This is a genomic window from Marinobacterium sp. MBR-109 (assembly GCF_040547565.1).
Taxonomy (GTDB): Bacteria; Pseudomonadota; Gammaproteobacteria; order Pseudomonadales; family Balneatricaceae; genus Marinobacterium.
This window is the reverse complement of record NZ_JBEPPZ010000006.1, coordinates 1-115,343: the sequence shown is the minus strand read 5'-3', so window position 1 is coordinate 115,343 and position 115,343 is coordinate 1. Positions and strand designations below refer to the sequence as shown.

At 58.1% G+C, this 115,343-nt stretch carries 98 protein-coding genes and 10 tRNA genes (1 of these 108 running past the window's edge); 59 read left to right on the top strand and 49 right to left on the bottom strand.

Annotated elements, in window-relative coordinates:
* Positions 1-920, bottom strand: partial view of an MlaE family ABC transporter permease gene (locus ABIE60_RS09660; RefSeq protein WP_354469219.1) — the 5' portion only. Its footprint begins 220 nt before the window's first position; 920 of the gene's 1,140 nt are visible here — the first part of the coding sequence; it begins with the start codon at positions 918-920; its stop codon lies beyond the left edge, outside the window.
* Positions 921-1,074: 154 nt separating this feature from the next.
* Between ABIE60_RS09660 and ABIE60_RS09655 the strand changes: the two genes are divergently transcribed.
* From ABIE60_RS09655 to ABIE60_RS09645, 3 genes are all read left to right on the top strand, one after another.
* A complete protein-coding gene (locus tag ABIE60_RS09655) occupies positions 1,075-3,957 on the top strand; it encodes a valine--tRNA ligase (protein WP_354469290.1) in 2,883 nt (960 codons plus the stop codon).
* A 61-nt stretch (positions 3,958-4,018) separates the two neighbouring features.
* Positions 4,019-4,672 (top strand): hypothetical protein, encoded by a 654-nt coding sequence (locus ABIE60_RS09650; RefSeq protein ID WP_354469218.1) that lies wholly within the window; start codon positions 4,019-4,021, stop codon positions 4,670-4,672.
* Positions 4,673-4,745: 73 nt separating this feature from the next.
* On the top strand, positions 4,746-5,183 hold the full coding sequence (locus ABIE60_RS09645; RefSeq protein WP_354469217.1) for a host attachment protein: 438 nt from the start codon (positions 4,746-4,748) through the stop codon (positions 5,181-5,183).
* Positions 5,184-5,228: 45 nt separating this feature from the next.
* Here ABIE60_RS09645 and ABIE60_RS09640 read toward each other — a convergent pair whose 3' ends face one another.
* Complete coding sequence (locus ABIE60_RS09640) at positions 5,229-5,612, bottom strand: group II truncated hemoglobin (protein ID WP_354469216.1); 384 nt, start codon at positions 5,610-5,612, stop codon at positions 5,229-5,231.
* A 223-nt stretch (positions 5,613-5,835) separates the two neighbouring features.
* On the opposite strand from ABIE60_RS09640, the gene ABIE60_RS09635 reads away from it, so the two are divergent.
* Complete coding sequence (locus ABIE60_RS09635; RefSeq protein WP_502914948.1) at positions 5,836-6,270, top strand: gamma-glutamylcyclotransferase family protein; 435 nt, start codon at positions 5,836-5,838, stop codon at positions 6,268-6,270.
* Here ABIE60_RS09635 and ABIE60_RS09630 read toward each other — a convergent pair.
* The 4 genes from ABIE60_RS09630 to ABIE60_RS09615 all read right to left on the bottom strand — a co-directional run bounded on the left by ABIE60_RS09630 (position 6,251) and on the right by ABIE60_RS09615 (position 10,699).
* A complete protein-coding gene (locus ABIE60_RS09630) occupies positions 6,251-7,225 on the bottom strand; it encodes an Acg family FMN-binding oxidoreductase (RefSeq protein WP_354469214.1) in 975 nt (324 codons plus the stop codon). The genes ABIE60_RS09635 and ABIE60_RS09630 overlap by 20 nt on opposite strands.
* Before the next feature lie 72 nt (positions 7,226-7,297).
* Positions 7,298-7,771 (bottom strand): Cys-tRNA(Pro) deacylase, encoded by a 474-nt coding sequence (gene ybaK / locus ABIE60_RS09625; RefSeq protein ID WP_354469213.1) that lies wholly within the window; start codon positions 7,769-7,771, stop codon positions 7,298-7,300.
* 27 nt (positions 7,772-7,798) lie between these two features.
* Entirely contained in the window at positions 7,799-9,097 is a 1,299-nt protein-coding gene (locus ABIE60_RS09620) for a DEAD/DEAH box helicase (RefSeq protein WP_354469212.1), read from the bottom strand.
* 15 nt (positions 9,098-9,112) lie between these two features.
* Positions 9,113-10,699, bottom strand: coding sequence for an ABC-F family ATPase (locus ABIE60_RS09615; RefSeq protein WP_354469211.1), 1,587 nt, complete (start codon positions 10,697-10,699; stop codon positions 9,113-9,115).
* Between the two features lie 259 nt (positions 10,700-10,958).
* Here ABIE60_RS09615 and ABIE60_RS09610 point away from each other — a divergent pair, with 259 nt between their 5' ends.
* A complete protein-coding gene (locus tag ABIE60_RS09610; RefSeq protein ID WP_354469210.1) occupies positions 10,959-11,504 on the top strand; it encodes a DUF3087 family protein in 546 nt (181 codons plus the stop codon).
* A 29-nt stretch (positions 11,505-11,533) separates the two neighbouring features.
* On the opposite strand, the gene ABIE60_RS09605 is transcribed toward ABIE60_RS09610, so the two are convergent.
* A complete protein-coding gene (locus ABIE60_RS09605; RefSeq protein ID WP_502914947.1) occupies positions 11,534-11,761 on the bottom strand; it encodes an SPASM domain-containing protein in 228 nt (75 codons plus the stop codon).
* Positions 11,736-12,116 carry a hypothetical protein gene (locus tag ABIE60_RS09600; protein WP_354469293.1) on the bottom strand — a complete coding sequence of 127 codons (381 nt, stop codon included), beginning with the start codon at positions 12,114-12,116 and terminating at the stop codon, positions 11,736-11,738. Before ABIE60_RS09600 ends, ABIE60_RS09605 begins: the two co-directional genes overlap by 26 nt.
* A 186-nt stretch (positions 12,117-12,302) precedes the next feature.
* Between ABIE60_RS09600 and ABIE60_RS09595 the strand changes: the two genes are divergently transcribed.
* Positions 12,303-12,887: a Spy/CpxP family protein refolding chaperone gene (locus ABIE60_RS09595; protein WP_354469209.1), complete on the top strand. Its 585-nt coding sequence runs from the start codon at positions 12,303-12,305 to the stop codon at positions 12,885-12,887.
* A 22-nt stretch (positions 12,888-12,909) separates the two neighbouring features.
* On the opposite strand, the gene ABIE60_RS09590 is transcribed toward ABIE60_RS09595, so the two are convergent.
* The 3 genes from ABIE60_RS09590 to ABIE60_RS09580 form a co-directional block, all read right to left on the bottom strand.
* Positions 12,910-13,758 (bottom strand): pirin family protein, encoded by an 849-nt coding sequence (locus ABIE60_RS09590; protein ID WP_354469208.1) that lies wholly within the window; start codon positions 13,756-13,758, stop codon positions 12,910-12,912.
* 118 nt (positions 13,759-13,876) lie between these two features.
* The gene (gene arfB / locus ABIE60_RS09585) at positions 13,877-14,290 is read right to left on the bottom strand and encodes an alternative ribosome rescue aminoacyl-tRNA hydrolase ArfB (RefSeq protein ID WP_354469207.1); all 414 of its coding nucleotides are present in this window, start codon (positions 14,288-14,290) and stop codon (positions 13,877-13,879) included.
* The gene (locus tag ABIE60_RS09580; RefSeq protein ID WP_354469206.1) at positions 14,291-14,860 is read right to left on the bottom strand and encodes an NMCC_0638 family (lipo)protein; all 570 of its coding nucleotides are present in this window, start codon (positions 14,858-14,860) and stop codon (positions 14,291-14,293) included.
* A gap of 146 nt (positions 14,861-15,006) precedes the next feature.
* Between ABIE60_RS09580 and ABIE60_RS09575 the strand changes: the two genes are divergently transcribed.
* Entirely contained in the window at positions 15,007-15,558 is a 552-nt protein-coding gene (locus ABIE60_RS09575) for a cytochrome c3 family protein (RefSeq protein ID WP_354469205.1), read from the top strand.
* 10 nt (positions 15,559-15,568) lie between these two features.
* Entirely contained in the window at positions 15,569-16,891 is a 1,323-nt protein-coding gene (locus ABIE60_RS09570) for a multiheme c-type cytochrome (RefSeq protein WP_354469204.1), read from the top strand.
* 24 nt (positions 16,892-16,915) lie between these two features.
* On the opposite strand, the gene ABIE60_RS09565 is transcribed toward ABIE60_RS09570, so the two are convergent.
* Positions 16,916-17,299 (bottom strand): DNA-J related domain-containing protein, encoded by a 384-nt coding sequence (locus tag ABIE60_RS09565; RefSeq protein WP_354469203.1) that lies wholly within the window; start codon positions 17,297-17,299, stop codon positions 16,916-16,918.
* Positions 17,300-17,405: 106 nt separating this feature from the next.
* Between ABIE60_RS09565 and ABIE60_RS09560 the strand changes: the two genes are divergently transcribed.
* A complete protein-coding gene (locus tag ABIE60_RS09560) occupies positions 17,406-20,087 on the top strand; it encodes a DUF2339 domain-containing protein (RefSeq protein WP_354469202.1) in 2,682 nt (893 codons plus the stop codon).
* Positions 20,088-20,091: 4 nt separating this feature from the next.
* Here ABIE60_RS09560 and ABIE60_RS09555 read toward each other — a convergent pair whose 3' ends face one another.
* The 4 genes from ABIE60_RS09555 to ABIE60_RS09540 form a co-directional block, all read right to left on the bottom strand.
* Positions 20,092-23,232 (bottom strand): efflux RND transporter permease subunit, encoded by a 3,141-nt coding sequence (locus ABIE60_RS09555; RefSeq protein ID WP_354469201.1) that lies wholly within the window; start codon positions 23,230-23,232, stop codon positions 20,092-20,094.
* A complete protein-coding gene (locus tag ABIE60_RS09550; protein WP_354469200.1) occupies positions 23,229-24,437 on the bottom strand; it encodes an efflux RND transporter periplasmic adaptor subunit in 1,209 nt (402 codons plus the stop codon). The genes ABIE60_RS09555 and ABIE60_RS09550 overlap by 4 nt, the downstream gene beginning before the upstream one ends.
* On the bottom strand, positions 24,434-25,831 hold the full coding sequence (locus tag ABIE60_RS09545; protein WP_354469199.1) for an efflux transporter outer membrane subunit: 1,398 nt from the start codon (positions 25,829-25,831) through the stop codon (positions 24,434-24,436). The genes ABIE60_RS09550 and ABIE60_RS09545 overlap by 4 nt, the downstream gene beginning before the upstream one ends.
* Positions 25,832-25,961: 130 nt before the next feature.
* A complete protein-coding gene (locus ABIE60_RS09540; RefSeq protein WP_354469198.1) occupies positions 25,962-26,552 on the bottom strand; it encodes a DNA-J related domain-containing protein in 591 nt (196 codons plus the stop codon).
* A gap of 100 nt (positions 26,553-26,652) precedes the next feature.
* On the opposite strand from ABIE60_RS09540, the gene dacB reads away from it, so the two are divergent.
* Positions 26,653-28,062, top strand: coding sequence for a D-alanyl-D-alanine carboxypeptidase/D-alanyl-D-alanine endopeptidase (gene dacB / locus ABIE60_RS09535; protein WP_354469197.1), 1,410 nt, complete (start codon positions 26,653-26,655; stop codon positions 28,060-28,062).
* Between the two features lie 61 nt (positions 28,063-28,123).
* Here dacB and ABIE60_RS09530 read toward each other — a convergent pair whose 3' ends face one another.
* Entirely contained in the window at positions 28,124-28,261 is a 138-nt protein-coding gene (locus tag ABIE60_RS09530; protein WP_354469196.1) for a hypothetical protein, read from the bottom strand.
* Between the two features lie 186 nt (positions 28,262-28,447).
* Here ABIE60_RS09530 and ABIE60_RS09525 point away from each other — a divergent pair, with 186 nt between their 5' ends.
* Both ABIE60_RS09525 and ABIE60_RS09520 read left to right on the top strand, forming a co-directional pair.
* The gene (locus tag ABIE60_RS09525) at positions 28,448-28,642 is read left to right on the top strand and encodes a hypothetical protein (protein WP_354469195.1); all 195 of its coding nucleotides are present in this window, start codon (positions 28,448-28,450) and stop codon (positions 28,640-28,642) included.
* A 439-nt stretch (positions 28,643-29,081) separates the two neighbouring features.
* Positions 29,082-29,342 carry a hypothetical protein gene (locus ABIE60_RS09520; RefSeq protein ID WP_091827313.1) on the top strand — a complete coding sequence of 87 codons (261 nt, stop codon included), beginning with the start codon at positions 29,082-29,084 and terminating at the stop codon, positions 29,340-29,342.
* A gap of 49 nt (positions 29,343-29,391) precedes the next feature.
* On the opposite strand, the gene pdxH is transcribed toward ABIE60_RS09520, so the two are convergent.
* A complete protein-coding gene (gene pdxH / locus ABIE60_RS09515) occupies positions 29,392-30,039 on the bottom strand; it encodes a pyridoxamine 5'-phosphate oxidase (protein WP_354469194.1) in 648 nt (215 codons plus the stop codon).
* 108 nt (positions 30,040-30,147) lie between these two features.
* Here pdxH and ABIE60_RS09510 point away from each other — a divergent pair, with 108 nt between their 5' ends.
* Complete coding sequence (locus ABIE60_RS09510; protein WP_354469193.1) at positions 30,148-30,840, top strand: hypothetical protein; 693 nt, start codon at positions 30,148-30,150, stop codon at positions 30,838-30,840.
* On the opposite strand, the gene ABIE60_RS09505 is transcribed toward ABIE60_RS09510, so the two are convergent.
* Positions 30,837-31,838 carry a hypothetical protein gene (locus tag ABIE60_RS09505; RefSeq protein WP_354469192.1) on the bottom strand — a complete coding sequence of 334 codons (1,002 nt, stop codon included), beginning with the start codon at positions 31,836-31,838 and terminating at the stop codon, positions 30,837-30,839. The genes ABIE60_RS09510 and ABIE60_RS09505 overlap by 4 nt on opposite strands.
* A gap of 202 nt (positions 31,839-32,040) precedes the next feature.
* Here ABIE60_RS09505 and ABIE60_RS09500 point away from each other — a divergent pair, with 202 nt between their 5' ends.
* The 9 genes from ABIE60_RS09500 to ABIE60_RS09460 all read left to right on the top strand — a co-directional run bounded on the left by ABIE60_RS09500 (position 32,041) and on the right by ABIE60_RS09460 (position 39,800).
* A complete protein-coding gene (locus ABIE60_RS09500) occupies positions 32,041-33,417 on the top strand; it encodes a class II fumarate hydratase (protein WP_354469191.1) in 1,377 nt (458 codons plus the stop codon).
* A gap of 76 nt (positions 33,418-33,493) precedes the next feature.
* Entirely contained in the window at positions 33,494-34,690 is a 1,197-nt protein-coding gene (gene dapC, locus ABIE60_RS09495; protein ID WP_354469190.1) for a succinyldiaminopimelate transaminase, read from the top strand.
* Positions 34,691-34,700: 10 nt separating this feature from the next.
* Positions 34,701-35,048, top strand: a complete 348-nt coding sequence (locus ABIE60_RS09490) for an ArsC family reductase (protein ID WP_354469189.1) — start codon at positions 34,701-34,703, stop codon at positions 35,046-35,048.
* 42 nt (positions 35,049-35,090) lie between these two features.
* On the top strand, positions 35,091-36,122 hold the full coding sequence (gene dapD, locus ABIE60_RS09485; protein ID WP_354469188.1) for a 2,3,4,5-tetrahydropyridine-2,6-dicarboxylate N-succinyltransferase: 1,032 nt from the start codon (positions 35,091-35,093) through the stop codon (positions 36,120-36,122).
* 75 nt (positions 36,123-36,197) lie between these two features.
* Positions 36,198-37,340, top strand: coding sequence for a succinyl-diaminopimelate desuccinylase (gene dapE / locus ABIE60_RS09480; protein WP_354469187.1), 1,143 nt, complete (start codon positions 36,198-36,200; stop codon positions 37,338-37,340).
* Positions 37,337-38,164, top strand: coding sequence for a putative RNA methyltransferase (locus ABIE60_RS09475; protein WP_354469186.1), 828 nt, complete (start codon positions 37,337-37,339; stop codon positions 38,162-38,164). Before dapE ends, ABIE60_RS09475 begins: the two co-directional genes overlap by 4 nt.
* On the top strand, positions 38,161-38,448 hold the full coding sequence (locus tag ABIE60_RS09470) for a hypothetical protein (RefSeq protein ID WP_354469185.1): 288 nt from the start codon (positions 38,161-38,163) through the stop codon (positions 38,446-38,448). The genes ABIE60_RS09475 and ABIE60_RS09470 overlap by 4 nt, the downstream gene beginning before the upstream one ends.
* Positions 38,420-38,812 carry a hypothetical protein gene (locus tag ABIE60_RS09465; RefSeq protein WP_354469184.1) on the top strand — a complete coding sequence of 131 codons (393 nt, stop codon included), beginning with the start codon at positions 38,420-38,422 and terminating at the stop codon, positions 38,810-38,812. Before ABIE60_RS09470 ends, ABIE60_RS09465 begins: the two co-directional genes overlap by 29 nt.
* Positions 38,813-38,825: 13 nt before the next feature.
* Positions 38,826-39,800, top strand: a complete 975-nt coding sequence (locus ABIE60_RS09460; protein WP_354469183.1) for a zinc transporter ZntB — start codon at positions 38,826-38,828, stop codon at positions 39,798-39,800.
* Here ABIE60_RS09460 and ABIE60_RS09455 read toward each other — a convergent pair.
* Positions 39,768-40,682 (bottom strand): DMT family transporter, encoded by a 915-nt coding sequence (locus tag ABIE60_RS09455; RefSeq protein WP_354469182.1) that lies wholly within the window; start codon positions 40,680-40,682, stop codon positions 39,768-39,770. The two genes, ABIE60_RS09460 and ABIE60_RS09455, sit on opposite strands and share 33 nt — an antisense overlap.
* 69 nt (positions 40,683-40,751) lie before the next feature.
* Positions 40,752-41,180 (bottom strand): hypothetical protein, encoded by a 429-nt coding sequence (locus ABIE60_RS09450; protein WP_354469181.1) that lies wholly within the window; start codon positions 41,178-41,180, stop codon positions 40,752-40,754.
* 76 nt (positions 41,181-41,256) lie between these two features.
* On the opposite strand from ABIE60_RS09450, the gene greB reads away from it, so the two are divergent.
* From greB to ABIE60_RS09425, 5 genes are all read left to right on the top strand, one after another.
* Positions 41,257-41,757, top strand: a complete 501-nt coding sequence (greB, locus tag ABIE60_RS09445) for a transcription elongation factor GreB (RefSeq protein ID WP_354469180.1) — start codon at positions 41,257-41,259, stop codon at positions 41,755-41,757.
* A 182-nt stretch (positions 41,758-41,939) separates the two neighbouring features.
* Complete coding sequence (locus ABIE60_RS09440; RefSeq protein ID WP_354469179.1) at positions 41,940-46,661, top strand: PAS domain S-box protein; 4,722 nt, start codon at positions 41,940-41,942, stop codon at positions 46,659-46,661.
* A gap of 20 nt (positions 46,662-46,681) precedes the next feature.
* On the top strand, positions 46,682-47,887 hold the full coding sequence (locus ABIE60_RS09435; RefSeq protein ID WP_354469178.1) for an EAL domain-containing response regulator: 1,206 nt from the start codon (positions 46,682-46,684) through the stop codon (positions 47,885-47,887).
* A 4-nt stretch (positions 47,888-47,891) separates the two neighbouring features.
* Positions 47,892-49,085 carry a response regulator gene (locus tag ABIE60_RS09430; RefSeq protein ID WP_354469177.1) on the top strand — a complete coding sequence of 398 codons (1,194 nt, stop codon included), beginning with the start codon at positions 47,892-47,894 and terminating at the stop codon, positions 49,083-49,085.
* Entirely contained in the window at positions 49,072-50,145 is a 1,074-nt protein-coding gene (locus tag ABIE60_RS09425) for a sensor histidine kinase (RefSeq protein WP_354469176.1), read from the top strand. The genes ABIE60_RS09430 and ABIE60_RS09425 overlap by 14 nt, the downstream gene beginning before the upstream one ends.
* 16 nt (positions 50,146-50,161) lie before the next feature.
* On the opposite strand, the gene ABIE60_RS09420 is transcribed toward ABIE60_RS09425, so the two are convergent.
* The 9 genes from ABIE60_RS09420 to ABIE60_RS09380 form a co-directional block, all read right to left on the bottom strand.
* Complete coding sequence (locus tag ABIE60_RS09420; RefSeq protein WP_354469175.1) at positions 50,162-50,593, bottom strand: BLUF domain-containing protein; 432 nt, start codon at positions 50,591-50,593, stop codon at positions 50,162-50,164.
* An 85-nt stretch (positions 50,594-50,678) separates the two neighbouring features.
* Complete coding sequence (locus tag ABIE60_RS09415) at positions 50,679-53,558, bottom strand: transporter substrate-binding domain-containing diguanylate cyclase (RefSeq protein WP_354469174.1); 2,880 nt, start codon at positions 53,556-53,558, stop codon at positions 50,679-50,681.
* A gap of 202 nt (positions 53,559-53,760) precedes the next feature.
* Positions 53,761-53,836, bottom strand: a tRNA-Lys gene (locus ABIE60_RS09410).
* Positions 53,837-53,851: 15 nt separating this feature from the next.
* Positions 53,852-53,927: transfer RNA gene (locus ABIE60_RS09405), tRNA-Lys, on the bottom strand.
* Between the two features lie 39 nt (positions 53,928-53,966).
* Positions 53,967-54,042: transfer RNA gene (locus ABIE60_RS09400), tRNA-Asn, on the bottom strand.
* A 23-nt stretch (positions 54,043-54,065) separates the two neighbouring features.
* Positions 54,066-54,153 (bottom strand) — tRNA-Ser (locus ABIE60_RS09395).
* Between the two features lie 78 nt (positions 54,154-54,231).
* Positions 54,232-57,024, bottom strand: coding sequence for a bifunctional diguanylate cyclase/phosphodiesterase (locus ABIE60_RS09390; RefSeq protein WP_354469173.1), 2,793 nt, complete (start codon positions 57,022-57,024; stop codon positions 54,232-54,234).
* Positions 57,008-57,979, bottom strand: coding sequence for an ABC transporter substrate-binding protein (locus ABIE60_RS09385; RefSeq protein WP_354469172.1), 972 nt, complete (start codon positions 57,977-57,979; stop codon positions 57,008-57,010). Before ABIE60_RS09385 ends, ABIE60_RS09390 begins: the two co-directional genes overlap by 17 nt.
* A gap of 527 nt (positions 57,980-58,506) precedes the next feature.
* Complete coding sequence (locus tag ABIE60_RS09380; RefSeq protein WP_354469171.1) at positions 58,507-58,968, bottom strand: C40 family peptidase; 462 nt, start codon at positions 58,966-58,968, stop codon at positions 58,507-58,509.
* 139 nt (positions 58,969-59,107) lie between these two features.
* Here ABIE60_RS09380 and ABIE60_RS09375 point away from each other — a divergent pair, with 139 nt between their 5' ends.
* From ABIE60_RS09375 to acnA, 5 genes are all read left to right on the top strand, one after another.
* Positions 59,108-60,469: a DEAD/DEAH box helicase gene (locus tag ABIE60_RS09375; protein WP_354469170.1), complete on the top strand. Its 1,362-nt coding sequence runs from the start codon at positions 59,108-59,110 to the stop codon at positions 60,467-60,469.
* Between the two features lie 326 nt (positions 60,470-60,795).
* Entirely contained in the window at positions 60,796-62,310 is a 1,515-nt protein-coding gene (scpC, locus tag ABIE60_RS09370) for a succinyl-CoA:acetate CoA-transferase ScpC (protein WP_354469169.1), read from the top strand.
* 157 nt (positions 62,311-62,467) lie between these two features.
* The gene (locus ABIE60_RS09365; RefSeq protein ID WP_354469168.1) at positions 62,468-63,718 is read left to right on the top strand and encodes an MgtC/SapB family protein; all 1,251 of its coding nucleotides are present in this window, start codon (positions 62,468-62,470) and stop codon (positions 63,716-63,718) included.
* A 22-nt stretch (positions 63,719-63,740) separates the two neighbouring features.
* Positions 63,741-66,134: a Lon protease family protein gene (locus tag ABIE60_RS09360; RefSeq protein ID WP_354469167.1), complete on the top strand. Its 2,394-nt coding sequence runs from the start codon at positions 63,741-63,743 to the stop codon at positions 66,132-66,134.
* A gap of 45 nt (positions 66,135-66,179) precedes the next feature.
* Positions 66,180-68,897, top strand: coding sequence for an aconitate hydratase AcnA (gene acnA, locus ABIE60_RS09355; RefSeq protein WP_354469166.1), 2,718 nt, complete (start codon positions 66,180-66,182; stop codon positions 68,895-68,897).
* A 76-nt stretch (positions 68,898-68,973) separates the two neighbouring features.
* On the opposite strand, the gene ABIE60_RS09350 is transcribed toward acnA, so the two are convergent.
* The gene (locus tag ABIE60_RS09350; protein WP_354469165.1) at positions 68,974-70,236 is read right to left on the bottom strand and encodes a pyridoxal phosphate-dependent aminotransferase; all 1,263 of its coding nucleotides are present in this window, start codon (positions 70,234-70,236) and stop codon (positions 68,974-68,976) included.
* A gap of 191 nt (positions 70,237-70,427) precedes the next feature.
* Between ABIE60_RS09350 and ABIE60_RS09345 the strand changes: the two genes are divergently transcribed.
* Positions 70,428-71,333 carry a MurR/RpiR family transcriptional regulator gene (locus ABIE60_RS09345; protein WP_354469164.1) on the top strand — a complete coding sequence of 302 codons (906 nt, stop codon included), beginning with the start codon at positions 70,428-70,430 and terminating at the stop codon, positions 71,331-71,333.
* On the opposite strand, the gene ABIE60_RS09340 is transcribed toward ABIE60_RS09345, so the two are convergent.
* The 5 genes from ABIE60_RS09340 to ABIE60_RS09320 form a co-directional block, all read right to left on the bottom strand.
* The gene (locus tag ABIE60_RS09340; RefSeq protein WP_354469163.1) at positions 71,317-73,089 is read right to left on the bottom strand and encodes a sensor domain-containing diguanylate cyclase; all 1,773 of its coding nucleotides are present in this window, start codon (positions 73,087-73,089) and stop codon (positions 71,317-71,319) included. The genes ABIE60_RS09345 and ABIE60_RS09340 overlap by 17 nt on opposite strands.
* A gap of 166 nt (positions 73,090-73,255) precedes the next feature.
* On the bottom strand, positions 73,256-74,257 hold the full coding sequence (locus ABIE60_RS09335) for a dihydroorotate dehydrogenase-like protein (RefSeq protein ID WP_354469162.1): 1,002 nt from the start codon (positions 74,255-74,257) through the stop codon (positions 73,256-73,258).
* A gap of 1 nt (position 74,258) precedes the next feature.
* Positions 74,259-77,891: a pyruvate:ferredoxin (flavodoxin) oxidoreductase gene (gene nifJ / locus ABIE60_RS09330; RefSeq protein ID WP_354469161.1), complete on the bottom strand. Its 3,633-nt coding sequence runs from the start codon at positions 77,889-77,891 to the stop codon at positions 74,259-74,261.
* A gap of 184 nt (positions 77,892-78,075) precedes the next feature.
* Positions 78,076-78,426 carry a putative quinol monooxygenase gene (locus ABIE60_RS09325; protein WP_354469160.1) on the bottom strand — a complete coding sequence of 117 codons (351 nt, stop codon included), beginning with the start codon at positions 78,424-78,426 and terminating at the stop codon, positions 78,076-78,078.
* Between the two features lie 23 nt (positions 78,427-78,449).
* On the bottom strand, positions 78,450-79,019 hold the full coding sequence (locus ABIE60_RS09320; RefSeq protein WP_354469159.1) for a hypothetical protein: 570 nt from the start codon (positions 79,017-79,019) through the stop codon (positions 78,450-78,452).
* A gap of 220 nt (positions 79,020-79,239) precedes the next feature.
* Here ABIE60_RS09320 and ABIE60_RS09315 point away from each other — a divergent pair, with 220 nt between their 5' ends.
* From ABIE60_RS09315 to ABIE60_RS09270, 10 genes are all read left to right on the top strand, one after another.
* Entirely contained in the window at positions 79,240-80,364 is a 1,125-nt protein-coding gene (locus ABIE60_RS09315; RefSeq protein WP_354469158.1) for a high-affinity branched-chain amino acid ABC transporter substrate-binding protein, read from the top strand.
* A 57-nt stretch (positions 80,365-80,421) separates the two neighbouring features.
* Positions 80,422-81,348, top strand: coding sequence for a high-affinity branched-chain amino acid ABC transporter permease LivH (livH, locus tag ABIE60_RS09310; RefSeq protein ID WP_354469157.1), 927 nt, complete (start codon positions 80,422-80,424; stop codon positions 81,346-81,348).
* Between the two features lie 12 nt (positions 81,349-81,360).
* The gene (locus ABIE60_RS09305) at positions 81,361-82,617 is read left to right on the top strand and encodes a high-affinity branched-chain amino acid ABC transporter permease LivM (protein ID WP_354469156.1); all 1,257 of its coding nucleotides are present in this window, start codon (positions 81,361-81,363) and stop codon (positions 82,615-82,617) included.
* Complete coding sequence (livG, locus tag ABIE60_RS09300) at positions 82,614-83,378, top strand: high-affinity branched-chain amino acid ABC transporter ATP-binding protein LivG (RefSeq protein WP_354469155.1); 765 nt, start codon at positions 82,614-82,616, stop codon at positions 83,376-83,378. The genes ABIE60_RS09305 and livG overlap by 4 nt, the downstream gene beginning before the upstream one ends.
* Positions 83,378-84,079: an ABC transporter ATP-binding protein gene (locus ABIE60_RS09295; RefSeq protein ID WP_354469154.1), complete on the top strand. Its 702-nt coding sequence runs from the start codon at positions 83,378-83,380 to the stop codon at positions 84,077-84,079. Before livG ends, ABIE60_RS09295 begins: the two co-directional genes overlap by 1 nt.
* A 12-nt stretch (positions 84,080-84,091) precedes the next feature.
* The gene (locus tag ABIE60_RS09290; protein ID WP_354469153.1) at positions 84,092-85,456 is read left to right on the top strand and encodes an MFS transporter; all 1,365 of its coding nucleotides are present in this window, start codon (positions 84,092-84,094) and stop codon (positions 85,454-85,456) included.
* 101 nt (positions 85,457-85,557) lie between these two features.
* Positions 85,558-86,442 carry a DMT family transporter gene (locus tag ABIE60_RS09285; protein WP_354469152.1) on the top strand — a complete coding sequence of 295 codons (885 nt, stop codon included), beginning with the start codon at positions 85,558-85,560 and terminating at the stop codon, positions 86,440-86,442.
* A gap of 13 nt (positions 86,443-86,455) precedes the next feature.
* Positions 86,456-86,962, top strand: a complete 507-nt coding sequence (locus ABIE60_RS09280) for a SixA phosphatase family protein (protein ID WP_354469151.1) — start codon at positions 86,456-86,458, stop codon at positions 86,960-86,962.
* A gap of 56 nt (positions 86,963-87,018) precedes the next feature.
* Positions 87,019-87,975, top strand: a complete 957-nt coding sequence (locus ABIE60_RS09275; RefSeq protein WP_354469150.1) for an AEC family transporter — start codon at positions 87,019-87,021, stop codon at positions 87,973-87,975.
* A gap of 27 nt (positions 87,976-88,002) precedes the next feature.
* A complete protein-coding gene (locus ABIE60_RS09270) occupies positions 88,003-88,626 on the top strand; it encodes an ankyrin repeat domain-containing protein (protein WP_354469149.1) in 624 nt (207 codons plus the stop codon).
* 4 nt (positions 88,627-88,630) lie between these two features.
* On the opposite strand, the gene ABIE60_RS09265 is transcribed toward ABIE60_RS09270, so the two are convergent.
* Genes ABIE60_RS09265 through hemA form a run of 5 tightly spaced genes read right to left on the bottom strand, consistent with a single transcriptional unit; the run spans position 88,631 to position 93,047 of the window.
* Positions 88,631-89,053 carry a CoA-binding protein gene (locus ABIE60_RS09265; protein WP_354469148.1) on the bottom strand — a complete coding sequence of 141 codons (423 nt, stop codon included), beginning with the start codon at positions 89,051-89,053 and terminating at the stop codon, positions 88,631-88,633.
* A complete protein-coding gene (gene moeB / locus ABIE60_RS09260) occupies positions 89,043-89,807 on the bottom strand; it encodes a molybdopterin-synthase adenylyltransferase MoeB (RefSeq protein ID WP_354469147.1) in 765 nt (254 codons plus the stop codon). Before moeB ends, ABIE60_RS09265 begins: the two co-directional genes overlap by 11 nt.
* Complete coding sequence (gene prmC, locus ABIE60_RS09255) at positions 89,797-90,669, bottom strand: peptide chain release factor N(5)-glutamine methyltransferase (protein ID WP_354469146.1); 873 nt, start codon at positions 90,667-90,669, stop codon at positions 89,797-89,799. The genes moeB and prmC overlap by 11 nt, the downstream gene beginning before the upstream one ends.
* Positions 90,662-91,747, bottom strand: a complete 1,086-nt coding sequence (prfA, locus tag ABIE60_RS09250; protein WP_354469145.1) for a peptide chain release factor 1 — start codon at positions 91,745-91,747, stop codon at positions 90,662-90,664. Before prfA ends, prmC begins: the two co-directional genes overlap by 8 nt.
* Positions 91,748-91,772: 25 nt before the next feature.
* Positions 91,773-93,047 carry a glutamyl-tRNA reductase gene (gene hemA / locus ABIE60_RS09245; protein ID WP_354469144.1) on the bottom strand — a complete coding sequence of 425 codons (1,275 nt, stop codon included), beginning with the start codon at positions 93,045-93,047 and terminating at the stop codon, positions 91,773-91,775.
* Positions 93,048-93,247: 200 nt separating this feature from the next.
* Here hemA and ABIE60_RS09240 point away from each other — a divergent pair, with 200 nt between their 5' ends.
* From ABIE60_RS09240 to ABIE60_RS09185, 12 genes are all read left to right on the top strand, one after another.
* Positions 93,248-94,963, top strand: coding sequence for a tetratricopeptide repeat protein (locus tag ABIE60_RS09240; protein ID WP_354469143.1), 1,716 nt, complete (start codon positions 93,248-93,250; stop codon positions 94,961-94,963).
* On the top strand, positions 94,960-95,535 hold the full coding sequence (gene lolB / locus ABIE60_RS09235) for a lipoprotein insertase outer membrane protein LolB (RefSeq protein WP_354469142.1): 576 nt from the start codon (positions 94,960-94,962) through the stop codon (positions 95,533-95,535). Before ABIE60_RS09240 ends, lolB begins: the two co-directional genes overlap by 4 nt.
* 105 nt (positions 95,536-95,640) lie before the next feature.
* Positions 95,641-95,715: transfer RNA gene (locus ABIE60_RS09230), tRNA-Gln, on the top strand.
* 63 nt (positions 95,716-95,778) lie between these two features.
* Positions 95,779-96,720, top strand: coding sequence for a ribose-phosphate pyrophosphokinase (locus ABIE60_RS09225; protein WP_354469141.1), 942 nt, complete (start codon positions 95,779-95,781; stop codon positions 96,718-96,720).
* Positions 96,721-96,841: 121 nt separating this feature from the next.
* Positions 96,842-97,432, top strand: coding sequence for a 50S ribosomal protein L25/general stress protein Ctc (locus ABIE60_RS09220; protein ID WP_091827254.1), 591 nt, complete (start codon positions 96,842-96,844; stop codon positions 97,430-97,432).
* A gap of 22 nt (positions 97,433-97,454) precedes the next feature.
* Entirely contained in the window at positions 97,455-98,042 is a 588-nt protein-coding gene (gene pth / locus ABIE60_RS09215; RefSeq protein ID WP_354469140.1) for an aminoacyl-tRNA hydrolase, read from the top strand.
* 20 nt (positions 98,043-98,062) lie between these two features.
* The gene (ychF, locus tag ABIE60_RS09210; protein WP_354469139.1) at positions 98,063-99,154 is read left to right on the top strand and encodes a redox-regulated ATPase YchF; all 1,092 of its coding nucleotides are present in this window, start codon (positions 98,063-98,065) and stop codon (positions 99,152-99,154) included.
* A 72-nt stretch (positions 99,155-99,226) separates the two neighbouring features.
* Positions 99,227-99,303, top strand: a tRNA-Met gene (locus ABIE60_RS09205).
* Between the two features lie 13 nt (positions 99,304-99,316).
* A tRNA-Gln gene (locus ABIE60_RS09200) sits at positions 99,317-99,391 on the top strand.
* Between the two features lie 6 nt (positions 99,392-99,397).
* Positions 99,398-99,474, top strand: a tRNA-Met gene (locus tag ABIE60_RS09195).
* 8 nt (positions 99,475-99,482) lie between these two features.
* A tRNA-Gln gene (locus ABIE60_RS09190) sits at positions 99,483-99,557 on the top strand.
* A gap of 107 nt (positions 99,558-99,664) precedes the next feature.
* Positions 99,665-101,791, top strand: coding sequence for an EAL domain-containing protein (locus ABIE60_RS09185; protein ID WP_354469138.1), 2,127 nt, complete (start codon positions 99,665-99,667; stop codon positions 101,789-101,791).
* Positions 101,792-101,812: 21 nt separating this feature from the next.
* Here the strand turns inward: ABIE60_RS09185 and serB are convergent, their stop codons facing one another.
* Positions 101,813-103,030 carry a phosphoserine phosphatase SerB gene (gene serB, locus ABIE60_RS09180; RefSeq protein ID WP_354469137.1) on the bottom strand — a complete coding sequence of 406 codons (1,218 nt, stop codon included), beginning with the start codon at positions 103,028-103,030 and terminating at the stop codon, positions 101,813-101,815.
* Between the two features lie 115 nt (positions 103,031-103,145).
* Here serB and ABIE60_RS09175 point away from each other — a divergent pair, with 115 nt between their 5' ends.
* Entirely contained in the window at positions 103,146-104,486 is a 1,341-nt protein-coding gene (locus tag ABIE60_RS09175) for a VTT domain-containing protein (RefSeq protein ID WP_354469136.1), read from the top strand.
* An 8-nt stretch (positions 104,487-104,494) separates the two neighbouring features.
* Here the strand turns inward: ABIE60_RS09175 and rnr are convergent, their stop codons facing one another.
* The 6 genes from rnr to queA form a co-directional block, all read right to left on the bottom strand.
* On the bottom strand, positions 104,495-106,951 hold the full coding sequence (gene rnr, locus ABIE60_RS09170) for a ribonuclease R (RefSeq protein WP_354469135.1): 2,457 nt from the start codon (positions 106,949-106,951) through the stop codon (positions 104,495-104,497).
* A gap of 109 nt (positions 106,952-107,060) precedes the next feature.
* Positions 107,061-107,987: a protein translocase subunit SecF gene (gene secF / locus ABIE60_RS09165; protein ID WP_354469134.1), complete on the bottom strand. Its 927-nt coding sequence runs from the start codon at positions 107,985-107,987 to the stop codon at positions 107,061-107,063.
* Positions 107,988-107,996: 9 nt separating this feature from the next.
* Complete coding sequence (gene secD / locus ABIE60_RS09160; protein ID WP_354469133.1) at positions 107,997-109,853, bottom strand: protein translocase subunit SecD; 1,857 nt, start codon at positions 109,851-109,853, stop codon at positions 107,997-107,999.
* A 66-nt stretch (positions 109,854-109,919) separates the two neighbouring features.
* Entirely contained in the window at positions 109,920-110,246 is a 327-nt protein-coding gene (gene yajC / locus ABIE60_RS09155; RefSeq protein WP_354469132.1) for a preprotein translocase subunit YajC, read from the bottom strand.
* Positions 110,247-110,284: 38 nt separating this feature from the next.
* Positions 110,285-111,403, bottom strand: a complete 1,119-nt coding sequence (gene tgt, locus ABIE60_RS09150; RefSeq protein WP_354469131.1) for a tRNA guanosine(34) transglycosylase Tgt — start codon at positions 111,401-111,403, stop codon at positions 110,285-110,287.
* A 14-nt stretch (positions 111,404-111,417) separates the two neighbouring features.
* Positions 111,418-112,470, bottom strand: a complete 1,053-nt coding sequence (gene queA / locus ABIE60_RS09145; protein WP_354469130.1) for a tRNA preQ1(34) S-adenosylmethionine ribosyltransferase-isomerase QueA — start codon at positions 112,468-112,470, stop codon at positions 111,418-111,420.
* 289 nt (positions 112,471-112,759) lie between these two features.
* Here queA and ABIE60_RS09140 point away from each other — a divergent pair.
* The 3 genes from ABIE60_RS09140 to ABIE60_RS09130 all read left to right on the top strand — a co-directional run bounded on the left by ABIE60_RS09140 (position 112,760) and on the right by ABIE60_RS09130 (position 113,767).
* Positions 112,760-112,846 (top strand) — tRNA-Leu (locus ABIE60_RS09140).
* Positions 112,847-112,872: 26 nt separating this feature from the next.
* Complete coding sequence (locus ABIE60_RS09135; protein WP_354469129.1) at positions 112,873-113,271, top strand: hypothetical protein; 399 nt, start codon at positions 112,873-112,875, stop codon at positions 113,269-113,271.
* A 10-nt stretch (positions 113,272-113,281) separates the two neighbouring features.
* On the top strand, positions 113,282-113,767 hold the full coding sequence (locus ABIE60_RS09130) for a hypothetical protein (protein WP_354469128.1): 486 nt from the start codon (positions 113,282-113,284) through the stop codon (positions 113,765-113,767).
* 87 nt (positions 113,768-113,854) lie between these two features.
* Here the strand turns inward: ABIE60_RS09130 and ABIE60_RS09125 are convergent, their stop codons facing one another.
* Positions 113,855-115,261 carry a replication endonuclease gene (locus ABIE60_RS09125; protein ID WP_354469127.1) on the bottom strand — a complete coding sequence of 469 codons (1,407 nt, stop codon included), beginning with the start codon at positions 115,259-115,261 and terminating at the stop codon, positions 113,855-113,857.
* Between the last annotated feature and the right edge of the window lie 82 nt (positions 115,262-115,343).

The following is a 115,343-nucleotide window of genomic DNA, read 5'->3' as shown; positions in this document are numbered from 1 at the left end:
ATGCCGAAGAACTGCCCCAGCGGAATGTCCAGTGATATCAAGGCTACCAGCGCTCCGCCGGCAAGCCCCGAAATGATTGCAACGAAGGTGAGCAGCGGCAGCGTGATAAGCAACGCCAGCACCCTTGGCACCACCAGCAGCTCCATCGGACTCAACCCGAGGGTCCGCAGTGCATCCAGCTCCTCGTTGGCTTTCATCGAGCCGATCTGAGCGGTGAACGCACTGGCCGTGCGCCCCGCCAGCAGAATGGCAGCCAGAATCACGCCAAACTCTCGCAGAAACGCGTAGGCCACCAGGTTGACCGTATAGATCTCGGCGCCGAACTCACCCAGCACCGTGGCACCGAGAAAAGCCACCACGGCGCCCACCAGAAAGGTCAGCAGCGCCACGATTGGAACCGCGTTGAAACCGGTTTCATGGATCTGGTTCACCAGCGCTGTCATGCGCCAGCGCCAGGGCCGCAAGACAATGGAGAACAGGGTCTGCAGCACCAGACCGATAAAACCGCTCAATTCCCAAAAGTGACGAAACACGACTTCGGTCTGTCGCCCCAGATAGGCAAGCGCCTCAATCAGTGGCGAGGCCACAGGCACAGGTGGGGCCGGCTCACGTGTCAGTGCCTTCAGGACTGTTTGCAACAGCGCCCTGCGCTCGGGCTGAAGCGCCTGATCTGCGGTTACCATCTTGTCCAGCCTTTCGGGACCCAGCCAGTTGGCCAGTAGAGCCGCGCCGGCCGTATCCAGTGCGTGAATGCTCTCCAGTCGCAGCTCAAAGTCTCCCGCCGGTACCGACTGGCGTTCCAGACTCTGTTTCAATTGGCGGTAGTGAGCCAATGTCCAGCTGCCACTGAGGCGCAGGCACTGACCCTCCTGCTCCACAGCGCCCGGAATAGCGTCTTTGTTCGGGGCTGATCTCTGCATCCCTGTTACTGCCTGAAACTCTGTAGGAGCAACCATTTTCCCCCTGCACCCTCTTGCCTGCAATAGCGGAAGCGCCGAGCCCTGTCACCCGGGAAAGGCGCACTGTATAATGGCGGGTTTCGACAGCGCCAACGAATCAGAGATACGGACCCCAATGGACAAGACCTACCAGCCCCACGATATCGAGAAATCCTGGTACCAGACCTGGGAAGAGAAGGGTTACTTCGCACCCTCCGGTGAAGGCGACGCCTACTGCATCATGATTCCGCCGCCCAACGTCACCGGCAGCCTGCACATGGGCCACGCCTTCCAGCACACCATTATGGACGCGCTGACCCGCTACCGCCGCATGCAGGGCCGCAACACCCTGTGGCAGGTCGGTACCGACCACGCCGGCATCGCCACCCAGATGGTCGTTGAGCGCAAGCTGGCCGCCGAAGAAGAGCTGACCCGCCACGATCTGGGCCGCGACGCCTTTATCGAGAAGATCTGGGAATGGAAGGAAGAGTCCGGCGGCACCATCACTCGTCAGATGCGTCGCCTCGGCAACTCCGTGGACTGGCCCACCGAGCGCTTCACCATGGACTCCGGTTTCTACCGTGCGGTACAGGAAGTGTTCATCCGTCTGTATGACGACAAGCTGATCTACCGTGGCAAGCGTCTGGTCAACTGGGACCCGAAACTGCACACCGCCATCTCCGATCTGGAAGTGGAAAACCGCGAAGTCAAAGGCAAGATGTGGTACCTGCGCTACCCGCTGGCCGATGGCGTCAAGACCGCTGCCGGTGAAGACCATATCGTGGTCGGTACCACCCGTCCGGAAACCCTGCTCGGTGACACCGGTGTGGCGGTGAACCCGGAAGACGAGCGCTACCAGAGCCTGATCGGCAAGTTCGTTGAGCTGCCGCTGGTCGGTCGTCGCATCCCCATCGTGGCCGACGAACACGCCGATATGGAAAAAGGCACCGGTTGTGTGAAGATCACCCCGGCGCACGACTTCAACGATAACGAAGTCGGTAAGCGCTGCGGTCTGCCGATGATCAACGTGCTGACGCTGGACGGGCATATCCGCAAAGAAGCCCAGACGTTCAACACCGACGGCAGCGACAACCGCGAGCTCGATCCGAGCCTGCCGCAGGCCTATCAGGGCCTGGAACGTTTTGCCGCCCGCAAGCAGATCGTGGCTGATATGGAAGAAGCCGGTCTGCTGGTCAAGATCGAAGAGAACAACATGACCATCCCCTACGGCGACCGTGGCGGCGTGGTGATTGAGCCGATGCTGACCGACCAGTGGTTCTGCGATGCCAAGACCCTGGCCAAGCCGGCTATCGAGGCGGTCGAGAACGGCGATATCAAGTTTGTGCCCAAGCAGTACGAAAACATGTACTTCGCCTGGATGCGTGACATTCAGGACTGGTGCATCTCGCGCCAGCTGTGGTGGGGCCACCGCATCCCGGCGTTTTATGACAATGAAGGCAATGTCTACGTGGCGCAGGACAAGGACGCCGCCCGCCAGAAATACAACCTGGACCCGGAGCTGGAACTGCGTCAGGACGACGACGTACTCGACACCTGGTTCAGCTCTGCGCTCTGGACTTTCGGTACCCTGGGCTGGCCGGAAGACAATGAACGCCTGAAGACCTTCCACCCGACCGATACGCTGGTCACCGGCTTTGACATCATCTTTTTCTGGGTGGCGCGCATGATCATGATGACCATGCACTTCATGAAGGACGAGGACGGCAAACCGCAGGTACCGTTCAAGAACGTCTATGTTACCGGCCTGATTCGCGACGAGAACGGCGACAAGATGTCCAAGTCCAAGGGCAACGTACTCGACCCGCTGGACATGATCGACGGCATCAGCCTGGAAGCGCTGATGGAAAAGCGCACCGGCAACATGATGCAGCCGCAGCTGGCCGAGAAGATCGGCAAGCGCACCGAGAAGCAGTTCCCGGAAGGCATCGCCGCCCACGGCACCGATGCCCTGCGCTTCACCCTGACGGCGCTGGCGTCCACTGGCCGCGACATCAACTGGGACATGAAGCGTCTGGAAGGCTACCGCAACTTCTGTAACAAGATCTGGAACGCGGCCCGCTACGTGCTGAGCAACACCGAAGGTCAGGACTGCGCCCAGAACAACGAAGAGGTCTTGCTGACCCTGGCCGACCGCTGGATCATCAGCAGCCTGCAGCGCACCGAAGAAACCGTCATCAAGCACCTGGACGAATACCGCTTTGATCTGGCCGCCCAGACCCTGTACGACTTCATCTGGAACCAGTACTGCGACTGGTATCTGGAACTGTCCAAGCCGGTGCTGTGGGACGAGTCCGAAGGCGAAACCGACGACGAGAAAGAGCGCTTGGCCGCCCTGCGTCGCGGTACCCGTGGCGCGCTGGTGCGCGTACTGGAAGCGATCCTGCGTCTGGCGCACCCGCTGATGCCGTTCATCACCGAAGAGATCTGGCAGCAGATCAAGGGACTGGCCGGCAAGGATGGCGACACCATCATGCTGCAGAACTATCCGAAGCCGGTGGCCGAGCTGATCGACGAAGCGGCCGAGGCCGATATCGAATGGCTCAAGGACGTGATCGTCAGCGTACGCAACATCCGTGGCGAGATGAATATCGGCCCCGGCAAGGAGCTGGAGCTGCTGCTGCACAACGGCAGCGATGAAGACTTCCGCCGCGTGCAGGAGAACTACGTCGCCCTGACCAAGCTGGCCAAACTGAGCGAGATCAAATGGCTGGAAGCGGACGATGAAGCCCCCATGTCCGTCACCAAACTGGTTGGCAGAATGGAAGTGTTGGTACCGATGGCCGGCCTGATCGACAAGAGCGCCGAGCTGACCCGCCTGCAGAAGGAGCTGGACCGTCTGACCGGAGAGATCAAGCGTGTCGAGGGCAAGCTGTCCAACGAGAAGTTCGTCGCCAACGCGCCGGCTGACGTGGTTGCCAAGGAGAAGCAGAAGATCGACGATGCTCAGGACGCCTATGCCAAACTGAAGGAACAGTACGCCAAGATCGAGGCGCTCTGAACCTGCCAAGCACGGGGAGCCTCGCTCCCCGCCCGTTCAACCCTGATACTGTAAGGATACAATGGCGCTCTTTACTTCAGATACGGCTGCCCGCTCAGGGCACCTGATCAAAACCGCCTTCTTCGAGTTTCTTATTCTGTCAGCCCTGGTCCTGATCCCGCCCCTGCTGATCTATACCGATTTGAAACTGTTTCATGACAACCTGGGCGAAAACTCGCTGACCGAATATGTACAGGCACTTTGCCTGCTTCTGGTCATACTGCTGTTTGCGCGTACCACCTGGCAGCAGCCTAATGGCCGTGGGTTTTACGTATTGGTTACCGGTTTCTTCCTCTGCATGCTGGTCCGTGAACATGATTACCTGTTCGATCTCATCAGCCACGGCTGGTGGAAATATCCGGCGCTGGCCGTCACTCTGGTCGCACTGCTGGCCGCCCTCGGTTGGCGGCACACGGTGATCGACCCCATGGCGGAATTCACCCGTATGAAGGGCTATCCACAACTGTTGCTGGGCCTGGTCATTGTACTGGTATTCAGCCGCGTTTTCGGAACCGGCAGCTTATGGCGCGCCTTGATGGAGACGGAATATCAGAACCTGTACAAGTCTGTCATCCAGGAAGGCCTGGAGCTGCTCGGCTATCTGCTGATAGCCTATGGGACGGTACTGATGTGTGGATTAAAAAATTCCCGCCTCTGCAAACCTGCCAACGACTGAAATCTGGACGATACTCAAGGAAGGGTTATGAAACCCTCCCTTGAGTTTCAGACAGAACGGAAGGAGGTAGAACATGCCAACCTGGATTGTGGTTGCCGATGCGTTCAAAGCACGAATTTTCCAGCAGGACAGCCCCAAGGACCCTGCCCGAGAGATTGAATCTCTGGTACATCCCGCCGCGCGTCAGAAAACCAGTGACCTGATCAGTGACAGTCCCGGAGCCCAGCCGAATGCTGGCAGTTCCGGCACCCACGGCATGCAGGAGAAGGTGACTCCACGACAGGCAGAAGATCAGCGTTTTGCGCGTGATGTGATCGACCGGGTGCGCCACGCCTTGAATGACAATACCATCCGTCAGTTCTACATGGCGGCACCACCTCACTTTCTGGGCCTGTTGCGTGCAGCCATGGACGATCGGGTATCCAAGGCACTGGCAGGCGATCTGGACAAGAATCTGTCGGGTGCAACCGCCGATGAAGCCTGTGCCGCGTTCAAGCCACGCCTGACCTGACCTGTCATCCTGACGGGCACCGGTCCGCGCCCGTCAGGAATTGGCTCAATCCCGGTTACGCACCATATCGGCAATGGCGAACATCGGCTGCTTCAGCATCTGTTTGAGTGTGTCATCCGCGCCGATCTGCTCCAGCGCCTTGTCCATGCACAGCAGCCACTGATCACGCTCATCGGTCCCGATTGCATAGGGTTTGTGTGGGCTGGTCATACAGACCGAGCCATATTTTTCAGCATAGCGCTGGGGTCCACCCATCCAGCCAGTCAGGTAATCCGCCAGCCGCTGTTTCATCGGTGTCAGATCCTTGCCATGCATAGCACGAATACCCGCCACTTCAGGTGCACTCTCCATATAGTCATAAAAAGCGTTCGTCAGCTGACGGATTCCCTCCTCTCCAAGCGCTTCAAACGGTGTGTTGTAACCACTCATGAACAATTCCTCGATTATTGTCGTTATACCCGGTCAACATAAAACAGCTGTGATACAGATAAAAGCCTTTAGATGCAGGCAGTATCCATTTTTACTAATTGAGATGCCTTGACCTGAACAGCCAACCTGCGTTCCCATGGGGGTCAAACACACAGCGGGAGTTAAAAATGCCTGAGTCAATTACCCTGCCTCGATTACTCCAAACCATTACTGACCGATGCGTTTGACTAAAACACGTAAATGGCTGCTCGCGTTGTTGGCGGTCGGCCTCTTACTGCCGCCGCTTTGGCTCTGGCACAATCTGCTCAGCCCCTGGAGCTATACAGCCCCGGCCCACCTGCCGACGATTGATCAGACCCGCGAGCACAAGCTGTTTGTATATGGCACGTTGACGCACAGCTGGGTACGCTGGCTGGTAACGGGCGAACAGATTGAATCTGCAGCCGCGTCATTATCAGGCTTTCGTCGTGAAGGACTGGATCTGGTGGCAGACCCGGACGCTGTCACCCAGGGCGAGCTTCTCAGCGTCACGCCCGAGAGTTTGCGTCGACTGGACCGTTACGAACGGCTGGGCATTCGTTACGAGCGTATCCCGGTGCCCCTGACCAGTGGTGAACAGGTTTGGGTATACATGCGGATCAAGGCTGGTCGACAATAACATCGTCTACGGGCCGTCGCGGCGATGCCGGCAGCCGATCGTCCGGGTAGCCCAACCGCAGTAGTATCTGAGCATGCCCCTGTGCGGCCAGGGCCTTTTCAAGTACCGGCCTCAGCTGAGCCAGCTGTATCGGCTGGTTCAGGTAGGATGCCTGCACGCCCTGCTGTTGCGCGACCAACAGCAGACGCTGCAATGCCTGACCTGTTTTCAGCCAGTCCTGCGGCGTATCTCCGGGGCTGGTCAACAGTGCCAGCAGCGGCGACTCTTCAACCAGCAGGCTATCCTGAGAACCAACACTTCGCCCCATGTCAAAGCGGCGCACAACACCGCGCACAAGAGGGGCGACCAGCCGCGGTACCGTCAAGCCATCGCCGCTACGCCCCGGATGCATCCAGTGCGCCAGTTCTTCACGCCAGGCTTCATCCTGCCACTGCAAACCGTCCCCCTGCTTGACCAGCTCCACCACCTGACTGCGCAGCTCAGGCTCCGGCAACAGCTGCAATCGACCGCCTTCAGCTTCGGCTGCATCACACAGTTGCAGCTGCAGTGCATCCGGCAATGGCTCCGATTTGAAGCGGTTGCGCCAGGTACGGCGATGGATTGCGGCCTCGCCCAATCCCGCCAGTTTGGGCTCCAGTGTGCCGGTGCCGATTTGAACCCGCGCCAGCAGCTCGGGCCGATCAGAATCCGGCAGCAAGGTGCAGACCCGTTCAAACCCTGTATCGGCTGCCGCAACTCTCAGATTAAACAGCGCACAGCCACAGCTTATATGGAGTTCACGATTGTCGGGGTCGTTGATCGGCAAGGCACGCTGAACATCGGCCAGCAACTCAATGGTTCGACCATCTTCGGACACACGAAACAGCCAGGGTTGCGTATTGTGACTGGAGGGCGCCAGCACGGCGCAGTTGAGCAGGGCAACAGGGTCGAGGGTATCCGTGTTATGACTATTCATGGGTGCAACCTTGCAAGGGGTTACCCCGAGTGTAGGCGAACCCGATCGCTGCGTCAGCAATCCGAGCCTGACTCAGGCCAGGTTACCGATCTCGGCAAAGTCGGCACCACAGAGTGTCGCCAGATCCTGTGGAGACAGCTCAACCTCCAGGCCACGCCTGCCGGCACTGACGTGAATAGTCGAAAACTCGGTCGCACTGGCATCAATGAATGTTTTGAGGCGCTTCTTCAGACCCAGCGGGCTCACCCCGCCCAGTACATAGCCGGTCGTGCGCTCGACTTCGGCCGGATCCGCCATGGTCGCCTTCTTGGCCCCTGCAGCCTTGGCGATCCGTTTGAGGTTTAACGTAGTGCAGACCGGCACGATCCCTACCGCCAGCACTTTTGCATCGAGACTGACCACCAGGGTCTTGAACACCTGTTGCTGGGGGATGCCGAGTTTCTCCGCCGCTTCGGTGCCATAGGACTCGCTTGACGGGTCATGGCTGTACTCGTGAATACGGTGTTCAATACCCGCCTTGCGGGCCTGATCAACTGCGGGTGTCATCGTCCTGGTTCCAACGGGTTATGGTGTTCAACGTCCAAACAGTGAGGGGCGCTTGCCGGGGCCACTGGGCGCAATGGGTTCTGGCACTGCCGGTTGAGCCTTGCCGGTCTTTTTGCCTCTGCTTTTCTTGCGCGTATTGCCGCTCTGGTTGCGTTTTTTCTCGGCCAATACGCCACCTTCGATCAGCTTGCCGTTTTCCAGTACCGGAACAGGCTGCAGCTGCAGCGGTTTGCCGATCAGGGCCGAGATATCCTTGAGAAAGCGTCGCTCCTCCGGCGATACCAGTGACACTGCCCAGCCTTTCAAGCCGGCCCGCCCTGTACGCCCAATACGATGCACATAGGCTTCAGGCTGATTCGGCAGATCATAATTGACCACCTGCGGCAGCGCTTCGATATCCAGCCCTCGGGCGGCCACATCCGTCGCCACCAGCACCTTCACCTCGCCCGCCGTAAACGCAGCCAGTGCGGCCATGCGCTCACGCTGGGTGCGATCTCCGTGAATCGCGACCGCACTGATGCCGTCTTCCAGCAATTGTGCACAAACCTGATCCGCACGTTTTTTGGTACGGGTGAACACCAGAGTCTGCTGCCAGTTGCCGCCACGAATCAGAAAACCGAGTACATCCGTCTTGTCCGCATTATCCACCGCGTAGGCACTTTGCTTTACCTGCTTGCTGGCCGAGTTGCGTGCAGCAATCGCAACCCGTTTCGGGTCCTGCAACAGTTTGTCAGCCAGCACCTCGACCGAGTCATTCAGCGTGGCGGAAAACAGCAGCGTCTGCCGCTGTGCCGGCATATAGGTCAGCAACTCTCGGATCTCACCGATAAAGCCCAGATCCAGCATGCGGTCGGCTTCATCGAATACCAACATTTCCAGTTGATCCAGCGACAGCTTTTTCTGTTTCAGCATATCCAGCAAACGCCCCGGGGTCGCCACCAGAATATCGGCGCCTCGTTTCATTTTGCGGATCTGGTTGTCGAAACGTACGCCGCCAAACACGGAGACCACCCGCATCCCCAGCAGCTGGCCATAGGCCAGACCATGTTCGCCCACCTGCACGGCCAGCTCACGCGTAGGCGTGAGAATCAGGCCCCGGATCGGGTGATAGTCCCCGCTTGCAGGTGCCCGGCTGAGGCGTTCGATCATCGGCAAAGCAAAGCTGGCGGTTTTGCCGGTACCGGTCTGTGCCTCGGCAATCAGATCATGGCCCGCCAGCACCAGTGGAATCGCTTGTGCCTGAACGGGCGTCGGCGTGTGGTGATCCAGTGCTGCCAAGGTGGCAACCAGCTCAGGGCAAAGGCCCAGTTCGGCAAAGGCGGACATGATATTCCCTCGTGATTACTGTGCCTGCGAGCGCAGGTAATCTTCATAGCTGCCGTGGAAATCGTTGATGCCGGTGGGCGTCAGCTCGATGATACGGGTCGCCAGCGAGGAAACAAACTCACGGTCGTGACTGACGAATATCAGCGTACCGGGATAGTTCTCCAGCGCCAGGTTGAGTGCTTCGATCGACTCCATATCCAGGTGGTTGGTCGGCTCATCCATCACCAGAATATTGGGCTTTTGCAGCATCAGCTTGCCGAAAATCATGCGGCCCTGTTCCCCCCCGGAGATCACCTTGACCGACTTGTCGATCTCTTTTTGCGAGAACAGCAGACGGCCCAGTGTGCCGCGGATCACCTGTTCGTCATCACCTGCTTTACCGCAGTAAGCCATCCAGTCGTAGAGACTTTTCGCTTCGGTGAATTCGTGCGCATGGTCCTGCGCGTAGTAACCGATGTTGCTGTTCTCGGACCACTTGACCTTACCGGCGCTGGGCTCCAGATCACCCACCAGGCATTTGAGCAGCGTCGTTTTACCGATGCCGTTGGGGCCGATGATGGCGATACGCTCAGCCACCGGCACGGTCAGATTCAGACCGCTGAATAACTCTTCATCGAATGACTTGGACAGCCCTTCAACCTCAAGTGCGATACGGTGCAGTTTTTTGTCCTGCTCAAAGCGAATGAACGGGCTCTGGCGGCTTGACGGCTTGATATCCTCCAGCTGGATCTTGTCGATCTGCTTGGCACGTGAGGTTGCCTGCTTGGATTTGGAGGCGTTGGCGGAGAAGCGACTCACGAACGCCTTCAGATCGGCAATCTGTGCCTTTTTCTTGGCGTTGTCCGATTGCATGCGCTCACGCGCCTGCGTTGAGGCGGTCATGTACTCATCGTAATTGCCGTGATACAGACGCACTTCACCGAAATCCACATCCGCCATGTGAGTGCAGACGCTGTTCAGGAAGTGGCGGTCATGCGAAATAATGATCATGGTGCACTGACGCTGGTTCAATACCCCTTCCAGCCAACGAATGGTGTTGATGTCCAGGTTGTTGGTGGGCTCATCGAGCAACAGGATATCCGGGTCCGAGAACAGGGCCTGCGCCAACAGCACACGCAGTTTCCAGCCCGGCGCCACTTCGCTCATCGGGCCGAAGTGCTGCTCTACCGGAATACCCACGCCCAGCAACAGCTCACCGGCACGGGACTCGGCGGTGTAACCGTCCATCTCGGCAAACTCGCCTTCCAGCTCGCCGGCCCGGATGCCGTCCGCCTCACTCATCTCGGCTTTCGCATAGATCGCGTCACGCTCAGCCTTGACCTTCCACAGCTCCTCGTGACCCATGATCACGGTATCAACCACGCTGAACGCTTCATAGGCGAACTGGTCCTGCCGCAGCTTGCCGATACGTTCGTTCGGGTCCTTGGAGACGTTGCCGCTGGTAGGCTCCAGATCGCCCCCCAGAATCTTCATGAAGGTGGACTTGCCGCAACCGTTGGCGCCGATCAGGCCGTAACGGTTACCGTCACCGAATTTAACGGAAACATTTTCAAACAGTGGCTTGGCGCCAAACTGCATGGTGATATTCGCAGTGGTCAGCAATGGAATCTACTCGATTGGTCTTGAAAGGGTATGGCGGGCCGATGGTTGATAACCGGCAGGTGATACTACCAAAGATGCGGATTATCGCATAAAAGCGCAGGCGAGTAGAGAGGGGGAAGAAAGCATGAACGTAATACTCACCGCTCCATCGGCACAGGGTCCTGCGCCGGCAAAGCACTCTAATCAGATGGCCGCAGGGTTGAGATCAGGCAGATAGCTGTTAATCTGCGTCAAATCCTCACATTCGGTTGAGCCTGTCATGTCCAAGTCCTTCACCCTTGAATCACGCAACCCTGAGCAGTTCCGCCGGGAAACCCGCAAAAGCAACCTGATCGTTATGGGTACCTTTGCTGTCATTGCCATGACGCTGGCTACGCTCAGTGTGAATTTCTTCGGCGACCCCGAGGGTGGCAACTTCCGCTGGAATCTGGCCGGGGTGATTGCCGGGGTAGTTGTAACAACCGCCATATTCAGGCTGGTCTACCTGAAACAGCCCTGGATGGAATCGGCACGCTATAACTGGCGACTCAAGCGCAGCCTGATGAGCCTGACCAACATCATGCACCAGCTTAAGGCGGGCGTTGAAGTGGAAGACCCGGTGGCGATGAAAGCGATGCGTTTCTATCACCAGGGCCTCGAGCAGATGTATCGGCTGGAAAACAACGAAAGCGCACTGGCGGATCTGTTGCCAGACAGCCGGGCACACCAGAGCCGTCTTGAAGCACTGGAGATCAACTCTGATCAGGGTACCTTCCACCCGGAATGGGTCGATCAGCTCAAGGCAGCGTACAAGAAAAAGCCGTAGGGCTTTGCCGCTGCACCAGACTTCCCCCTTCATCCACGCGCAAACACTCGTGAGTTGCGCTCGTTGCGGAAAGTGATCGGGGTGTCTGCGCCGCTGTGCTCGGCGGCGGCGCGGGCATCCAAAATTTTCTGATGATGCGGTGACTTGCTGCACACCGGGTCTGCGGCGTTCATGTCACCGGCCAGCATGTAGGCCTGACAGCGACAGCCACCCAGATCCTGTTCCTTCTCGTCACAGGAGCGACAGGGCTCCTGCATCCAGTCGTCGCCGCAAACAGAAAATATTGTCGTATACCAGGCTATCATGAAAATCATCAACACCTGCGTTACGCAGTATATATTCATCAGCTCTCGAAAGATTTCTGGCGGCCACAATAATCGGCACACTGGAAAATGAGCGTATTCTGATGACGGAATCCATAACCTGACCATAACCCGATGAGGATATCAATATTACAAGACTGTCCCTTGCATCCAGCAGGGGTTGATACTGCTTCAGCATCATGTCATTCAGCTTGTCTGATAATATAAATTCTGGCCTGATACAAAAATCAGCTTCAATTTGGTCACCAATATCAGCCACAGGCACATCAGAAAATATAATGATCTTCATATACCCACCAAAGCTTATAGTTATAGTTGGGTCAAATGTAGCGCTGGTACACCCTCCCTGTATTGCACAATTTTGATCGGTTTTGGTAGATTTCTGCAGCCTGATGCTTCTTGCGCATCACCTATCCTGTGCCATGCTTGGATCACTCGACATTCAACGTCGAATGAACAATGCAAGGAGATTTCCATGAACACATACAAAACGCCCCGTTTGCTGCTGGCAGCAGCCTTGGGTCTTGGCCTGAGTGCATCGGTCGCCGCGCAGGGGCACATGGGTATGGGCTCAGGTCCGCACATGTCCGGTCAAGGGCCCGGCATGATGGGCGGACAAGGCTTCATGATGGGGGGATATGGCCCCATGATGGGATACGGCATGGGTATGGGCATGATGCACGGCGGCCCGATGATGGGCGGTATGGGCATGATGCCCTGTCCGATGATGGGGGGCCTTCAGGGAGGTGCCGGGTATGCTCTCGAGCTGGATGAAAAGCAGCAGAAGCAGATGAACAAGATCAACGAGCAGCTCTGGCAACAACAGCAAACTCACATGCAGGAGATGCAGGCTCATCAGCAGGAGATGATGAAGCTGTACCAGGACGGTCAGCCAGACAGCAAACAGCTGCTGCAGGCACACAAACAGATGCAGGAACGTCAGCAGAAGCTGTTCGAGGCACGCCTCAAGGCACAGGATGAGATGAATGAGGTGCTCACCGAAGAGCAGCGCCAACAGATGCAGCAGATGCAACGGCAGATGTTCCGCGGCTGGCAGTAAGCACCCTGTTCCGATCGGGACTCTAGACCAGAGTCCCGTTGCGGTAGTCATTGATTGCCTGATCGATCTCTTCAGGCGTGTTCATCACAAAGGGACCGTATTGCGCGATCGGTTCCTTGATCGGTTGGGCTGCCAGCACCAGTATGGCGGCCCCGTTTGGCCCCGCCTGCAGTTTGATCCGGTTGCCCGCACCCAGTTCACCGGCTTCGTGCAGGTTCAGCGTGTCTTCTCCCAGTTGTGCAGCCCCTTCAAACAGGTAAGCAAACCCGGCACGATCATCCGCCAACGGCAGGCTGAACGCGGCATTGGCGGGCAGACGAATATCCAGCATAAGCGGTGCTCGGCTTACACCGCTGACCGGCCCCCTGTATAACTGCCCGTTCAACTGCACTTCACCTGCGATCAGCTTCAGCTGCGCGCCACTGTCAGTCTCTTCAAGGCTGGTGATCTGCTCAGCCGCAAACTCCTGATACTTCGCCGGAATCATTTTTTCCGCTGCCGGAAGATTGATCCAGAGCTGAAATCCGCGCATCAGGCCCTCCTGCTGCTCCGGCATCTCTTCATGGATCACGCCACGGCCAGCAGTCATCCATTGCACGCCTCCGCTGCCCAGTACAGCCTCATTACCCAGATGGTCTCGATGACGCATCTGCCCATCAAGCATGTAGGTGACGGTCTCGAAGCCGCGATGAGGGTGAGCCGGGAAGCCGGCAATGTAGTCGTCCGGGTTATCGGAGAAAAAACAGTCCAGCATCAAAAAAGGATCGATACGCTGACCGGGGGACTGACCCACACTGCGCAGCAGGCTGACACCGGCACCGTCCCGGCTGGGGCGGGCGGTGATACGGCGTTTGATGGTACGGTCGGTCATTTCAAGACTCCTCGTGCACGGGGCAACGCTGATATGAATGGAATGACCCTATTATTGTATCTACCAGACAGATCAGGAACAGTAAAAAACAGCGACTAACAATCAGCTTTATTGATAATCAGGAATCAACCTTTCCACGCATCGACTTGATATTGCCGCGCTGCTTTTTCTTCTCGATCCGTTTGCGCTGTGAACTTCGAGTGGGTCGTGTCGGGCGTCGCGCTTTCTCCACCCGCGTCACGCTGCGGACCAGTTCGACCAGCCGTTGCAGCGCATCTTCACGATTCTGCTCCTGAGTTCGGTACTGCTGCGCCTTGATCACGACCACCCCATCCTGAGTGATGCGGCTGTCGCTGGATGCCAGCAGCCGCTCCTTGTAGAACTCCGGCAAGGAGGAGGCGCGGATATCAAAGCGCAGATGGATCGCACTGGCGACCTTGTTGACATTCTGACCGCCGGCGCCCTGGGATCGAATCGCATTAAGCTCGATTTCACTGTCGGCAATGCTGACTGCATTGGATATCTGTAGCACTTAACGCTCCTGCTGTTCAGCACGAATAACCGCCAGCGAGACCATGGCCTGAATGGCCGCTTCAGGTTCACTGGCTGTTGTCAGGGTCAACTGCAGCTGCTGCAGCGCCGCTGGAGCCGCCCAGCGCCAGGCCCGTGTGCGAGCCTCCCCGTTGAGTGGAGTATGTGTGGATTCATCCAGCACCTGCTGTACTTCCAGCGGCTCCGGTGCCGTCTCGGCCAGAGTGGCAAACCAGCGACCGGTACTGTCCGGATCGGCTCGGCGCGCCATCACCGCACAGAGATTGTCGCCGGCCGGCAGGGTGAGTACAAACTGGCCGAACTGACCCTGATAGGGCACCGGCCAGGCATCACCTTCACGCCCTTGCAAAAAGGGGGCGGCCTGCTGCGGAGCCAGCTTGGGCAGGCCCTGTTCAATCAGGCCTGCCCGCAACGCACCGTAGTCATCAAAGTGTTTCAGACAGAACGACATATACACTTTCTGCAGAAACAGAGCCCGCTCTTCGGCATGACCGGTAGTGGGTATCAGCACCAGCATGGCAAGCAGCGCAGAAGGCAGTTTCAACGTCACGAGTGTAATCCTTGTTTGAATATTTGGTATCAGTTTGAACTTTGGTAACAGGTCAGGCAAGCCGCAAAAAGCTGACAACCCCTGTGTTATCAACTAGGCTGCAGCTCACAACAAGAAAACATGCATTTTACAGGGATATTAACGCCATGTTCTGGATCAAGGCTCTGCTGATACTGACACTGGCCGGGGTTGGCATCGTGGTCAGCTGGGCGGTGACGGATACCGCTATCAACATGACCTCGGATCAGCAGTTTTGCGGCAGCTGTCACAGCATGAAACCGATGCAGGCATCGTTCCTGCGTGACCCACACGGCGGCCGGTCCACTCAAGGCATACAGGCGTACTGCTCCGACTGCCACCTGCCCCACGACAACTATGTTCACTACCTGTTCGAGAAAGCCCGCAGCGGGGCCTGGGATGTGTGGATGGAGTTTGTCATCGGCGCCGAAGACGTGGACTGGCATGCCAAGCGGTTGAGAGCCAATGAGTATGTCTACGACTCCGGCTGCCTCAAGTGCCATAACAATCTGCAATCCGGCTCTGAGCTGGACAGCGCCCAGTTCGTGGCTCACAAGCCCTACTTCCTCGGCACCATCAAAGACACGTGCATTGACTGCCACCGAGTGGGCCACACCGACCTGGAACGCTTTCTGCCCCCGCCCCCGAAACCCTCGCCCATGCCGGCGACTGAAGGATGAGGAACCCGTCATGTTAGTGATCAAACTTCGCTGGTTACTGCTGCTGAGCCTGATACTCAGCCCCGCAACTCTGCTCGCTGAAGAGGGCAGCGGACTCGACATGAACACCGTACGTACCATTGTGTTCAGCAAAAACCTGACCGAGCTGGACCAGAAGTGCGTCAGCTGTCATCAGGAAGAACACCCCGGTGTTGTTGCCGACTGGAAAAAGAGCCGCCACAGCCATGTGGGCGTCGGCTGTAACGATTGCCATGCTGCCAATAAGGGAGATGTGGATGCACAGCTGCACGCCGAAGAGGGACTGAACAACGTCTACATCACACCACTGGTATCCCCCGATACCTGTGGCCGCTGTCATGCTCAGGAACAGGATGAGTTCAATCACAGTGGTCACTTCCGTGCCTATCGTCAGATCATTCCGAAGAACAGCCTGCACGCGCTGGTGAAGTTCCATGAAGGTCGTGACAACCCTGAGCTCGGCAACGCCCCGGACGAGACCGGCTGCATGCAGTGCCACGGTACCGAGATCAAACTGCTGGCTGATGGCAAGCCTGACCCTTCAACCTGGCCCAACTCCGGCATGGGTAATATCTATCCGGATGGTGCAACCGGCAACTGTGGTGCCTGCCATACCCGCCACCGCTTCTCTCTTGCCGAGGCCCGCAAGCCCGCTGCCTGCGCCAGCTGTCACATCGGCCCGGACCACCCGGACATCGAAGTATTCGAGAACAGCAAGCACGGCCAGATTTTTGCTTCCGAAGGCCAGGAATGGACCTGGGACAGCCCCGCCGATGGCTGGGAGCCCGGTGACTACCGCGCCCCAACCTGTGCAACCTGCCACATGAGTGGCATTGGCAAGCTCAGCTCCACACACAACATTACCGAACGCCTGTACTGGAACCTCTGGGATGAACGCTCCGAAAAACGCAACTCCACAGACGTGATGAGCCCACTGCTGGGTGATGGTGACCGCGGCCGCAAACTGATGATGCAAGTCTGCAGCTCCTGTCACGGTGAGTCACATACCAAGGGTTTCTTCGCTCAGGGCGATAAGGCCGTGATGCTGTATAACGTGGAATATTATGACCCGGCCAAGAAGATGCTGGATGACCTGGACGATAAGGGCCTGTTGAAAGACAACCCTTGGACCGACGAATTCCAGATCACCTTCTACCACCTCTGGCATCACGAGGGTCGACGCGCCCGTCATGGCGCCATGATGGCGGGGCCTGACTATGCGCACTGGCACGGTTTCTTCGAGCTGCAACTGGCCATGTACAAGCTGGAGGCCTTGTATGAAAAGCGGATCAAAAGCGGAAAGATAGAGGACTGATCCGGAAGTTGTCGGTGACCGCCCTCAGTGACGAGGGCCGGTCACCGAATCCATCAGTTGCTGTACGTCTTCGGCGCTGGTCTGTTCAAAGTTGTGCCAGTCAAGGTAATACTCGCTCAACAACGGATTGGCCTGCACCTGATCCGACTCGTTGCGCGCCTTGTGCAACTCAATGTGCGTCGGTGAAATATCCAGTACACGATGCTCTTCTTCCCAAAGCACCTGCTGCAGGTCATACAGTGCATTCATAATGATGAAGTGCTTGCGGTAAAGCGCCAGTGCACCGTCTGCATTCAGATCATCGAACGCGTGCTGCTGCTCCAGCGTACGCATCAGATAATACTCACTGACCCCTTCGGGGTGTTGCCGCAGCTGACTGAGCACCTGCGGCAGGATCGGGTTGATCATGCGACACCTTCTGCACTTGTCTTTCTGTATCGGGCCTGTTGCATTATAGTCAATGTGATTCCAGCGCCAGCAAAACGGCAGGCCAAGGAGATGTGCGAGGTCAATTATGGATGAACTTTGGCTGCTTTTTCTGGCCTTTCCCCTGTTCCTGCTGGTCGGCGCAGGCCTTGGCATTCGAGCCTGGGTGGTGACCCGTCAGTTGCGTGAGCAGATCGGCCAGCTGCAACGCCAGTTGCAATCGCTGACGCAACAGGAACAGCAGCGGCCCATGCCCTCCCCGACCCGCAGCAGCCAGTCTTCAGACACGCCTGCAGCCGACCGGACAGCGACCGCACTCACGCCGCCCACGGATAAGGCCCTTGCGGATGCCAACTGGGGCGTTATCTCCTCAGCACCTGCAGAACCGTCTACAGTTCAGCCTTTGCATCCATCACCTGACAGTCAACCGTCTGCAGGGCTGGTTGAACGCCTGAAGGCCCACTGGATGATCTGGCTCGGTGGCATCTGTGTCGGCCTTGCCGGGGTGTTCATGGTGCACTACTCCATCGAACAGGGGTTGCTGGGGCCTGAAGCGCGGGTCATTCTATCCCTGATTGCCGGTACAGGGTTGCACGGACTGGCCGAGTGGCTCAGGCGCAAGCGCGGCCAGAACGATGTATTTGCAGCACTCGCCGGCGGAGCCAGTATCATCCTCTACGCCGCCCTGTTTGCCGCCTTCAAACTGCTTGAAGGCGTATCACCGGGGCTTGTTTTCGCCGCCATGGCAGTGGTGTCTTTTGCCACGCTTGCACTTGCCCTAAGGCACGGGCCGGTGCTGGCGGCTTTGGGCATGTTGGGCGGCTATCTGGTGCCCATTCTGGTCAGCACCGGCTCCGGGCAGATTGAACTGGCGCTGATCTATATCGGCATCCTGACACTGTTTTCGCTCTGGTTGCTGGCCTATGTGGAACGCCTTTGGCTCTGGGCGGGCGTGATCATCGGCAGCCTCGGCTGGTGGGCCTTGAGCCTTGTCACTACACCTGCTGACGGGGTGCGTTCACTCTATCTGCTGGCATTGGCGTATCTGTTTCTTGCCGTACCCGGTCAGGACTGGCTGCTGCAACAGACAGGGCCCGCTGCCAACCGCTGGCTGGATCTGTTGCGTCAGGTTCGTTGTCAACGCCACTGGCCGGTACTGCCAACCCTGATCCTGATCGTACTGGCTCAGGGTTACACACTGGCACTTGAAACCGTCCATGCCAGCAGCTATCCCACCCTGCTGCTACTGCCGGCACTGCTGTTGCTGGCCGCCAGCCGACGCGCACTTCTCAACCCGCTGCCGGCACTGATACTGGCAACAACCGCGCTGGCTGCAGTGATGCCGATGCTGAGTTATTTCGGCGACCAGTTGCTGTTTACAGCCCCCGATGCAACCGCTCAGGCCGCACTGGTCTCCCGTTTTGTGATGCTGACCATTCTGTTCACGGCAGGCCCTGCGTGGCTGGTGTTCAGGCGTGTACAGCATGCCGCCTTCTGGATCGGCCTTGGCTGTTTCACACCACTGCTGATGCTGGCACTGGGCTATTACCTGTTTACCGCTTTCAGCAGTGACTGGGCCTGGGGCGGTGCCGCATTGATACTGGGCCTGATCTACCTGGCCCTGTCACGAATCGCACTGCAACAGCCCGGCAGCGACCTGGTACGGGTACTGCTGATCAGCAGTGCCCACCTGGGCCTGTCTCTGGCAGCCGTTATCTGGCTGGTGGATGCAACGCTGACACTGGCGCTTGCCGCTCAGTTGATCAGCCTGTCACTGCTGCAACGCCGCTACCAGCTGCAGTGGCTGCCCTGGGTCATTCGGCTGGTACTGGCCATCGTGGTGTGCCGCCTGACCTTCAACCCCTGGCTGTTGAGCTATGCCAGCGACAGTCACTGGTCACTCTGGACCTACGGTGGTGCCAGCATCTGTGCTGCCGCTGCCGCCTGGATTCTTCGCAATGATGTGAAAATGACCGCCTGGCTGCAGGGCGGTGCAGCCCACCTGCTGATACTGACGCTGGCGGCCGAGGTGCGCTGGTGGCTGTATGACGGCGATATTTTCCACCATGAGTACAGTTTTCTGGAAGCCAGCCTCAACACCCTGATCTGGGGCAGCGCCGGCTGTATCTACCTCTGGCGTGCTCGGCTCAGCCAGTATCTGACACGTTTCTATCAGGTAATCGCAACACTCCATCTGCTTGGCGCAGCGGCCAATCACCTGTTCTGGGTCTTGCTGGTTTTCAACCCGCTGTGGAGCGGGACCGAAATCAGTGCCGCCCCCCTTTGGAATCTGCTGCTGGTCAGCTACGGTGCCCCCACATTGCTGCTGGTACTGCTTTGGTACCAGCTGCCTGCAGCAATAGGTCGCTGGGCAGGGCTGGCTGCCGGGCTGAGCCTGCTGCTGTTCATCTCCATGGAGATCCGCCACCTGTGGCAGGGCGAGTTGAGCCTGGCCAGACCAACACCGGACGGTGAGCTGTACACCTATTCCGCCGTCTGGCTGCTGCTGGCCTCGGTGGCACTGCTGGGCGGCAGTTGGCTGCGCAGCCGAACATTCTACCGCAGTGGCATGGCCCTGCTTCTGGTCGTCGTTGCCAAGCTGTTTCTGATCGACATGTCAGACCTGACCGGGCTCTGGCGGGTAGCCTCCTTCATGGGGCTGGGGTTGGGACTGCTGGCATTGGCCTGGCTGCATCAGCGGCTGACACCGGCAGAAGGCCTGCCGCATGAGTCTGCCCCGGCCACGGATCGGACCGGAGCGGGCTCGTGAAGGGTCAGTGAGTACTGGCAGGCTCGGGTCGCTTCGCCAGCCGACGCCCGAGTCGGCGCAGATCTTCCAGCAGCATGAAGTTGACCGGCACCATGATTAATGTCACGACCGTCGCAAAGATGATGCCGAAGCCCAGCGAGACCGCCATCGGGATCAGGAACTGGGCCTGCACGGCCTTCTCGAACAGCAGCGGCATCAGGCCGATAAAGGTGGTGAGCGAGGTCAGCATTACGGGTCTGAAGCGCGCAACCCCGGCTACCAGCACCGCCTGTCGTGTCGCCTCAAAGTGTGAATGCTCTCCACCCGCCTGCAGCTCCTTGCGCCGCTGATTGGTGAAGTCCACCAGTACCAGGCTGTCATTCACCACCACACCAATCAGCGCCATTAACCCCAGCAGGCTCATGATGGTCAAGTCCATCCCCATGATCCAGTGACCGACTATTGCACCAATGGCGCCAAAAGGGATCACCGACATCACAATCAGCGGCTGCAGATAGGAGCGGAACGGGATCGCCAGCAGGCTGTAGATCACGAAAAACACGAACGCCAGCCCCAGCGCCAGTGAGGCAAAGGACTCTCGCTGCTCTTCGGCCTCCCCTTCAAGACTGAACTCTGCACCGGGATACTGCAGCACCAGTTCGGTCAGAAACTCGTTAAGATCACGATTCAGTACCGTGGTATTGGTGTTGGACTTGTCCATATCGGCTACCACACTGGCGGTACGGTACTGGTCCACACGGTAGATGGCCGAAGGACTTTTGCCCGGCACCAGCTGCGCCACCTCATCCAGCGGTACCTGACCACCGCCCGGTGTGTTGATCAGAATCCCCTTGAGACCGGCAATCGCCTGACGCTCCTCCAGCGGCAAACGTACCATCACCCGCACATCATCACGACCACGCTGCACTCGCTGGACTTCAATCCCGAAGAAGCTCTGCCGCACCTGACGGATGATATCGCTGCGGGTCAGCCCCAGCAGGTGGGCCTGTGCCGTCAGCTCCAGCTGCAGCTCTTCCTTGCCGTCTGACAGGTTGTCGGCGATATCAAACAGGGTGGGATAGGTTTCCAGTCGCGCTTTTACCTGCTGTGCCATGGCACGCAGATCATCCACATCCCCCGAGCGCAGCTCGATGCTGACCGGATCACTGGCCCGCCCTATCTCCGCCCTGAAGGTCAGTGTCTCGGCTCCGGGGATCGGCCCGATCCGCTCACGCCATTCGTTAATGAGCGCCGAGGCGCTCACCTCCTGCTCCCGCTCTTCAGCCGGCTGCAGCTCAAAGCGGATACGCCCGGTTTCAGCACTGCCACCGGTAGTGGAGAAGATATTCATGATAACGCTTTCACCGGTATTCGGATCCCGGTAGGCCTCCTGCAACGCCCGAGCTGCCTCAACCATCCGCACGATATTGCGGTCGGTCACGTCAAAGGGCGTGCCGCTGGGCATCGTCAGCGAAGCGCGCGCCGTATCCGCCTCAACACGCGGAAAAAACACGAAGCGTGTCCAGCCCGACAGAATAAAGGCCAGTATCAGGATGAACACCCCACTGAACAGTGCCAGCGTGGTCAGTCGATGTCTCAGGCTCAGTGCCAGCAACGGCTGGTAATACTTGAGAATCATGCGCTCGAAACCATCGGCAAAACGCTGCTGCATCTGCGACAGTCGTCCCTGCCGCTCGACTTCGTTCTGACGCAGTTTGAGGTGCTTCAGGTGGGCCGGCAGTACGAACTTGGACTCTATCAGCGAGAACAGCAGTACCGGAATGACGACGACCGGAATCTGTGCGAACAGCGCACCACGGGCGCCTTCGATGAAGCCGATCGGCAGGAATGCCGCAACTGTCGTGAGTACACCAAAGGTCACCGGTACCGCCACTTCCTGTGTACCACGAATGGATGCCTGCAGACCGGATTCCGCCTTGCGCAGATGGCTGTAAATGTTTTCACCGGTGACAATGGCATCATCCACCACAATCCCCAGTACCAGAATAAAACCGAACAGTGACAGCACGTTCAGGGTGACCCCGAACAACGGCATGACCAGAAAGGCGCCCATGAAACTCACCGGTATGCCGATGAACACCCAGAACGCGATGGAAGGGCGCAGAAACAGTGTCAGCAGCAGCAGTACCAGAATGCCGCCCTGCAGTGCGTTTGTGGTCAGCGTTTTGATGCGGCTTTTGACCAGCAGCGAACCGTCACCCCAGTAGCTCAGCTCAAGCCCCTGCGGCAGGCTTGACTGCTGTTCATGGACATAGGCCTTGACCTTGTCGGCCACCTCGATGGCGCTCTGATCTCCGACACGGTAGACATCCAGCATCGCCGCCGGTTTACCGTTGAAACGGGTACGCAGCGCCGACTCTTCAAAGCCATCGGTCACTTTGGCGATATCTCTCAGTCGCAGCAGACTGCCATCGGTGTTGGCCTTGATGACCAGTGGCTCAAACTGGTCACGATAGTACGCCTGCCCCTTGGACCGGATCAGAATATCGCCGCCATCGGTGCGGATGTTGCCGGCTGACAGATCCAGCGAGCTGTTGCCGATCCGCTCGGCCACATCGGACAGCGTCAGATCGTAGGCGCGCAGCTGATCCTGTGAAAGCTCGATGGAGATCTCGTAGTTGCGCACCCCATCCAGCTCGACCTGAGTGATCCCCTGTGTGCGCAACAGATCATCGCGTACCCGCTCGGCGTAGCCGCGCAACTCCTGTTCACTCAGCTCTCCTGCGACGGCGACCGTAATCACGTCACGCTTGAAGGTGGCCAGTGAGATTACCGGTTGATCGGCCTCACTGGGGAAGGTGCCGATCTCATCCACCCGCGACTTCACATCCGCCAGCAGCTCACGGGCATCGTAGCCGCTGTCCACTTCGATCGTGATCGTCGCCCCCCCTTCCACCGAACGACTGTTGATCTGCTTGACCCCTTCCAGATCGCTGACCGCCTCCTCGACTCGGGTCGCCAGACTCAGTTCGGCATCTTCAGGGGTTGCGCCACGCAGGCTGACATTCACACTGATGGTGTCGGTCTCGAAGCTGGGAAAAACCTCCAGCGGAATATTGTATTTAAGCGACATCAACCCGGTGAACAGAATGGTGACCATCAGCAGGTTGGCGGCCACATGGTTGCGTGCGAACCAGGCGATCATGGCTGCTCTCCTGCATCCTCGGACACGCGTTTACCGGACGCTGCTCCGGTGTCGGCAGCAGCACGGACTTTCACGGGTGTACCCGAAATCACCTGGCCGAGCGACGTCAACACCAGTTCGTCACCGGGTTCAAGCCCGTCACCGATCAGGGCCTCGGTCTCACTTTGCCAGTCGATGCGGACCGGCTGACGCTGCAGCACGCCGTTTTCGACACGATACACATAGCTGCCCTGATAGATGGCGCGGTTGGGGATCACGATTGCATCCGCAATTTCCCGCCCCTCGATGCGTGCGGTGACGTATTGCCCCACTTTCAGCGGCACGCGATCCACTGCCCTGTCACCGTAGGGATCGTCCAGCTGCGCCAGCACATGCAGCTGACGGCTGCTGGCATCAATTGCGCCTTCTGTCTGCACGATACGACCGCTCCAGACTTCACGCTGGACCAGATCGGAGATCAGCTCAACCCGTGGCTGTGTGCCACCGGTCTGGTCAAAGCGATATTCTTCGGGCAGATCCACAAAGCCAAGATCACGACTCTGCAACGGCAGACGCACTTCGAGATAGTCCACGGCATAGATCTCGGCAAGGGTGGTATTGCTGGACACCACCTGCCCCAGATCAACACTCTTTTCCAGTACACGGCCGGCATAGGGGGCACGGATGCGGGTCCGTTCCAGATTCAGCCGGGCCTTGGCCAACACCGCCTCGGCCGACGCCAGACTGGCGCGAGCACTGGCCAGTTGAGGCTTGCGCAACACCAGTGCCGGAGCCTGACCGGAGTTGCCCAGACGCTCCCAGTCTGCAGCCGCCTGATCGGCCCGCGCCTGCTCTTCGGCCAGCTGCTGTCGGGCGTTCGCTACACTGGCTTCAGCCTGGGCCGCTTCGGCCGCATAGTCACGGCTGTCGAGCCGGATCAGCTCTTCACCTTTCTCGAAAAAGCCGCCGGCACGAAAATCGGCCGCCAGCCAGACCACTTCACCGCCCACCTGGGGCTGCAGGGTGCTCTGGGTGCGCGGCCGTATGCGGCCGTAGCTTTCGATCACCACCCTGTAGGGGGCGGCAACGATGGTTTGGGTATCCACACTGATTCTGGCCGGCTGCGGTGGCTGACCACGGTGCACTTCAGGCGGGTTGCTGTAGATCAGCCAGCCCAGTGTGGCCAGTACCAGAATGACGATCAGGGGAAGAGTACGTTTGATCATTGTCCGGCGGGCTCCTGCTCAGGCTCTGTGGTAAGGGTGTCGGTTTGAAAAGTGCCACCCAGCGCTCGGTATAGTTCGACCCGATTCTGCAGCAGCTGGCGGCGCAGCCCCAATACACTGGTCTGGGCATCAAAGGAACGTCGCTGGGATTCCAGTACGGTGGTGTAGTTGGTCAAGCCCTTCTGATACTGCTCAAAGGCCAGGCTTTCGGCATGCACGGCATTGCGCTGGGCTTCCAGGTACTGGGCATGACGTTCAAGCAGGCTCTGCCGCTCCGAGAGCGCATTTTCCACCTCGGCCAGCGCGGCGTACACCGCTTCCAGCCAGCGCTGTTCCAGCTCTTGCCGACGCGCCAGTGCCTGATCCTGCAACGATTCCTTGCGACCGGCATCAAACAGCGTTTGCGTCAGCCGCGCACCGATACTCCAGCTCAGGTTGCCCAGTGACAACAGATCACTCAAGGCATCACTGCTGCCGCCCAAACCGGTACTGGTCAGGCCAAGACTGGGGAAACGATCACGGTGGGCAGCCGCCAGAGCGGCATCGGCTGACAGCAACTCCAGCCACTGCTGCTGCAGATCGGGGCGGCGGGTCAACACATCGGCCGGCAATCCTGCCGGTATTTCAGTCTCCAGCCAGGGCAACGCGGCCCCTGCGGTCAACCGAGCAGACGGATAGCGCCCGAGCAGCAACTCCAGTTCGCGACGGATTTCAGCCAATTGCTGGGTTTGCTGCTCAACACGGGCACTTTCGGCATGCAGGTTGTTACGTGCCAGAAACAGGTCCAGTGCCTCATTCAATCCCTGGCGGTAGCCGGATTCGATCACCTCGACATTCTGCGCCAGATTGTCACGACGCTGACGGTACAGGTCGAGCAGCAGCTGGGCCTCCTGCAGGGCAAACCATTGTGTGCCAAGCTTGGTCACCAGCGACTGTTCCTGCTGTCTCAACCCGGCTTCAGCCGCAGCCAGGTCAAGTCGGGCCTGACGCTGACGCGCACTGAGCCGGCCCCAGAGGTCCAGCTCCCAGCTGATATTGAAATCGAGGGAGTCCACCCGATCACTGTCTTCCCTGCGGGTACTGCCCAGATTCAGTGCCAGCGAAGGCAACCGATCTGCACGGCTTATATCCACCGCTTCACGGCTGCGACTCACACTGTACCGAGCGGCCTGCAGTCCGGGATTGGCCGCCAGGGCTTCAGTCGCCAGTTCCTGCAACCGTGGGTCATTCAGCTGCACCAGCCAGCCACGAAGCTCTTCCGAGACCGGTGCCGTGTCGCTCCCTTCGGCGCTGGACCAGTTGGCGGGCAGTTCGGGTTGCGGCGACATCAATTTTGGCGGGCTGCTGCAGGCACTCAGCACCAGCAGCATGGGCAATAGGAGTAGGATTCGCACATCGGTTCCCTGTTTCGTACGGATACACACCGGCAGCGGGCATCATGCTGTGCGCCTGCCAGTCCCGTGAGAACCTTATATTAGAGGATTGTTCCTTTACCGACAGCGGCTTTTACAGATCTTTACATGATCAACCGCCGGAACGGAGCAGTTCGTAGGCACGACGCACTTCAATGAACGCCTCGCTGTCCCCTCCCTTGTCAGGGTGCAGCTGCGCGGCCAGCTGACGATAACGACTGCGAATCGCCTCTTGGCTTGCGCCGGCTTCAAGCTCCAGCGTTTCCAGCGCCTTGTGCCGGGCACCGGGGTGATCAAGCTGCTCCATGAAGCCTGCCAGCAGGCGTTGCACATCTCGAGCACTGGTATGTTGCAGTTGCTCCCAGTCAAGATAGTAATCACGCAGAGGATCGGCCGCGCCGGGAACGGATGCCTGCTGGGTGATGCTGTCTACAGTTTCAGCATGGCAGCGCACACAAAGTGGAGAGATCTCGAGCCGCAGCTGTTCTTCATACCAGAGACGAGTCTGCAGGGTATAAAGACCGTGCATGATCATGAAATGCTTCTGAAACAGGCGCAGCTGATAGTCATCGGCCAGTTCGGCAAAGGCGGGGTGCGCCTCCAGTCCTTTCATCAGCCTAAACTCACTGATCCCATCCGGATGGGCCCGCAGCAGCGCCAGCAGTTCGGGGATCAGGGGGTTTGAGGCAATATCAGGGCTCATCTCGACTCCGTTCAGCGCTGTATTTGTTCAGTAGCGGTCTGGCACAATGCATCTATTATTCGGTTCAACTCCCCAGCTCAACACAAAAGGCAGACTCACCATGCTGTTGCGACTTTTTATCCTGCTGTTACTGGCGCCTGTTGTCCATGCTCAGGAGTGGAAAAAGATTCTTGATCTGGCACCTGAAGGCAGTCAGATGGCACTTGTGGTGGCACCGTTGAGTACAACGGGTGCCCTGCAGATCGATTACCGCGGCGACACTCTGCTGCCTCCGGCCAGCACGCTGAAACTGTTTACCGCCACGGCCGCCGAGCTTGCGCTGGGGCCGGACTACCGCTTCCCCACTCGCCTCTGGCAACGCGGACAGCAGCAGGGCGGGCGCTGGCAGGGTGATCTGCTGTTTGAATTCACTGGCGCACCTGACCTGAACGTGGCCCAGCTGGGAGAACTGCTGACACGACTGCGACAGCAGGGTGTACGCGAGATAGAGGGGGACATTCTGCTCGATATCAGCCGTTTCAGCGGTTACGACCGTGCTCACGGCTGGCCCTGGAACAATCTGGGCGTGTGCTACAGCGCCCCCGTGACGGCACTGACAATCGAAGGCAACTGCATTCAGGCAAGCCTGAACAACCGCGGCAGCGGCAAGCCCGCCCGCTTCTTTGTACCGGCCCACCAGCCGATCGAAGTCACATCCAGCGTGATGGTGCTGCCCGAAGAACAGATCGAACAGCAGTTATGCGAACTGGAATCGCGCCTCGGTCCCGGCAACCGTTACCATCTCAGCGGCTGCATCAGTGATCGGCGTGATGTACTGCCGCTCAAGTTTGCCATCAACGACCCTGTTGCCCACGGCAAGGCACGTATTCGTCAGGAGCTTAGCCGACAGGGCATCGTCCTGAGAGGCGATATTGCTCCGGGGGCGCTTGGTGCAGGTTGGCAACAGTTGGCACAGGTAGAGTCCGCGCCGCTGGCTGAGCTGCTGCAACAGACTCTGCAGCGCTCCGACAATCTGATTGCGGATCTGCTGCTTAAAACCCTGCCGATCCACTCCGGTGAGTCCGGCAGCTTTGCAAGCGGCGTCCGCGCCATGAAAACGATTATCCGGCAGCATACCGGTGTTGATCTGCACCTGGCAGCACTCAGTGATGGCTCAGGCCTGTCGCGGGACAATCTGATTCAGGCCCGTCAGTTGGCTCAACTGCTGCACTGGCTGGCGGCACACCCTGAACTTCACAGCTATCAGTCACTACCGGTCTCGGGCACCAGCGGCACGTTGAAGTACAGGGCCAGCACACGACTACCTCCGTTACAGGGGGCGATCAAGGCCAAAACCGGTACCGTCAATGGCAGCCGTAATCTGGCCGGCTATATCGATACGGCCTCGGGTGAACGCTATCTGTTTGTACTGCTGCTGAGCAGCATCAGCCTGCCGGACAGGTTTCACGGCCCCAGCCCGATCACGGCATTTGAACGTGAGCTGCTGGAATGGATCTACCACAACGGCTGAAAAAACAAACCCGCCGGATCCGGCGGGTTTGTACATGTATGCAGTTGACGGACAGAAAAGGTTATTTGTGTTTCTTACCGTCTTCATTCATCAGCTTGCGGACCTTGATGAAAGCCCACACCATCACCGCAGCCATGCCCACAATACCCAGCAGGCTCGGCGCCAATACCTCGAAGCTGTACAGATCAATCCCGAACATCACAATCACCTTTACACTCGTTACCCTAGTTGGGAACAGATTACCTCTTAAGCCTGGAGCACATATTGACTCAGCTCAACGAGTCCTGCTCTCGACTTTTCAGCATAGCTCATCAATACAGTCCAACTTGAAAAACGCTCACATCTGGCTCATATCTAAATGAGCACCTTCAAAAAGGAGATTACCATGTATTCACACAAGAACTGGACGCCGGAACAGATCAGCAAGATGAACGAAGAAAGCTTCCTGGTCGAGATGCTCGACATGTTCCGTTTTTCACCCTCCAACGATGACAACAGCGCGGTTGAGCAGATGCGCAAACAGCTTGATGCAGTCGAGCAGGTTCTGCAGGCAAGGCTTGAGGCCAAGCGCTCAGACTGACCCACTCTCCGGGCAGCCGTTCAGGCTGCCTGCTTTTCCGTCTCTCCCCCGCTTCATCTTGCCCCTTAACACACCAACCACTGCCAGCACCTGAGCTGACTCAGAATCTGCTTTCGCGTCTTCCCAGGCGGCCATCAACCGAACCCAGCCATGAATAGTCAAAAACATTTAATGATTCATCATTAATGAAATTATGAACACTCAAAACAGTCTTAAAATAACAAAAAGATCTAAGCGGAATTGAAATTATTTTCCTTTATAAACAATCACTTATGGAAAAACACATCCTGACGCAAAAAATCTGAAAAAAATTCTTAAAAACCCTTTATTTTCAATGATTTATGCATCCATATACAGGGCTGTTTTTTTGCTATTTATCAGCATTGTATTTATAATTATCATTAATGGTTAAATGATGAATCATAAAAGGATTAAGACGATGCAAGAGAAGGAAATTAAATTGCTGTTCAAGGCGGGTGTTTTTGATTCCTGTCAGGCGATTCCAGTCTCGATGTCGCGCGGCTGGACCCTGAAATTCATCACGCGTGATCAGGAGGTGGTAACACTCAACCTGCAGCGCTCAAAAGGGGAACGAGAATTCAAAAGCCTGGATGGGGCAGCAGCGGTTGCCCGTCGAATCGGGTTTGACTGGCTGAACGTGCAGATCGGTGACCTGCAGTGGCGTGAAAAGGTTTCCTGAGGGGGAGTTGGCCGGCCAACAACCAGCCAACTCCTGAACAGCGGATTGATCAGGGTTGCAGACGCTCTATCTGCCAGCCGGTGTCATTGCGTTGGTAACGGAAGCGGTCGTGCAGACGGTTTTCGCGCCCCTGCCAGAATTCGTACAGTTCCGGTATCAGTCGATAGCCGCCCCAGGTTAATGGGCAGGGAATTTCGGCTGCATCAAAAGTTTGATCCAGCTCCGCCACACGCTGTTCCAGCGTGATGCGATGATCAACCGGGTGACTTTGATGTGAGGCTGCCGCACTCAGCTGACTGCCGCGCGGCCGTTCGTGAAAGTAAGTTTCGCCCAATGCGTGCTCCAACTGCTCAACACGCCCACGGATACGCACCTGACGTTCCAGCCCACGCCAGTAAAACAGCAACTCGGCTTTTGGGTTCTGCTGCAATTGCTCTCCCTTCTCGGAGCGAAAGTCAGTGAACCAACAGAAACCATCCGCATCAAAACGCTTGAGCAGTACGATACGTGCGGCGGGCCAGCCATCCGCGCCGGCCGTGGCCAGTGTCATCGAGGTTGCATCGTCGGGATAGGCCTCCAGCGCCTGCTGCATCCAGTGGCCAAACTGTTCCAGGGGCTCAGCTGCCAGATCGGCACGACTCAGGCCCGCCGCCACATATTCGCGACGCAGGGCACTGATTTCAGGGGTATCACTCATAGATCTCTCCAGTCGAATGGGCTCAGGGGGTTACTATAACTGAAAGGATCAGGGTTATACTGCCCGGGATCACGCGGGATGCAGTTCAGATCAAGGAGATTGAAATCGATGTATGGACCGAAACCGGCAAGGCCGTTACTCGCGCTACTGCTGACTCTGATGCTGCTCGGTGGCTGCGCTGTCAGTGGCAATGAGCGGCCGTTCCAGCTGAAGAATCTGGGCAAGTCCGAAATCGACATGGTCGCCGATCGGCATGTTGAAACCGTCAAGAAGCTGGCACGCGAACTGACCATTAAGCTGTACAAACGCAACCCCCGAGAACTGGCGAAAGTCCCCGGCATGACCGTCGAACGACGCCTGGAGTTGCTGCTGAATTCTCCCCGGCTGATCACCCACCCCGAGCTTAACAACCTGTATGCAGAAAAAGCGGTGCCGCTGGCATTTGACCCCGCGTTTCAGGGCGATCGGGTATTTGCGCTGATGGTCGGCATTACCGGCATGCTGCACGCCTCGTACAGTTTTCGCGATGAGTTTTACATGCTCAACGAGATGGATCAGCAGAAGCTGTACAACTGCGCTCGCAATCTTGAAGCCGTGGCCTGGCGACTCAATACCTACCGACAGGAAAATGGCGAGCCCTTCATTTACGCCAACAGCTCAACCAATTTCAGTTACGAACGCATTCTGGCCAAGCTGATCGCTCATCAGGACATGATGGCGCAGATCGTATCCGACTCCACCAACCGCACGATCAATACGGTTGTACATGGCATTGCCTCAACCACCCTGTTGCCGATCTAGCCACCCCGCAACGGCTTGAACACACGAATATCCGCAATCTTGTGGTTTTCGTTCAGGAACAGGGTGACATCGGCCTGCTCAGGCATCTCGGCCAACATGGCCCGTGTCAGCCGCTCATAGTGCTGAATAAAGCGCTTGATCTCATTGCCATCCATGATCCGCAGGTGATCCGTCGGCTGCTGCGTGTCATAGATATACTGTATCCGCTCAGCCAGCTTTTTCTCCTGCAGTGAACGCCATTCGTAGACCGCGTCCATACTGGGCACACACAGCATCAGCAGCACATCAAGGCGTGAGAACAGCTCTCGGTAGGGCCCCTTCAACTGTTCATTCACATAGTGGCGCCAGATGCCATCCGGGTCTTCATCACGCTCCAGCGCATTCACCGACTCACTCAGTGCGGCGCTTTCCTGCGGCCGGGCACCCACGCACCATCCCTCCAGCACAATCAGATCTGCGCCCCCTACCCACTCCTGCCAGACAGAATCCGGGCAGCGATCATCGATCGATTTGTCAAAGACCGGTATTTTGGTCACGCGCTCAGGCTCATCGGCGCACAGGCTGTCGATAATCTCCATGCCCAGCTCTACATCATGCGTGCCGGGTACGCCACGGGTAACAAACAGCGGATGAATACTGCGGGCCATCGCTTCACGGTCGGCACGGGTCTTGTATATATCATCGATGGAAAAGCCCACCACTCGCAGCCCGAAACCTTCACCCAGAATCACTTCCAGCAAATTGAACAGGGTCGATTTGCCGGCACCCTGTGCACCGTTGATGCCCAGTACCAGTGGCCCTTCCTGCTGTCGTTTGCGCGCCAGAATCCAGGCAGCCAGCGGCACATAGATCTCCTCGAACATCTCCTTCAGGCCGATATCCACCTTCAATGATTCCAGGGTGGCAGCGAACGCCTGCTCCACCGCCTGCACGGCATGACGACGTTCTTCAACACTGAGGCAGAGCTGGTCACGCGGCCAGCGGGTTAGCAAACTCATGAGTGATCACTCTTGAAGCTGGGGACAGATGAAAGGAACAAGAGTCTACCCCATATTATCCAAACACCGATACTTTGCACTCCGGGGTGATCATGCACCCGTCAAACGGTGTATGACGCTATGCGCATCCCCCTGGATTATGTATAAACTGACTGTACAACACCCGGTTCGGGACCATTTAAAAACGCACAGGGAGCCAAGCATGAATCCGGAATTTCGCACCGAGCATGACAGCATGGGTGAGGTACAGGTGCCCCGTGATGCCCTGTACGCCGCGCAGACTCAACGGGCTGTGGATAACTTTCAGATCAGTGATCTGCGCCTGCCACAGCGTTTCATCACCACCCTGGCCCAGATCAAGGCCGCCTGCGCCCGCGCCAATGCGGAGCTGGGCCTGCTGGAAAAGGAGCAGGCCGATGCCATTGTGGACGCCGCCGACCAGTTGATCGCCGGTGAATATCTGGATCAGTTCCCGGTGGACGTGTTCCAGACAGGCTCCGGCACCAGCAGCAACATGAACATGAACGAGGTGCTCAGTGCGCTGATCAAGCAGCGCACCGGCCTTGAGCTGCACCCCAATGATCACATCAACATGAGCCAAAGCTCCAACGATGTAATCCCCACCTGTATCCATGTCAGCGCACTGCTGCAGCTGGAAAACAGCCTGATTCCGGCGTTGCGCCATCTGGTCGGCATTCTGACCCGCAAGCGCTCAGCCCTGTCCCAGATCGTCAAGACCGGACGCACTCATTTGATGGATGCCATGCCGATCCGGATGGATCAGGAGATCTCCGGCTGGCAGGCACAGACCCTGGACTGCATCACCCGACTGGAGAACGTGCGCCCCCGTCTGGTACAGGTCGCTCAGGGCGGCACGGCGGTGGGGACCGGTGTGAATGCCCCACGCGCCTTCTCTCGGCTGTTCTGCCGCCAGCTCAGCATTCGCACCGGCTTGACCCTGCAGCCGGCACAGAACCATTTTGCCGCACAGGCCTGTCAGGATACGGCGGTTGAGCTGTCCGGCCAGCTCAAGACCTGCGCCACCGCATTGATGAAAATTGCCAATGACCTGCGCTGGATGAACTCGGGGCCACTGGCCGGTTTGGGTGAAATCGCCCTGCCTGCCCTGCAGCCCGGCTCTTCCATCATGCCCGGCAAGGTCAACCCGGTGATCTCGGAAGCGGTGATGATGGCGGCAGCCCAGGTATGCGGCAACGATGTCAGCATCAGCATCTGTGGCCAGCACGGCAATTTTCAGCTCAATACCATGCTGCCGCTGATTGCCTACAACCTGTTGCAGAGCGAGATGCTGGTCGCCAACGCCGCCGTCACCCTGGCCGACAAGGCGATTGAGGGCTTTACGGTCAACAGCGACAATATCGAGGCGGCTCTGTCGCGCAACCCGGTTCTGGTGACGGCACTCAACACGGTACTGGGCTATGAACAGGCGGCGGCTCTTGCCAAACAGGCCTATGCCGAAGGTCGACCCATCGTCGACGTGGTCGTGGAACAGACCGACCTCGAACGCGAAGAGGTGGAAGGTCTGCTCGATCCGCTGCGCTTAACTGGCATCGAATAGGCCGCTTCCGCTATACTTTTGCGCCTGAAATCTGGCCTAAAACCCTGCACTTTGCAGGGTATGACAGGAAACTTGCATGAACCGCGATCTCGACCGACTGCAGCCCTACCCGTTTGAGAAACTGGCCGTCCTCAAGGCCGGTGTTCAGCCGCCCAAAAACCTTGAGCACATCTCACTCGGCATTGGTGAGCCCAAGCACCCGGCCCCGCCCTTCGTGACCGATGTACTGGCGGAAAACCTCAGCGGTGTTTCCACCTACCCGACCACCAAGGGGATGCCGGAGCTGCGGCAGGCGATGGCGAGTTGGTGCGAGCGTCGTTTCGGTCTGCAGACCGGCAGCATGGACCCGGAGCGCAATATCCTGCCGGTCAACGGTACCCGTGAAGCGATCTTTGCCTTCACTCAGGCGGCGGTCGAGCGCAAGCCCGGTGCTCTGGTCATGTCCCCCAACCCCTTCTACCAGATCTATGAAGGCGCCACCTATCTGGCCGGAGCCGAACCGTACTACCTCAACTGCCTGGCCGAAAACGGCTTTATCCCCGATTACGATGCCGTTCCGGTGGATATCTGGCAGCGTACCCAGCTGCTGTTTGTCTGCTCACCGGGCAACCCCACCGGGGCCGTGCACAGTGTCGAGACCCTGAAAAAGCTGATCGCCCTGGCGGACGAACACGACTTCATCATCTGCTCGGATGAGTGCTATTCCGAGCTGTACCCGGATGAGAACAACAAGCCGGCCGGATTGCTGCAGGCCTGTGCCGAGCTGGGCCGGAACGACTATGCCCGCTGCATCGTGTTCCACAGCCTGTCCAAGCGCTCCAACCTGCCCGGTATGCGCTCGGGCTTTATTGCCGGTGATGCCAGCCTGCTGGAGCCCTTCCTGCTCTATCGCACCTATCACGGCTGCTCCATGCCGGTTCAACACCAGCTGGCCTCCATCGCCGCCTGGAATGACGAAAGCCACGTATACGAAAACCGCTGCCAGTATCGGCACAAGTTCGAGGCGGTACTGCGGGTACTGCAGCCGGTGATGGATGTGAAACAGTCCGATGCCAGCTTCTATCTCTGGGCGCCCACACCGATGGCGGATGATGAGTTTGCCAAGGGACTGTTCGCACAGCAGAACCTGACCGTGCTGCCGGGCCGCTACCTGTCCCGCGAAGTGGACGGCGTGCTGCCGGGGTCCGGTTTTGTGCGCATGGCACTGGTGGCAACGGTGTCCGAGTGTGTTGAAGCGGCCGAGCGCATTCGCCGCTATATTGAATCCCGGTAAGGAGTTGCCCGTGACCACGCTGTACGGCATCAGCAACTGCGACACCGTGCGCAAAGCGCGCAAATGGCTGGAAGCCCGTGGTGTTGCGTTTGAATTTCACGACTTCCGCAAGCAGGGCCTTGGCACCGACAAGATCGAGCATTGGTGCAACACAGCCGGGCTGGACAAGGTACTGAACAAGCGCGGCGCCACCTGGCGCCAGCTGCCGGACGAGGTCAAGGCCACCACCGATGCGGCCGCCTTGCAGGCCTTGATGGTCGAACAACCGACTCTGATCAAGCGTCCGGTGCTGGAACTGGACGACGGTCGGGTTGAGGTCGGCTTTAAAGATACGGATTACGCGGCCCTGTTCGACTGAACAGCGCCTCCCCTTTTGATGAATCGAACAACGGAGTAAACAATGGCGAATTTCGCATTTGGTTTGGGTGTAGGTACAAAATCGTCTGCCGGTGACTGGCTGGAGGTGTACTACAACGCGCCGCTGCTGAACGCGGATGACACGCTGATTGCCGCCGTGGCCGACAAGGTGGGTTACGAGGGTGGCAACCAGACCATCGAACTGAACGCTTCCCAGCTGAAATCGCTGGAAGCGGCCTTCCTCTCCGTGGACGCCGAAGCTCAGGCCGAAGTGGTGGAAATTCTGGAAGGCACCCATCAGCCGCTGGTGCTCTGCATTCTGGAAACCGACGCTGCGCCGCAGACCACCGCCGAGGTGTACCTGAAGCTGTCACTGTTGTCGCACCGTCTGGTCAAGCCGCACGGCATCGACCTGAGCGGCATGTTCCCGCTGCTGCCGAACGTGGCCTGGACCAATGAAGGTGCCGTGGCACTGGACGACCTGCCGCGCCGTCAGCTCTCGGCCCGGGCTCAGGGCAAGGTGCTGGACGTGTTCTCCGTCGACAAGTTCCCGAAAATGGCCAACTACGCGGTACCGGCCGGTATCCGTATCGGTGACGCTGCCCGTATCCGTCTGGGCGCACACGTGGGCGAAGGCACCACCGTAATGCACGAAGGCTTCATCAACTTCAACGCCGGCACCCTGGGCGTGAGCATGGTTGAAGGCCGCATCTCCGCCGGTGTTGTCGTGGGCAACGGCTCCGACATCGGTGGCGGCGCCTCCACCATGGGTACCCTGTCCGGTGGCAACAACGTGGTCATCTCCGTGGGTGAAAACTGCCTGCTGGGTGCCAACGCCGGTCTCGGCCTGCCGCTGGGCGATCGCTGCACCATTGAAGCCGGTCTGTATGTCACTGGCGGCTCCAAAGTCACCCTGCTGGACGAACACAACCAGGAAGTGGGCGTGGTCAAGGCCGGTGAACTGGCCGGCACCCCGGACCTGCTGTTCCGCCGCAACTCGCAGAATGGCCGCATTGAGGTGAAAACCAACAAGAGCGCCATCGAGCTGAACGCCGAACTGCACAAGCACAACTGAGCGTAACAGCGCTGACCGACCCCGTTCACCCGATGGTGTACGGGGTTTTATTGTTTTCAAGCCGCAGGATTCAACATGACTTCGACCTCCCCTACGCTGGATCTGGCCATGGAGCTGATCAGCCGCCGCTCCGTCACCCCCGAGGATGATGGCTGTCAGGAACTGATGATCAGCCGACTGGAGAAGCTCGGCTTTCGTATCGAGCGCCTGCCGTTTGAAGAGGTAACCAACCTCTGGGCACGCCGTGGCGACTCCGGCCCGCTGTTCTGCTTCGCCGGTCACACCGATGTGGTGCCCTCCGGCCCTGAGGCGCAATGGCAGTTCCCACCCTTCGAGCCCTGTATCGAAGAAGGCTATCTGTGCGGTCGCGGCGCAGCCGATATGAAAGGCAGCATTGCCGCCTTCGTCACCGCTGCCGAACGTTTTCTCGCCAACCATCCGGACCATGACGGCTCCATCGCCCTGTTGATCACCAGCGATGAGGAAGGCCCGTTCATCAACGGTACCACCCGCGTGATCGACCACCTGGAAGCGCGCAACGAAAAGATCGACTGGTGCATCGTCGGCGAGCCCTCCAGCACGGACAAGGTGGGCGACGTAATCAAGAACGGGCGCCGCGGTTCGCTCAGTGGCACCCTGAGGGTAAGCGGTATACAGGGGCATGTGGCCTACCCGCATCTGGTACGCAACCCGATCCATGAAGCGGCACCGGCACTGACCGAACTGGCGGCCACTGTCTGGGATGAAGGCAACGAATTCTTCCCGCCCACCAGCTTCCAGATCTCCAATATCCACGCCGGTACCGGCGCCACCAACGTGGTGCCCGGTCATGTGGATGTCGAGTTCAACTTCCGCTTCTCTACCGAAGTCACCGCGGATGAACTCAAGCTGCGCGTGCGTGAGATTCTCGACAGGCATGGCCTTGAGTGGGATATCGACTGGATTCTGTCCGGCAACCCCTTCCTGACCGCCGCCGGAAGCCTGGTGGATGCCGCCCGCGAGTCGATCCGTACCGTTCTGGGTTATGAAACCGAGCTGTCCACCTCTGGCGGCACCTCCGACGGGCGCTTTATCGCTCCCACCGGGGCTCAGGTGCTGGAGCTGGGGCCGTGCAACGCCACCATCCACAAGATCAACGAACGCGTGCGCGCCAGCGATCTGGATGACCTGTCGCACCTGTACGAAAACATTCTGGCCCGACTGCTGGTCACGGCATGAGTCTGTTCGCACTGATCTGCCCCGTCTGCAAACTGCCTCTGCAGCAGGCTGACAACCGGCTCGGCTGTGAGCACAACCACAGCTTTGACCTTGCTCGTCAGGGCTACTGGAATCTGCTGCTGCCGCAGCGCAAGCGCAGCAAGGAGCCGGGTGACAGTGCCGACATGGTGCAGGCACGTCAGCGTTTTCTGCAGGCAGGGCACTATGCCCCGCTGGCACAGGCCATCGTGGGCCTGCTGCAGGAACACATGCCGACGGACATACCACAACGCCTGCTGGATTTGGGTTGCGGCGAGGGCTGGTACACCGACCAGCTGCAGCGGCAGCTGAGCCTCAGCGTGGCCGGTCTGGATATTTCCAAACCGGCGGTGCGCGCAGCCAGCCGCCGCAACCCCGATATTCTCTGGCTGGTGGCGACCGGCGCGGATATCCCGCTGGCCGATGAATCCGTGGACATTGCCAGCCTGATCTTTGGTCGCCTGTTGCCCGAGCCCACCGCACGGGTACTCAAGCCCGGCGGTCTGCTGCTGGTGGTCTACCCCGGCCCCGCTCACCTGCGCGCTCTGCGCAGCCTGATCTATGAACAGGTGCGCGACAGCTCCGGCTTCAACCCCGAGCAGGGACTGGCTGAACGGTTTGACCCCGTCACAACCCGGCAGCTGGCATTTGAATTCAGACTCGATACTCACGAGGCGATACAGGACCTGCTGGCGATGACACCCCACGGCCAGCGACTCAACAGTGCCGCCCGTGAACGGATCGCGACCTGTCGTGAACTGAACGAGCAGGCCGACTTCCGCCTGGCGCTGTTTCGCAAGCGATGAATCGCATCAAGCAGTGGCTGCGACAGCAGGCACAGAATCCCCGCCGCAATCTACGCCTGCTGCTGAGTGGTGCCGGACTGTTCTTTTGTGGCGTTGGTGGCATCAGCATGGCCCAATACAGCCTGCCACCTGGGCTCAAGGCAGAATTGCTGGCCCTGGCCGGCTTGATCCTGGCCATCGCTGGCAGCATACTCGCCCTTATTGGTTACCTTAGCCTGAGCGTTCTGCGCATCTGGCACATTCTGGACGACGACGATGAGCAGCACCGAGATCCGCCATCCTGACATTGAGATCTATATCAAGAACCGCTCCCTGGAGCAGATACTCCAGTGGCTGCGCGATCGGGCCGACAGTGTTGAATCGCACAACAGTGTCAGTGGCACGCACTCGCTTACGGCCATTTTCAGCGGTCAACGCATTCCGGTCATGATCCATGAAAAGGCGGTTGGCAAAGCCTGGATCAGTGTCTGGTTCCGCTCCGATTCCACCCCCTGGGTACGTGACCTTGACTGTGCACAGGAAGTCGCTGAGGCGATGGGCACTCAGGTACGCTGTATCGTCTCCGGCTGGCAGGATGGCGATGATCCGGATGAGTGGTGGAAGATCGAGGGCACCGAGGTAGAAAAAATCACCTGGCACACCGACTGACAGGGAGAGAGCCATGACACCCGCCCGCGAAACACTGCACGCACTGATCCTCGATGGACAGGGCGGCGCCCGTTCTCTTTCCTCCGAGGAGCTGGAACGTTGGCAGCCGGAAGACGGTATTCTCTGGCTGCATATGGACTACACCCTTGATTCCACGCGCCGGTGGCTGGAACAGGACAGCGGCTTGCCGGAGCTGGCCATTGACGCGCTGCTGGCCGAAAATACCCGTCCCCGTGCCGCCATTCTGGAAGAATACCTGCTGCTGGCTCTGCGCGGCGTCAATACCAACCCGGGCGCCGACCCGGAAGATATGGTCTCGATTCGCCTCTGTGTGGGTGCCCGCTTGGTGGTATCAACCCGCAAACGTCGCTTGATGTCGGTCAGCAAACTGCTGGAATTGTTTGAACTGGGCGAGGGTCCACGCAGCAGTGCCGAACTGATTATCCGCCTCAGTGAGCTGCTGGTGGAGCGAATGGGAAGTACAGTATCGGGCTTGGAAGAACAGCTGTCTGACCTCGAGCTGGACCTGCTGACCCAGCCCGGCAGCGAAATGCGCCAGGCCGTGCGAAATCTCAGACGCCAGACCGTTACCCTGCGGCGATACTTTGCCCCCCAGCGCGATGCCTTCAACCAGATGTTGAGTGAGCGCCTGAGCTGGCTCACCACCGAAATGAAGTTGGAGCTGCGTGAAATCAGCGACCAGCTGCTGCGCCACATCGAGGATCTGGACATCATTCGCGAGCGCGCCGCCATGGCACAGGAAGAGCTGACCAGTCAGCAGGGCGAGCAGCTCAACCTGCGCATGTATGTGCTGTCGATCATCTCGGCCGTATTCCTGCCGCTGGGGTTCCTGACCGGGCTGCTGGGGATTAACGTGGGCGGTATTCCCGGCGCCGATAACGATTACGCCTTCTTCATTTTTCTGCTGATGCTGTCCCTGCTGGTTGGTGGCCTGCTACTGCTGTTCCGCCGCTGGCGCTGGCTCTGAGCGCCGCGCCCGCTGCTGTACCACTACTGCGGTAACGATCAGCCCCAGCCCAATAAACGTGGCCGGGGCGATCGGCTCATGCAAAAACAGATAAATAAATACCAGCGACAGAAAGGGCGACAGGAAAATCAGGTTGGACACCCGGCTGACATGGGTCGCGGCACGCATGGCACCCAGCCACAGCATGAAGGTCAGCCCCATCTCGAACACTCCGACCCAGAGCGCCCCGAGAATGCCCTGCATGCCAGGCCACTGCACTTCACCCTGCCACAGCATCAACCCCCAGACCAGCGGTGTTCCGCACATAAAACAGAGCAGCAGGCTGACCGCAGGGGAACCCTCGGCCCGGATATTGATGATCCAGTACAGTGCCCAGATCAGGGTACTGCCCAGCGCCAATGCCACGCCGGGCACGCTGTCAAACTGCAGCACCAATAGCTGCCCCCGCGTGGCAATGATCAACGCACCGAAATAACCCAGCCCCATTGCCAGCAGATCTAAACGCTGCAGCTTCTGCTTCAGCAGCGGCACAGCCAACAGTGACAGGGTCAGCGCCCAGGTGTAGTTCAGGGCCTGAGCCTGTTGCGCGGGCAATAGATCATAGGCCTTAAACAGCACCAGATAGTAAAGCGCCGGGTTCAACACCCCCAGCAGCAGGTACAGGACAGGCCGTTGCCGCCACTGCACGACCAGCTCACGCCAGCGCCCCTGCCAGCTGACCCCGATCGCCAGTACCAGTGTGGAAAACAGCCCGGCCCAGCCCAGCAGCTGTAGAGGCGTCATCACCTGCAATGACAGTTTGAATGCCGTCGCCACCGTAGACCAGAGCAGAACGGCACTGAGCCCAAGCAGCATGGCACGAGACTGGGATTTATCCGACATAAGGGCAGATCCTTGCAGACAGAAACCGCCTAGGAAAACATATTGAGCCCTGCCTGTCAGGTATGGGGGTCAGGCGTGGGCGGTCAGGGTGTGGCGCGCGGTCTCGATGGTACCGGCCAGTTCACTGGCGGCATACAGGGCGACTTGCTCAAATCGGTCCGACTTGAGTGCCTGAGCCCTCGGGGTACGCGCCTGAGTATCCAGCCGGCTGACCAGATAGGCATAGTCACCGGGGATATGATCATTGATGGAATGATTAAGCCGCGACACCACTTCCGGCGTGTGCAGCTCATTCAGATCGGGATAACTCAACGGCGCTGCCGGGGGCAGCTCGAAGCCGCTGCCGGGCTGAACCGCTGACTGCGGGCGATAGATTTCCTGATTGGATGCAATCAGACTGAGCAGAAACGCGAATTGGGCACCATTGGGTGACTGCACTGCCTGTGGCAGTGAGGCCGTATAGGTCTCAATTCGTGTCTGGATAGGATCTGTCTGCATCATGCCTCCGCCTGAGCTGGTATTATCGGCAAGCGACTGTAATCCTTTACCTTTTCTTCCACATCAGGGAAAAAACATGTCACGCTGGCGTCCGGCACAACCGAAAAGCTCCCCCTACATCACCCTTGAGGGCTATGAGCGCCTCACCGCTGAACTGAAATACCTGTGGAAGGTGAAGCGTCCTGAAGTCACTCAGGCGGTAAAAGAGGCTGCCGCTCAGGGCGACCGCTCCGAAAACGCGGAATACATCTACGGCAAGAAACAACTACGCGAGATCGACCGTCGCGTGCGTTACCTGTCCAAACGGCTGGAACATATCAAGGTGGTGGATCGCGCCCCTGACGATACCAGCCGCATTTTCTTCGGTGCATGGGTCACACTGGTCGACGAGGACGACCAGCAGCGTCGCTACCGTATTGTCGGCGCGGATGAAATCGACCCGGCAAAGGGCTACATCAGCATTGATGCGCCGCTGGCGCGGCAGCTGCTGAAGAAACAGGTGGGCGATGAGGTGACCATCGAGCGAGTCGATCAGGATGAACTCTGGCTGGAGGTCGTGGCGGTTGAGTATGAGTGAGCACCTCATGGATCATAACGTGCCACACCCAACCAGCAGTAACTGGCCACTCCTTCAAATCATACCAAAAGCCACATAAAGCACACCCAACTTGCCAGACTCAACAATACTGTCAGTAGTGTCCTAATCTGGTATACGTACTTTCATGTAGTGTTAATTCATGATTTAAGGTTTGAGCCCCCATGTGGACAACGGCAACACCCGCTTCGCTCATATTGCGATCACTCTGGCTCACGCTGGCCTACTGGCTGGTGAGTGTGCTGACGCTGCAGCTGGGGTTTGCCACCGAATACGCCCTGCCGATCTGGCCCGCCGCCGGTGTCGGCGTTGGCATGTTACTGATTTATCGCCGTACCGCGATCGTTCCCATTTTTATCGCCGCCCTGCTGACCGATCTTTACCTGGAGTTCAGCCTTAACTCATTCCTGTCGGCAGCACCCAATGCCCTTGCCGCCACCTTGCAGGCCTATTTTGGCTACCGCCTGACTCGCACGCTGCTCAGACGCAGCAGCACGCTGGTGCGCGATGCCGATATCATCCGTTTCTTGCTGCTGGCAGGGCCTTTGGCCTGCCTGACAGCGCCCTCACTGGGTGTACTGACCCGGCTGGCTACCGGCCAGCTGGAGCTGGACAGAGCCTTCAGCGAATGGCTCACCTGGTGGAGCGGCGATACCCTGGGCGTACTGTTGTTTGCGCCCCTGACCCTGCTGGTGCTGGGCCGCCGCCACGCCCACGAAGCCAGTCATCGCATTGGTGCCTACCGCATCGCCCTGCCTCTGCTGGGTGCGGCACTGCTGCTCGGCGGTGGTCATATGCTCCTGTCCCAGATGCAGACCCGTGAAGCTGAACTGAACCGTCAAAGCAGCCTCGACCGCTTCAGCCAGCTTTATTTCGTTTCGATCAAGGAGGAGTTCGCACGCCTGGAAGCACTGGCGCAATTGCTACAGGCCCGCCCCAACCTGACCGAGCAGGAGTTCAACCAGTTCGCTGGCTGGCTGGGCCAAGACCCTGCCCTGATCGCACTGGACTGGGCACCCTTGATACCGGCAGCGGAACGAGCCCAGTTTGAGCAGCAGCACAAGCACCGAGTTGTGCAACCCGTTGGCTTGCTGAACCCCAAAGTGACCTATATGTCGGCAGATGATCGGAACCCATATTTTCCTGTGCTGTACAGTGCGCCCCCCACACTGGGCGCGTCCGTACTGGGGCTGGACCACAGTTGGGACCCGCAGCGGCGCCAGGCCATTTCAGATGCGCTGGAGACAGGTCAATTGCAGTTGTCCCGCGCAAGGCCGCTGATTCGTACAGGCTTACAGTCCATTCTGGCGTTTCAACCGGTACTGCACTCTAGGCAGGAGGGTCAGCCCCCGGTGCCGCTGGGCGTAGTTGTCGGGATATTCGATATTGAGCTGCTGTTTGCACCACTCACCAGACAGGCAGCCAACCGCAATATGGCAGTGCGGATCACGGATGTGACCGAGCCAGACCGGCCCCAGCCCCTTATGGACCGTACCCCGCCCGGCAGCCCCGTTTTTCGGCGCGAGTTGCTCGAAACCGGTGGCCGCAGCTGGCAGCTCGACTTTACCTTGCTGACACCGCTGCGCATGTCAGGGGACAGCGGAGCCGAGCGACTCTACTTCCTGTTTTCCATTTTGGCTGCAATGTTGGCGTCCTACACCACCCTCAGCATGGCTGAGCGTGATCTGGCCACGCAGCTCACCGTACGTCGCCGTACCCGTGACCTGAGCCGAGAGCTGAATCGGCGCCGTGAAGCGGAAGCGGAGCTGCGCTCCAGCGAGACACGCTATCGCCAGCTGTTCGAGTCATCCCCTTTTGCAAAACTGATCCTGCAAAACGGCAGGCCGGTGGATACCAACAATGCGGCTGTAGCGCTGCTGGATGCAGACTCACGGCAGGCACTGCTGAACGCAAATGTACTGGAACGGGTAAAGCCTCAGGACAAACAGCAGGTAGAGTTGCTGTTACATCAGGCCGCCGAAAGCTTTGAGCCGGTACGCATGGGCAAAGTGAATTGCTGCACCTTCAAGGATCAACCGTTTATTGCCGAGCTGACCGCTGTCAGCTGCGAGTTTGACGGTCAGCCTGCTGTGTTGTGTAACCTTCAGGACATCACCGCCCGGTTAAAGGCGGAAGAGGAGTTTGAGCGCTTCTTCACCGTATCTCTGGATCTTCTTTGCATCGCCGATACCAAGGGCTATTTCCGCCGCATCAACCCGGCGTTCAAGGAAACACTGGGCTGGACCGAGGAAGAGCTGCTGAGTCAGCCCTTTACCAACCTGGTGCATCCGGATGATCTGGAATCGACTCAAGCAGAATTGAACGGGCTCAAGAGCGGCAAACTGGCGCTGCATTTCGAGAATCGTTACCGCTGCCGTAATGGCCGCTATCGCTGGATCGAGTGGCGCGCCCTGCCCCAGCCCAACGGGCTGATATTTGCATCCGCGCATGACACCACCGAACGCCATGAAACCACTGAACAGCTGGAGCAGATGAACAAGCTGCTGAACCAGCAGGTACAGGAGATTCAGCGCAAGAATCACGCCATACAGGTCAAGGAGACCGAGCTGAACACGCTGCTCAACAATCTGCTGGAGTGTGTCATCACCATCGACTGCCGTGGCATCATCGCCAGCGCCAACCCGGCGGTGGAAAACGTGTTTGGCTATCGACCGGAGGAGCTGCTCGGGCAAAACGTTTCCATGCTGATGCCGGACCCCAATCGCAGCCAGCATGATGGCTATCTGGCCCGCTACATGGAGACCCGCGAGCCGCACTTCATCGGTACCAGCCGTGAGGTGATGGGCCAGCACAAGGATGGCCACCTGATACCGCTGGAGCTGGCCGTCACCGAATATCAGGTTAACGGTCAAACCATGTTTGCCGGCACGCTGCATGATATCAGCGAGCAGACGGCGATGATCGATGCGCTGACCCATGCCCGCGATGAGGCCGAGCGCGCTAACAATGCCAAATCCACTTTCCTGGCCACCATGAGCCACGAGATTCGCACCCCCATGAATGGCGTGGTCGGGTTGATCGAAGTACTTGAAAACAGTCAGCTCAACGAGCAGCAGACCCGCCTGCTGGGGACCATTCGTGAGTCCGCCAACAGTCTGCTGACCCTGATCGACGATATTCTGGACTTTTCCAAGATCGAGGCGGGTCGGCTGGAGCTGGAGTCTCAGCCCTTCAATCTGGTGGAATTGATCGAAAACCTGTGCAGCTCACTGGTCCCGGTGGCGCACCAGCGCGATGTGGACCTGTCCCTGTTTATCGACCCCGACCTGCCCGGCTGGGTACTGTCCGATCCGGTCAGGCTGCGTCAGCTGCTGTATAACCTGATCGGCAACGGCATCAAGTTCTGCTCCGGCCGAGAGGGGATCAAGGGTCGGGTTTCAGTACGCGTCAGTTTCACGGATACCGACCCGTTGCAGCTGAAAGTACGGGTTGCGGACAACGGCATCGGCATCAGCGCCGAGCAGCAGAAGTTGCTGTTTGCTCCCTTCACGCAAGCTGAAAGTTCGACCACCCGCCGCTTTGGCGGTACCGGACTTGGACTGGTCATCTGCAAGCATCTGGTAGACCTGATGAGCGGCGGCATTCGATTGATCAGTGAACCCGATGTGGGCACGGTATTTATTCTTGGCCTGTCGATGCACCCGGCGGCCGCACCAGAGGACGAAGCCCCCTTGCCAGACCTTAAAGGGGTACGCTGCCTGCTGGTGCCAAGCCGTGATTACAACAGCGACGACCTGTGCCGCTATCTGGAGCACTCCGAAGCCGATGTTGTGCTTCTGCAACAAATCAGTGATGCACCGACACAGATCGAGCAGACAGGTAAGCCCTGCATCCTGATCAGTGATCAGCCCCCCAGTGCGTCCGTGCCGCTGCCGGAGCAGGTCCACTATCTGCAGCTGGCCCACGGCCTGCGCCGACGCGGACGCATCACTGCCCCCACCACGGTGAGTCTGGATATGGATGCCCTCAGCCGGGCGGAGTTTATCAACGCCGTGGCGGTTGCCGCCGGCAAGGCTTCACCGAGTACCATGCCGAGCAGCGCGGATAATCCGCCCGGCAGCCCTGAAGCCCTCTCCATTGGCGATGCCCGCGCAGAGGGCAAACTGATTCTGGTGGCAGAAGATGACCGGGTGAACCAGCTGGTGATTCTGCAACAGCTCTCGCTGCTGGGCTATACCGCCGAAGTGGCCGATGATGGCATCAAGGCGCTGGAGCTGTGGCAAAAGGGGCACTATGCCCTGCTGCTGACCGACCTGCACATGCCGCGCATGGATGGCTACAGCCTGGCGGCAGCGATCCGCGAACAGGAGCCTGCCAATCAGCACATGCCGATCATTGCCCTGACTGCCAATGCCCTGCGCGGCGAGTCCAGCCGGGCACTGGACCAGGGTATGGATGCCTATCTGGTCAAGCCGGTCAAGCTGGAGCAGTTGAAGCAAACCCTGGAGCAGTGGCTGCGCAGCACACCCGCTGCATTCAGGGCAGATGAGACTGCGTCTGACGCAACCCCTGTCAGCAACGGCACTGAGGCTTTGAATCTGGATATTCTGCGTGAACTGGTCGGTGCCGACCCGGCACTGTTGCGAGAGTTCCTGACGATCTGGCAAAGCTCGTCCGCTCCCTTGATCGAAGAGCTGCGACAGGCCTTTGAAGCGCAGGATACCGGCACCATGAGTTCGGTGGCGCACCGTTTCAAATCCTCCTCACGCTCCATCGGCGCACTGCCATTGGGGGATCTGTGCGCGGATATGGAGATGGCCTGCCGTGCCCATGATCACGACGAGATCAGCCACCTGATGCAACGCTTTGAGCAGCTGTACAGTGAAACCGATGCCGCCGTCAGCAACGCGCTGGATCACCTCTAATCGGCCTGCAGGAATAAATGATGCGAATTTTTATCATTGATGACGACCCGTTTATCCGCCACCTGATGGGCCACCAGCTGAGTGAGTTGAGCCAGGCGCAGGTATATGAATTTGACGGCGGCGTCAGCGCCATGGACGCCATTACCCGCGAGCACCATGCCGATGACCTGATCATCTGCGACCTGCACATGCCCGATAAGGATGGCGTCGAGCTGGTACGTGAGTTGGGCCAGATCGGCTTCAAGGGCGGGCTTGTGCTGGTCAGCGGCGAGGACGCACGCATCCTGCAAACCGTGGAACGGCTGGCGCAGGGGCTGGGCCTGCGTCTGCTCGATGCACTGCAAAAACCGGTCTCACGCCACCGTCTGGAGCAGATTCTGCAACTCAACAGGGAACGTGACCTGCCACAGACGCGGCGCAAGGCGCCCCCCTTGCCCGCCAATGAACTAAAACAGGCACTGAGCCGGAACGAGCTGATCAATCATTACCAGCCCAAGGTGAGTGTGCGCAGTGGCGAAGTGACCGGAGTGGAAACGCTGGTGCGCTGGGATCATCCGCGTGATGGACTGATCTACCCCGACCGCTTCATTGCTCAGGCCGAAGAGCTTGGTCTGATGGACCCGCTGACCTTTGCCGTACTGCGCCGTGCACTGGATGATGCCGCCCGCTGGCACCAGCAGGGCATTGAACTGCAGGTGGCCGTTAACATCTCGATGGACAATCTGGATGCGCTGGATTTTCCCGAGCGGATCGAGCATGAACTGAAACAGCGAGGGCTGCCACCGACCAGCCTGATGCTGGAAGTGACCGAAAGCCGCCTGATGCGTAACCGGCTGGAGTCGATGGATATTCTGTCACGCCTGCGGCTGAAGCGGGTCGGCCTGTCCATTGATGACTTTGGTACCGGCCATTCGTCACTGGCACAACTGCGTGATCTGCCCTTCAATGAACTCAAGATTGACCAGAGCTTCGTCCACGGTGTCAGCCACCACGCATCGCTGCGCAGCATATTCGAAGGCTGCCTGAGCATGGCACAGAAGCTGGGGTTGCACACCGTTGCCGAAGGGGTGGAAGACGCCACCGACTGGGCATTTCTGCAGTATTCCGGCTGCGACACGGCACAGGGCTGGTTCATCGCCCGCGCCATGCCCCCTGAACAGCTGCCACACTGGCTGCAGCAGTGGCAGCAGCGTCGCACCGCATTGATACAACCAGCTGAGGAGTGAGGCCATGGCCACACACAATGATCCTGTCATTCTGGTGGTGTCTGATAACAAGAGCACCAGCGAGATCGTACAGACCCAGCTGTCGGAATTTGACCGGCTGATCTTTCCTGAAGACCTGGAAGGGGTGCTGCACGCTTACCGCAAACATAATCCGGATGTGATCATTCTGGGCTACGACCAGCTGGAGAAGTGTGAGCAGGTGTATGACCGGCTGTACCCGAAGGACAAGGACCAGAATCCGGCTCAAAAGCCGCACCGCGTCATCGCCCTGTGCAACAAGCGTGAGGTCAAGCGCGCCTACGACCTGTGCAACAGCGACCGGTTTACCGACTATATCGTGTTCTGGCCGCTGACCTATGACCCCTACCGGCTGGCCATGTCGGTTCACCAGTCGATGACCGACCTGCGCCACAACTTCAATGCCCAGGAAAATGACCGGGTACTGGTGCGCCAGCAACAGAATATCGGCAAGTTGCAGCAGGTGTTCGAGCAACACAGTGAGCAGGGGCAGGGCTATAGTCAGCAGGTGGACAGCCAGCTTTCCGGCCTGATCCACCTGCTGTCGGAAACCCTGAATCACTATGACCATCTGGTCAACCGAGTGCTGGATCAGGCCGCATCCGGGGTTTCCGGCCTGCCATCGAAGCAGGCATTCTCAAGCGTGCGCGGCGGTATCGAGCACTCGGTCAGCAGTTTCCGCGAAATCAAACAGCTGTCACGCTCGTTCATCGATTCGCTGGAGCGCATGAAGGAAGAAACCGGCACCATCTTCGTCAACCGCCGCATCCATAACGGCCATATACTGGTGGTGGATGATGATGACTTTCAACGCCAGGTGCTGAGCAGCATTCTCACCAGCGAGCATTACAGCCTCAGCTTTGCCACCAGCGGCGAGGGCGCGCTGGAGGTGATTCAACACAAGCGCCCGGACCTGATTCTGATGGATATACTGATGCCCGGCATGGATGGCATCGAGGCCACCCGGCAGATCAAGACCGACCCGGTGATGGCCTCGGTTCCGATCATCATCATCAGCGGCCAGAACCAGCGCGAAACCGTACTGGAGTGCATCGCCAAGGGGGCCGGTGACTACATCGTCAAACCCTATAACAAGGCTACACTGATCAACAAGATACAGGATGCGGTCAAGGCGGGACGTCAGCAATCGGTTCAGGGAGATCGACATGCACAGACCTGAAGCCGACACTGGCGCGGGCAACTCGGTCGAGCTGTCACGCTTTCAGAGCGAGTTTCTTTCCGGGGTCAGTCATCAGCTGCGCACCCCCATCAATGCCATACTGGGCGTGACACACCTGGCGCTGGCGCAGGCTGACTCCGAACAGCAACGCCAGTATCTGATCAGCATCCAGACCACCAGCCGGCAGCTGATGCACAGCGTCAACAACCTGCTCGATCTATCCCGGCTGGAACAGGGCACGCTGGCACTGGCCCCCGCCAACTTCCAGCTGAAATCTCTGCTGGACGACCTGACCCAGGATGTGAACACACGTCTGGTCAAGCGTGCCGTGGTGTTTACGCTCACTACGGATGAGCGCATCCCGGCCACTCTGAACGGCGATGCCTCGCGCCTGAAGCAGTTGATCAACTGCTTTATCGACAACGCCATCAAGTTCACCCAGCAGGGTGAGATCCGCTTGCAGGTCAGGATGGCCGCACGTAACCGCAAGAGTGTACGCCTGCATTTTACCATTGAGGATACCGGCAGCGGCCTGCCGCCGGGGCTGGGCATGGCCCTGTTTCGCAACAGTGAAAAAATGTTCGAGGTCGGCGGCAGCGAAAATCAAAAAAAGGGAATTGGCCTGCGCATTGCGCGGCTGCTGGCCCAGTTGATGAACGGCGATGCAGGCATGATCACGCCGCATTCACCGGGTGCGGCTTTCTGGTTTACGGTACAGCTAAGGCCCGCCCAAACTGCCGAACAGGCAGACACTGAACACCGACCCGGGCAGAAAACCCTGCCGGCCCATGACGACAGCGATCACCAGGCGGGCATTGCCGAGGTACTGCCCCCGCCTCGGCGCCCCCTGCCCGCTGCCGATACCAGCGCCGAGCAGCTGCTGGCAGATCTGCAGCAACGACTGCTGCTGGAAGATTTCAGTTGCCTGGAGCTGGCCCGGCGCCATGCGGCTACGCTGGAAAACGCTTTGGGAGCTGATGCCATCCGTCTGCACAGCGCCCTGCATGACTTTGACTTTACCCGGGCACGGGTGATTCTGGGAGGAACAGGCGAGGCCTGATCAGATCAGCCAAGGTTCACCCCCGCTGCTGACTATCCGCAAACTCTTTCAGGATACGCCAGGCCAGGCCTTCATGAGCACCGATGCTGGCGGCGTCAAAGCCTTTTTCAAAAAAGGGCGCAAAGCCGGGGTGCTCTTCCACCTCTTTCTGGCCCAGCATACGAAAGCCCATGTGCCAGGCGGAAAAACTGCGCACGGAGATCGGGGTGCGAATCAACACCTGCAAACTGTGGTGCTGGGGGTCACGGCTGATACGCTCAAACACCGCATCCATATCAGCGGTTTCGCCCTCGATCACCTGCAGAAAGCTGCCCTCGGCATAGAGCAACATGCCGGTAAGCTGATGCGCATTATTGAAACGCACCGCCCCTTCCAGCAGGGTTTCAAGCTCTATGCGACTCATCTCCCGCACAGCGGTACTGACGTAAATCAGCTGCTCAAGTGCCATATTGCCTCCCCCCAAAACAGTATTCACATAGTTACGCAGGCACGGATTGACCAGCTGCAAGCGGCCTTCCTGTGCTTTCAGACAGCTAGACTGAGTCCTTTCCCGCCTCAACAACACGATTGCGTCCCAGACGCTTGGCTTCGTACACAGCGCGGTCGGCCATGCGCAACCATTGCTCTGAATGCTGCCCGGGCTCTGGTATCTGTCTGCAATAGCCGATACTGACGGTCACCTGAACGCTCTGACCTTCAGGGGTTGGCACCCTCAGCCGCTCGATACCGTCCCTGAGCGCCTCCAGCCGTTCAGCCGCATCACCTGACGAGTCAGCTACTGCAAAAATAACGAACTCTTCCCCGCCAAAGCGCACCAGGTGGTCCGTTTCGCGCCTGAACTGTTCACGCATGGTACGGCTGATGGCCCGCAGGCATTCATCTCCCACTGCGTGTCCGAACCGGTCATTGACCTGTTTGAACAGGTCTGCATCCACCATGGCAACCAGAAACGCCAAACCATTTCGCTGGCAGATCCGGTAGCAGCCTTCATAGTGCTGCTCAAAGCTGGTTCGATTTCCAAGGCCGGTCAGTTCATCCGTCGTGCTTGTGACAGCAAGCCGCTCATTGGCAGCAGCCAGTTCTCGATTGAGTGCGCCCAACTTGCGGTTCCAGTAGAACAGCATGAGCAGAATAATGGCCGTAACCGACAGAGTCTGCCACAACAGGCTGTAGTCCACCCCCTGTTGCAACCTGACCGTACGCCATTCACTGTCCATGCGGTGCAGATCTTCACTGCTCAGGCTCGACACCAGCTTTTGCATCAACCCGCTCAAATGTTGATCACCCGCCGATGTTGCCATGGCCAGCTCAAGGTCCATGGGTACACGGCCAATGACGCGAATATCAGCCAAGCCGAGGTCCTGCAGTTTTTGGCTGGCCGTTGCCAAAGTGCTGATGTAACCGTACCACTCCCCTCGCTGAAGCCCCTGCAAACCCTCTGTTTCATCTTTTACTTCGATCAAATTCAGACCCGGGTGAGTTCGGCGCAGCTCTGACAGCAATGGGGAGTCACTTACAATTCCGACCGGACGTTGGCCAATATCGTTCAGGCTGCTGATAAAGGGGGCTTCAATTCGACCCAGTACGATGCTTGGCAAGGTGTAAAACGAGGAGGTGAGCTCAATCCCTTCAGATTGTCCCACTGATCGACCGACCAGGGGCAACAGGTCACATTGCCCCTGCTTCAAGGCCTCAAGCGAAGCCTGCCAGTGTCGTGTCGGGTGCAGATTGAAGGTGACTCCGGAGCGGCGGCTGAAGATATCCAGAAGAGTGGCTGAAAGCCCCTGGTGATGGCCACTGCCATCCAGCCCTTCAAGCGGCATCCAGTCGGGGTGAATACAGTAGCTGAGGCTGTTGCTGCGCCTTTCAAGAAAATCCTGCTCTGAGGCACTGAACCCCGTAAACGCCGAGTTTGACTCAAGCTGAGCCCCTAACCAGCGATTCTCTATGGTTCGCATTTCCGTAGGCGTGATTGCAGCCAGTGCAGAATTGATGATCGGAACCAGTGGTTCCAGCTCAGGACGCAGGCCGAAACGCAGGTCTTCTCCACTTATACCCGGCAGGTTCAACTCCCCCGCGATACGCACACCGGTAAGGCCAAGTTCACGTACCCAGTGATTACCATTCGGAAGCGCTGCCAGCACCAGGTCCACCGTTCCCGCCTCCAGAGCGCGGAACATGGAGGCCTGGTTATCAAAGGCCACCACCCCGTCAGGTGCCAGTTCACGCACCTTGCGTTCGTAGAAGATACCGGTGCTGATGGCGATTCTCTGGTCACGAAAATCATCGGGCGAGTTCAAGCGGAAGCCAGGCGTGCGGGTAAACACCACGATCGGTACGTGGTGGTAGGGTTGTGTGAAACGCGTGAAACTTCTTCGCTCTTCCAGATCGGAAATATTCGCAATGGCATCAATCTCACCATGGCGCAGTAGTTCGATCAGAACACTCCACTGATCGACCACAGGCGTTGCCTGCAGTCCGGTCAAATCCATGACACGCGCCAGAATATCCACTGACAGCCCTTGAACACGCCCTCCATCCTCGAAGCTCAACGGCGCATAATCACCCATCAGCCCCACCCTTAAAGGCGCCTGCTGACGAACGGTAAGCTGCTGTGCCGGCGTCAGTATCAAGGCCCTGTCATCCAGAGCCTTGCCTCCATATTCCTGCCAGCGCTCACGTAACTCGTCGACCCAATGCGGATCAAGTGCTGCCAGCCCCTCATCCAGCCGCTTGTAAAGCTCGGGCTGATCCAGGTGAACGGCAATCCTGAAGTCTTCCGTTTCCTGTCCCCCGAAGGGCGCTGCCGCCAGAGGTTCGATATTCAAAAAACCCTGTTGGCGAGCCATATAGCGCAATGTCACTTCGGGGCCGATAATGGCATCAATCCAGCCAAAGGCCAGTGCACGCACCAGGTCAGGCTGCAGACCGTACTCCACGACATCAAGACCCGATTCCTTCAGGATGTTGGCGTAATAAATATCGGTCAGTGTGCCAATGCGAAAACCCTTGAGATCGGACAGCGTTTCTATCGCTGGCAGCGGTCGATTTTCATCATGCATGATAACGGTGTGGCGCAGATGATAGGGCCGGGTGAAAAGCATCTTGTCAGCCCGCTCTTCACGCCATGAAATCTCATCCACCGCATCCAGCTCGCCACGCAGGAATGCGCCATATACTTCCGACCAGCTGCCGACACGATACTCGAATTCAACACCGCTGATACGGCTCAACTCCTCCAGGATATCGATCGAGAACCCGCGCAGGCCGCCGGGCCCAAGGCTTGAGTAGGGTGCATTGTCTGCAACAATGCCGATGGTGACCGGAGAGGATTCAGATTCAGCACTGACCTGTGACGTAAACAGAGACAGGACCAGCAATAAGAGCATTGCGAAGTGAAGCCGAAAGGCCATCATAAAATCCATTATTGATGCCGTGTTATTGTTCGCACCAGACTGCTCGGTAGACGTATAGCCATGACTGCATGAACAACCGGTAGAGACGCAAGCCACTGCAAATGCAGAAAGCTGTATGCTATTCACTACACGTAGTGAATTACATAATACAAGCTTTAAGGGAAAAAACGAGGATAAGATACAGGTAAGGCACCGGAAATGGTGGGTCGTATAGGACTTGAACCTATGACCAATTGGTTAAAAGCCAACTGCTCTACCAACTGAGCTAACGACCCTCCGGCAGCGAAGAGTGGTGGGTCGTATAGGACTTGAACCTATGACCAATTGGTTAAAAGCCAACTGCTCTACCAACTGAGCTAACGACCCGCTCTTTGCTTGTACACCTGCCTGACGGCAGGCTTGATTTGGCTCCTCGAGCTGGACTCGAACCAGCGACCAATAGATTAACAGTCTACTGCTCTACCAACTGAGCTATCGAGGAACTGTCCAAATCATCATCCTTAATGGCGGAGGGACAGGGATTCGAACCCTGGGGGCCTCTCGACCCGTCGGTTTTCAAGACCGGTGCTTTCGACCACTCAGCCATCCCTCCAAAGGATGGGCGCAGATTTTACAGTCCTGCGCCGAGGTGTCAAGCACGAAGGCTAAATTATTTTGCAAGTTACCGAAATCACTGGCTTTTTACAGCTGTATCGCCCAGATCTTCAAGCCTGCGCGGTGGTGCAAACAGATAGCCCTGCAGTTCATCGCAGGCCTGCTGTCCAAGGAATTCCGCCTGTTCGGCTGTTTCAACCCCTTCGGCCACCACCTTCAACCCCAGGGAGTGGGCCAGCAGGATAATGGTTTGCACAATAATCCGGTCATCGGCATCAGTATCGATATCACGCACAAAAGAACGGTCCACCTTGAGGTAGTCAATCGGCAGCCGCTTGAGGTACTCCAGCGATGAGTAACCGGTACCGAAGTCGTCGATGGCCACCTCAACCCCCAGCGCTTGCACCTCGGAGAGCTGCGCCACGGTGGTGTTGAAGTTTTCCACCAGCGCGCTCTCTGTCACTTCGATACAGAACTGCTCTGGCCGCAGGTGGTACTCTTCCAATACCTCACGCAGTGCATCCGACCAGCTGCCACTCTGGAACTGGCGTGGCGACAGGTTGATGCTGATCTGGAGGCCTTTCAGCGGCAGCTGTTGCAGGTCACGCCCCACCTGATGCAGCAGCCAGACCGTCATCGGCTCCAGTGCCTGACTGGCTTCGGCAATCGGTATGAATTCAGCCGGTGATACCAGACCCAGCTCATGGCTGTGCCAGCGCATCAGTGCTTCATAGCCACAAATTTCGCCGCCTGGCAGCACCTTGGGCTGGTAGACCAGATACAGCTCGTTACGCTCCAGCGCCTCGTTAAGCCCCGCCTTGATCCGCATGTTGCGCTGGTTACGGGCGTTGATTTGCGGGTCGAAGAAAGCGTACCGACCACGACCGAGTTCCTTGGCAAAATACATGGCTGCATCGGCATGGCCGACCAGAGTGTCCTGATCCTCGCCATCACGCGGATAACTGACGATGCCGATACTGGAGCCGATATGAACAGTACGTCCTTCGATTCTGAACGGGGTTTTCAGTTGCTCGATCAGCTTGTCGGCGACCGCCGACAGGCTGTCATCCCCTTCCGGTTGCGGCAGCAGTACGGTGAACTCGTCCCCCCCCAGGCGGAAGGCACTGTCCGACTCGCGCAGGCAGCCCTTGAGCCGCTCGGCCACCTGACACAGCAGCTGGTCGCCCACGGCATGGCCATGGGTGTCGTTGACCTCCTTGAACAGGTCCAGATCAATAAACAAAAGACCAAAGGCTTCACCGTAGCGTTTGCCCCGGCGCAGCGCTTCTGTCAGCCGGCGCATGAATTCGGTGCGGTTGTACAGACCGGTCAGGGTATCGTGATAGGCGAGCTGGTGCAGATTGCGCTCAGCGTTTTTCTCTTCGGTAATGTCCTGGAAAATGCCAAAATAGCCATCCAGTTCTCCCTTGCGGTTGAGGATGGTACTGATCGACAGACGCACCGGATAGACCGTTTTGTCAGCACGCCGGTTCCACAATTCACCGTTCCATTTGCCATTGCGCTGGATGTCCTGCCACATGCGGGCGTAGAACGCTGCGTCCTGATGCTCTGACTTCTGAACCGAGGGGGGCTGCCCCAGCAGCTCATCACGGTCATAGCCGGTCATCTCCAGCAGCGACTGGTTTACGTCCACTATGCGATTGTCGGCATCGGTGATCATGATGCCCTCGGCCGTGTGCTCGAAGATGCGCTGGGCGATACGCGCCAGATTTTCGTTCCTTTCCTGCTCGGTCACATCGGTGGCAACAGTGCACAGGGCATAGGGGACACCGTCCTCGGCCACCAGCGGAAACTTGACCATGAACCAGTTGTGCATCTCACCGTTTACCGGAAAACTTGTCTGGAACTGCATCGCCTTGCCTGTTTGCATCACCTCGCGATCACGCTTTGTAATTTCGCCGGCCCAGGGCTCGGGAACCAGGTCAAACACGGTAGTGCCGGTTTCGTCAGGCTTACCCAAGGTCTCGATAAATCGCTCGTTGACCATGCGATAGAACCCTTTGGTGTCCTTGATGTACACCATGGAGGGAATAAAGCGCAGGATATTTTCCATCTGCCGATTGGCCTGCAGCAGTTGCCCCCGGCTTTGCTCAAGCCGCGCCGCCATCTTGTCGATGGCCTGCCCGATCAGGCTCAACTCATCACGCCCCTTGAGGCCCGTACGCTGCCCCAGCTCATCAGCGGCCAGTGCCGCCGCCGTATTGGTAATCAGCAACAAACGCCGACTCACCGCCCGCTCAATCAGCACCCAGGCCAGTCCCGCCAACAGCACGACTGCCAGGGCCACCCACACGAACAGACGATCCAGCCGATGCAGCAGGGGCGCCATGGAGCGCTCCAGATCCAGCTCTACCAGCACCAGCCCCCAGTTGTCCTGCAGGGAAGATTGTTCATCAAAGTAGATGTAGGGCATCAGGCCATACAGGGTATTTTCCCCCACACTTTGATGTTGATATACCGGCTGTCGGGAGCTGGTCGCCCGGGCAATCAGCTCCGGATCAAAATGCAGGTTAAGGCTGTTCAGGGGTTTGCCCACTTGCGCAATACGACTGGATGCAATGACTTGTCCCTGAGGATCAGTCACCAGCAGGTATTTGACTTCACGATGGGCGCTGCTGGCAGCCACTTCACGTTTCACGCCTTCCAGGTCACCTCGGCCCAGCATGTACTCGGTCGTACCCTGCAGCCGATTGAGTGTATAGCGCAGGCTGTCTTCCATGTTCTGATGCAGCAGCTGGCCCAGATAGGGTTTGATCAGACCGAAGGCCAGTGCCAGCATCAGAAGTGCAAACAGCACTATGGTGATTGGCAGGATGCGCCGCAGTGGCAATTCAGTGATCAGTTTCATAGCTCGGATAATCCGCGTAAACCAGCCCGGACAGATCAGGCAACTGCTGCATCAGCCCCTGTTCGAGCATCAGCTTTGCCAGCGCCTCTGCCTGCTGTTGCAGCTCGGAAGGCTTGCCGCTCATCAGGGCTGATGATCGCTTCGGGCCCGGCAGCTCCAGTTGTTGCAGGCTGCTGAGCACATCAGTGGCCGAGCCGCCAATACGAGCTGTCATCACTTCGGCCGCCTGCTCGGGCGACTGGTGCAAATGCTCCAGCGCCCGGTGCCAGGCATCGATAAGATGATGGATCTGTCTGCGGTGGGATTTCAGCAGTGACTCACGCACCACCAGCAAATCCACCACCTCGCCGGGAATCATGGAAGAGTCAAACAGTATAACCGCCCCCTGCGCCAACAGCTGCTGGCGTACGGGTTCAAATGTCACCACCGCATCCACCTGCCCTCTGAGCCAGGCCTCATGGTGCTCGTTAACTTCAAGGTGGACAATTTCCACATCCGCGGCGCTCATGTCATGCAGTGCAAGTGCACGCGACAGCATATAGGCCCCCAGGGCCGTTGCTTCCACTCCAACGCGCTTGCCACGCAGGTCTTGTATCTGCTTAAAGCCTGGACGCGCCAGAATGACATCAGCCCCGTTGGATATGTCCGCCACCTGCACGATCACCGGTCGCAGGCCCGCTTCACGCAGGCTGATGACCTCATCCAGTGTCAGCGCCGCTGCGTCAATGGCACCGTTGCGGTAGGCACGCATGACCTCACTGGCCGACAGCAGCTCAACCAGGCGGACCCTGTCTTCCGACAGGTAGCCCTGCTCACGCGCAAGATAGAGAGGCTCATAGCCGGGCCATAGGTTGGTACCCAGCTTGACGGGGGATGGCGGGGATGACAGACAGCCGGCTGTCACCAGAAAGGTGATCAGCAGGCACAATACTCGCAGTCGTCTTTTTAGCCGCATCCTGGCCACTCTCCATGACTATTTATGACGACAGTTTACCGCAACCGAACCACCAAGTCCCCGCCGCCAGAGGTGGAAAGGGGCTGTCCCATACCAAAGTTCCAGCACCCTGTGAATGACCGTCCGAAACCGCCTGAAGGATGCATCATTCATACATGTTATTCACTGAAGTATTCACATTTATCAAACACTTTCAGGGCAGTTGATAACCTGTCCGATTTTGCTCACATATTCTGTGTACAACCTCAGGGATAAGTTCGGGACAGGATGCAAAACAAAACCATAACTTATTGTTTAATAGAATTATTTCAAAAGCGTACAATTCTTGATCGAGATTGGGACGGTTTTCCTCAGGCCAATTTTGTCAACCCCAATCAGACGCCATTTCTGTTGATTTGACCCTTGATCTGAAGTCGCTCACGTTTTTTGTTCACACCCCCAACAGAACCTCAGGACAAGCGCGCAACGCCTGTGCATAAAACATGTATGAACTGAGGATTAATACTCCGTTCATACATGTACCCTGTTCAGGGACGTCGTGCCATCCACCAGGCATCCTCCCAGTAGGGATTATCCAGCCGCGAAATCATGACCCCGCGACTGGCCGAAGCGTGGATAAACTCGCCGTTGCCGATATAGATACCGGCATGGCGCTGCTTCCAGCCGGTCTTGAAAAAGACCAGATCCGCCGGCTGCAGCTGGTGTCGCTTCACAAGAGCACCTATACGAGCCTGCTTTTCCGTGGTGCGCGGCAACCGGGTACCATCCAGATCCGCATAGACCCGCTGGATAAAGCCGGAACAGTCCACACCTGAACGGTCCTGGCCACCGTAACGATAGGGAGTCCCCGCCCACTGGCTGTAGTGGTCGAGGAGTTGCTGTCGTTGTGGGTGATGCAGATCAGCTGGCGTATGGCCATAACGCGGAGCACTGCTGCAGCCCGCCAGCAGCAGCGTCATCAGTGTCAGCAACGTAAGTGAGCGTGGCATGACCGTCTCCTGAAATATTTATGCTTAATGTTTAACCACTCAAAGCATGCAAGGTCAAGCCAATAACCCGCTTCAGTGCAGCTCTGTCACGCGCTTTCTGCTAGTATGCTCGCAACTGATTTCAAGCGAGAAAAAACCCGTGTTTGCTGACCTGATGCTGCATGACCGCCTGCTCATGGCGATCGATAAACTTGGCTTTACCCAACCCACGGCTGTCCAGCTGGCGGCGCTGCCCCCGGCTCTGGAGGGCAAGGATCTGATCGTTGGTGCCGAAACCGGCAGCGGAAAGACACTGGCCTTTGTGCTGCCGATGCTGCAGCACTTTCTGGATAACCCATCGCCCAACACCGGCACCCGTGGCTTGATTCTGACCCCCACGCGTGAGCTGGCCGAGCAGGTATGTCAAAGCGTCAAGGATCTGGCCACCTTTACCCGCGTCACTACCATGACTGTCTGTGGCGGCACCGGCTTCAAGGAGCAGGCCGCCGAGATGCGCAAAAACCCGGAGATACTGGTCGCCACACCCGGCCGCCTGATGGAGCATCTGGAACGCGAAACCCTGGATTTCGGAGATCTGGAATTCCTGATTCTGGATGAAGCCGACCGCATGCTCGACATGGGCTTCCGTGATGAGGTGTTGGCGATCACCGAAATCTGCCGCAAGGAGCGCCAGTCTATGGTGTTTTCCGCCACTCTGACTCATCCCGGCGTGCATGACCTGCTGCCGCAGGTGCTGAATGAGCCGGAACAGTTGCTGCTGAACACGCCGCAAAACGCTCAGGCCAATATTCAGCAGCAGATCATTCTGGCCGATGACGACAAGCACAAGGAACGGCTGGTGGAATGGCTGCTGGCCAATGAAACCTATGACAAGGTGATCATCTTCACCAACACCCGCGTCAAGGCGCAGTGGCTGGCCAAAAGCCTGCAGCGCCAAAACCGCCGCTCCGGTGTGCTGCACGGCGAGATGAGTCAGGATGAGCGCAAGCACGTGATGGGACTGATGCGCAGCGGCAAGATCAATATTCTGGTCGCCACCGATGTGGCTGCCCGAGGCCTCGATATTCAGGGGCTGGACATGGTCATCAACTTTGATATGGCACGCAAGGGTGACGAACACCTGCACCGGGTCGGTCGTACCGGGCGTCAGGACAAGCCGGGGCTGGCGATCTGCCTGATCGAGCATACCGAATGGAATTTGATGTCCAGCATCGAGCGTTACCTGCGCATCAAATTCGAGCGCCGCACCTTGAAAGGTGTGGAAGCCAACTACAAGGGGCCGAAGAAGCTGAAAGCCTCGGGAAAGGCTGCCGGCACCAAAAAGAAAAAGAGCGACAGCAAGGACGGCAAAAAGTCAGCCGCCAAGCCTGAGGGAAAACAGCGCCTGCGTGACCGCAAACAGGTGGGCAAGCGCCGCACAACAGCGGCACCCAAGCCCCCTGCCGATCTGGCCGATGGCTTTATGCCGTTGAAGAAAAAACGCTCCGACAGCGACAGCTGATCCCGCGTTGCACTGCCACTGATGCCGGCCCGCTGCTTCCTGCAGCGACCGGCTCGCAGCACCGCCTCCACCCCGCCCCATCCCCGGCGCAACAGCGTTCTCACCCAGCGAGCGATCGCTATTTGTTGTCATAATCGCAACTTAATTTCGCAATATCGACAAAAACCAGCATTATTTTGCTCAATTCGGGCCACTGTTTTACATAATTGCAACAATCAAACCACATACATTCCCGCATTCACTGCTAGAATCCGCCTCCACCAGACTGCATAAATATTAATCACTATCAGAATATGCAGGCTTGTTGACAACAAACAGGATCGACCATGTCATCAACTTCACGAATTCAGTGTTCGCGTCTGCGTGAACGCATCATGAGCGCCGAACAGGCGGCTGAACTGATCTCCCCCGGTGCCAACGTCGGCATGAGCGGCTTCACCGGTGCCGGTTATCCCAAGGCAGTCCCAGCAGCGCTGGCCGAACGTATTCGCCGCCATAACGCCGCTGGCGGCAAACCGTTTCGGATCAATGTCTGGACCGGTGCCTCTACCGCACCCGAGCTGGATGGCGCACTGGCGGAAGTGGACGGCATCGAAATGCGCCTGCCGTTCCAGAGCGACCCGATCTGCCGCGAGCGGATCAACAGTGGCACTATGGACTATGTGGATTACCACCTGTCTGAAGTGTCGCAATACGCCTGGTCGGGCTTTCTCGGCAAGATGGATATCGCCCTGATCGAAGTCGCCGGTATCCGCGAGGATGGCAGCCTGATCCCCTCTTCATCCATCGGCAACAACAAGACCTGGATCGAGCAGGCCGACAGAATCATTCTTGAGGTCAACGCCCAGCAGAACGCCAAGCTGGAAGGGATGCACGACATCTATTACGGCACTGCCCTGCCACCGAACCGCAACCCTATCATGCTGACCCACCCGGCAGATCGCATCGGTGAAGCCTATCTGCACTGCCCTGTGGATAAAGTGATCGCGGTGGTGGAAACCTCGGCGGCGGATCGTAACTCTCCGTTCAAGGCACCGGATGCCATCTCCAAACGGATCGCCGAACATATTCTCGAATTTTTTCAGCGCGAGATTGAAATCGGCCGCCTGCCGAAAGAGCTGCTGCCGATCCAGTCCGGTGTCGGCAACATCCCCAATGCGGTGCTGGAAGGATTGGATGCGGGCCCGTTCAAAAACCTGACCGCCTTCACCGAAGTGATCCAGGACGGCATGCTGAAGATGCTCAAATCCGGCACCCTGGGTGTTGCCTCGGCCACCGCCTTCTCGCTGAGTCCCGACGGCATTCGTGAGTTCGATGAGAACATCGACCTGTACCGCGACAAGATCATTCTGCGCCAGCAGGATATCTCCAACCATCCGGAGCTTGCACGTCGGCTCGGCATCATCGCCATGAACGGGCTGATCGAAGCCGATATTTACGGCAACGTGAACTCGACCCATATCATGGGCAGCCGAATGATGAACGGTATCGGCGGTTCGGGGGATTTTGCCCGCAACGGCTACCTGTCGATCTTCGTCTCGCCCTCCACGGCCAAGGACGGAGCGATCTCTTCCATCGTGCCGATGGTGTCCCATGTGGATCACACCGAGCACGACGTGAAGATCATCGTCACCGAACAGGGGCTGGCGGATCTGCGCGGACTGTCACCGCGCCAGCGTGCCCATACGATCATCAACAACTGTGCACACCCGGATTTCCGCGAACACCTGCTGGACTATTTCAACCGCGCCTGTGCCAGCGGTCGAGGCATGCATACGCCACACCTGCTGGATGAAGCCCTGAGCTGGCACCAGCGCTACGAAACCGAGGGGCGGATGTAACCCGCCCCTCAATCCCTATGCTCTAAGCGTTTGGCGCCCCTCCTGAGGCGCCTTTTTTGTGCCCGTAACCCGCGCTGGCCAGACTCCCGTTCCGCACAGGATCTGTTACCCTGTAGTGAGTCAACCGGGCTGCCGTTGCAGCCCTGCAGGAGGCTTTATGGACAGCTCTCAACTCTTGCTGTTACTGGTGGCACTGGCACTGGGCATGCTGATCGGGCTGCAGCGCGGCTGGCACGAACGCAATACCCCCGCGGGTGGTCGTATTGCGGGCATCCGCACCTTCGGTCTGCTGGCCCTCAGCGGTGCGCTGGCCGGGGTCCTCACGACACCGCTCGGCCCCGGTATTGCCATCGCCATGGGGCTGTCGGTAACACTGTTGCTGGGGCTGGCCCACTGGCTCGACTCCAACGATGACCACGACTACGGCATGACCACCGTCGTCGCCGGTATCGTCACCTACCTCACCGGCCTGCTCACCGTGCTGGGTGACCTCAGCCTGGCTGTTGCCGTCGCCGTCATCACCACCATCGTGCTGCATTTCAAGCAGACGCTGCACCAGGCGCTGGAGCACCTCAGCGACAGTGAGATGCGCGGCATCCTCCAGCTGGCACTGATTTCGGCCGTACTGCTGCCTGTATTGCCCAACCAGAGCTACGGCCCCTGGGATGCACTCAACCCCTACGAGATCTGGCTGATGGTGGTGCTGATCGCCGGTATCAGTCTGGCGGCCTACTTTGCCATGCGCCTGACCGGGCCCGACAAGGGCGTGATGATCACCAGTATTCTGGGGGGGCTGGCATCCAGTACTGCACTGACCCTGAGCCTGGCGCGCATGAATGTCCGCGTGCCCATGCCGCGTCTGCTGGCCTGTGGCATTCTGCTAGCCTCGGCGATCATGTATCCGCGTATTTTATTTGAAGTGGCGGTGGTCAACCGTGAACTGCTGCCGGAACTGCTGCCCCCCATGCTGGCCATGACGCTGGGTTGTGTGCTGAGTGCCGTCTGGCTCTGGCGTACCCGTGAGCCCTATGCAGAGGTTGATACCGGCAAGCTGTCCACCGAGCCGTTTCAGCTGATACCGGCCCTGCAGTTTGGTGCCCTGCTGGTGGTCATTCTGCTGATCGCTCACGGCATTCGTGAACAGCTGGGTGAAGAGGGGTTATGGATAGTATCCATTGTGGCCGGACTGACCGATGTGGATGCGATTACACTGACGCTGGCGCGCATGGCAAGAGACAGCATCGGCACGGATACTGCCGTCACCGGCATCACGCTGGCCGCGATCACCAACACCCTGGTCAAGGGTGGGCTGGCCCTGTTTGCTGGGCATGCCTCACTTTGTCGACCTCTGTGGCCCGGTTTATTACTCGCCGTTGCGCTGGCACTGCTAACCTTATGGATACTCTGAGTCCGCAATAATGGAAGCTGACATGCAAGAGACACTGCTGAAACCCGAACAGTTACGCCACCGCTGTGATCTGGAAGCGCTGGGTGTCACCTCCACCGCCGACATCACCCCGGATTATTCTGCACTGGGGCAGTCACGTGCACTGGATGCGATCCAGTTTGCCATCGGTATCGACCACCCGGGCTACAACATCTTTGTCAGCGGCTCCACCGGCGTCGGCAAGCGCGAGCTGGTATCACGTATCATCAGCGCCGAAGCTGCCAGTGGCGAGGAGCCCAACGACTGCTGCTATATCCATAACTTTGACCGACCCAACCAGCCGTTCAAGCTGGTATTGCCCCGTGGTATGGGACAGAACCTGCATGAAGACCTGCGCAAACTGATTGAAATCCTGCTGATGCGCATACCGGCACAGTTCAAGAGCGACGAGTACCGCACTCAGCTGCAGGCCCTGAACGAAGAGTTTCAAGCGCGAGAGGAACAGAGCTTCAAGGCGCTTGGGCAGAAGGCGCGCGAGTCCGGCATCACGCTGATGCGTACCCCCGGCGGCTATACCCTTGGGCCGGTTCGTGATGGCAAGCTGATGACGCCGGACCAGTTCAGCAAGCTGCCGCAGGAAGAGCAGGACAGGATCAAGGCCGCAGTAGACGAACTCAACGAGGAGCTGACCGAACTGGTGCACGAAGTGCCGAAAATGCATCAGGAGCATCAGGCACGCATCCGCGAGCTGGAGCAGGAAACCACTCAGGGCGTCATCGACCCGGCACTGAACAACCTGCGTCAGAAGTACGGCAGCCACACCGAGGTACTCAACTTCCTTGATACGATCCATCAGGACATGATCGAAAACGTGGACGACTTTCTGCCGTCCGAGGAAGAGGAACGCGCCCCGCTGCACAAACGTGCCCGCTCGGGCAAGTTCCGCCGTTACCAGATCAACGTACTGGTGGGGCATGAAAAGAATGGCGGTGCACCCATGGTGTACGAGGATATTCCCAGCTATCAGAACCTGATCGGCCGGATCGAATACGAGGCACATTTCGGCACCCTGAGTACCGATTTCAGCCTGATCCAGCCCGGCGCCCTGCACCGGGCCAATGGCGGCTACCTGGTGGTGGATGCGCAGAAACTGCTCTCTTTTCCCTTTGCCTGGGAAGGCCTCAAACGAGCCCTTCGCAACCGGGAAATCCGTATCGACCCGCTGGAAAAAATGTACGGCATCAGCGGCACCCGCTCACTGGAGCCCGAACCGATACCGCTCAATGTCCGCGTAGTGCTGATCGGAGATCGTCGCCTCTACTACCTGCTCAAGCATTATGATCCCGAGTTTACGACACTGTTCAAGGTATACGCCGATTTTGCCGAGGGGTTCGATCGTGAACGTGAAAACCTGGAAGGTTTCATCGGCCTGATCACCATGCTGGTACGCGAAGAGGGACTGACCCATTTTGACCGCAGTGCGCTGGAAGCCGTAATTGAGCACAGCTCTCGTCAGATGGACGACAGCGAAAAGCTGTCGCTCAACCGCGGGCAGTTGATCGACCTGCTGCGTGAGGCCAGCTTCTGGGCACTGCGTCAGGGTGCATCACTGACCGGCCGCAACCATGTACAGAAAGCGATTGATCTGCAGCGCTATCGCAGCAGCCAGTACTCCGAGCTGCTGCAACAGCAGATCGAGCGCGGCACCTTGATCGTCAACACCAGCGGCACCGCAGTGGGCCAGGCAAACGGACTCTCAGTATTCCAGCTCGGAGACCAGCGCTTCGGCAAGCCCAGTCGAATCTCCGCAACAGCCCGCATGGGCAGTGGTCGCATGCTGGATATCGAACGCGAGATCAAGCTGGGTGGGCCACTGCACTCCAAGGGCGTAATGATCCTCGGTGCCTGCATCGGTGCCCGTTACGCCCGCAATCAACCGCTTTCGCTCAACGCCAGTCTGGTGTTCGAGCAGTCGTACGGCCCGGTGGACGGCGACAGCGCCTCCGCCATTGAACTGTGCGTGCTGCTGTCCGCCATCACCAGACTGCCGCTGAAACAGGGCTTCGCCGTGACCGGCTCCATCAATCAGCATGGTGAAATTCAGGCGATCGGCGGCGTCAACGAAAAAATCGAGGGCTTTTTTGAACTCTGCCGTTCACGCGGGCTGGATGGCAGCCATGGGGTGATCATTCCCGCCGGCAACGAGCCACACTTGATCTTGAGTGAAGAGGTGGTGGAAGCCTGTCGCGAAGGGCAGTTTTCCATTCACGCTGTCAGCCAGCTGGATCAGCTGATTGAGCTGCTGTTTGAACGGGAAGCGGGGGCGGCCGACAGCGACGGACGTTACCCGCCCTCTACGGTTAACGGCATGGTGCAGCTGCAGTTGTCGGATTGGGCCGAACAGGCGCGCAAACTGGCCGCCAAAGGGGATGACTAGTCTTGTAAACCTTTCACTCACGCCACAGGCAGGAGGATTCAAACGATGAACGCAGATGAGGTGACACAAACCCTTACACTGGGGTCGAAACAATACACTTACAGCAGTCTGAAACAGGCCGCCGACTCATTGGGTGATATCAGCCGCCTGCCCTGTTCACTCAAGGTACTGCTGGAAAATCTGCTGCGCCATATCGATACCGATGCGGTACAGCTTGAAGACCTGCAGGCACTGGTGGACTGGCAGCATCAGGGCGGCCACTCCGAGCGCGAGATCGCCTACCGCCCGGCTCGTGTATTGATGCAGGACTTTACCGGCGTTCCCGGTGTGGCTGATCTGGCCGCCATGCGTGATGCCGTTGCAGCGCTCGGGGCCGACCCACAACAGGTCAATCCGCTGTCGCCGGTGGATCTGGTAATCGACCATTCGGTGATGGTGGACCATTTTGCCAGCGCCGACGCCTTTCATGACAACGTCAAACTCGAAATGGAGCGCAACCACGAGCGTTACGCTTTCCTGCGCTGGGGCCAGACTGCCTTTGACAACTTCCGCGTAGTACCACCGGGTACCGGCATCTGCCATCAGGTCAATCTGGAATATCTGGGTCAGACCGTCTGGCGTGAGGAGCGGGACGGCAAGGTCTGGGTCTACCCGGATACGCTGGTGGGCACCGACTCCCACACCACCATGATCAACGGCCTTGGCATTCTGGGCTGGGGTGTGGGCGGCATCGAGGCAGAAGCGGCCATGCTGGGACAGCCGATCTCCATGCTGATCCCCGAAGTGGTGGGTTTCAAGCTGACAGGAGCCCTGCGCGAAGGCATCACCGCCACCGACCTGGTACTGACGGTTACCGAAATGATGCGCAAGCATGGCGTCGTCGGCAAGTTCGTCGAGTTTTACGGCGATGGCCTGGCGCAACTGCCACTGGCCGACCGCGCCACCCTGGCCAACATGGCACCGGAGTACGGCGCTACCTGCGGCTTTTTCCCGGTCGATGAAGAAACCCTGCGCTATCTGCGCCTGTCTGGTCGCAGCGAGGAACAGGTCACACTGGTCGAGGCCTACTGCAGGGAACAGGGCCTGTGGCGCAATCCGGGCGATGAGCCCATTTTCACCTCAACACTGGAACTGGATCTGGGCAGCGTGGAAGCGTCATTGGCAGGCCCGAAGCGACCTCAGGATCGAGTCGCGCTGAGCCAGCTCAAATCCCGCTTTGATGAGTTGATGGCCCTGAGCCTCAGTGCTCCTCCGGCCGATGCCGTAAGTGACCTGGAAGACGAGGGTGGACAACCCGCCCCCGGTGCATCCGGTGAAGTGGACGTGGAATACGCCGATGAGCGATTCAAGCTTCGGCACGGCGCAGTGGTGATTGCGGCGATCACCTCCTGCACCAACACCTCCAACCCGGGCGTGATGCTGGCAGCCGGCCTGTTGGCACAGAAGGCGGTGGCAAAGGGGCTGACGCGCAAACCCTGGGTCAAAAGCTCGCTGGCCCCCGGCTCCAAGGTCGTGACGGATTACCTGCAGGCGGCCGGGCTGAACAGGGCACTGGATCAACTCGGTTTTAATCTGGTGGGATACGGTTGTACCACCTGTATCGGCAACTCCGGCCCGCTGCCGGAGCCGATCGAGATCGCCGTGCGTGAGCAGGACCTCACCGTTGCATCGGTACTGTCCGGCAACCGCAATTTTGAGGGCCGCGTACACCCGGCCGTGAAAACCAACTGGCTGGCCTCGCCACCGCTGGTGGTTGCCTTTGCGCTGGCCGGTCGGGTGGATATCAACCTGGCCGATGAGCCGCTCGGGACAGACCGAGATGGCAAACCGGTCTACCTGAAAGATATCTGGCCCAGCCAGGCCGAAATTGCCGAAGCGCTGGAGCAGGTCAACACCGAAATGTTCCAGCGTGAATACGCTGCGGTCTTTGATGGCGATGCCCAGTGGCAGGCGATCGAAGTGGCCACCGGCAACACCTATGACTGGCCCGACTCCAGTTATATCCAGCAGCCCCCCTTCTTTACCGGCATGAGCCGAAAGCCCGAGCCGGTCGAGGAGATCACCCGTGCTCGGGTTCTGGCGCTGCTGGGTGATTCGGTCACCACCGACCATATTTCCCCGGCCGGTGCGATCAAACCGGACAGCCCTGCCGGTCGCTACCTGCAGCAACTGGGTGTGGAGCAGAAGGACTTCAACTCCTATGGTTCACGCCGAGGCAACCATGAGGTGATGATGCGTGGCACCTTTGCCAACGTACGTATTCGTAACGAGATGCTGGACGGTGTAGAAGGGGGTGAAACTCGCCATTTCCCCAGTGGTGAGCAGCTTTCAATCTACGATGCTGCCATGCGTTACCAGCAGGAAGGGCATGAACTGGTGGTGATCGCCGGCAAGGAGTATGGCACCGGCTCGTCCCGAGACTGGGCCGCCAAGGGCACGCGCCTGCTCGGCGTACGCGCCGTGATCGCCGAGTCCTTCGAGCGCATCCACCGCTCCAACCTGCTGGGCATGGGGGTATTGCCGCTGGAGTTTGTCGATACCGACCGCAAGCAGCTGGCCCTGACCGGTGAGGAGGAGATCAGTCTGACCGGGCTGAGCCAGTTACAGCCGCAACAGCGACTGAGCCTGCAGATACGCTACCCTGACGGGCGTGAAGCTCAGGCCAGCGTTCGCTGTCGCATCGATACCGGCAACGAACTGGCCTACTACCGCCATGGCGGCATTCTGCACTACGTGCTGCGCCGGATGATCGGTGCTGCCTGATCAGGTACGGTGCATAGCGGCTAAAAGGCCCGCAAGCGTTCAGGCATACGGGCCTTTTTTCTTCCTGCGGTGTGACTCAGGCGGCCTCCTGGCCCTGCTGCGCCAGCCAGTGGTTGATGGCGGCAATGCCTTCCAGCACCGGCAGAGCGACCAGCTCCAGCTCAACATTCGGCTGCAGCGCCAAGGCGCCATCAAAATTTACATAGGACAGGCGAGCCACCAGCTCTTGTGCCGGCATGCCGAATGCCGTGCCCGGCAGCAAAGCCACGCCTGCCTCTTCCAGCAGCGCTGTGCACAGCTGATCCGAGCTGTGAATCCCGCGCCGTGCCAGCTGCTCGCGCCAGCCGGCAAAGTCCGGGAACAGGTAGAAGCCGCCTTCAGGTGAAGCAGTGGCAACACCGGCTTCGTTCAATCTGACTGCGGCGGCGTTGCCGATCAGGCTCAGCACTTCGCGCTCACGTGCCACATAGGCCTGCACTTCAGGCCCAAAGGCATAGGCTTCGGTGGCAGCATACTGCACCGGTGAGCTGACACAGGACCAGGTCTCGGAGGCGACACCCAGCAGGCGCGGCAGCAAGTTTCCCGCCAATGCTTCAGGCACATGCATCACACCCAGGCGCCAGCCACCGGCACCGCACCACTTGGACAGGCCGCCGGTTACCAGCGTACCTTCCGGGTAATAGAGCGCCAGCGAGCGGTGCTGACCGGCATGATTGAGCATGCCGTAGATCTCATCACTGATCACCAGAATGTTGTGGCGCCGCATTACGCCGGCCAGCGCCTGCAACTCGGCTTCGCTGTAGGTAGTGCCGCTGGGGTTGCCGGGGTAGTTCAACACCAGTATCAACGGCAGCTCAGGCTGCTCACGCTGAGTACAGAATTGTTCCAGCTGTTCGGCACTCAACCGCCAATGGCTTTCTGCAGTGGTCTGCAGTCGATGTACCACATGACCGGCCAGATGCGCCTGCGGTTCATAGGAGACCCAGCTGGGTGAAACCAGCAGCACTTCGGCACGGGTAAAGGCCGCCATCACGGCATAGATCAGCAGCTTGCTGCCCGGGCCTACCAGTACCCGCTCCGCCTGCCAGTCAACACCATCCTGCTCACGATGAAACGTGGCCACCGCCTCACGCAGGGCTTTCAACCCCTGTACCGGCAGGTAGGATTTCTCCTCGGCATGGTCCCGCAACCGTGCCGACACACCTGCCGGTACCGGAAAGGGGGACTGGCCAAAACCGAACCGGAATACCTTGCGGGTGGCTTCCAGCGCACCGGAGCGCTCATTGATCAGCAAAGTTTCGGAGTGATTGATGGGGCGAAGATAGCCGTCGACAGACATGGTTATGGGTCCTGTGGGTGTTGATATGCGGGTAATATGGACCAGATGAAAATCTTTTCAATAATGAACTAAACTATGGAAAATTATTTTTATAAATTTGACAGCATGTTTATTTAAACCATTTTTTATTCTTTGTTTTCATATGGATAGGAGCACCACCCCGGCTATGGATAAAAAGGAATGAAAATGCCATGAGCACTCCGTTTTCCTTCCCGCCTGCGTCACTGGCGCAATTGCGCAAGCTGCCGTCACTGCTCAAACGCGGCGAATTGCAGCTGCCGATGGGCAAGCGCCTTCTCAATGCACTCTGTTTGATGCTGGACGACCCACGGCTGGTGGCTACACAAAGCATCACCGAGCTGGCTCAGGCCACCGGCATAAGCCCCGCGTCACTGACCCGGCTGTCCAAACTGCTCGGCTTTACCGGGTTCGTGCAGTTTCAGTCGCTGTTTCGTCAGGCGCTGAGTCAGCCCGGACGCTATTACAGTGCTCAGGCCAGTGCTCTGGTGAGCAGCGATCACAGCGCCAGTATTGCCAGTCGAGTGGGCCAGCATCTTCAGCGCCAGGTCAGTAACCTGACTCAAAGCGCCAGCCAACTGAGTGAAGAACAGCTGTTGACTGCAGCCCGGCTGCTTGTGAAAGCGCGTCGTATCCGCGTTGCCGGACGTCGTCAGTCGTTTGGACTGGCGGTCATGTTCAGCTATATGCTGGGGCTGATTCGGGATGATACAGCGGTGGTCGGGGCTGCCGGGGAAGGTCAGGCTCAGGCGCTGGCCGACCTGGGCAAGCGCGACCTGCTGGTAATGTTCGGTTCGGAGCCCTACAGTCGCGACTCGGTAATGCTGGCTCAGGTGGCCCATCAATATGGGCTGCCACTGCTGGTCGTCACTGACAGTCATCACTCGCCACTGGCACAGCTGGCCGATTGTGCCCTGATCGGTTCCGGTGACAGTCCGCTGTATACCAACAGTATGATCGCAAGCCAGTTTCTGAGTGAAACGCTGCTGCTGCAAACGGCACGCCTGCTGGGAGAGGATGCAGTGAAACGGCTAAGCCTGCGGGAGGAGTTGATCAGCCGGCTTAATGACGAGTTTTGACTCCGCCCTCAGCAAGACCCTCCGCCAGATCTGCTGTCTCAGGGACGGGTTTGGCATCAAGCGCGTCAGTGTAAAGGCGGTAGCCATTGCGCCCGGCCTGCTTGGCCGCGTAGAGCGCGGCATCGGCCTGTCGCAGCACCTCTTCGTGGTCTTCGGTGTGGGTCAGGCTGGCACCGATACTGAAGGTCATGCTCAAGGATGCACCACAGGGTGTTCTGACTATCTGACCGCGGATTACCCGCAGCAGGCGCTCAGAGATATGCTCAATCAGTCCCCTGTCGGCATCACGAATCATGATCAGGAACTCGTCACCGCCCCAGCGTGAGGCCGCGTCATATTCACGCAATACCGAACGCAACACCGTTGCCACCACCACCAGCGCTTCGTCACCGACGGCATGCCCGTAACGATCGTTAATCTCCTTGAACAGGTCCAGATCGATCCAGATGATGCCCAGCGGGCGACCTTCACGGGCACTGCGCTTGAGCTCTTCCTGCAAACGCTGGTCCATGCCACGACGATTCAGCAGGCCAGTCAGTGGATCGGTCTGGCTGAGCTGGTTCAAGGCTTCGGTGCGCTCCTGCACCTTCTGTTCAAGGTTGGTGCGTGCCTCGTATACCTCACGACTCATTTTTTCGAACTCTTCCACCAGCCGAGCGACTTCACCACTGGCACGCACATCCAGCGGCTCGCCGGTGTACTCCCCCTTACGGAAGCGGCGAATCGCCCGATCCAGTGCCAGCAGGGGCTCCAGCACCACTCGCCCCAGCACAATGCGGAACACCAGTACCGTAATCAGCAGCGAAATGCCAAATATCATCAGGATGGAGTTGAACCGGCTCAGCGGCAGCAAGCGATTCAGGTCCATCAGGGTGACTTCATACCAGTCAATCTCGGGCAGATAAGCCACCCCGGCGAGATAGCGGGTACCGTCAATGGTGACAAAGCGGCTGACAACACTCTGGGGTTCGGCCTTGACCTGCGCCATCGCCAGTTGCAGACGCTTGTAGTCTTCCGCCTGCATCATCTGGCCCAAGCGACTCTGATCACTATCGTCCTTGGTCAGACTGGCAAAGTCGATCATCGACTGGTCGCGGTAGAGCTGAATCGCTCCCTGATGATTGACAAACAGGCTGGTGATGCCCTCTTCACCACTGTCGACAATATCATTCAGAAAACCACTGAGATTGAGGCCGGTGCCGGCAACCCCCAGCACCTCACCCGATGCATTGCGCAGCAGTACGTCCACCCATAGCTTGGTCACGCCAAGATGAGCATCCGGATTGACGTTGATATGCAGATCGCGGTTCTGCTCGATCAGGTCGTAGAACCAGCTGTCGGCCGGCTCAGAGGGATTGAGCCGGTAACGCATCTGGTCACCGGCAAACTCGTTTTCGGCATTGTTGTAGTAGTAGTGCCCATTGCGCAGGACGCCGAGGAAGTAGTTGCTGTCGGTAAAGCTTTCACGGTAACGCTCAAGCTCCATCAGGCCATGATACTCGGCAAGGATGTTATCCGGGTCTTCCAGCCATTCGATCAACACCGGGGAGCTCGACAGCTGACGTGCAAGCACAATCTCACGCAGCAGCGGTTGCAGCACCCGCTCCTTGTCGTAAAGAACCTGCTTTTCAACGTACCTGAGCGCCCACTCCGTAATGATCCGCTCTGCCAGTGTCTGAACCGAGATCCAGACGGCGGCGGCTGATGCAAGAATCAGTACGACTGCGAGGAGGCTGAGCCTTGATTTAAGATTCAACCAGCACCTCTCCCCTTCCTCGACCTTGAGGGTATGTCACTACATGGAGACATATGAATGTATTGAATGACTATAGATGATAACTGATCGGTTAACCGAGAAAAGTAAAAATTCCGCTCCATGAAAAATCTTTTCCCTTCATGGGACATTTCTGGCGCGCACTGCCTCAGGGGCGCCACTGATCCAGGGTATCCAGATAGTTGGCCCGCTCCCAGCCGGAGGGGTCCTCGGCACGGGCATAACTGATGCTGCCACGCAACTGGTCCAGAGATTCGTACTCGTGCTGATCCAGCCAGTTCAGCATCGTTTCCCGCATCTGCGCCAGCACACCCTCTCCCTGCTGCATCAGCACACTGGCCAGTTGAGCGACCTCGGCACCGACAAGCTGCGTACGAATCACGTCTTCGCCCGTATGCACGCCACCGGTAATCGCCATGTCCAGTGCCACCTGAGCACGGATGATTGCGGCCCAGCGCAGACGTTCATTCAGTTCAGTCGGGCTGGACAACTGTAACTGAGGTTTGATTTTCAGCGTCTCCAAATCCAGTGTGGGCTCAAGAAAGCGGTTGAACAGGACCACCGCATCGGCACCCGCTTCACGCAGCAGATTCACCATATGTACCGGGCTGGAAAACCGTGACGACAGCTTCACCGCCAGCGGCAACTGCGGTACGGCTGCACGTACTGAGGTGAGAATGTCCAGGTAGCGCTGTTCCACTTCGGCCCCGCTCTCGCGAACCGAAGCCGCTATATGGTAGATATTCAGCTCCAGCGCATCCGCACCGGCCTGCGCCAGCTGGACGGCATGTTCCGCCCAGCCCTCTCGGCTGACCCCGTTGAAGCTGGCGATCACTGGTATCTTCAGACGCGACTTCATACTCTGCAGCCGTTCGAGATAATGTTCTTCAGCGGTCCGGAAGGTGTCAGGCACGGGCAGGAAGTCATCCGATTCCGAGTGACCAATTTCCTGTTCATACAGGAAATGGTGCAGCAGCTCATGGTCACGGCTGCACTCTTCCTCAAACAGGCTGTGCATGACAATGGCCGCCGCCCCTGCATCTTCCAGTCGACAGGCCCCCTCCAGCGTTGCCGTCAGCGGGGAGGCTGCAGGCACCAGCGGGCTGTCCAGTTCAAACCCCATATAGCGGGTATGCAGTCGCTTACTCATCCTAGTCTCCTGTTGCCTGCTCGGCGTCTGTCGGCGCACTCTGTACCGAAGGTCCTTCTACGGCGGACCAGCTCAATCCGGCCAGCTGTTCATAGCGATGATAGCGTTCGTTGATGTCCTTCTGGGCCTGGTCCAGAAACGCTCTGGATGCCTCAGGATTGGCCCGGGCCAGCATGCTGAAGCGTGCCTCGGAACGGGCGAACTGAACATAGGGGATGGAGGGCGGTTTGGAGTCCAGCTTAAGCGGATTTTCGCCCTGCTCGGCCCGGCGCGGGTCATAGCGGAACAGTGGCCAGTGGCCGGAATCAACCGCGAGGCGCTGATGCTCATGGTTGTCACCGGCCAGATTGAAACCATGCGCGATGCAGGGCGAGTAAGCGATAATCAGGGAGGGGCCATCCCAGCTTTCAGCCTCCTGAAAGGCATGCAGTGTCTGCATGTCCTTGGCGGCATAGGCAACATGGGCGACGTAGACATGCTCATAGTCCATGGCGATCCGTGCCAGATCCTTCTTCGCCACCGGCTTGCCGCCGGCGGAGAACTTGGCCACGGCACCGCGCGGCGTTGCCTTCGAGGTCTGGCCACCGGTATTGGAATAGACCTCGGTATCCAGCACCAGAATGTTGACGTTGCGCCCGGATGCCAACACATGATCCAGCCCACCATAGCCAATATCGTAGGCCCAGCCATCACCGCCGACAATCCAGACACTGTGACGGCACAGTTTGTCCGCCAGGTGATAGAGCTCATGCGCACGCAGGTCATCCATTCCCTGCAGGCGCTGGCGCAGCCTTGCAACCCGCTCCCGTTGGGCCCTGATGCCGGCCTCATCGCTCTGATCGGCCTGCAGCAGATCTGCCACCAGGTGCGCTTCCAGCCGGTCACTCAATACCTGCAGCAGTTCGATCGCGTATTCTGTCTGTTTGTCCAGCGCAGCCCGCATGCCGAGGCCAAATTCGGCGTTGTCCTCAAACAGGGAGTTGTTCCAGGCTGGCCCCCGCCCCTCTTCGTTCACGGCCCAGGGGGTAGTGGGCAGGTTGCCACCGTAGATGGAGGAGCAGCCGGTTGCATTGGCCACCAGCATGTGATCACCAAACAGCTGGCTGAGCAGTCGGATGTAAGGTGTTTCGCCGCAGCCCGAGCAGGCACCGCTGAATTCAAACAGCGGTTGCATCAGCATGGAACCTTTCATGGTGTTGGCCTTGAGCCCGGTACGGTCAAACTCGGGCAGCTGGCGGAAGAAGTCCCAGTTGGTACGCTCACGCTGCAGAATCTGATCCTTGGGCACCATATTCAGCGCCTTTCGACTCTGGTTGGACTTGTCATGGATCGGACAGATCTCGACACAGAGGGTACAGCCGGTACAGTCATCCGGCGAAATCTGGTAACTGATCAGCGTGTGTTCGGGAAAGTCCTTCGCCCCCTTGATCGGCACCGCCTTGAAGCCCTCAGGTGCGCCTTTCACAAGTGTGTCGGGGAACGCCTTGGAACGGATCACCGAGTGCGGACAGACAAATACGCACTTGCCGCAGTGGGTACAGAGGTCCTCTTCCCATTGCGGCAGCTCAAGTGCCAGATCCCGCTTTTCATACGCCGCGGTGCCGCTGGGCCAGGTACCGTCGGTGGGCACCCGGCTGACCGGCACTCGGTCGCCGCGCCCGGAAATCAACTCTGCCGTGACTTCGCGCACAAAGGCAGTCGCGTCAGTGGTGTTCACCTGATGCATCGGTATCAGGCTCTGCGTCTGATCCGGCACTTCAAAGGACTGCAGATGTGCCAGCGCGTTATCGATCGCATTCAGGTTCATCTGCGCGATTCGGGCGCTGCGCTTGCCATAGGTGGACTCAACGGCAGCCTTTACATGCGCAATCGCTTCCTCCCTGGGCAGAATATCAGTCAACGCGAAAAAGCAGGTCTGCATGATCGTATTGATTCGCTTGCCAAGCCCTGCGTCTGCTGCCACCTGATAGGCATCGACCAGCCAAACCTTAAGCTGCCGGTCAATCATTTGCTGCTGTACCGCCTGCGGCAAGGACTGCCAGAAGGCTTCACCCGTCAACGGGGTGTTGATCAGAAACGTTGCCCCCGGTTTCGCCTTGTCCAGCATCGGGTAGCGATCGAGAAACACCGGCTGATGGCAGCCGACGAAATCCGCCTCGCCGCTCTGAATCTCGTAGGCGGAGCGGATAGGCTCAGGACCAAAGCGCAGATGCGAGACGGTTACGGCACCGGATTTTTTCGAATCATAGACAAAGTGCCCCTGCGCAAAGCGGCCCGGCTCTGCTCCGATAATACGTATGCTGTTCTTGTTGGCAGACACCGTCCCGTCTGCCCCGAGGCCGTAAAACACGGCCTGCACCTGCTGCCTTGCGGCACGGGTACGAAAGTTTTCATCCCAACGCAGGCTCAGGCGCGTGACATCATCGTCAATGCCGATGGTGAACTCACGCCTGCTCTCGGAGCGCGCCAAACGATCGAACACCGCCTTGACCATGCCGGGGGTAAATTCCTTCGATGACAGGCCAAAACGCCCACCCAGAATGCGCGGCAGCCCAGTGCCCGGCCAGGCACCTTCGCTGCAGGCGTTGAAAACGGCGGTGGTGATATCCTTGAACAACGGCTCGCCATCTGAGCCCGGCTCCTTGGTGCGATCCAGTACCGCAATCGCGCGCACGCTGGCCGGCAGCTGCTGCAACAGACGTTCTGCCGCGAAAGGACGAAACAGCCTGACACTCAAGAGCCCAACCTTTTCACCTTCGGCGTTAAGGTGTTCCACGGTTTCAGCCACCGTCTGGCTGGCTGAGCCCATCACGACAATAACACGTTCTGCATCTTCGGCACCGCTGTACTCATACAGCGAATACTGGCGGCCCGTTACCGCTGCGAAACGATCCATGGCGTTCTGCACAATGGCCGGAAAGGCCTCGTAATAGGGGTTACACGCTTCGCGTGACTGAAAGAAGAGATCAGGGTTTTGTGAAGTGCCACGGATGAAGGGATGTTCGGGGGACAGAGCGCGGTCGCGACAGGCCCTGACCAAACCGGGGTCGATCAGCTGCTGCAGCTGAGCGGTCGTGACCAGTTCCACCTTGCTGATTTCGTGGCTGGTACGAAAGCCGTCAAAGAAGTGCAGAACCGGCACGCGCCCTTCCAGCGTGGCCATCTCGGCGATGGTCGCCAGATCCATCACCTCCTGCGCATTGCCGGAGGCCAGGATGGCAAAGCCGGTGGTACGCGCGGCCATCACATCACTGTGATCACAGAAAATTGAAAGCGCGTGGGTTGCCACCGAGCGGGCCGCAATATGAAACACCGTTGGCGTCAGCTCACCGGCGATCTTGAACATGTTGGGGATTTTCAGCAGCAACCCCTGCGAAGCGGTAAACGTACAGGTTTTGGCACCGGCCTGCAGGGCACCGTGCACCGCACCGGCCGCACCAGCTTCGCTTTGCAGCTCGATCACCTCCGGTACGCTGCCCCAGAGGTTACGTCGACCGGCATTGCTCCAGCTGTCAGCCAGCTCGCCCATCACCGAGGCCGGCGTGATCGGGTAGATGGCAATCACATCATTGAGCTGGTGGGCAATATGGGCGGCGGCCTCGTTGCCGTCCATCATTTTCATCTGCGCAGCCATGCCGCACTCCTCTGGCTGGGTGTTCTCCTTAAGTGTGACACTCCGGCGACTCTGGGCCTTTGACCCGGCGCAATCAAAGCCGCCGCTGAATGAGTATGGACAGGGATGTGGTGAATGTCAGCCCGGCTGGGCGGTAATGAAGCAGAGCGCACCGGAATAGTGCGCTCGACCGGTTACAGCTCGGTTAACCCAGCTGCGGTGCGTCGAAATTTTCCGGCTCGTCCGTGTAGATACAGACGTTCCAGTCTTCGGCCAAACCGTCTTCTGCCTTGCAGTAACGCTCGAAGAAATCGACGATCTCCCTGCGCTGGCAGTGGGCCTCAAAACTCTCCATATCGCTCCAGATTTCGTGGAACACAATGGGAAAACCGGTGCCTTCTGCAAAGGGGCTACTGATCTGGCGTGTCACCGTATACTGCACGCATGCATCTTCACGGTGGGCGTTGGGCTCCAGCAGCTGCAGGGCTCGAAACAGCTCGGCTTCCTTGCCGGGCCGGGGCTTGAACTGGGCAGTACAATAAACCAGTGAGGACATGCGCCTCTCCTTCATTTCAACTTTCAGGGTTGGGAAAAAACACGGTCCAGCTGAGCGGTGTAGGGCCGCACACTGCGCTTGTCGGCCGCCGGCACCTGAGCCAGCGTGCGGGCAATGCTCACCGCCTGTTCCATCTGCTGCCGCATCTCCGGCGGCACCAGCTGCAGCATCTGCGGCCCCATCCCCTGCATCTGCTGAGCCAGCTGCAGAATTTCAGGGCTTTCAGCCTCGGCCTTGATCGCCCCATAGGCCAGCACAACACGGTCGCCGGTCAGGGCCCAGCTTTCTGCACTGGTAAAGCCATACTGGCGTACGATACGACCCAGCTCGCTGTAATCATCGGCTGATTCTCGCTGCAGCGCTTTTACACCCCGAGTGTGTGGGTCAAACAGTTCGCCGTTGCGAGGCGTGATTTCACGCTCAAGAAAACTCTGTTTGCCCTCAGACTGAAGCCTTTCGCCCAGCTGCCTCACCGGCTCCAGACTATCGATATAGGCTTCGATTGCCGTTTGGCCCAGGGTTGAGGCCTGCGCTCCCAACGGCAACGCCAGCAGAAAAATAAACATGAAAGAGAAGGTGAAAGATGCGCGCATGAGCAAGCTCCTGGGTGTTCAAGGTGGCAAGGGTTTTGCTGGTTTCATTCAGGGCCCCGAGTGATGGCGCGAGTGTAGCAGATCCTGCAGACGCGACCTATCGAGGCTGCGCAGACACAAAAAAACTGTGTAATAATCAAACCGATAGTCACCAACAAATATAACAGGCGGTACCTCAGCCGGGACGGCCGCCCTGACTAGAAGCCCATAGGGGAATAACATGAAGCAGACGTTCGGATCTTTCGGAAAAACCCTGCTGGCGGCAGGTTCACTGCTGGCAGCAGTCTCCAGCGTACAGGCTGAGTCTCTGAAAATCGGTATTGCCGGCCCTGTCACAGGTCCAGTTGCCCAATATGGCGACATGCAGAAAATCGGCGCGATGATGGCCATCCGGCAGATCAATGAAGCCGGCGGTGTCAACGGCCAGCAGCTTGAAGGCATCCTCTACGATGATGCCTGTGACCCCAAACAGGCCGTGGCCGTCGCCAACCGCATCGTCAATGATGACATTCGCCACGTCATTGGCCACCTGTGTTCCAGTTCTACCGAGCCCGCCTCTGACATTTACGAGGAAGAGGGCGTGCTGATGATCACCGCCGCATCCACGTCCCCCAGCATTACCGAAAAGGGATATGAGCTGATTTTCCGCACCATCGGCCTGGACAGTCTGCAGGGTAGCCTGGCCGCCGCGCATATCCGCGAACACGTCAAGCCCGAACGTCTGGCCGTGATTCATGACAAGCAGCAATACGGTGAAGGCCTGGCCACCACGGTCAAGGATCTGCTGGCTGCAGATGGCATCGAGACGGAGATGTTTGAGGGCGTTACCCCCGGCGACAAGGACTTTTCGGCCCTGATTGCCAAGCTCAAGCGCAACAATATCGATTTCGTATACTACGGCGGGTATCACCCGGAATTGGGCCTGATCCTGCGACAGTCCCGTGAGAAGGGCTTTGACGTGCCATTCATGGGCCCGGAAGGGGTCGTCAACTCCGATCTGGCCGCCATCGCGGGTGAAGCAATGGAGGGCGTTCTGGCCACCGCCCCGAAAAGTTTTGATCAGAACCCTGAAAACGCGGCCTTGACTGACGCCTTCAAGGCACGCAATGAAGACCCTTCTGGCCCGTTCGTGTTCCCGGCCTATGCCGCTATACAGGTCATGACCGATGCCATAAGGGCCACCGGCGAAACCGACCCCTATGCACTGGCAAAGCACCTGCGCGCCAACCGCTTTGATACCACCATCGGCGAGATCGGTTTTGATGCCAAGGGCGATCTGACCGAATCCACCTTCATGGTGTACCGCCTGCACGCCGATGGCAGCAAAACCGCGCTCAGCGAATAAACTCCGTTCCGCCTGAGCCCCGTCGACCTGACGGGGCTCTCTGTCTGGAGAGTGCAGATGAGTGAAACCGCCCTCTATGTCCTGCAGCAGCTGATCAACGGACTGACCATCGGCTCCACCTACGCCCTGATCGCCATCGGTTACACGATGGTGTATGGCATTATCGGCATGATCAACTTCGCCCATGGCGAGGTATACATGATCGGCACCTATACCGCGTTTATCACCATCATCGGACTGGTCACCATGGGAGTCGGCTCCCTGCCCATCATCCTGCTGCTGGCCCTGCTTACCGCGGTGATCATATCTTCCACCTATGGCTATGCGATCGAACGGGTGGCCTATCGACCCCTGCGCGGCGGGCCGCGGCTGATCCCGCTGATTACGGCGATCGGCATGTCGATCTTTCTGCAGAACTACATTCGCCTGGCGCAAGGTTCGCGGGACCTGGCGATGCCCTCGCTGATTTCGGGCGGCATCAGCTTCGGTGATCCGGCGCTGTTTGAAGTCAGCATTTCCTGGATGCAGATGATCATCTGGAGCGTAACGCTGATCTCGATGACGGCACTGGCACTGTTCATCTCGCGCTCACGCCTGGGACGTGCCTGCCGCGCCTGTGCTCAGGATCTGAAGATGACCAACCTGCTCGGGATCGACACCAATCGCATCATCGCACTGACGTTCGTCATCGGGGCGGCGCTGGCCGCCGTGGCCGGGGTACTGCTGGGGCTGTACTACGGCACCATCAACCCCCACATCGGTTTTATGGCGGGCCTCAAGGCCTTTACCGCTGCCGTACTGGGCGGGATCGGCTCGATTCCCGGGGCCATGCTCGGCGGGCTGATTCTGGGTGTCACCGAAGCCCTTACAGCGGCCTTTTTCCCGTCCGAATACAAGGATGTGGTGGCTTTCAGCCTGCTGGTACTGATTCTGCTGTTCCGCCCCACCGGCCTGCTGGGCAAGCCGGAAGTAGAGAAGGTGTAGGAGGGAACGAATATGCAAAGAGCACTTTTCCCGGCGCTTTTTTCCGCGCTGATCACCTTCCTGATGACCTGCCTGGTCATCGGTGTCAAGCTTAAGCAGGACGGCCCACAGCTCACCGTGGTCAACGCCGATGCCGCTACCTGGGGCTGGATCGCATTTGCGGTTGTAGCCGTCTTTCTGGTGCAGCTGTTTCATCAACCACTGAGCGTGCTGAAACGGCGCCTGCCTGCACTGAACCTGAGCAGCCTGCTGCCGCAAGAGCAACTGCGCAACCGGCTCAAGCCCTGGCTGATCGCGCTGATCATTGTGGGGCTGTTCATTTGGCCCTTCATGGTGTCTCGGGGCTCGGTGGATCTGGCTACCCTGGCCCTGATCTATGTCATGCTCGGGCTTGGCCTCAATATTGTGGTGGGTTTCGCCGGTCTGCTGGATCTGGGGTATGTCGCCTTTTATGCCGTGGGTGCCTATACCTACGCACTGTTGTCGGAGTATTACGGCCTTTCCTTCTGGGCTTGTCTGCCCATTGCCGGGCTGATGGCCGCCACGTTCGGCTGTATTCTGGGCTTCCCGGTACTGCGTCTGCGCGGGGATTACCTGGCCATTGTGACCCTGGGGTTCGGTGAAATCATCCGCATTCTTCTCAACAACTGGACCAACGTCACCGGTGGCCCCAACGGCATCAGCGGCATTGAAAAGCCCTCCCTGTTCGGGCTTGAGTTCAGCCGTCGTGCCAGCGAAGGCTCACAGACCTTCCATGAATTTTTCGGCATCGGCTATGACAGCAGTCACCGCGTGATCTTCCTGTATCTGATTGCACTGCTGCTGGTGTTGCTCACCATCTATGTGATCAACCGGGTACAGCGCATGCCGATCGGTCGCGCCTGGGAAGCGCTGCGCGAGGACGAGATCGCCTGTCGCTCACTGGGCCTGAGCCCTACCGTGATCAAACTGTCCGCCTTTACCATGGGGGCCTCGTTTGCAGGCTTTGCGGGCTGTTTCTTTGCCGCCCGGCAGGGTTTTATCAGCCCGGAGTCGTTCACTTTCATCGAATCAGCCATCATTCTGGCCATTGTGGTACTGGGTGGAATGGGCTCGCAGCTGGGCGTCATTCTGGCGGCCATCGCCATGACCATCCTGCCGGAACTGGCACGCGAGTTTCAGGAGTACCGCATGCTGATGTTCGGCGGCGTGATGGTACTGATGATGCTGTGGCGCCCTCAGGGTCTGCTGCCGATGAAACGTCCCCAGCTGGAGCTTAAAGCCTCATGAGTAATCTGCTGGAAGTCTCGGGCCTGATGATGCGCTTTGGGGGCCTGCTGGCGGTGGATAACGTCAGCCTTGAGGTCAAGCCGCATCAGGTACACTCGATTATCGGCCCCAACGGGGCCGGCAAAACCACCGTATTCAACTGCATCAGTGGCTTTTACCGCCCCAGCGGCGGGCACATCCTGTTTCGTGGCCAACACATCGAACGCCTGACCGGGCACCGCATTTCACGACTGGGACTGGTGCGCACCTTTCAGCATGTGCGCCTGTTCAACAGCATGACCGTGATCGAAAATCTGCTGGTGGCGCAGCATCGTCACCTCAACACCAATTACTTTGCAGGCCTGCTCAACACGCCGCGTTATCGCAAACGCCATACCGAAGCGATGGCACAGGCCGTGTACTGGCTGGAACAGGTGGGACTGCTGGCATTTGCCAACCGCGAGGCGGGCTATCTCTCTTACGGCCAGCAGCGCCGACTTGAGATCGCTCGCTGCATGGTTACCCGGCCCAGCCTGTTAATGCTGGATGAACCGGCAGCGGGGCTTAACCCAAAGGAAACCTCGGAGCTGGACCAGCTGATTCTGCGCCTGCGGGATGAACATGAGATTTCGGTACTGCTGATCGAACACGACATGGGGCTGGTGATGGGGATTTCGGACCATATCACCGTGATCAATCAAGGTGCGCCACTGGCGGATGGTACGCCGCTGCAGGTGCGCGAGAATCCCGACGTGATCAAGGCCTATCTGGGAGAAAGTTGATGCTGAAACTGGACAAGGTCTGTACCTACTACGGCAAAATCCAGGCGTTGCACGATGTCACGCTGGAGGTGAACCGTGGTGAAATCCTGACCCTGATCGGCGCCAACGGTGCCGGCAAAACAACCCTGATGATGACCATCTGCGGTGATCCCCGTGCTCAGAGCGGCCAGATCGAGTTTGACGGCCAGCCGATAGAGCAGTTCAAGACCTCCGACATCATGCGCATGGGACTGGCCGTGGTACCGGAGGGACGTCGCATTTTTCCTGGCATGACGGTGGAAGAGAACCTGTTCATGGGCAGCTTCTTTCGCTCTCGTGGCGAGGCTCAGACTCAGCTCAACCATGTTCTGGAACTATTCCCTCGTTTGAAGGAGCGTTTCAACCAGCGCGGCGGCACCATGTCCGGAGGCGAACAGCAGATGCTCGCGATCGGCCGTGCCTTGATGAGCAAACCGCGCCTGCTGTTACTGGATGAACCTTCACTGGGGCTGGCGCCGCTGATTATCCAGCAGATTTTCGGCATCATCGAGACACTGAGGGACGAAGGCGTGACCATCTTTCTGGTGGAACAGAACGCCCATCAGGCTTTGAAGATTGCAGACCGGGGCTATGTACTGGAAAATGGCCGCATTGTGATGAGCGGTACCGGTAATGCCCTGCTCAATGATGACAGCGTTCGCAAGGCTTACCTCGGCGGTTAACGGACAGGACTGATGCGCTTACTGATGATCTCGCTGCTGGCACTCTTTGCCAGCCTCACATTGCTGATTGTCGGCAACTCCTTCCTGATCACCCTGCTCGGGCTGCGTTTCAGCCTGCTCGGTATCGATGCCTCCACCATCGGTATGGTAATGGTGTGCTATTCGGCCGGGTTTGTGGTCGGTTCACTGTATGCGGACAGAGTTGTGCGCCGCGTGGGCCATATCCGTGCCTTTGCCGTGTTTGCCGCTCTGGCGGCCATGGCCGCACTGATCTATCCGCTGACCTACAACGTCTGGTACTGGGGCATTCTGCGCGGTATCGGCGGGCTCACCATCGCAGCGCTGTTCATCACCATCGAAAGCTGGTTCAGTGCGGTGGCCACCAACGCCAACCGCTCCAAGATCTTCTCCATGTATCAGATTGCGGCCTACTCGGCTGCCGCTGGCGGCCAGTTGTTGATCGGTAACGGCAACCCGATCAACTACGCCCTGTTTACCCTGTCGGCACTGTTTATCATTGCCGGCATCATCCCGCTGTCACTGTCACGCATGCACTCCCCGGAAATCAGCGAAACCACGCAGAAGATGTCGCTGCTGCAACTGATGCGACTGGCTCCGCTGGGCGTCGTAGCCGCCTTTACCGGCGGGATCTTTCTCGGCTCTTTCTACTCGCTGGTGCCGCTGTTCGCCAACCTGACAGGCCTTGAAAACAACCAGATATCAATCTACATGTTCGCATCCATCCTCGCGGCCATGCTCTGTGCCTGGCCCATCGGCTGGATCTGTGACCGTGTCCAGCGCAGCTATGTGCTGTTGGTGATCTGCCTGCTGGCGGGACTCTCCAGCGCCGCCAATGCCCTCACCGTCAACGATCCCTTTACCTGGCGCCTGATCGCCCTCTGTGTGCTGATGGGGCTTGCCTCAACGGTGTACTCCATCGCCGTGGCGATCACCAACGATGTGATGGACAGTTCCCAGATTATTGCCGCCAGCTCCGGCCTCTTGCTCAGCTACGGCCTCGGCAGTGTGCTGGGACCACTGGTCAGCTCGGCCCTGATGGAGCGTTTCGGCCCAGAGGCCCTGTTCCATACGCTGGCGGTGGCGCTGGTCAGCATGGCAGTCTATACCCTGTACCGTCAGTATCGCGTACCGCCCATGCCGGTGGAGGCGCAGGAGCACTTTATCCCGGCCATTCCGGATGTGCATGTCATTCCCGAGATTGACCCGCGGAACGAAGAGTTCGTCGATACACCCATTGAAGAGCTGTTCCGGGAAGAACCCGCCGGCTCAACACTGGAAAGCGGTGATGAAGGAGAGCTGATGCCCACGCCTGACGACAGCAACGAGCAGCCTCCGCGCCCGCCCAGAGAGCCGTAGCCCGGCAATTGACGCCGCCCATCCGATCACTCATTATCACTCGCGTATGTTTCACGGGCCGCAGCCGATTCGCTGCGGCCTTTTTCGTTCAGGTGCCCCCGATGTCGATTCCAATAGCCTATCTTGCCGTGGTGCTGATCTGGTCCACCACCCCACTGACCATTGCCTGGAGCAGCGAAACCGTTGACCCGGTCATGGCAGGCTGGGTACGCATGCTCATCGCCTCCCTGCTTGGGCTGGGTCTGCTGCGCCTGTTGCGCATCCCCCTGCCACTGCATCGTCAGGCCCAGACCACCTATGCCTGTGCCTCTCTTGGGGTATTTGGTGCCATGTGCTGCACCTATATCGCCTCGCGCTACGTGCCCTCGGGGCTGATCTCCATCATGTTCGGGCTGGCACCCATTCTGTCCGCCATTCTCGGCCAGTGGCTGCTGCCTGAGCCAGCCCTGCGCGCCTACCGCTGGGTTGCCTGTGTACTGGCCTTTGCCGGGCTTGGCGTCATCTTCACCGATGAACTGGCCCTTGGTGGCAACAGCCTGCCGGGACTGCTGCTGTTGCTGCTGGCGGTAGCGCTGTTCAGTCTCAGTGCCGTACTGGTCAAGCGCACCGGCGCTCAGGTACACCCGCTGGCACATACCGTGGGGGCGCTGCTGTGGTCCTTGCCCGGTTTCGCCCTGACCTGGTGGCTGCTGGGTGGCGAGCCGCTGGTGATCGACCCAAGCAGCCGCGCCTTCTGGTCTATCCTGTACTTGGCGGTGTTCGGTTCGCTGATCGGTTTTGTCAGCTATTTTCATGTGCTGCGACACCTGCCACCCAGCACCGTGGCACTGGTCACGCTGATCACCCCGGTATTTGCCCTGCTGCTGGGACACCTGCTGAATGACGAGCCTCTGACCGCGGGCCTGTGGCAAGGTTGCCTTCTGGTCGTAAGCGGGCTGGCACTGTTTTTCTGGGGCCATCGTTTGCCACTGCGCCAGCGCCCCTGAACCGGAAAACGGCATGAAAATACTGACCCTGATCCGCCACGCCAAGTCCAGCTGGGATGACCCCGGCCTTGCAGATTTTGACCGCCCGCTGAATCGGCGCGGCCAGCGTGACCTGCCGCTGATGGTGGCCCGCATGCAGCAGCACGGCCCTGATCCCGACCGGCTGGTCTACAGTACAGCACTGCGCACTCGCCAGACGGCAGCGCCGCTGATCGAGGCGTTCGGACTGGCAGACAGTGACGCTCAGGCCAGCGACAGGCTCTATGAAGCCACTTGCGAGACCCTGCTGTCGCAGCTGCAACAACAGCCGGATGAAACTGATCATCTGATGCTGGTCGGTCACAATCCCGGGCTGCTGGAGCTGGCACAGTGGCTCTGTGCCGATGCTCCCGGGCGTTTGCCAACAGCCGCCATCGTTCAGCTTGGACTGAAACCGGACCGCTGGCGTGATCTGATGCCGAACTGTGCCGAGCCTCTGTGGCTGGATTATCCAAAACTGCACCACCCTTCCAGCAAATAGCCCGCCGATCGGCTAGAATCAGCGCCCTTCAACCCGCACGCAGACGGAGAACGGTTTTGAGCCTCTACCTGGAGACACTGGGCTACACCGCCAACATTGTAGCCCCGATTTTTTTCATTCTGTTCCTCGGCTATCTGTTGCGCCGCATGCGGCTGATTGACGAGGCGTTTGTTGCCACCGGCTCCAGACTGGTGTTCGTGATCACGCTGCCGGCACTGGTATTCATGTCCATTGCACGGATGGACTTCCACGCCGTGTTCAACCCCCAGCAGTTGGGGTACGTACTGATCACCATACTGCTCTCCTTTGCACTGATCTGGTGGATCGCCGCCCGCTGGATCAAGGCGCCTGAGGATCTGGGTGTGTTTATTCAGGGAGCCTTTCGCAGCAACTATGGCATCATCGGCCTTGCCGTCAGCTTCAACCTGTTTGGTCAGGATGGACTGGCACAGGCTTCGCTACTGTTGGCGCTGGTGATTCCGCTGTTCAATGTACTCTCCATCATTTGCCTGAGTGTCCCCATGCAGCGCAGCGAGGCGATGCGCCTGAGCGACACCCTGCTGGAGATTCTGAAAAACCCGTTGATTCTGGCGGTGCTGCTGGCGCTGCCTGTGTCATGGTTTGGGCTGCAATTGCCCGAGGTTGTGGCTCGAACCGGCAACTACTTTGCCAACCTGACCCTGCCACTGGCCCTGCTCACCATTGGCGCCTCACTCAACCTGAAAAGCCTGCACGACACCTCATCGCAGGCATTCTGGGCAACCGCACTGAAGCTGGTTATCCTGCCGCTGGTGCTGACACTGGGAGCCTGGCTGTACGGCTTTGAGGGACAGGAGCTGGCAATCATGATGGTGCTGTTTGGCTGCCCCACCGCCGCTGCCAGTTTTGTCATGGCCCGCGCGATGGGCGGCAACGCTCAGCTGGCCGCCAATATCGTACTGACAACCACACTGGGATCGGTGCTGACACTCAGCGGAGGAATCTATCTGCTGCGCCTGCTGGGCGTGATCTGAGGCGGACACAAAGGGGTAAAAGTGGATATGCTGAAATCACTGTTTACATCTCACTATGACAAGTTCGCCGCCGCCATAGTGAAAGGCGATGAAGAGCGCACTGTCAGGCTGCTGGGCAAGCTCTCGGCAGAGGCGCTGCAGCAGCTTGATGACGATGGCCGGCCGCTGCTGGAGCTGGCGATACGGTCGGGCCAACCACGCATTCTGCAGCTGTTGCTGCAGCGCACTCCCGCACCACTGCCAAAGGCAGCCTGTGGCACACCCTTGACCGTACTGGCACTGCAGCAGACCGACAACAGCCTTCATTTGCTGTCGGCACTGCTCAGAGCAGGAGCCGACAGCAACCTTATCCATGCCGGCTGTCCCCTGCTGCATCACTGTATCGAGTATTGTCGAGAAGCTGAGCTGATGCTGCATCTAAGCCGGCTGCTGGAGCATGGTGCCGATATCAATCAGCCTGACGAGAACGGCACCACATTACTGCTTCGACTGCTGCCCTCCGGCAACCTGCCATTGCTGCAGTTTCTGCTGCAGTCCGGTGCCGGATGCGAGTCCCACTGGCTGGAAAGCGTGGAGGACCCGGCACTGCTCAGTCAGCTGCACCGGACACTGGATGATATAAGGATTCGGAAGATGATGCTGGGCCGCTGAGACCTCAGGCGGCAGGCGCCACCACGCCCAGACGAGGGATCTCAATGGCGGGGCAGCGGTCCATCACAATTTCAAGCCCGGCCGCTTCGGCGCGCTCGGCGGCGGCTTCATTGATTACTCCCAGCTGCATCCAGACCGCACTGGCTCCGATTTCGATCGCCTCATCGACCACATAGCCGGCATCCACCGAGTTACGAAAAATATCGACCAGATCCACCTTGCCCTCAATTTCGGCAAGCTTGGGTACAACCTTCTGCCCCATCAATTCCTGCCCGGCCAGTGCCGGATTGACCGGAATCACTTCATAGCCACTGGCCAGCAGATAGGACATCACCTGGTAACTGGCACGGTGAGATTTGGCACTGGCACCCACCAGTGCAATACGATGGCTGCGTTCGAGCAGTGTTTTAATCTTGTTATCCTGCATCACGCGTTTTCCTTTTACAGACTGGACATTCAGGGTCGGGGCGCAGCCTGAGGCTGCGCCATTGCATTCGTTTGCCATCCAGCAGCAGCAGTCTGCCGGTCAGGGGCTCGCCAATACCGGCCAGCAGCTTGAGTGCTTCCATCGCCTGCATGCTGCCGATCACGCCCACCAGCGGCGGGAATACGCCGGATTCACTGCAGGAGAGTGACGCCTCATCACCCTCTTCATACAGGCAGCGGTAGCAGGGCGACTGTGCATCACGCGGATCATAGGCACTGATCTGGCCGTCAAAGCGAATTGCAGCCCCGGATACCAGCGGTACGCCGGCGGCAAAGCAGGCACTGTTAAGCGCAAAACGGGTGGCAAAGTTATCGCTGCAATCCAGTACCAGATCCACCTCACATACCTGACGCTCCAGCGCTTCGCCCTGCAACCGCTGGTCAACTGCCGTAATCCGGACAGACGGATTGATCGCCTTCAGTCTGGCCTCAGCCGAGCTGACCTTGGCTTCACCGCAGGCACCCTCGGCATGAATAATCTGGCGCTGAAGATTGGTCAGATCCACTCGATCATCATCCACCAGCACCAGCTCACCCACACCGGCTGCAGCCAGATAGGCGGCGGCAGGACCGCCCAGCCCTCCAAGGCCCACAATCAGGACACGCGCAGCCTGCCAGGCATCCTGACCGGCAATATCCACCTCCGGCAGCATGATGCTGCGACTGTAGCGCAGCAGCTGATCATCACTGAGCATTGTCACCTCGCAGGACTGTATCACCGCGCCAGCAGCCACCACTGACACGATCATTGCCACCGTAGTCGCGGGCACTGAACACCTGTGCATACCCCAACTGCTGCAGCAGCCGGCGTACGGCCTGCGCCTGATCGTAGCCATGTTCCAGCAACAGCCAGCCTTGCGGGCTCAGGTACTGACGGGCTGCCGCCGCGATCTGTTCGATATCGGCCATTCCCTTGCGTTCGGCAATCAGTGCGCTCAAAGGTTCAAAGCGCACATCGCCCTGCTGCAGATGTGGATCATCCGGATCGATGTAGGGCGGATTGCTGACGATCATGTCAAACTCACCATCCAGCGGCTCACACCAACTGCCCTGGCGAACTTCAACATTAGTCAGTTCATGTTCGGCTGCATTGATCTGTGCCAGCTTTACCGCATCCGGCTGCAGATCGGTGGCCACCAGCTGCCATCTGGGGCGTTCGCTGGCCAGCGCCAGTGCCAGAGCACCGGTTCCGGTACCCAGGTCTGCCACCCGAGCCGTATCGGCATCCAGTCGCAGCAGTGCCTGTTCCACCAGCACTTCGGTGTCCGGACGGGGAATCAGGGTGGCCGGGCTTACACGCAGGCGCAGGGTCCAGAAGTCACGGTAACCCAGCAGATGCGCCACCGGCTCACCGGCCTTGCGCCGCTCAAACAGTGCCAGAAAGGCCGCCTGCTGATGAGCGGTCAGGGATTTTTCCGGCCAGGTAAACAGCCAGCTGCGCGGCTGTTGCAGCACTTCGCACAGCAGCAATTCGACATCCAGACGTGCACTGTCGCTGACCGCTTCCAGCTCGGTTGCCCGGCCAAGCGCAGCGGCAATGGTCAGACAGTCACTCACCGGACAAGGCGCCCAACTGCTCGGCCTGATATTCGGTACGCAGCGGCTGAATCACCTGATCCAGGTCTCCGGCCATCACTTCGTTCAGGCGGTAGATCGTCAGATTGATACGGTGATCGGTCAAGCGCCCCTGCGGGAAATTGTAGGTACGGATGCGCTCGGAGCGATCACCTGAACCGACCAGACTCTTGCGTGTACTGGCCTGTGCTACCTGCTGCCTGTCCAGCTCAGCCTGCTTCAGGCGTGATGCCAGCAGCGCCATCGCCTTGGCGCGGTTCTTGTGCTGTGAGCGCTCTTCCTGACACTCCACCACCAGCCCGGTGGGCAGATGGGTAATGCGGATCGCGGAGTCGGTCTTGTTGATGTGCTGACCGCCGGCACCTGAGGCGCGGAAAGTATCCACACGCAGGTCGGCCTTGTTGATTTCGATCTCGGCAGACTCGTCCAGCTCAGGCATGATCGCAACCGTACAGGCCGAGGTGTGGATGCGTCCCTGCGACTCGGTCTCGGGGACACGCTGTACACGGTGGGCACCGGACTCAAACTTCAGCTGGGCATAGACATCCTGACCGGCCACCCGGCTGATGATCTCCTTGTAACCGCCGTGTTCCCCCTCGCTGGCGCTGATCACCTCGACTCGCCAGCCCTTGCGCTCGGCGTAACGGGAGTACATGCGAAACAGGTCGCCGGAAAAAATCGCGGCCTCATCACCGCCGGTTCCTGCGCGAATTTCCAGGAAGACGTTGCGGTGATCATTGGGGTCCTTCGGCAGCAGCAGAATCTGCAGCTCGGCTTCCAGCTGCTCGATGCGCTCGCGGGCCGACTCGATCTCTTCGCGCGCCATTTCGCGCATCTCGGCATCGTCTTCCTGCAGCATCTGTTCGGCGGAGGACTGGTCCTCTACCGCCTGCTGCCAGCGTGAAAAACTCTGGGCCACCGGCTCCAGCTCGGAATATTCGCGGGAGTAGTCTCGAAAACGGGTCTGGTCGGAAATCACTTCAGCATCGCTGAGCAGCGCAGCCAGCTCCTCATAACGCTCGCAAAGGGACTCAAGCCGGTGTTGTATGGAGGCTTTCATCGTGACGCAGACTCCTGTTGCTGTCTCATGAACCGCTGTGGTCGGGGGGTGTAAGCTGATACAGTTCCTGTACCAGTTGCAGCAGCTCTTCACGCCCTTCGGCGGACGCCTGGCGCAGCTGAACGGTCGGTTGATGCAGCAGTTTATTGGTCAGTCCGTGGGCGAAACGCTGCAGCACGTCTTCAGCCGGTTTGCCATTGGCCAGCATGCGCATGGCTTTTTCCAGCTCCTGTGCCGCCGTTTCATGGGCACTTTGTCGCAGCAGGGTAAGTGTGTCGACCGCATCCAGCTCACGCAGCCGGCGCATGTACTCCAGTGTTCCGGTTTCAATAATGCCCTCGGCATCACGGGCCGCGCTCTGACGCTCACGCTGATTTTCCTCAATCACTTCCTTGAGGTCGTCAACCGTATACAGATAGACATCATTCAGCTCACCCACCTGCGGTTCGATATCACGCGGTACCGCGATATCCACCATGAAGATCGGCCGGTGCTTGCGTTTTTTCAGCGCCGCTTCCACGGCGCCCTTACCCAGAATCGGTAACTGGCTGGCGGTAGACGCAATCAGAATATCGGTCTGGGGCAGCTCGTCGGGGATCTGTCCCAGCTCAATGGCACGCCCGTTGAACTCCTCCGCAACGGACAGCGCACGTGCAAGCGTACGGTTTGCCACCGTAATCTGCTGCACACCGGCACGCTTGAGATGGCGTGCAACCAGCTCGATGGTCTCACCGGCTCCGATCAACAAAGCCCGGCTTTTACCCAGATCGGCAAAAATGTGTTGCGCCAGGCTAACGGCCGCATAGGCAACCGAAACCGGGTTTTGGCCGATGGCCGTCTGAGTACGCACATTCTTGGCCACCGAGAATGTACTGCGGAACAGCCGCCCCAATTCAACACTGACAAGCCCTTCGGCCTGAGACACCGAGAACGCAGACTTGAGCTGACCCAGTATCTGCGGCTCACCCAGCACCAGCGAGTCCAGCCCGCAGGCCACGCGCATCATGTGGCGTACCGCTTCATCGTCCCAGTAGGCATAGGAGCAGCGCTGCAGCTCATCCACGTCAAGGCCGTGATAACGCCCCAGCCACTCCAGCAGGGCACGGCTACCCTCCAGCTCGGTGGTAGAGCAGTAGAGTTCGGTCCGGTTACAGGTGGACAAGATCGCCACTTCGGAAAGCCGGGCATGCAGCCGCGCCTCATGCAGCGCCTGAGCCAGTTTTTCCGGTGCGAACGCCACCCGCTCACGTACTTCGACCGGTGCCGTTTTGTGATTGATCCCTAACGCCAGCAGAGCCATAGAAGGTTCGTATCACCCCATTACAGACAAGCGCGTAATCATACACCTTTGCCGCGTCCGGATTAACCCACCCGTGTCAGTTCTGCGTACAGGACTGAATAACCCGTTGTCGGGCAGGCTGCAGATGGCATGACAGCCCCGACTCAATTGCTCTATAGTGAGATTTCCAACCCATCAGGATCGGAAAAGTGCATCAGTTTATGAACAAGCCCCTGCTGATCAGCCTGATCACCAGCCTGCTGATCACCGGCTGCAGCCAACTGGAAAGGACGCCCTCCTCCGCGAATGTGGATACCCTTGAGCTGGCGCCAAGTACCACCTACGTCAAAGGCGAGTTCCATGCCGAGAGCCTGTATCAGCTGCTGAGCGCCGAACTGGCCGGAAAGCAGGGCCGTTTTGATCTCGCTCTCGATCACTATTTGAACCAGACCCGACTGACCCGAGACCCTGGGGTAGCCGAACGCGCCACGCGTATTGCCCAGTTCCTGCGTCGTACCGATGCGGTCATGGAAACCAGTCGGCTGTGGAGCGAAATCGACCCTGACAACATTGAGCCTCTGCACATACGTGCCAATATCCTGTTGCATGAACGCCAGTTTGAGGCAGCTCTGCCACTGCTGGAGCAGGTACTGGAGCAGGGGGGCGACGAGGCACTGACCCTGATCGCCGCACAGAGCGACGAGATGCCCGCCGAAGTTGCCGAGCACTACTACGACCTGCTGACCCGTCTTAGCCGACAGCAACCGGAGCAGCTCGATTACCTGCTGACACGGGTGTTGCTGCTGCGTCAGCTGGACCGAACCATGGCCGCGGCAGAACTGTTGGACGCCGGACTGCGTGTCGAGCCCGAACAGGCTGAACTGGTATTGCAGCGTGCCGAGATCTATCGTCAGCAGGGGCAACCGGCACAAGGGTTGAAGCTGGTCCAGCGCGCTCTGCGCCACGAACCCGAGCATACTCGCCTGGCGGCCTCGCGCGCTCAGCTGCTGCTGCTGTCCGGACAAACCGACGCGGCCTGGGATGCGATCCAGCAACTGCTGCGGCAACAGCAGGACAATCACCAGCTGCGCTATTATTTCGCCCTTTTATTGCTGGAAAACAACCAACCCGAACAGAGTCGCCGGCTGCTGCAACAGCTGCTGGACCAACAGCCTGACAACTCGGCACCACACTTTTACCTGGGCGTAATTGCTCAGCAACAGGAGCAGCGCGAACTGGCTCTGGAGCATTTCCTTCAAGTCGATCAGGGCCCCAACCTGATTCAGGCCTACGCTCGCGCCCTCAGCCTGTTTGAAAGCGCCGACGAACAGGCAAGGGTGGCCGCGCTGATCGAGTCAGGTCGAGAAAACCACCCGGACCAACAGGAAGACCTGATCATTCTGCAGGTCGAGTGGCTCGACCGAGTGGGCCTGCGCCCCGAGGCACTGGCCATTCTGGACCAGGCGCTGGAACAGTCCCCCGACAGCGTCAATCTGCTGTATACCCGCTCCATGCTGACCGATGCCGATCAGTCACAACGCATGATCAATGACCTGCGCCGGGCACTGGTACTGGATCCGGACAACCCGATGCTGCTTAACGCGCTCGGCTACACCCTGACTCTCTATTCGGACGAACTGGAAGAGGCGCACGCCCTGATCAGTCGCGCACTGGCGCAGCAACCGGAAGATGCCGCCATTCTGGACTCCATGGGCTGGGTTTTGCACAAGCTGGGGCGTAATGAAGAAGCTCGCCATTTTCTGCAGCAGGCCCATGCCCGCTACCCGGATCCCGAGGTGACCGCTCATCTGGTACAGGTCCTGTGGGCGTTGGACGAACAGCAACTGGCGATTGAACTGCTGCAGCAGGCACTGGCACAGCAGCCGGACAACCCGCATCTGCTGGAAGCAGCCGACGCGATCGGAGTCACGCCATGAGGGCTTTCCTGCCACTGCTACTGGTATTGTTCCTGGGTGGCTGCAGTCAGCTGCAAACCCGCGAGCCGACCATGCCGACAGATCCACGCCCGGTGTTGCAGCTTGAGCACTGGTCACTGGAGGGCCGCATCGGCATTCGCCATGACGGCGAAATCAACAGCGCCAACCTCAACTGGCAACAGCAGCCCGATGCGTACCGGATCGCGCTGACCGGGCCACTTGGCCAGGGCGGCCTGCGGATCGAAGGCAGCGACAGCGACGTCAGCCTGCAGCAGGCAGGGTCTGACGAGGTACATCGAGCAACCACACCCGAAGCCCTGATGCAGCAGCTGCTGGGCTGGCACCTGCCACTGTCGCATGCCCGCTACTGGGTACGAGGGCTTCCGGACCCAACCCTGAGCTGGCAAGGACTGGTGGATCAGCAGGGATTCACCCAGGCCGGCTGGAAGGTTGAATATGATCGCTACACTCGCGCCGGCACACTGACATTGCCGGAAAAGATACGTCTGACTCGCCCGGATCTGCGCATTACACTGGTTGTCAGCCGCTGGACAACCAACCTGCACCCCTGAACCGATCGAAAACGGCAACAAATTTGCCACAGGGGTTGATTTCGACAGGCTCTTTGTTGAGAATATGCGCCTTCTTGGAGCGTGGTCCACACCACAGGAGACGACAGGGGTATCGCCAAGCGGTAAGGCACTGGATTCTGATTCCAGCATGCGGAGGTTCGAATCCTCCTACCCCTGCCAAACACCATGACAGACTTCCTCTCTACAACATCTAACTCCGACGCAATCGAGAAGGTAATCGCCGTGTCTAAAATGATGGTCTTCACCGGCAATGCAAACCCGGAGCTGGCTCAGAAAGTTGTCGAACGCCTCGATATTCCCATGGGCAAGGCACACGTTGGCCGCTTCAGTGACGGCGAAGTAAGCGTCGAGATCCAGGAAAATGTCCGCGGCAAGGATGTATTCATCATCCAGTCCACCTGCGCGCCCACCAATGACAACCTGATGGAGCTGATTGTGTTCGCTGACGCCATGCGTCGCGCCTCAGCTACCCGCATCACGGCTGTTATCCCCTATTTCGGCTACGCACGTCAGGATCGTCGGCCGCGCTCGGCACGCGTGCCGATCAGCGCCAAGGTCGTTGCCAGCATGATCGCCAACGTGGGTATTGACCGCGTATTGACGGTTGATCTGCACGCCGACCAGATTCAGGGCTTTTTCGACATTCCGGTGGACAACGTTTACGGCTCCCCGGTACTGCTGGATGACATTGTTGATCAGCAGTATGAAGACATCATCGTGGTCTCTCCGGACGTAGGCGGTGTTGTCCGCGCCCGTGCCGTCGCCAAGCAGCTCGACTGCGACCTGGCGATCATCGACAAGCGCCGCGAACGCGCCAACGAATCTCAGGTGATGAACATTATCGGTGACGTATCAGGCCGCACCTGCATTCTGGTGGATGACATGTGTGATACCGCCGGTACCCTGTGCAAGGCTGCCAAGGCACTGAAAGACAAGGGCGCAGCCCGTGTGGTGTCCTACGTGACCCACCCGGTTCTGTCCGGCCCGGCAATCAACAACATTATCGGCTCTCAGCTGGATGAACTGGTCGTTTCCGACACCATCCCGCTGTCCGAGCAGGCGCAGAAGTGTGACAAGATTCGTCAGCTGTCACTGTCGCCTCTGCTGGCAGAAGCGGTACGCCGTGTCTGCAATGAAGAATCCATCAGCGCCATGTTCCGCTAACCGGAACGGGCACTGAACCACGGGCCTGTCCCGTGACTTGAAGGTCCACCATGGACCGCTCACATGCTGCATGCTTCTGGTCGCGGGGGTATGCAGCTTTAATATATAAGGTATATAAAACATGGCTAAATTTACTGTAAACGCTGTTGCCCGTGACGATCAGGGGAAAGGTGCGAGCCGCCGCCTGCGTCGTGAAGGTCTGGTACCGGGCATCATCTACGGCTCTTCCGAGCCGAAGGCGATCTCCGTGATCGGCAAGGACCTCTACCGCATGCTGCTGGAAGACGGTTTCTACTCGTCCATCCTGACTCTGAACCTCGACGGTCAGGACCAGCCGGTTATCATCAAGGATCTGCAGCGCCACCCGTCCAAGCCGGTTGTACTGCATGCTGACTTCCAGCGCATCGATGACAGCCAGAAGATCAAGCTGCAGGTTCCGCTGGCATTCGTGAACTTCGAAAAGTCTGCTGCCGCCAAGGCCGCAGCCAAGTTCGCTCAGGAAGCTGCCACCGTTGAAATTTCCTGCCTGCCGAAAGACCTGCCGGAAGCTCTGGAAGTGGAACTGGGCCAGATCGAAATGGGCCAGACCGCTCACCTGTCCGACATTTCACTGCCGGAAGGCGTCGAAATCGTTGCCCTGCGTCGCGGTGAAGATCATGACCAGAGCGTTGGCTACTGCTACGCACCGCGTGGTGCTCGCGCCGCCAAGTAAGTTCTGACAGACAGGCACAGGCATGAATGACCGGATTCAACTGATCGTCGGTCTCGGCAACCCCGGGACAGAGTACAGCCAGACCCGTCACAATGCCGGTGCCGAGCTGGTGGAGCAGCTTGCTGCCCACCAGCACACCTCCTTGCAACCGGAGAAAAAATTCTTCGGCCTCTATGGCAAGGTGCTGATCAACCACCAGCTGGTCCATCTGCTGATTCCCACAACCTACATGAATCGCAGCGGGCAATCTGTGGCAGCGCTGGCCAACTTCTACAAGATTCCCACCAGCGACATACTGGTCGTGCATGATGAGCTGGACATCCAGCCCGGCACCGCTCGCCTGAAGCAGAGCGGCGGACACGGCGGACACAACGGCCTGCGCGACATCATCAGCAAGCTGGGGAATGACCGAAATTTCTATCGCCTGCGTATCGGCATCGGCCACCCGGGCAGCGCCGCTCAGGTATCCGGCTTTGTTCTGAGCAAGGCTCCGGTATCCGAACGCGACAAGACGCAGGCTGCCATTGACGAAGCGCTGCGCGCTCTGCCACTCGCTGTCAGCGGCGACTGGGCACGCGCAATGAATCAGCTGCACAGCTTCAACGGCTAACCTCAACACAGGATCTGATCATGGGTTTCAAATGCGGTATTGTCGGACTTCCCAACGTCGGCAAGTCCACGCTCTTCAATGCCCTGACCAAAGCGGGCATCGACGCCGAGAACTTTCCCTTCTGTACCATTGAGCCGAATGCCGGCGTTGTCCCCATGCCGGACCCGCGCCTGAATGCACTGGCCGAAATCGTCAAGCCCGAACGCGTCATCCCGACCACCATGGAGTTTGTGGATATCGCCGGTCTGGTAGCGGGGGCCTCCAAGGGTGAAGGTCTGGGCAACAAGTTCCTGGCCAACATCCGTGAAACCGATGCCATCGCGCATGTGGTGCGCTGCTTCGAGGATGACAACGTCATCCACGTCTCCAACCGCATTCATCCGCTGGAAGATATTGAAACCATCAATATGGAGCTGGCACTGTCGGATCTGGATTCCTGCGAAAAGCAGCTGCTGCGCGTTCAGCGCAACGCCAAGGGTGGCGACAAGGAAGCCATCGCCGCCAAGGCGCTGCTGGAAAAAATGATCCCGCATCTGGCTGAAGGTCTGCCGGTACGAGGGCTCGATCTGAGCGACGATGAGCGCAAGCTGGCCCGCAGTTTCCACCTCCTGACCACCAAGCCAACCATGTACATCGCCAACGTGTCTGAGGATGGCTTCGAAAACAACCCCTACCTGGACCAGGTGAAGGAACTGGCCGCCTCCGAAGGTGCCGAGGTGGTTGCGATCTGCAACAAGCTGGAGTCTGAAATTGCCGAGCTGGAAGACGAGGAGAAACTCGAGTTCCTGCAGGAGATGGGCATGGACGAACCCGGCCTTGATCGCGTCATCCGCGCCGGCTACAGCCTGCTTGGCCTGCAGACCTACTTTACCGCCGGGGTGAAGGAAGTGCGCGCCTGGACCGTCAAGATCGGCGCTACCGCGCCTCAGGCCGCTGGCGTGATCCATACCGACTTCGAAAAGGGCTTCATCCGTGCCGAAGTGATCAGCTATGACGACTTCATCGCCCACAAGGGTGAGCAGGGTGCGAAGGATGCCGGTCGCTGGCGCCTGGAAGGCAAGGAGTACATCGTTAAAGACGGCGACGTGATCCACTTCCGCTTTAACGTCTGATTCGTTTTTTTGCTTTCAAGCCGTTGACAGGGTTACGAAAACAGGGAATAATTCGCGGCCTTGAAAGCTTATGGCAATGTAGCTCAGTTGGTTAGAGCAACGCATTCATAATGCGTGGGTCGCAGGTTCGAGTCCCGCCATTGCCACCATGCTTTCAGATACAGGGGTATAGCCAAGCGGTAAGGCAACGGGTTTTGATCCCGTCATGCGGAGGTTCGAATCCTCCTACCCCTGCCATTTTATGGCAATGTAGCTCAGTTGGTTAGAGCAACGCATTCATAATGCGTGGGTCGCAGGTTCGAGTCCCGCCATTGCCACCATGCTTTACAGGGGTATCGCCAAGCGGTAAGGCACTGGATTCTGATTCCAGCATGCGGAGGTTCGAATCCTCCTACCCCTGCCATCTTCTCCCGCACGCTCTTCACTTCTTGACCCTTGGTCGACCTGACACGCAGTGACTTTGCCGGTAATATGGGTGCTGAAAATCCCCCGTTATTCCAGGTACACAACATGAGTGGTTCCACGGACGAGCTGTTACACGCACTGGCCAATCAGGCTCAGCATGATGCACCCAGACGCAACATCAACCTGCTGTTTGCCGCCTGCGACGGCATCCAGATAGACCAGCTGCTGACCACTCTCAGAACTGCACGCTTTTCACCCCGTGGCCAATCGGTGCAAAGCAGTGACGAACTGCTCAATGTACTCAGTCAACGTTCCTGGGACCTGCTGATCTTTGCCAGCAAAGAGCATTACAGCACTGAACTGACTCCCGCCAAGGCTTTGGACCTGCTGAACCGCCTGAACCGAGACATACCGGTGATCCTGCTGTCACCGGGTCATGAATACCAGGACCCGACCCACTGGCTTGGCATCGGTGTACAGGCGGTACTCCCCGAGCGTAACAACGAACTGCTGTTGCTGGAGCTGGGCCGGCTCTACACCCAGCTGCAAACACGTCGTGAACTGCGTGACGCACAGAGCCGACTGGCACAGCTGCAGCAGCGCAGCCAGAAGCTGGTAGAAAGCTCGCCTCTGGCAATCTGTCTGCTATATAACGGCCTGATCCGATATGCCAACAAAAGCTTTGCTCACCTGTTCGGCTACGATGATGCCGAGCACCTGCTGGAACACTCCCTGCGTCAGTTACTGGAAGAGCGCTTCAGGGATGATCTGGACCAGATATTGCGAGAGTGTGATCACAGCGGCTGCGCACTGCAGCGCAACCTGACCGCCCTCAGACCGGACGACACCCGCTTCGAGGCGCGCTTCAGCTTCGCACCCACCGAATATGACGGCAACCCCTGCCTTGAGGTCGAGATCATCACCGATTTCGATGAATCGGATGAGGTGTTCCGTGACATTAACCCGATCAGCGGCCTGAGCAATCATCAGGCCTTTATGCGCTCACTGGAGATTGCCTGCAATAATGCCCGCCGCGGCGGACAGGATCGCAACCTGATGCTGCTGACACTGGACCATCTGGAAGTGATTCGCGCCGAAGTCGGCATCGACGGGGTCGACCTCATCCTGCGTGACATTGCCGGTATTCTGAAGCAGCAGGTCAGCCGCGCCCACCTGCTGGCCCATCTGGATGACAACAGTTTTGCCATCATTCTCCACACCGCAGACCCCAACAAGGCCGTCGAAATTGGAAAGCAGCTGTGTCACGCCGTCAGCAGTCATATCTGCCAGGTACAGGACACCGCCATCCATACCACGCTGTCGGTAGGTGTCGTCGTCATCAATGACAGCGCCCCGACCCCCATAGAGCTGGTGTCACGCGCCCAAATGGTGGCCGAGAGCCTGCATCACGGCAACCGGCCCGGCAATGGTGTGAGTCTTTTTCAGGAAGAGAAGACCCTGCTCTCCAGCAGCGATGCAAAAATGAGCAAGCGCTTGCTCAATGCGCTTAAGATGGATCGATTCCGCCTCCTGTACCAGCCGGTCGTGCCTCTGCGGCTGGAAACGCCGACCCAGTATTACGAGGTACTGCTGCGCCTGATGAGCGACAGTGACAAGGAGATCTCCCCTAACGCCTTCATCGCCCAGGCGATAGAGCCCGAAGTACTGGTCGAGCTGGACCGCTGGGTCATCAGCCGGGCGCTGTCAGAGCTGAGCAGCAAGCAGAACATTCAGAAGCGCACACACCTGCTGATCAACCTCTCCGGCCCGTCACTGCGCAGCACTGAGCTGGTGCAGTGGCTGGGTGAGGAGTTGCGCCACAGCCATGTCCCCGCCGAGTATCTGGTATTCGAAATCAGCGAAAGTGATGCTGCCGTTGATTTGATTGCGGCACGCCATTTTGCCCGTGCCATTCAGCAACTGCACTGCCAGGTATGCCTTAAGCATTTCGGCAGCTCACCCAACTCGGAGCACGTACGCAAGGAGCTGGATTCCGAGTTTATCAAGCTGGATGGTTCCTACATTCAGGACCTGCAGAATCGAAACCTGACACTGGAATCGCTGCAGGAGATGCTGGCACCCCTTAAGCAGCAGAACAAACTGATCATCGCCCCTCTGGTTGAAAAAACCCGCGTGATCAGCGATCTGTTCAGTGCCGGTGTACATCTGATTCAGGGGCATTACCTGCAGCCACCGCGGGAAGAGATGGATTACGACTTTTTCGAGGGATAGTGCACGGCCGTGACAGCCTGCTCAGAGCAGGCTGTCACGATCACGGAATCCGATCAGATACAGAATGCCATCCAGACCCAGGGTGGAGATCGCCTGCTTGGCACTCTGGCGCACCAATGGTTTTGCTCTGAAGGCAATCCCGAGCCCTGCGATGGACAGCATCGGCAGGTCATTGGCACCATCACCCACTGCGATGGTCTGTTCCAGTCGCACCCCTTCCTTCTCGGCAATTTCACGCAACAGCTGCGCCTTGCGCTCACCATTGACGATGGTACCCACCACCTCGCCGGTAACCTTGCCATCACGGATGTCCAACTCATTGGCATACACATAGTCAAAGCCGAGCTTCTGCTGCAGGTAATGACCGAAGTAGGTAAAGCCTCCAGACAGGATGGCGGTCTTGAAACCCAGCGCCTTCAGATGACCCACCAGCTCGGCTGCACCTTCGGTTAGCGGCAGACGCTGTGCAATGCGTTCCAGCACGGACGCATCCAGCCCTTTGAGCAAGGCGACACGGCGACGGAAGCTCTCGTTGAAGTCGATCTCGCCACGCATCGCCGCCTCGGTAATTTCAATCACCTGCTCACCAACTCCAGCTTCCTTGGCCAGCTCGTCAATCACCTCTGCCTCGATCAGGGTGGAGTCCATATCGAACACCACCAGCCGGCGGTTGCGACGGAAAATATCATCCTTCTGGAAGGCGATATCCACATCCAGATCACTGGCAGTTTTAAGGAACTCTTCACGCAATGCCGCGGCATCCGCCGGCATGCCCCGCACCGAGAACTCGACACAGGCGCGAGTCTGGCCCATTCCCTCATCCTGCAAGGAGATACGACCGGACAGGCGGCTGATATTGTCGATATTCAGGCCATGATCGGCGGCAATGGCGGTCACCCGTGCAATATGCTCGGCACTGATGCGCCGCGCCAGCAGAGTAATGATGTGGCGTGACTTGCCCTGACCTTCGACCCAGTGCTCATAGGCCGCATCATCGACCGGCTCAAAGCGCACCAGCATGTTCATCTCATGGGCCTTGAACAGGATATCGCGCAGCAAGGGAGATGATTCCGACTCCTTGGGTACCTGAATCAGAATACCCAGCGAGAGCGTGTTGTGAATGACCGCCTGGCCGATATCCAGGATATTGATATGATAGCGGGCGAGGATCCCGGTGATAGCCGAGGTCACGCCCGGACGGTCGTCACCGGAAATTGTCAGCAGGATGATTTCGTTCATCGCACCCTTCCGTTAAATGAGGCATCGCTGGTATCTCCAGCATCTGGCTGCGATTATATCAGAGCGACCGCACCGGACGCAGTGCCGTCCTGCCCTTTTAGCCCGAGGAGTCTGTGTGTTTGAATCACTGCTGCAAGTATTGCCGCTGACGCCCACCAGCATTGTGGTGCTGATCGCACTGATTGCGATGCTGGAATCTCTGGCTTTTATCGGCCTGCTGCTGCCCGGTGTTGCCCTGCTGTTTGCACTGGCCGTCATGGCCGGCTCTGCAGGAGTATCACTGTGGGCCTGTCTTCTGGCAGCGTTCACGGGCGCGGTGTGTGGGGATGGCATCAGCTTTCTGTTGGGGCGCTATTCCGCCACACCAATCCGCCGCCTTGGCTGGCTGCAAAGACACCCCGAATGGCTGCAGCGGGGCGAAGCATTTTTCCGGCGCTGGGGCGGGCTCAGCATCGTCACCGGTCGCTTTGTTGGTCCGATTCGTCCTGTCATTCCGTTTGTGGCCGGCAGCTGCGGCATGCGGGGCCTGAATTTCAGTTTCTTCAACCTGATCTCGGCTTTGGGTTGGGCACCGCTGTATCTGCTGCCCGGATATTTCACCGGCCGAGGGCTCACCACCGCCTCACCTCAACTGGCCCCGCTTTTCTGGTCAGCGGCTGTACTGCTGTTTACCCTGCTGCTGTTTCAACAGTTTCATCACCGGCTGAAACCACATGGCACGCTTCACACTTACTGGAGCCGAGTACTCCCCGCCCCCTGGCCGCCCGGACCAACACTACTGCTGCTCTGTGCGTTGACCGCTCTGACCGGCATCACGCTTCTGAGCTTTGAAGCTGCTGGCATCCGCATCAACACGGCACTGCTCGTGCCTCTGAGTTCAGCCGGAGACGCCTGGCCACAACTGACGCGGGTGATGACGCTGATCGGTGATATTCCACTTGTTGCCGGCCTTGCACTGCTGTGCGCGCTGTTTGGCATGATGCGAGGCGATGGCTGGCGTGGCTGGGGGGTTTTTGTGGGGGTCGCCGGCGTCATCCTGCTTAACCACATACTGAAGCAACTGTTCGGTCTGCCACGACCTGAAGACAGCGGGCTGACTGATTTCAGCTACCCCAGCGGGCATGCCTCAGCCGCCGCCGCATTCTTTACCCTGACGGCCGTATGGCTGCTGCACAACCGGGATCACCATACCCGCCATCTGGGGTATCTGTGCACCATACCGCTGATTCTGGCCGTTGCGCTGTCTCGCCCAATGCTGGGAGTACACTGGCCCATGGACGTGGTGGCGGGAGTTGCCGAAGCACTGGTGATCACGGCGCTGTATCGGATATGGCTGTATCACTGGCCCGCGCCGGTCAGAATGCCACTGAGTTGGGCAGGGGTGTTATGTGTATTGACGGGGCTTTATGTGGTGCTGACATTCGACCTGGCTGCCGGGCGTTACCCCGGCAGCTGAGTCAAGCATCAGTCCTTGCGCTTTTGGCGCGCCTTGGGAGGGTGCTTGCGCTTCTGGGCAGCCTTGCGTTTGGTGGCAGCACCGGCGGGTTTATCCCCGTCAGTGCGGCCTTCAGGCTTTTTTGAGCGGCGACGCCCCTTGGCATGATCCGGCTTGCCGCGACCATCCGCGATCTGACCCTTGGCCAGCTTTTCGCGCTGACTGGCCCGCTTGGGCTGAGTCGCGGCGGGCTCTGCAGCCAGCTCAAAGTCGATCTTGCGCTCATCCAGATCCACACGCACAACCTTGACCTCAAGCTCGTCACCCAGCTTGAAGACGCGACGGGTACGATCCCCGACAAGGCGCTGCTTTGCCACTTCAAAGTGGTAGTAGTCACTGGGAAGTGAGGTAATGTGGATAAGTCCCTCGATATACAGGTCTTCCAACTCAACAAACACGCCAAAGCCGGTCACGGCTGCCACCACACCGGTGAACACTTCACCGATCTGACTCTGCATGTATTCACACTTGAGCCAGGCCACCACGTCACGGGTGGCATCATCCGCACGCCGTTCGGTCATCGAGCAGTGTTCGCCCAACGCCAGCATCTGCTCCATGGTGTAAGGATAACCAAAGGCGCTGTTGGCGCTGAACTTCTTTGGTCGTTCGACCGCCTTTGCCTTGCCATCACCGTGAATCGCGCTGCGAATGGCGCGGTGAACCAGCAGGTCAGGGTAGCGTCGAATGGGCGAGGTGAAATGCGCATAGGTCGGATAGGCCAGGCCAAAATGTCCCAGATTTTCGGGGCTGTATACAGCCTGCTGCATCGACCTGAGCATCATGGTCTGGATGATGTGACGATCCGGCCGCCCCTTGATTGACTCGGCCAGCTTCAGGTAATCCTTTGGCTCGGGGCTGTCACCACCGGGCAGGTTAAGTCCCAGCTCACCAAGGAAGGCACGCAGATTCTGCAGTTTCTGTGCCTTGGGCCCTTCATGGATACGGTACAGGGCCGGCTTGCCGTACTTGCCCAGAAAACGTGCGGTTGCCACGTTGGCGACCAGCATGCACTCTTCGATGATCTTGTGCGCATCGTTGCGTACCACCGGAATGATCTCATCGATCTTGCGTACCTGATCAAATACGATCCGAGTTTCGACGGTATCGAAATCGATGGCTCCGCGCTCATCACGCGCCTTGCGCAACGCCTTGTAGAGCTGATGCAGCTGCTCAACGTCCGGCACTACGGCACTGTATTGCTGGCGCAGGCTTGCACTGTCTTCGTGCTCGGCATCCAGCATTGCCCCTACCTTGGTGTAGGTCAAGCGCGCCTTGGAGTTGATCACCGCTTCGTAGAATTTATAACCCGACAGTTTACCGGCCCGGCTGATGGTCATTTCACACACCATCGCCAGACGATCCACATTGGGGTTCAGAGAACAGAGTCCATTGGACAGCAGTTCCGGCAGCATGGGTACCACAAACTCGGGGAAGTAGACCGAGTTGCCACGCTTGACCGCTTCACGGTCCAGTGCCGTATCCGGGCGAACATAGTAGGAGACGTCAGCGATCGCCACCCACAGCCTCCAGCCACCAAAGGTCTTCTTCTCGCAGTAGACGGCGTCATCAAAGTCCTTGGCGTCTTCACCGTCGATGGTGACAAACGGCAGGTCACGCAGATCAATGCGGTTCTGCTTGTCGTCTTCACGCACTTCAGGTGTCAGTTCACCGATCTGCTGGTGCACATCCGCAGGAAACTCATCCGGGATTTCATGGTTGTGAATCGCAACCTGAATCTCCATTCCAGGCGCCATGCGATCACCCAGCACTTCCACGACACGAGCGCGCGCCGGCTGCTTCCGGTTGGGATACTGGATGATTTCGGCAACCACCAGCTGGCCGTCTTCGTACTCCAGCCCCGTGGTCGGGTCAGGGATGATCATCACCTGATTGGTGATGCGCTGATTTTCGGGAATCAGCGATCCAAAACCACTGTGGCCATCAAACTTGCCCACCACCTTGGTGGTGCCGCGCTCCAGCACTTCGACAATTTTGCCTTCGCGCCGCCCCTTGTGATCCACACCAATGGACTGGACCAGTGCACGATCACCATCGAACACCTCACGCATGTTGCGTGGGCTGAGGAACAGATCGTCACCGCCGGCATCAGGCTTGAGAAAGCCAAAGCCGTCACGGTGGCCGATTACCCGTCCCGGGATAAGATCCATCTTCTGGATCAGGCCATATTCACCCTTGCGGTTGGAGATCAACTGCCCATCGCGGCACATGGCGATCAGGCGGCGGCGAACGCCTTCCACACTGTCTTCATCATTGATCCCCAGCTCCCGACACAGCACAGGATGGCTGATCGGTGCGCCCCACTTTTCGAGGAATTCCAGCATGAATTCCCGACTCGGGACCGGCTGGTCGTATTTTTCAGCTTCCAGCTGCAGATTGGGGTCTTTGTCTTTCCAGTTCTTGCTCATTCATTATCCAGTTGTTTCTGTCCGGCAGTTTGACCGGAACAGCGGACCTTTCGTTCAGAATAGTCCGTCAATATGTAAAAAATAAAGCCGGCGATGCCGGCTTTACAGATCAGGGAACCTCTTCGACCTCTTCGCCCTCTTTCTTTTCGGGCGGCATCAGGTCTTCACGGCTCACCTGCATTAAGACCAGTGCATTGGCAGCCACATAGATGGACGAATAGGTCCCTATCAGCACCCCCACCAGCAATGCCAGTGCAAAGCTGTGGATCATCTCGCCACCGAAGTAGAACAGCGCCACCAGTACCAGCAAGGTGGTCAGGGAGGTCATCAAGGTACGGCTGAGCGTCTGGCTCAGGGACGCATTCATCACTTGAACGTTATCTTCCTTGCGCATGATGCGGAAGTTTTCACGAATCCGGTCATACACCACGATGGTATCGTTCAGCGAGTAGCCGATCACCGCCAGTACTGCCGCCAGCACCGTCAGGTCAAACTCGATCTGCAGCAGCGAAAATACACCCAGCACGATCAGTACGTCGTGTACCAGCGCCACGACGGCACCCAGCGAGAACTTCAGCTGAAACCGAAAGGCAAGATAGACCATGATCATGAACAGCGCCAGCAGCATGCCAAGACCACCCTGCTCGCGCAGCTCTTCACCCACCTGTGAGCCGACAAATTCGTTGCGGCGCAGCTCAATGGTTTGATCGGACCCGGCACGCAGGGCTTCCAGCACCTTGTCACCGAGCTGCGGGTCGTGATCAACCTGCAGCCGGATCAGGATATCGCGCGAAGAGCCAAAGGTTTGTACAACCGCATCCGGAAAGCCTTCTGCACTCAGTTTCTGGCGCACATCTTCCAGACTGACCGACTGCTCATAGCCGACTTCGACCAGGCTGCCACCGGTAAAGTCCAGACCAAACTTGAGACCGTTAACTGCCAGCGATGCAATCGACACCAGCAACAAAACTGCGGAGAACGCCAGCGCCAGCTTGCGTATCCCCATGAAATTGTAAATCTTCTTTGCCGTCGTCATGGGGGTTCCTCAGATCATCAGTTTCTTCAGCGAGCGGCCACCATACACCAGATTCACCAGTGCACGGGTCACCAGCAGCGCAGTGAACATGGAGGTCAGAATACCGACCGACAGCGTAACGGCGAAGCCCTTGACCGGCCCAGTGCCCATGGCGAACAGGATCACGGCCGCGATCAGCGTCGTCACGTTGGCATCCAGAATGGTGGTAAACGCGCGACTGAAGCCCGAGTGGATCGCCGACTGCACCGGCAGGCCATTCTTCAACTCTTCCTTTATGCGCTCAAATATCAGCACGTTGGCATCTACCGCCATACCCACGGTCAACACGATGCCGGCAATACCCGGCAGGGTCAGTGTCGCTGACAGCAGCGACATCACCGCCATCAGCAGCACCAGGTTGAGCGTCAGCGCGATATTGGCCAGCAGACCGAATACCCGGTAGAAGACCAGCATGAACACCAGCACCAGTGCAAAACCGATCTGCACCGACAACGTACCCTGTTCGATATTCTTGGCACCCAGACTCGGACCGACCGTACGCTCTTCTACGAAGTACACGGGCGCAGCCAGCGCACCGGCACGCAACAGGAGCGCAAGTTCGGAGGATTCCTGGGCGCTGTCCAGTCCGGTGATGCGGAACTGGTTGCCCAGCGTACTCTGGATGGTGGCCAGCGAGATGATGCTTTTCTCGGTGTAGGGGATACGGCGCTCAACACGCTCACCCTCAATGGTCTGCACCAGTGTGCGCTGTTTGTGCTCAACAAACAGCACGGCCATGCGACGCTGGATCGCATTGCGCGTCACTCGGTTCATCATCTGACCACCGGGGCCATCCAGTGTGATCGACACCTGTGGCATGCCGTTCTCGTCAAAGGCAGCCTGCGCGTTGGACACACTGGAGCCGGTGATAATGATGTCCTTTTCCAACGCTGCTGTGCGGCCCGGCTGGCTGCGGAAGTCATATGTTTCAGTCAGGGCACGACTGGTGTCCGGCAGTGCTTCGAGACGGAACTCCAGATTGGCCGTCTTGCCGATTACACGCTTGGCGGCCGCCGCATCCTGTACGCCCGGCAGCTGAACCACGATGCGATTGCGCCCCTGACGCTGCACCAGCGGCTCGGCCACACCCAACTCGTTGACACGGTTACGCAGGGTCGTGAGGTTCTGCTTGATGGCGTAATCCTCAATCTGGCGGATGGTCTCTTCCGTCAGATTGATGTAGAGGAAATAGTCCTCGCCATCGGCGGCAGCATCCACCATGAACTCGGGCCAGGTACGGCGCAGCAGCCCCTGAGCTTCATCACGCACGGCAGGGTCATCGAAACGGACCGACAGGCGGCCATCTTCGAGATGGTCAACCATGCGGTAGCGCAGTTTTTCTTCACGCAGTTTGGTCTTGATCTCGCTGACATACACATCCAGCCGCTGCGCAACCGCTTGCGCCATGTCCACTTCCATCAGAAAGTGCACACCGCCACGCAGGTCGAGACCCAGCGTCATGGGACCGGCACCAATGGCTCGCAGCCAATCAGGCGTCGTCGGCGCCAGGTTCATCGCCACGGTATAGTTGTTGCCCAGCGTCTGGGCAATCAGCTCCCGGGCTACAAGCTGAGCATCAGAGCTCTCAAGACGGATCAGGCCAATACCGCCCTCCTGCAATTCCGTTGCCTTGGCCGCAAGGCCTGCCTCTTCCAGACGCTGTTCAATGGACGTCAGCGTACCCTGATCAACGGGGGCCGCATTACGACCGGCCGACACCTGAATCGCATAGTCATCCGGGTACAGGTTGGGAGCTGCGTAGAGACCGGCAATCACCAGCACCAGCAAGATCAGGAAATTTTTCCACAGGGGGTAGCGGTTGAGCATCGTGCTCCATCCTCACCAAAAACGAAAGCGCCACCTGAACAGTGGCGCCGGAACACAGACGGGCGATCAGATATTCTTGATCGTGCCCTTGGGCAGTTCGGCCGCAACGTGGGCCTTCTGGAACTTCAGCTCGGTGCCTTCGGATACTTCCAGTACCACGTAGTCATCGCTCAGACGCACCACCTTACCGATGATACCGCCTGCGGTGATGACTTCGTCACCTTTTGCCAGGCTGGCAATCAGGTTTTTGTGATCCTTGGCACGTTTGGCCTGGGGGCGCCACATGAAGAAGTAGAAAATCAGACCAAAGCCGACCAGGAACAGGATGTTGAACATGCCCGGGTCCATGGCGCCAGCGCCTTCAGCGTAGGCCGGAGAGATGAAAAAGCTCATTCAGGTTGTACTCCCGATTACAGTGTCAGTGATGCGTTTCAAGCCGTCAGCGGCGGCGTTTCCTGCCCCCGCTGACGATAGAATTCGTCTACGAAGTCGCTCAATTTACCCTGTTCAATGGCGTTGCGCAAACCAGCCATCAGCTCCTGATAGTAGTGCAGGTTGTGGATGGTATTGAGCTGCGCCCCCAGGATCTCCTTACACTTGTCCAGATGGTGCAAATAGGCGCGACTGAAGTTCTGACAGGTATAACAGCTGCAGGTTTCATCCACAGGTGCCGTATTGGTTTTATTGGCCGAATTTCGGATCTTGACGATGCCGTTGCGAGTGAACAGAAAGCCATTGCGCGCATTGCGGGTCGGCATGACACAGTCGAACATGTCGACACCACGACGTACGCCCTCAACCAAATCTTCCGGCTTGCCCACACCCATCAGATAACGGGGTTTGTCCTCGGGCATTTTCCACGCCAGATGGTCAAGGATGCGCACCATATCTTCCTTCGGCTCACCTACCGAGAGGCCGCCGATGGCATAGCCATCGAAGGCGATCTCGGTCAGCCCGGCAAGGGACTCATCGCGCAGACTCTCGTACATGCCACCCTGGATAATCCCGAACAGCGCCGAAGGGCTTTCACCGTGGGCCTTTTTGGAGCGCTCGGCCCAGCGCAGCGACATGCGCATGGAGTCGGCGGCTTCCTTTTCCGTTGCCGGATAGGGCGTGCATTCATCAAAGATCATCACGATATCGGAGCCCAGTTCACGCTGAACCTGCATCGAGCTTTCCGGCGTCATGAACACCTTGCTGCCGTTCACCGGTGACTGAAAGGTCACGCCCTCTTCGGTGATCTTGCGCAGCTTGCCAAGACTGAACACCTGAAAGCCGCCGGAGTCGGTCAGAATCGGCCCCTTCCACTGCATGAAGTCATGCAGATCACCGTGCTGCTGTACGATTTCGGTACCCGGACGCAGCATCAGATGGAAGGTGTTGCCCAGAATGATCTGGGCACCGGTAGCTTCGATATCCCGCGGCAGCATGCCCTTGACGGTACCGTAGGTACCCACCGGCATGAAGGCGGGGGTTTCAACCACGCCACGGGGAAAGGTCAGTCGCCCGCGACGCGCCTTGCCTTCACTGGCAAGGGTCTCGAACTGCATAAAACATTCTCTGCTCACAAAGCGTCCTCATCCGCCGCATCACGGCGGGTCAAAAACATGGCATCGCCATAACTGAAAAAGCGGTAACGCTCGGCCACGGCATCGGCATAGGCCTGCATGATCGACTGATGTCCCGCGAAGGCACTGACCAGCATCATCAACGTCGACTCAGGCAGATGGAAATTGGTAATCAGCCGATCCACCGTGCGAAAGCGATAGCCCGGGTAGATAAAGATATCGGTATCGCCATAAAAGGGGGCGATTTCGCCGGAGCGGCTGGCCGTTTCAAGACAGCGCACACTGGTCGTGCCCACGGCCACAACCTTATTGCCTCGGGCCTGAGCTGCCTTCACCGCCGCACACGCCTCATCAGACACTTCGATGTACTCGGCATGCATGTGATGCTCGGCAATGGTATCGACCTTGACCGGCTGAAAGGTCCCCGCGCCTACATGCAGGGTCACAAAGGTTTGCTCGATACCCCTGTCCTTCAGCTGTTGCATCAGAGCTTCATCAAAATGCAGCCCCGCCGTAGGGGCCGCAACGGCACCGGGCTTGCGGTTGTAGACCGTTTGATAACGCTCACGGTCAGACAGCTGATCCTCGCGCTTCATATAGGGCGGCAGCGGCATGTGACCGTGTTGCTCCAGCGCGGACACCAGATGATCGTCCAGGTTAGTGAACCTGAGCTGGAACAGGTTTTCCTGTCGCCCCGTCACTTCGGCCTCAAGTCCGCCCTCAAACAACAACCGCGCACCCGTCTTGGGCGCACGACTGGCTCGAATGTGCGCCAGTGCCGTGTTTTCGGAGGTGACCCTTTCCACCAGCATCTCGATCTGGCCACCACTCTCTTTCTGCCCGAACAGCCGTGCCGGAATCACGCGGGTGTCGTTAAACACCAGCAGATCGCCGGGCTGCAGCAATGTAAGGAGATCGGTAAACTGTCGGTGGGTCCGTTCACCGGTATTGCCATCAAGGCAGAGCAAGCGGCTGGTACTGCGCTGTTCCAGTGGATAGCGCGCAATCAGCTCTTCCGGCAGCTCGAAATAGAAGTCTTTTACCTGCATGGGACTCTGTAAACCGGAGAAATTAAAGCGCGCAGTCTACCCGAAATCAGAGTTTTTTTCAGTCCTGTTTGACGTGGCGCCGCCAACGCATATAATAGCGCCTTCACTTCGGTAGCCAGTCAGATATCAACGGCTGCCAGACAGTGCCAGCGTGGTGAAATTGGTAGACACAGGGGATTCAAAATGCAAATGATGAATTCTCATGTTGCGCCAAGGCATTGATTTTAAAGTGAAAAAAACCCTAGCAGCATACAAGGCAGATTGTAGAGTTGTGTAGAGTTGAAATTGTGGCGGTGTGGTGAAATTGGTAGACACGATGGATTCAAAATCCATTGCTTTCACGAGCGTGCCGGTTCGAGTCCGGCCACCGCTACCATGCTAGAGAACGAAGGAAATGTTCCTATGGCAAAAAAAACTTCAGAAAACTCGAATCATGTACCCGGTTGGTTTGTTCTCCTTGTGCTAATAACTTTTGGCGCGTTCATCTGGTACAAAGCCAACACTCCTCCATCATCTAAAACATCCAAAAGCGACCCTCAAAAGGTAAGAGCAATGGATGAATTTGATGCATTAGTTACATGCCAAAATCATGTAAAACGTAATCTAAAGTCACCAAGCTCGGCAAAGTTCCCTGTTATGCAACAGATAAAAGTTTATAGCACCGGCCCTGATGAATGGTTAATTAGGGGGTATGTAGATGCTGATAATAGTTTCGGTGCAAACATAAGAAGCCATTACGAATGCAAAACAAAATACAGCGGAACGTTTTTCTCCATTTTAGACTTTCAATTCATGAATTAAAGATATATTTATGTATATTAAGAGTATCATTTTAGCCTTATCATTATTTTCTACAGCAGCTTATGGGTTTGATACATTTAATCATGAATCCAATAGGATGACACACCTCCTTAGCTGTGATAATCCAAAATACATACCATCAAGCAAATATGCTAACAAGCTATACTCATGTATTGGTGGAAAAAGCGATAGTGTCAAAATTTTTATTAATGCAGATAGCGATCAGAAATCAATCAAGAATATTAAATTCATGTGGAATGAATACACAACCACAAAAATTCCCGGAATAAATATGCAAGACGGAAAAAATATTGCTCACGATTGGCTCATAAAGATTTCTGATCACTATTTCCCTACCCATAAAAACAAAATTTTGAAAAAGTTCTTTTCCGAAAAGAATAATTTTGAATTTACGGATGGCAGGTATTTAATTAAATATACTTTTTTCGAGGGCCCCTCGATAAATGAAAGATTACTAATTATTAGCAGTTATTAAAGACAAGGAATCTTAAGTTTTTATTAATGGAAACACCTCAAGCGGCACTTGGCCGCTTCTGATTTTTATTAAAAATTTAGTCAATTTTTATATATCTAAGAGGTTAATAACCTCTTCATCATCTCCAAAATGAGTCCAAAAAGCATTAATTTCAGTCTTTTTAAGTGTGTCGGGCGAAGCTCCGGCACACCTCGAAAGATTTAGAACAAGTGCTCCGGGCGCTTGTTCGGTAGTAGCGTTATCTTTTTCCTCTTCTTCTTTTTTATCGTTAAATTCTGCAATTTTGCAGGCATCTTCGGCGTTTTCTGGATTAAGCAGCCTATTCATGTTTACTATGTTTAGCTCTTCGTCGCCCGTTTTCAGTATTACATGACTAAATTTAAGATACTCGCCGCTGTCGCTTTCGACATATACACTTTTAAAAATGCGGTTAAAGTGGTCATAAAATGCCACCTTTTTTAAATGTTCCGGCATATTTTTGTTTTCTAGCAGTTCAACCAGCTGTTTAATTGCCTGATGATTGTACATCTTGAGCTGAGGTAACATTTTTACTAAGTAGTTGTACTTAGTTTTAAAGCTGCTTACGCCGATCAAGCGATAGCGGCGTATAGCTTTACCGTTAAATTTGCTGTACCAAGCCGCAACGGCAGGATCGGTAAAGCTTTTAAACACGTACTTCATGGCGTAGCTGCTCGCCTTGCTGCCTTTTTTGTGCTCAGGTAGTCGCGAGTGTGGGTAAATGTCTAATTTGTAGTGCGGGCAGTTATGCTCTCTAGCTATCTTTTTACGTGTTTTTATAAGAATGCGATATAAAGCTTTGTGCTGGTTTGGGTGTACAAAAAGCGCAACGTGCAAGTGTGGACAGCCGTCTTTGTGCGGCTCTGGAACTGCAAAACCCAGCAGGCGTATGCCTTTTTTAGTCGCTTCGTTATAAATCACCCTCCAGACCTTGGCATTAATAAACGCCAGAGCCTCGCGGCTGCTGGAGCCGTTCCAGCTGCACCGGCCTACGCTTGGGTTTGGGTGGTATCCCGGTGTTGCGGTAAGTGTTGCAAGTAAGCTTATAAGTCCTTCACGCTTCGCAATCTCTTCCACCATTCGCATTTCGGCATATATCTCGGCACAGCGCTGCTCACTGCTTTTTGTAACGTCAGCCAAGCAAAATTCGCGAACTAACCCTTTAAAATCGATGGTGTGGACGAATGTGTTTTGTAAATATTCGGTGTTTAGCGCTTGCTGCCGTTCATACATTTGCTTGGTTTTGCCGAAAACATGTACATGCTCAGGCTTGTTATTTTTGCCGCCGATCAATTTTTTGGTGCTTGTGTATTGTTCAAAATAATACCCACGAAGCTCTGCGATCATCCCCCGCTTATTCCGCTTTTTTTCAAGCCGAACAAGCATTTTTGAATAATCGGTGGCGGCGGTGTATATGTGCAGAGGGCTGTTTATGTAGCACAGTAAAAGTGCCATGTTGCTAACGGTAACTGTCAAGGTATCTGTCGCCCTGTCTGATTTTTATGCAGCCATTCGCACTGTCTCAGTGACCACTTTCCGCTCTGGATTCAACGACACT

Excerpts from the sequence above, each read along its gene's own strand:
- ABIE60_RS09600 (WP_354469293.1), bottom strand. The coding sequence starts at position 12,116 with ATGAAGATCATTATATTTTCTGATGTGCCTGTGGCTGATATTGGTGAC.
- ABIE60_RS09365 (WP_354469168.1), top strand. The coding sequence starts at position 62,468 with ATGGACAGCTCTCAACTCTTGCTGTTACTGGTGGCACTGGCACTGGGC.
- dacB (WP_354469197.1), top strand. The coding sequence starts at position 26,653 with ATGCTGTTGCGACTTTTTATCCTGCTGTTACTGGCGCCTGTTGTCCAT.
- ABIE60_RS09655 (WP_354469290.1), top strand. The coding sequence starts at position 1,075 with ATGGACAAGACCTACCAGCCCCACGATATCGAGAAATCCTGGTACCAG.
- ABIE60_RS09640 (WP_354469216.1), bottom strand. The coding sequence starts at position 5,612 with ATGAGTGGTTACAACACACCGTTTGAAGCGCTTGGAGAGGAGGGAATC.
- ABIE60_RS09415 (WP_354469174.1), bottom strand. The coding sequence starts at position 53,558 with ATGGCCTTTCGGCTTCACTTCGCAATGCTCTTATTGCTGGTCCTGTCT.
- ABIE60_RS09435 (WP_354469178.1), top strand. The coding sequence starts at position 46,682 with ATGCGAATTTTTATCATTGATGACGACCCGTTTATCCGCCACCTGATG.
- ABIE60_RS09385 (WP_354469172.1), bottom strand. The coding sequence starts at position 57,979 with ATGCGGCTAAAAAGACGACTGCGAGTATTGTGCCTGCTGATCACCTTT.
- lolB (WP_354469142.1), top strand. The coding sequence starts at position 94,960 with ATGAGGGCTTTCCTGCCACTGCTACTGGTATTGTTCCTGGGTGGCTGC.
- nifJ (WP_354469161.1), bottom strand. The coding sequence starts at position 77,891 with ATGGCTGCGCAGATGAAAATGATGGACGGCAACGAGGCCGCCGCCCAT.
- ABIE60_RS09590 (WP_354469208.1), bottom strand. The coding sequence starts at position 13,758 with ATGACCGACCGTACCATCAAACGCCGTATCACCGCCCGCCCCAGCCGG.
- ABIE60_RS09130 (WP_354469128.1), top strand. The coding sequence starts at position 113,282 with ATGTATATTAAGAGTATCATTTTAGCCTTATCATTATTTTCTACAGCA.
- ABIE60_RS09290 (WP_354469153.1), top strand. The coding sequence starts at position 84,092 with ATGCGCTTACTGATGATCTCGCTGCTGGCACTCTTTGCCAGCCTCACA.
- ABIE60_RS09550 (WP_354469200.1), bottom strand. The coding sequence starts at position 24,437 with ATGATCAAACGTACTCTTCCCCTGATCGTCATTCTGGTACTGGCCACA.
- yajC (WP_354469132.1), bottom strand. The coding sequence starts at position 110,246 with ATGAGCTTTTTCATCTCTCCGGCCTACGCTGAAGGCGCTGGCGCCATG.
- ABIE60_RS09555 (WP_354469201.1), bottom strand. The coding sequence starts at position 23,232 with ATGATCGCCTGGTTCGCACGCAACCATGTGGCCGCCAACCTGCTGATG.
- ABIE60_RS09220 (WP_091827254.1), top strand. The coding sequence starts at position 96,842 with ATGGCTAAATTTACTGTAAACGCTGTTGCCCGTGACGATCAGGGGAAA.
- ABIE60_RS09620 (WP_354469212.1), bottom strand. The coding sequence starts at position 9,097 with ATGTCCGCCTTTGCCGAACTGGGCCTTTGCCCTGAGCTGGTTGCCACC.
- ABIE60_RS09280 (WP_354469151.1), top strand. The coding sequence starts at position 86,456 with ATGAAAATACTGACCCTGATCCGCCACGCCAAGTCCAGCTGGGATGAC.
- ABIE60_RS09465 (WP_354469184.1), top strand. The coding sequence starts at position 38,420 with ATGAGCAGCACCGAGATCCGCCATCCTGACATTGAGATCTATATCAAG.
- prfA (WP_354469145.1), bottom strand. The coding sequence starts at position 91,747 with ATGAAAGCCTCCATACAACACCGGCTTGAGTCCCTTTGCGAGCGTTAT.
- ABIE60_RS09240 (WP_354469143.1), top strand. The coding sequence starts at position 93,248 with ATGAACAAGCCCCTGCTGATCAGCCTGATCACCAGCCTGCTGATCACC.
- ychF (WP_354469139.1), top strand. The coding sequence starts at position 98,063 with ATGGGTTTCAAATGCGGTATTGTCGGACTTCCCAACGTCGGCAAGTCC.
- tgt (WP_354469131.1), bottom strand. The coding sequence starts at position 111,403 with ATGCAGTTCGAGACCCTTGCCAGTGAAGGCAAGGCGCGTCGCGGGCGA.
- ABIE60_RS09285 (WP_354469152.1), top strand. The coding sequence starts at position 85,558 with ATGTCGATTCCAATAGCCTATCTTGCCGTGGTGCTGATCTGGTCCACC.
- ABIE60_RS09455 (WP_354469182.1), bottom strand. The coding sequence starts at position 40,682 with ATGTCGGATAAATCCCAGTCTCGTGCCATGCTGCTTGGGCTCAGTGCC.
- ABIE60_RS09520 (WP_091827313.1), top strand. The coding sequence starts at position 29,082 with ATGCAAGAGAAGGAAATTAAATTGCTGTTCAAGGCGGGTGTTTTTGAT.
- ABIE60_RS09505 (WP_354469192.1), bottom strand. The coding sequence starts at position 31,838 with ATGAGTTTGCTAACCCGCTGGCCGCGTGACCAGCTCTGCCTCAGTGTT.
- ABIE60_RS09380 (WP_354469171.1), bottom strand. The coding sequence starts at position 58,968 with ATGCCACGCTCACTTACGTTGCTGACACTGATGACGCTGCTGCTGGCG.
- pth (WP_354469140.1), top strand. The coding sequence starts at position 97,455 with ATGAATGACCGGATTCAACTGATCGTCGGTCTCGGCAACCCCGGGACA.
- ABIE60_RS09295 (WP_354469154.1), top strand. The coding sequence starts at position 83,378 with ATGCTGAAACTGGACAAGGTCTGTACCTACTACGGCAAAATCCAGGCG.
- ABIE60_RS09430 (WP_354469177.1), top strand. The coding sequence starts at position 47,892 with ATGGCCACACACAATGATCCTGTCATTCTGGTGGTGTCTGATAACAAG.
- dapD (WP_354469188.1), top strand. The coding sequence starts at position 35,091 with ATGGCGAATTTCGCATTTGGTTTGGGTGTAGGTACAAAATCGTCTGCC.
- serB (WP_354469137.1), bottom strand. The coding sequence starts at position 103,030 with ATGAACGAAATCATCCTGCTGACAATTTCCGGTGACGACCGTCCGGGC.
- dapE (WP_354469187.1), top strand. The coding sequence starts at position 36,198 with ATGACTTCGACCTCCCCTACGCTGGATCTGGCCATGGAGCTGATCAGC.
- ABIE60_RS09345 (WP_354469164.1), top strand. The coding sequence starts at position 70,428 with ATGAGCACTCCGTTTTCCTTCCCGCCTGCGTCACTGGCGCAATTGCGC.
- ABIE60_RS09500 (WP_354469191.1), top strand. The coding sequence starts at position 32,041 with ATGAATCCGGAATTTCGCACCGAGCATGACAGCATGGGTGAGGTACAG.
- ABIE60_RS09420 (WP_354469175.1), bottom strand. The coding sequence starts at position 50,593 with ATGGCACTTGAGCAGCTGATTTACGTCAGTACCGCTGTGCGGGAGATG.
- ABIE60_RS09560 (WP_354469202.1), top strand. The coding sequence starts at position 17,406 with ATGGATGAACTTTGGCTGCTTTTTCTGGCCTTTCCCCTGTTCCTGCTG.
- ABIE60_RS09135 (WP_354469129.1), top strand. The coding sequence starts at position 112,873 with ATGGCAAAAAAAACTTCAGAAAACTCGAATCATGTACCCGGTTGGTTT.
- ABIE60_RS09460 (WP_354469183.1), top strand. The coding sequence starts at position 38,826 with ATGACACCCGCCCGCGAAACACTGCACGCACTGATCCTCGATGGACAG.
- ABIE60_RS09360 (WP_354469167.1), top strand. The coding sequence starts at position 63,741 with ATGCAAGAGACACTGCTGAAACCCGAACAGTTACGCCACCGCTGTGAT.
- ABIE60_RS09440 (WP_354469179.1), top strand. The coding sequence starts at position 41,940 with ATGTGGACAACGGCAACACCCGCTTCGCTCATATTGCGATCACTCTGG.
- acnA (WP_354469166.1), top strand. The coding sequence starts at position 66,180 with ATGAACGCAGATGAGGTGACACAAACCCTTACACTGGGGTCGAAACAA.
- livH (WP_354469157.1), top strand. The coding sequence starts at position 80,422 with ATGAGTGAAACCGCCCTCTATGTCCTGCAGCAGCTGATCAACGGACTG.
- ABIE60_RS09630 (WP_354469214.1), bottom strand. The coding sequence starts at position 7,225 with ATGAATAGTCATAACACGGATACCCTCGACCCTGTTGCCCTGCTCAAC.
- ABIE60_RS09475 (WP_354469186.1), top strand. The coding sequence starts at position 37,337 with ATGAGTCTGTTCGCACTGATCTGCCCCGTCTGCAAACTGCCTCTGCAG.
- ABIE60_RS09305 (WP_354469156.1), top strand. The coding sequence starts at position 81,361 with ATGCAAAGAGCACTTTTCCCGGCGCTTTTTTCCGCGCTGATCACCTTC.
- ABIE60_RS09335 (WP_354469162.1), bottom strand. The coding sequence starts at position 74,257 with ATGAGTAAGCGACTGCATACCCGCTATATGGGGTTTGAACTGGACAGC.
- ABIE60_RS09315 (WP_354469158.1), top strand. The coding sequence starts at position 79,240 with ATGAAGCAGACGTTCGGATCTTTCGGAAAAACCCTGCTGGCGGCAGGT.
- ABIE60_RS09325 (WP_354469160.1), bottom strand. The coding sequence starts at position 78,426 with ATGTCCTCACTGGTTTATTGTACTGCCCAGTTCAAGCCCCGGCCCGGC.
- ABIE60_RS09565 (WP_354469203.1), bottom strand. The coding sequence starts at position 17,299 with ATGATCAACCCGATCCTGCCGCAGGTGCTCAGTCAGCTGCGGCAACAC.
- moeB (WP_354469147.1), bottom strand. The coding sequence starts at position 89,807 with ATGCTCAGTGATGATCAGCTGCTGCGCTACAGTCGCAGCATCATGCTG.
- hemA (WP_354469144.1), bottom strand. The coding sequence starts at position 93,047 with ATGGCTCTGCTGGCGTTAGGGATCAATCACAAAACGGCACCGGTCGAA.
- ABIE60_RS09425 (WP_354469176.1), top strand. The coding sequence starts at position 49,072 with ATGCACAGACCTGAAGCCGACACTGGCGCGGGCAACTCGGTCGAGCTG.
- ABIE60_RS09570 (WP_354469204.1), top strand. The coding sequence starts at position 15,569 with ATGTTAGTGATCAAACTTCGCTGGTTACTGCTGCTGAGCCTGATACTC.
- ABIE60_RS09540 (WP_354469198.1), bottom strand. The coding sequence starts at position 26,552 with ATGAGCCCTGATATTGCCTCAAACCCCCTGATCCCCGAACTGCTGGCG.
- greB (WP_354469180.1), top strand. The coding sequence starts at position 41,257 with ATGTCACGCTGGCGTCCGGCACAACCGAAAAGCTCCCCCTACATCACC.
- ABIE60_RS09610 (WP_354469210.1), top strand. The coding sequence starts at position 10,959 with ATGTCCAAGTCCTTCACCCTTGAATCACGCAACCCTGAGCAGTTCCGC.
- ABIE60_RS09530 (WP_354469196.1), bottom strand. The coding sequence starts at position 28,261 with ATGTTCGGGATTGATCTGTACAGCTTCGAGGTATTGGCGCCGAGCCTG.
- ABIE60_RS09510 (WP_354469193.1), top strand. The coding sequence starts at position 30,148 with ATGTATGGACCGAAACCGGCAAGGCCGTTACTCGCGCTACTGCTGACT.
- ABIE60_RS09650 (WP_354469218.1), top strand. The coding sequence starts at position 4,019 with ATGGCGCTCTTTACTTCAGATACGGCTGCCCGCTCAGGGCACCTGATC.
- ABIE60_RS09350 (WP_354469165.1), bottom strand. The coding sequence starts at position 70,236 with ATGTCTGTCGACGGCTATCTTCGCCCCATCAATCACTCCGAAACTTTG.
- ABIE60_RS09575 (WP_354469205.1), top strand. The coding sequence starts at position 15,007 with ATGTTCTGGATCAAGGCTCTGCTGATACTGACACTGGCCGGGGTTGGC.
- ABIE60_RS09595 (WP_354469209.1), top strand. The coding sequence starts at position 12,303 with ATGAACACATACAAAACGCCCCGTTTGCTGCTGGCAGCAGCCTTGGGT.
- pdxH (WP_354469194.1), bottom strand. The coding sequence starts at position 30,039 with ATGAGTGATACCCCTGAAATCAGTGCCCTGCGTCGCGAATATGTGGCG.
- ABIE60_RS09265 (WP_354469148.1), bottom strand. The coding sequence starts at position 89,053 with ATGCAGGATAACAAGATTAAAACACTGCTCGAACGCAGCCATCGTATT.
- dapC (WP_354469190.1), top strand. The coding sequence starts at position 33,494 with ATGAACCGCGATCTCGACCGACTGCAGCCCTACCCGTTTGAGAAACTG.
- ABIE60_RS09320 (WP_354469159.1), bottom strand. The coding sequence starts at position 79,019 with ATGCGCGCATCTTTCACCTTCTCTTTCATGTTTATTTTTCTGCTGGCG.
- queA (WP_354469130.1), bottom strand. The coding sequence starts at position 112,470 with ATGCAGGTAAAAGACTTCTATTTCGAGCTGCCGGAAGAGCTGATTGCG.
- ABIE60_RS09605 (WP_502914947.1), bottom strand. The coding sequence starts at position 11,761 with ATGCAGGAGCCCTGTCGCTCCTGTGACGAGAAGGAACAGGATCTGGGT.
- ABIE60_RS09470 (WP_354469185.1), top strand. The coding sequence starts at position 38,161 with ATGAATCGCATCAAGCAGTGGCTGCGACAGCAGGCACAGAATCCCCGC.
- ABIE60_RS09450 (WP_354469181.1), bottom strand. The coding sequence starts at position 41,180 with ATGCAGACAGATCCTATCCAGACACGAATTGAGACCTATACGGCCTCA.
- ABIE60_RS09270 (WP_354469149.1), top strand. The coding sequence starts at position 88,003 with ATGCTGAAATCACTGTTTACATCTCACTATGACAAGTTCGCCGCCGCC.
- secD (WP_354469133.1), bottom strand. The coding sequence starts at position 109,853 with ATGCTCAACCGCTACCCCCTGTGGAAAAATTTCCTGATCTTGCTGGTG.
- secF (WP_354469134.1), bottom strand. The coding sequence starts at position 107,987 with ATGACGACGGCAAAGAAGATTTACAATTTCATGGGGATACGCAAGCTG.
- ABIE60_RS09525 (WP_354469195.1), top strand. The coding sequence starts at position 28,448 with ATGTATTCACACAAGAACTGGACGCCGGAACAGATCAGCAAGATGAAC.
- scpC (WP_354469169.1), top strand. The coding sequence starts at position 60,796 with ATGTCATCAACTTCACGAATTCAGTGTTCGCGTCTGCGTGAACGCATC.
- ABIE60_RS09185 (WP_354469138.1), top strand. The coding sequence starts at position 99,665 with ATGAGTGGTTCCACGGACGAGCTGTTACACGCACTGGCCAATCAGGCT.
- livG (WP_354469155.1), top strand. The coding sequence starts at position 82,614 with ATGAGTAATCTGCTGGAAGTCTCGGGCCTGATGATGCGCTTTGGGGGC.
- ABIE60_RS09390 (WP_354469173.1), bottom strand. The coding sequence starts at position 57,024 with ATGAAACTGATCACTGAATTGCCACTGCGGCGCATCCTGCCAATCACC.
- rnr (WP_354469135.1), bottom strand. The coding sequence starts at position 106,951 with ATGAGCAAGAACTGGAAAGACAAAGACCCCAATCTGCAGCTGGAAGCT.
- ybaK (WP_354469213.1), bottom strand. The coding sequence starts at position 7,771 with ATGACACCCGCAGTTGATCAGGCCCGCAAGGCGGGTATTGAACACCGT.
- ABIE60_RS09645 (WP_354469217.1), top strand. The coding sequence starts at position 4,746 with ATGCCAACCTGGATTGTGGTTGCCGATGCGTTCAAAGCACGAATTTTC.